The sequence below is a fragment of the Pseudoalteromonas sp. Angola-7 genome, assembly GCF_028599255.1.
GTDB classification, from domain to species: domain Bacteria; phylum Pseudomonadota; class Gammaproteobacteria; order Enterobacterales; family Alteromonadaceae; genus Pseudoalteromonas; species Pseudoalteromonas atlantica.
Genome location: NZ_JAQREL010000006.1, coordinates 1 through 115,343 on the forward strand (window position 1 = coordinate 1; position 115,343 = coordinate 115,343).

Sequence of the window (115,343 nt, forward strand, 5' to 3'; positions counted from 1 at the left end):
TGCTATGTTTATTCATGTTAGCCTCTGCTGTTTAGTTAATTGACAAACTAATTATGGCTCTGGCTTTGAATTAAGCTAACCCACGAAAAGCGGAGGCTAACACCGTGTGGGAGTCATTATGTCTATGCAGCAAGGAGAGTCTGGTGATAAGGATATGTTTAGGTGTTTTGATACTACTATTTTTGTTTGGTTGTGCATCGACAGATAAAACTAATATCAAAAGTGAACCATCAATTTTCGAAACAGCGATAGAAAATAGAGTACATATCAAACCCTTAATTTATATTGAGCCTTTGTACCCAGTTGAAGAAGCAAAAAATAATATTGAGGGTGATTGTAAATTGTCATTTGATCTCGAAAATCAAGGTAAAGGAGCTGTTCCTGCTAACCTGACTCTAATCGAGTGTACTAATAATAACTTCTACAAACAATGTAAGAACTCAGTTAAAAAATGGTTATTTCTACCTATCGAACGTTTTCAAGGTAAAGAGCTTCATACTGGCTTAGTTACAACATGCAAGTTTAGGTTAAATGCTGCATAATCGGGTAGCCGGAGGTCTCTAACCTCCAGCCCCCACACCACCCATCATACGGGTCCGCAATGGGCGGTTCATCTCCCGTAATGAATATTGATCCAAATATCCCTCAATGACACTAAACCTTGTGAAGCTAAGTAGTTATTGCTTAGCGTAAATAATAAACAAGATAAATAATAAACAAGACACCCATCTTAATTTTGCTGAGGATTTAGGTGGTTGTCAAAGCGAGCCGAAGCCATTGGAGATTGTAATTACTGAAGGCAAAAATAAAGGGGAATCATCTTCTAGCCCTAATGCCGCAGGTGGTGATATTGGAAGAAAAGGCAATAGTGATAATCCAAATGCACCAATTGCTAACTCTTCCAAAAGTCCTATGCCGTCAAATTGTAATGAGAATACTCAGAAGAGCCAAGGTAAAATAGGAAGTGCTATTAGTGATATTGGTTCTCCCAGTACAATCACAAATAATAGAAGTACAGCCCCTTCGTCAGTAAACAATAGTAGTAAAGGACTATTTCCCAATATACCTACGCTACCTGCGCCACCAAATGCTAAAAATCATATGTCTGGGATGAGATCTGCTCTGGGTTATGTGCAAAAATATGGTATGAATGTGCTTCAAACTATAGGGGGCTCTGGGCAGGCATTGTTAGGTGCTAGTTTAATGAGTAACCCAATAACTTTTATACCAGGTGCTTTAATTTTAGCGCATGGCCTTTTTAATACTGCTCAAGGTGTTGGTTTAACTGAAAGTAATTATGCTCAAGAAGGGTGGAGGTATGCATTGGGTGAACAATATGGTGATTACGCATATTTTGGTGTTGACATAGCTAGCGCCGGTTGGGCAGCTTTAGGGAGAAAAATAGGACAATTTGGACTACGAGCTTCAGGCACAAACACCATACATCATTCAAGAAATTTAACTAATTCTTTGGGACGGGATCGTATCCACTTTAGAGGAGATTATGTGAGAAATTATCGAACAGTATCTGGAAGTGCACTATTTGCTAATGACGCGATAGTAATTGGAAATGGAGTTATGCAGAATGCTAACTGAGAACCCGTTAGTTACATTAGTTCCTTTAATTTTTATTATTGACTTAGTTTTAACTGTGGCAGTTATAAGGAAAAAGGTAAAAGATAGAAATGTTGTTCCTGTGCTGAGGTTTTTGTTAATGGGATTAGGGGTCGCAAGTTCTTGGATTTTGTTCTTCAACTACCCATCATTAGGTCACTTATTTGATTATATTTATGGAAGTATTTTAGTTTACTTTTTAGTAATTAGAGTATTTGTACTAAGATCCTAATAGACACAATGGAATAAAAATATGGCTTCGACTTACTCACTATTTGACTTTAAAGTGAGCAAACAACCCCAGTAGAACTGCGCACTTGCTAGCAGCAGGCTGTGCGATTTGTGTCAGTGCCACCAGCTTAGTGGCGCTGGCTCAAATAGCTAGCTCTGCTGTTATAACGTGACACTGCTTACTGAGTTTGCATGAACACAGTACTGGTTTAAGCTGCTCATAATGAATTGTATTTATGTGGTGGTTGTTCGCAATAAATTAAATTGATAATAAACAAGACACCCACCTTAAATTTTGCACTTAACGCAATAAATAATAAACAAGACACCCATCTTAAATTTTGTACTTAACGCAATTAGAGGTTAGCTTTTATTTAGTGTAAAAAACAAGCAGAGTGTCATATGGCAATTGCAAGAAAGCGACAAGTAAGTTTGGTTGATACAAAATACTATCACTGTATTTCACGGTGTGTTCGTCGTGCATTTTTATGTGGCGAAGACCGTTTCACTGGTCAATCTTACGAGCATCGACGAGGATGGGTTGAAGATAAGCTGGGTGAATTAGCTAAGGTATTTTGTATTGATGTGTGCGCTTATGCCGTAATGAGCAATCATACCCATTTAGTACTGTATGTAGATGATAAAAAAGCAAATAGGCTGAATGATAAAGCGATTGTTATTCGCTGGCATAAACTCTGTAAAGGCACATTGTTAACGCAAAAATTCATACAAGGCGAGAAGCTAAGTAAAGTTGAACTCATTTTTTTCAATCAAACGGTAAAACAATACCGAGAACGTTTAGCAAGTATCAGCTGGTTTATGCGCCTGTTAAATGAAAATATAGCGCGTAGAGCAAATAAAGAAGATAATTGCACAGGGAGGTTCTGGGAAGGTAGATTCAAATCGCAAGCACTCCTTGATGAAGCAGCACTTGCAGCGTGTATGGCCTATGTAGAATTAAACCCCATTAGAGCCAAGATGGCTAACACGCCAGAAGAGTCAGACCATACCAGCGCTCAAGTACGCTTAATATGTGCAAAAGAAGGCAAGCAGCCAAAACAACTACTTCGCTTTGCAGGCATGTCACGTCAAGTAATGCCAAAAGGGCTGCCGTTTGAGCTTAAATCGTACCTTGAACTCGTTGAGCTAACAGGGCGAGTAATGCGAGAAGATAAGCACGGGCATATAGATAATATGACCCTTCCTTTGCTAGAAAGGCTTAATATATCATCAGAAAACTGGTTAAAACTCACCACACAATTTACGCGCGTATTTCATGGTGCAGTGGGCAGGCCTGCCTCACAAGAAGGGTATTGCGAAAACTTAAACCGAAAGCGGCGAGCGAATATCAGTAACTGCGCAAAGTTATTCGCTTAGAGCCAAATCACTTTTTGAGCACTCCAACTACATAATGGAGGGATTTTTGTGGCTGCCATTTGAGCTTTAATTAGTAATACCTCTATTTTAAAACTCAAATTATTTTTGGACAGTTAAAAAACATAAATTCACTAGTTAACTTTAACTTTATGTAATTTACTATGTAGAAATTAAGGTGGGTGTCTAGTTAAGAAAGGGGCTTATGGATGCTATCGTTTTATTAAAAATACCTTCTAATGTTAAACTATAAAAAACTTAATGACTTAATATAGCTATGGCATTTTATCTTCCTCTTTTACAGCCTCATTTTAAACACATTGAAATGGGCGATACGCTAACCTCGCTTTGGAGCGGGTGTGGCAGTATTGTCGAGTGCATACTTGATGCTGAGCCATGTGTTATTAAAGCGATTAAAATACCACGCCACATAAACCATCCAAAAATTAAGCAAAGCGAATTTGCATTAAAGAGAAAGCAGCAGTCTTATAAAGTTGAATATAATTTTTATAGGTTATACAGCGCGTACTTACCGACAAGCGCTAAAAGTATTACCTGTATTAATGCAATTAATGATGGTGACGATTATGCGTTAGTATTTAAAAACTTTACTCAATATGGTTTTGCTCAAGCAAGCTCCCAGCATATAAAGGCAATACTAAACTGGTTAGCATCTTTTCATGCCTTTAATTTAAATAAGCCAGCAAAGGGCTTATGGCAACAAGGGAACTATTGGCATTTGAGCACACGGCCAGATGAGTTTAATAAGTTAAAACAAAGCGCTGACAAAAAGTCCGATATTAAAAATGCGGCTCATAAAATTGATAAAAAACTGCAAGCATCACACTACAAAACCTTGATACATGGCGATGCTAAACTTGCCAATTTTGCTGCAAATGAGCAAAGTGAAATACTCGCTTATGACTTTCAGTATGTTGGGGCTGGGGTAGGGATTTGCGATGTAATGTATTTTATGACCAGCTGCTTAAGCGACGAGCAATTACATACCTGCGCCGATGAGTATTTACGTTACTATTTTAGCCAATTAAAAAATGCGCTTTTAGTGTATCAACCGCAAATAAATGCCGATGACGTGATTGCAAAGTGGCATGCATTATGGCCATTAGCTTGGGCCGACTTTTATCGATTTTTAGCGGGTTGGAGCCCAACTCATTTTAAAATAAATAGTTACATGATGGCGCAAGTAAATTTAACGTTATCAGATAACAACTTATAAACATAAAGTAGTGTGTCGCTTGCATAAATATCAAGCAAATCAATGCATTTTGGCACGATCTATGAAAACTTATTTAAAATTGCAGGTCAAATGACCTTTTTTAATATAAAATACCGCCAATTCTTGTATCAGTAGGTTTTTATCATGTCAATTCACGTAATTTCACACCCTCTAGTTCAACACAAATTAGGCTTAATGCGCGCTCACGGTATAAGTACTAAAAGCTTTCGTGAATTATGCTCTGAGGTAGGTACCTTATTAACCTACGAAGCAACTAAAAACCTACAGTTAGAAGATAACGAAATTACTGGCTGGGACGGCAACAAATTAAAAGTAGAGCACATTAAAGGCAAAAAAATTACTGTTGTGCCTATTTTACGCGCAGGCCTTGGCATGATGGATGGCGTAATGTCATTACTCCCAGCGGCTAAGGTAAGTGTAGTGGGCCTTGAGCGTAACGAAGAAACGCTTGAGCCAGTACCTTACTTTGAAAAGTTAGTAGGCAATATTGATGAGCGTTTAAGCTTAGTTATAGACCCAATGCTTGCAACTGGCGGCTCAATGATTGCTACTATCGATATGCTTAAAAAAGCAGGCTGTAAAGACATTAAAGTAATTGTACTGGTTGCTGCACCTGAGGGCGTTGAAAAAACATTAGCCGCTCACCCTGATATTGAGATTTTTACTGCCTCAGTTGATAGCCATTTAAATGAAAAGGGTTACATTATCCCAGGGCTTGGCGATGCAGGTGACAAAATTTTCGGTACGGTTTACTAAGGTTTAACAGTGCAAAATAATTCTACATTTTCTATAAAAACCATTTTAACCGGCGCCCAAATGTTGTTTGTAGCATTTGGTGCGTTAGTGTTAGTGCCTTTATTAACGGGGCTTGACCCAAGTGTCGCTTTGTTTACAGCGGGTATAGGTACTTTATTATTTCAGGTAGTGACGAAAGGCAAGGTGCCTATATTTTTAGCGTCATCATTTGCGTTTATTGCGCCTATTATTGCCTCAGTACAAATGTGGGGCGTACCAGCCACCATGGGGGGGTTAATGGCAGCGGGCTGTGCTTATATGCTGTTAGCGCTATTGGTTAAATTTAAAGGGGTGGCAACACTTCATAAAATTTTGCCGCCTGTGGTCGTCGGCCCCGTTATTATGGTGATTGGTTTAGCCCTTGCACCGGTTGCGGTAAATATGGCAATGGGTAAAAGTGGCGACGGTAGTATTGAACTTATTGCTTACGATAAAGCCATTATTATTTCGCTGTTTTCTCTTGTTGTAACACTTATTTTTGCTGTGTGGGGCAAAGGTGTATATAAGCTGATCCCTATATTAGCCGGTGTTATATCGGGTTATGTTTTATCACTGGTAATGGGTGTGGTTGAATTTGGTAGCGTAAATGAAGCGAGCTGGTTGGCTGTACCAAACTTCACATGGCCCGAATTTAAGTGGCAAGCAATTCTCTTTATGGTGCCTGTTGCCATTGCACCTGCTATTGAGCATATTGGCGATATGATGGCTATTAGCCAAGTAACCAATAAAGACTTTTTAAAAAAGCCAGGCTTACATCGCACCTTATTTGGTGATGGCTTAGCCACTGCCGCTGCCTCTTTATTTGGTGGTCCGCCAAACACTACTTACTCTGAAGTAACTGGCGCAGTGATGCTGACCAAAAACTTTAACCCTAAAGTAATGATGTGGACTGCCATAATTGCTGTGGTACTGGCCTTTGTGGCAAAAATGGGCGCTGGTTTACAAACAATTCCTGTACCTGTGATGGGCGGCATAATGATTTTGTTGTTTGGCTCAATTGCGGTAGTGGGCTTAAATACGTTGGTTAAATCTGGTGATGACTTAACTGCACCCCGTAATTTAAGTATTGTGGCACTTATATTAGTATGCGGTATTGGCGGTATGCACATTGGGGGTAGCCAATTTAGCTTAGAAGGCGTTAGCTTGTGCGCCATTTTAGGTATTGTGCTTAACTTAGTATTGCCAAAAGCTGAACCAGAAACTGATTAATTTTGCACTGTATGTAAAATTTACGCACCAAAATAGCGCATACTAATTGCGCTATTTTTGTAAGCTACTAATAATTAAATAAAAATAATAGTGGTCTAGTACCTGCATTTGTTACTTCATAATATAAGGAGTTACTATGTCAGAGGCCAGTATTGTGGATATAACCCCATTTTTAGCAAAGCACCAATTGCCTTTAAAGTATCAGTACCTTAGTGAGCAATTTTTTATCCCGCTTGCACACGATATTCTAGAATCAAAAAAAAATAACACCCCTATTTTTGTCGCCATAAATGGATGCCAAGGCTCAGGAAAAACCACCCTCGCAGATTTTTTAGTTACTTGGTTTAGTAACAACACGCCGTTTACCAGTGTCGCGCTTTCTATTGACGATTTTTACTTATCTAAAGCGCACCGCCAAGGACTTGCCAAAGACGTACACCCATTATTTGCCACCCGTGGTGTGCCTGGCACCCACGATGTAGGGCTAATGAATACCACCATAAGCCGATTACTTTCAAAAGAGGTTGGCGTGCCTTTGCCTAAATTTGACAAGCATCACGACGATTGCAGCCCCGAGCAAACATGGCAATGTAACAATAAACCCATTGATATTATTATTTTAGAAGGTTGGTGTGTAGGTAGTGAGCCACAACCGTTATTTTCTTTAAGTGAGCCTATAAACGAGTTAGAAACACAGCACGATAAAGAAGGCGTGTGGCGTCGTTGTGTAAACAGTTGCCTAGCAAATGAATACAAAAGTGTGTTTAGTAAAATAGATTACACGGTGATGCTTAAAGCGCCGAGCTTTGAAGATGTATTTAAGTGGCGACAAGAGCAAGAACAAAAGCTTATTGCCGCTAAGGGCGAGGGCGATGGCACCATGAGTGATGAGCAACTGGTGCACTTTATTTCTCATTTTGAGCGTATTACTCGCGAAAACTTAAACACCCTAAGCGCTAAAGCTAACGCCCTTATAGAGCTTGATAGTAATCGCGATATTAGTGCTATGCACTTAACCAGCGACGATACGCTGCAACCTATTATATTTACCGACTTAGATGGCACGTTACTCGATCACGCCGATTACAACACTAAAAATATCAGTAGCTTGCTGCAAGACTTACAAGCAGCCCACATTCCTGTGGTGTTTAATACTAGCAAAACATTTTGCGAAGTGGTTGAACTTAAAAACGAGCTTAATATTCAACAGCCTTTTATTGTTGAAAATGGCGCGGCGGCTTATTTACCCGTAGATTATTTTGAGCTTAAACCCATTGGCTGCACGCAAGTAGGGGCGTATTGGTGTTATGCATTTGCATCACCCTTATCTAACTTACTTAGTGATTTAGGCTCCTTAAGCAGCGAATATAAATCGCATTATAAGTTATTTAGTGATTTGTCGAGCGAGCAAATATCATCCCTCACCGGGCTTGATGAAGCGCATGCAAGGCGCGCTCAAACACGCGATTTTTCAGACCCACTTTATTGGCATGGCAGCGATGAATTACTTAATGCGTTTGTAAACGATGTTAAAGCACTCGGCTATGAAATAAAAATAGGCGGGCGGTTTATACATATTGCTAAAAACACCGATAAAAGCGCTGCACAGCAGTGGTTAGTTAAACAAATTTCACAACATTTTAGAAAGCCTCTCACGGTAATTGCACTAGGTGATAGTGACAACGATAAGCAGATGCTAGAGCAAGCTGATATCGCCATTATCATACATAACCCAAGCAGTAAAAAGCCGGTTAAGTTAACACATAACAAGGCGCGTTATTCGCAATCGCCCGCTCCACTGGGTTGGATTGAAGAAATAACCACATTGCCTTGTATTAGCAGCATTTTAAATACTATTGAGGAGCGAAAATCACATGGCTGATTTTTATCAAAATGGCATCATCACAACCTTACATAACATCGCCGATAGACCGGTAGAAGCGCTTGAAGAAGAGCTAATTAGTTTTAGTAAGCAACGTCCAATGGGGTTAATACTCCCTTCGTTGTTTAGTGAGCTTGAAGGCCCAGCGCTGCAAAACATTATAAAAGAACTCAGAGAGGTTCCTTATTTATCGCAAATTACCATAGGTTTAGACAGGGCAGACGAGTCACAATACCGCCATGCCTTAGGCTTTTTTAAAGAGCTTAACCAAAACCACAAAGTGCTTTGGAACGATGGTCCTCGTTTGCAAGCGCTTGATAAAGAATTACAAGAGCTAGGCGTTGCACCGCGTGAACTTGGTAAAGGCAGAAACGTGTGGTATTGCATGGGTTATAAATTAGCCACTTCAGAGGTAGAGTCGATAGCCCTGCACGACTGCGATATATTAACTTACGACAGAGGTTTGTTAGCGCGCTTAATTTACCCTGTAGCGCACCCTCGTTTTAATTATGAATTCTGTAAAGGCTTTTACCCACGTACTGCAAACGGCAAAATTAATGGCCGAGTATCGCGCTTATTAGTAACGCCGTTATTACGCTCGTTCAAAACTATTTTAGGCAATACCGACTACCTTGAGTACATGGATACCTTTAGATACCCGTTAGCAGGGGAGTTTTCGTTTAGACGTGATGTGCTAAACGATATTCGTATTCCGAGTGATTGGGGTCTTGAAATTGGCGTACTCAGTGAAATGTACCGTAATTATTCGCATAATCGCTTATGCCAAGTAGATATTGCTGATAATTACGATCATAAGCATCAGGAACTTTCTCTTGATGACCAAAACGCCGGTTTATCTAAAATGTCGATAGATATAACCAAGGCACTATTTAGAAAATTAGCCACACAAGGGGTTACTTTTACCAGTGAAACCATCCGTTCTTTAAAAGCAACTTACTACCGTATTGGTTTAGACTTTATAGAAACGTACCATAACGATGCACTGATGAATGGTTTAACCTTAGATGTGCACCAAGAGGAAAAGGCCGTAGAAATGTTCGCCAAAAATGTTATGGAAGCAGGTCAGCACTTTTTAGATAACCCAATGGAAGCGCCATTTGTGCCAAGTTGGAACCGTGTTGTATCGGCCATGCCAGATGTTTTTGAGCGTTTAAGAGAAGCGGTTGATCTTGATAATAAAGAATTTAGTGAATAAATAAAACAATAATAAGGGGCGCGTGTGAATACAGTAAGTGAATTATTTTTACAGCGGGTAGAGCAACATCTACATATTATTTATAAAGATGTTGAACTGCCCTTAAGTATTACAGAGCTGGCTGAGCAGCTTATAACTATAATTTTAGGCGACAGCCCGCTGCGCGACCCCACACCCCATACTAACCGCTGGGACGAGCAAGATATTATATTAATAGCCTATGGCGACTCTATTATTAAGCACGATGAGGGAGATCAAGCTGTTGCAAAACCGGTAGAAGCACCGCTTAAAACCTTGCACCGGTTTATAAAAGAGCAGTGCGATATGCAGCTTAATGCTTTGCATATATTGCCATTTTACCCGTATAGCTCTGATGAAGGCTTTGCGGTAATGAACTACGTGCAAGTAAATGAATCGCTAGGAGATTGGCAAGATATAAAAAATATCGCCAAAGATGTAAAGCTAATGGCAGATTTAGTGATTAATCACTGCTCTAGCCGAAGTGTATGGTTTGAAAACTTTTTAAACGATTTGGACCCCGGCAAAGATTACTTTAAAACGGCAAGTTTAACCGATGATTTATCTAATGTAGTACGCCCACGTACCTCACCGCTATTAAATACGGTAACCACACCAAGCGGCGAAAAACATGTATGGTGTACGTTTAGCCACGACCAAGTTGATTTTGATTTTGGTAACCCGGAAGTTTTAAAAGAGTTTATAAGTATTATTCGCCATTATTTAGATAACGGCGTACGCTTGTTCAGGCTAGATGCGGTTGCATTTTTATGGAAACAACTCAATACAAATTGCATTAATTTACCGCAAACGCATGAAGCTGTTAGGCTTATTCGCACCCTTATAGAGCATACTGAGCCAAGCGTTGTCATAATTACCGAAACAAACATACCAAACCAAGAAAACCTCTCTTACTTTGGTAACGCTAACGAAGCCCACAGTATTTATAACTTTGCTTTACCGCCTTTATTACTGCATACATTACTCAGTGGAGATAGCACAGCCATTAAGCATTGGATGATGAGTATGCCGCCTGCGCAAAACGGCACCACATACTTTAACTTTATTGCCTCGCACGATGGCATTGGACTTAGGCCAATAGAAGGCTTGTTACAACCAAGCGAAGTGGCGTCATTGGTGAGTACGTCTATGCAATTTGGTGGGCGTGTATCAATGCGCACCAGTAACGATGGTACGCACACACCGTATGAACTAAATATTGCACTTTTTGATGCATTACAAGGCACGCACAATGGACAAGATAAGTTTGGCCTTGAGCGATTTATGTGTGCACACGCCATTATGTTTGCGCTTGAAGGGATCCCTGGGCTTTATATTCATAGCTTGCTTGGCACAACGAACGATTACGAACGCTTTGAAAACTCACAGCATAACCGTGCAATTAACCGTCATCGTTGGCAAGAGTCAAAACTATTATCGGCTTTAGGTGATAAATATAGCCATCATCACAAAGTGTTTAATGGTATTAAGCATTTATTAGGTATTCGAAAAAAACAAAGTGCATTTCATCCTAATGCCACGCAATTTACGCTGCACTTAGCGGGGGGATTATTTGGTTTTTGGCGGCAAAGTATAGACAGGCGCCAAAGTATATTTTGCGTTTATAACATAAGTGATAAACCACAAGTACTTACCCTTGCAGATTTAAACTTAATTAACACCCAGCAGTGGTTTGATTTAGTGGCTAATGAAACAATTACCGAGGATCAACTCACTATAGAGCTAGAGCCTTATCAAAGTGTATGGTTAAGTAATATTAAATAAAGTGCAGTAATACCAATTTGCAAAATAGATCACTTAATTAAGCGCATTGGTATAAAAAGGCTCGCAGTGCGAGCCTTTAACTTAATTAATAAACGTTGTTACTAATTATAAGCTGTAGCTTAAGTTAATGTAGCCAAAGCGGCCAATGTTATCGTAACTTGCGCTGTTTTCGCCTGTCCCGCGTGTACCATACGGAAGTTTACGATTAAATAGGTTATCAACACCTACTTTAACGCCTAAGCCGCTATCGAAGTTGTAACCCACTGTCATATCGGTAATAAAGTATTTACCGTAAGACATTTGGTTACTTGGGTTCGAGTTACTCGCAAGCTCTACATTTGTGTATAAATCAACTTCGCTGATAAAGCGTGTTTCAACCGTTGAATAAAAGTTATCCATTGCATAGCTAACCGATAGGTTAGTTTGCCATTTCGCTTCGCCGGTTGTACCTGCGTACTCAATATATGAACTAGGATCATCCTGGAACGGGTAATCTTTACGTTCAATAAGGTAAGTACCAATTAAACGTGTTTTAAAGCTACCTTCAAGCGCATCAAAGTCATAGCCTAGTTCAAAATCAACACCAGACGCCTTTTGACCAGCTACGTTAAGCACTGAGTTTTGAATCAGCGAAATTTCACCACTGGCATTACGTGTAATTAAATTACAGTACTGATTGTCTATACCTGTCGTGCTATCAACACAGCGGTCAAGAATTTCTTGCGCGTCGATTGTGTCAATTGCATTTTCTAGATCAATTTCCCAGTAATCTATAGTAAGCACAGCGTTTTCTAAAAACTCTGGTTGATAAACAATACCTACCGTTGTACTTGTAGACTCTTCACCTTTAACATCACGGTTACCGCTTGTTAAGCCATCTAAAGAGGCTGAGTCGTAACCTGAGTTAAAGTCACTTGCAACACCTAATGCAGCACAGTTTGCAGTGCGTGTTGCTGCATTTGATAAATTAGCTATGTTTTCAGCGCGGCACGGGTCTTCTACATTGTAGAAAGTTTGGCTTGCTGCACCAAATACTTCACTTATGTTAGGCGCACGAAGTGCTGCAGATTGCGTGACACGCACACGTAGTTCATCGTTAACAGTCCAATCAAGGCCTAGTTTCCAGCTAGTTGCTTCGCCAATTGTGCTGTAATCAGCATGACGTACTGCGGTATCAAATACTAAATCTTGAATAAACGGTAAGTCAGTTAAAATAGGCATAGTTGCTTCAAAAAATACTTCACGCACATTAAACGAGCCTTTATCTTCGCCTAAAGCGTTAAAAAATGTACCTTCTGCGTTATCTGGCTCTTTTGTTTCGCTTTCTTCTTTACGGTATTCAGCACCAAACGCAACACCTACGTAACCTGCTGGTAATTCAAAAATAGCGCCATTGGCAAGTGAACCAGAAACCACGGTTTGCTTAATAGTTGACGTACCTACAGATACCGTATTTATGTAATCAATCGCTTGTTGAGATGGTGCGCCAAAACCCATAATGTTAACCGGTACACAGCCATCAGCTTGTGCTGCAGCGCTGCGACATACGATGTTGCCATCTGCATCTTCAACGGCATCAAGGGCATTAAAGTAGTTGGCTAAAATCATATTAGCGCCATTTTCGCGCTCTAAGTCAGTTTGACCATACACAACTGATGTATCTAATTCCCAATCTTCAAACACAGTCCCTTTTAAGCCTGTAACAAAACGGGTTGTTTCACGGGTATTATTTTCAACGCGGCGGCCAAGGTCACTCATCATGCGGTTTATCATGATTGAATCAACGCCTTCCTCTTGCATACGCGCTTTGATATCTGGGTCTAGGTAAGGGTTATTAATTTTAATGCTGTTGTCGCTGTCAAAAAAGAAAAACGCAGGTTGACCTATGCTTTCGCCTTGGCTGTTTACGTATTTTGCATCAAAGTAGACGTTTAAATCGTCGGTAACATCGTAGTTAACTTTAAAGTTTACGTTGTAACGCTCAAACTCAGGTTGTATTTCCTCAAATTGGCCTAGGTTAAAAAAGTCACATTCTGCACATGAATATGGATCTGCGTTATTGCCTATGTATAAGTCACGAGCACTGCTATCCGGGTTAAAGCTATTAATAAATTTACTTGGATCTTCAAGTGCATAAACACCTGCATCATTGATGGCGAAATAACCCGCATTAGGTGTTAAAATTTTATCTGGAAAGTCAGCACTATTTTTGTTCTCATCCGTTTGGGCTTGGTTAGGTAAGCTGCTAAAAGATGTGCTAGTCCAAGGGTGGTCAAGTGCATTTAATGAATCTTGACCTGAGTACTCAATAGCAAAAGCGGCATTACCACGGTCGTTATCAAAATTAGAGCCGTACGAGAACGTAGCTTTTTCGTTGTTGTAGCTGTTTAAATCGGCAAAACCACGGGTAACGCTAAAATCCATACCTTCAATGTTGTCTTTTAAAATAAAGTTGACAACACCTGTAACCGCATCAGCACCGTATACAGCTGATGCACCACCAGTAATGATTTCTACTCGCTCAACCCAGACGCTCGGAATAGTATTTGTATCAACAGCTTGAGAGCCCGCTGAGCTAGATACGTGGCGTTTACCGTTTACAAGTACTAAGGTACGGTCGGTACCCATGTTACGTAAATCAAGAATGTTTAAACCAGCTGTACCAATAAAGCGGCCTGAGTTAGCCATTGAATATGTATTGCCAAGAGCTGGTAAGTTGTTTAGCGCTTCACCAATGTTTACAGCGCCAGTATTAATTAGCTGCTCGCCGCTTATAACTGTTACTGGTGCCGGTGCAATAGCGCCTTCACGTAAAATACGCGAACCCGTTACTTCAACGCGTTCAATTTTGGTCGCTTGCTCATCTTGTGCAAGCACAGAATTACTCGCTGTTGCAGCAGCAGTAATCAATGCACATTTAATGCTAGTAGAAAGTAAATTATGACGTTTCATGTGTTTCCCAAAGGAGATTTTATAATAATTAAATACATTATCTTTTAGCTAAATACACAGTGCATTTAGCCTAAGCCCTATAACTTTTGTTATAGGGCCGGCGATTATTGCATGCGTATTATTTTATTAAAAGCAACTAGAATAAGCCTAAATCACTAACATGAAATAAGTTACAGGTGAGTTGTTGTTAAATTAACAATAAAGCGAGGTGGTGTTAGGAGTTTAAGTTTTATGGGTGTTTACGCTTTGCTTATTAATTGCTGTCAATTAATTTACACTGGAATTGTATTGGTAATATTAAAGAGTTTATTTTGAGCGTCTTGATTTGATAATGGCTTAAATATAACCATTGAGTGTATTTTAACCTTTAAATGGGGTGCTCTAATTATAGGCGGATTTGTAAGGTTTATGTGTTTAATTTAACTTGTTAAATGAGTTAACTTTTGAGAAATAGTAAGAATAAAAATTAAATTTGAAAATTTTTCACTATAAAACTTGCCGTATCATAATTTTGTAAAGCCCCTTTACAGTTATCTAGCTTCCTATGCACCTTGAGTTACTTTATTACGTAAACTTGATACACTTATACTGTTTTTTATAAATAGGTTTTACCATGAAGTTTTTAGTTTTAATTTTTACTTTTGTATTTAGTACTGCAGCCTTTTCAGAGCAAGAAGTTGATCTCGAAGTTAATATGAAAAATACAGGCCTTGCTTATAAAAATGCGGTGCAAGCAGTAGGTATAGGTGGCTTTAATACCGCCATAGATAAGTTTATTACTTTGGTTGAAACCAGTAAAAAAGCGACCTTTCATAAAGAAGCACAAATGTCGCTACAAGGGCTAGATAAAGTTATTGCGCAAGCAAAGTTGGCAAAAAAATTAGCGAATGAGCGCGGGCTTGATGCAGCAAAGCCAGCCCTTAAAAATATAGATGATTTACGCAAGAAGTATCATGAATTGCACGAGCCTCCAGGTTTTTTTGACTTATTATTTGGTAATTAACCTCAGCTTTTTTGTAAATTAATGTCGAGCAGTTATTTCAGCGCTACCTATGCTAACTTTTTCGCAGTAGCGCATTATTGATGCGCAGGTTTGTGATGTTTTAATAAAATGTATAGCTGCAGATTAAGTAGTTTGAATGCTCATTTTTCAATATTTTAGTAAAGCTCTTATCTAGGGTGCAGATTAATTAAGGAATAGTAATGGAAATTTCAGTGTCATTGTTAGAGGGGCAAAAACAAAGTGCAAAATTTGGCGACCTTGAAGTAATAAGCGATCAAAGTATTAATGCTGGTGGCGGTGCCGAACACCCAGAACCGTTTGACTACTTTTTAGTAAGCATGGTGCTATGTGCTGGGTTTTATGCACGTAAATTTTGTGAGCAACGCGATATCTCTACACAAGGGATGACGCTTACGCAAAATAATGAAAACGTAGATGAAGAAGGTAAAAAATTATTCTCTATCGAAATTAATTTACCTGATGGCTTTCCTCAAAAATATAAAAAAGCACTTATTGCTGCGGTTAATACGTGTACTGTTAAAAAAGTGATTCAGGCCCAACCTGAATTTTCTGTAGTTGTTAAATAAAAAATACGGGTAAACATGGTTCGTTTACCCGTATACTTCACGGAATTAGTGTTACTTTTTCTTCATTCCTTGTACTGCTTTAAAACGTGGATTGTCTTTACATATTACAAAAACACGTCCTTTTCGCTTCACTATTTGACATCCTGGTCGTTGCTTAGCGCTTTTAAGCGAGCTTAATACTTTCATTACTCACCTTTTTTGGCAGTAGATAAGTTTTTAAAGCGACGGTTAAATTGTGCGACACGGCCGTCACTAGCCACTGTTTTTTGCTTACCAGTATAAAACGGGTGCGAGTCGCTAGACACATCAATAGGCACATACGGATACGTTTTCCCTTCAAGCTCAATAGTGCGGTCTGTTTTAATGGTTGAGCCAATAATGAAGTAGCTATCGGCAGCTGTATCGTGAAAAGCAACCACGTTGTAATCTGGATGGATATTAGGTTTCATAATACGCCTCAAGTTGTTATGTGATAATATAACTATAGATTATCGCGTTTACGGCATTTATGCAAATGATTTTTACTCTCATTTACTGGTATTTTTGCTGGCTAATTACGCAAACAATTCAAAAAATAACCACTTAAACCAAAAATACTGGCTATTAGTTTTTAGGCTGTTATAACTATATAAAAAGTGTTAACAAGAAAATTTTTACGGTTTAGAGGTAAGCTATGAGCGACGCAGCACAACAAGAACAAATAGACCAAGGGGTGATGGAAACCCTTAGAGAGCGCGATCACACAGTCTTATCTGAGCAAATTAATCCAATAGACTGTACACACAACGATATTATTGAGCTATTAGCACAATATATGGCGTTAAGTGAGCAAGATAACGACGAACTATTTGACGATTGGTTTGATAATCTAAATAAAGAACAGCACACTGTTTTAAAAGTGTTTGAGGTATACCGCGGCCAATACGAGCACCAAAATTAATACTTAGGCGCAGGTGAAACGCTCACTTAGCTGCGCCTTATTAATTAACCACCAACCTGAGCTTTGGATAATAAAATTATCTCAAGCTGCTAATTTGTTTTGTTTTCACTTAAAATTTTTAGCTAGCGAAAGCAAACTTAAATATTTTAACGCCAGCTCAGATTAATGAATGCAATTATAATCAGAGTGTTAAGGCGTTTTCATACAGTTTTTGTCTGCATAGGGCGGGGCTAAACTGACATCAGGGTTCCAAATTCTATCCCACACTTTACTTAGGCTACTTAAATTTGAGCGCTGATTTAGTTTTTCAAAGTTGCTTACCTGCACTCCTTTGTTGGTTTTTTCACCAACTGCAAAATTAAATACGTAATAACACTCCATGCCCATACGTAAGTCAGATAAAACAATTTTATTTTGCTGCTCTTTCACGCTATAAAAACCTTTAGTAAACCACTGCAAACGTTGTACGCCCCATTCATTTTTAATATCGTTTAGTAAAGCGGGGCTTGTGTTATAGCGGTTTATTGTAACCTCTTCAGGGGAGTCAAATACCGAGGCATAACTTATGTAATATTGCCCATCAGACATTGCAACAACTCGCCATAGCAAGGTCGTAAGCGGGGCGGGGGTGCTTACATAGTTATTAATGTGTATGTGTTTATGTGCAAACGCGGCGTCTATTTTATTGTTAATTATTACTTTTAAAATAAGAGAGCTACTTAAATAAAGGCTACTGAGCACAAGCATAGCGGCGTTAATTTTATACATGCGCGGTGTGTGTATTTTAGGTATTAAAGTGCACAGAAAGGCCAACAATAACGGCAGGGTGTACAAGGGATCGATTATAAATATATTTGAAATAGCAAAAGGGTGCTCGCTAAGCGGCCAGATTAATTGCGTACCATATACTGTCAAGCTATCAAGTAATGCATGGGTCGATAAACATAAAAATACCAGCCAAAACCAGCGCGCTTTATGTATTTGCATGCCGGAGTGTATTTTTAAAATAAGCCAAACAATAAGGGGGCTAATTAATAAGTGCACAATAAACGAATGGCTAAAACCGCGATGATAAGTAAATGCCTCCACTGGCCCGCCATAAGGAATAAAAACATCTAAGTCGGGTAAAGTACCTAAAGCAGCACCCCATAAAGCGGCTTTTCGGCCAATTTTATTACCTAATACGGCGTAACCTACTGCGCTACCTAAAACTACCTGCGTTAACGAGTCCATTTTATTCCTTTTTATTTAGGGTGTTAGTTATGCTGCCCTTGGGCTTAAAACCAATCCACAATAATACTTAATCATATTGCGGGGCTAAACGTGTCGTTACCTGCGTTAAAAAATTTTCATTTACGACTGCATGGATGCAGGAGCAATTGCCGAGAACAACGCAATTGCAAATTTTTTGCTTAGCTATCAACACGTTTTTCCAGCCTCAATATAGATTACTTAATTAAGCGTTTGGTATAAAAACGTCACTTACAATTTCAGCAGTGGTTTTATAAAGTCTAAAAAGGCCATTATACGCGACGATACAGCACTGTTTTTGTAATACACCGCTTGCACAATTTCGCGGTTGTTTGGCGTGCTAATACTCCCTGGCTGTATTTCTATTAGCTTGCCTGATTTTAAATCATCACCAATCATAAAGTGCGAAAGCAGCGCCACCCCTTGGTTTGCCAAGCATAGTTGGCGTACAGTTTCGCCGCTACTGGCAGTTAAGCCAAAATTTAAAGCTGTGGGCGATTTTAGCGGCCAGTTATTAAGTTTGGGCGAGTCAGTAAAACCAATGAGTTTATGCTGGGTTAAGTCGCTGGTGTGCGAAATAGTCGGTGTATGTTTAAGGTAACTAGGGCTTGCAACTAAATGCAATTTACTTACGCCGAGCTTTTTTGCATGTAGGTTAGAGTCTTTTAACTCACCTATACGAATTGCTAAGTCGGTTTTATGTTCGAGCAAATCTATAATGCTGTCGTGGGAGGTTATATCAAGCGTAATGTGGGGGTATTGCGTATTAAATTCAGCAATTAAAGGTACCAATTGGTGCAGTACAAAGGGGCTTGCTGCATCAATACGTAATTTTCCACTGGGGGCTTGTTTTAAAAGCTTTATGGCTTCTTCGCCGGTTTGTAAGGTGTTTAAGCCATCGCGAGCATATTTAATAAAGGTATGGCCCTCTTCGGTTAGTTCTAATCGGCGAGTGGTCCTATTTAGTAATGTACATTGTAACGTGTTTTCAAGGCGAGACACGGCCCGCGATACTTTTGCTACTTGCTGATCAAGCAAATTAGCTGCTGCTGAAAAACTTCCGCTATCTACTACCGTTAAAAACATTTCTAAGTCTTCGGTTTTTGCATGCTGAGCCATACGTTAGCACCTTACTTTTGCATTAATTACAAAAGTATTTTGTCACTAATGCTATTTTTTGCAAACACATTTTTAGTCAAACTGTAAGCCTTAACTAATAACGAGGATTTAATTATGCCATTGGCTTTGTGGGCGCTCACCTTAAGCGCATTTGCAATAGGAACAACCGAGTTCGTAATAGTGGGATTAGTGCCTACTATTGCAAACGATTTAGGCGTAAGCCTACCTTCAGCGGGTTTGCTAGTTAGTTTATATGCAGTAGGGGTTGCCATTGGTGCACCAGTACTGACCGCACTAACTGGGCGTTGGAACCGTAAAATTGTACTAATAAGCTTAATGGGCTTATTTGTTTTAGGTAACTTACTTGCATGGCAAGCGCCTAGTTACGAAACATTAATACTAGCGCGTATTTTAACAGGCTTGGCTCATGGGGTGTTTTTCTCAATTGGCTCAATGATTGCCACAAGCTTAGTAAGTAAAGATAAAGAAGCCAGTGCTATTGCTATTATGTTTACCGGACTTACTGTAGCGCTAGTGACGGGTGTGCCACTAGGCACTTGGATTGGCCAACACTTTGGCTGGCGAGCAACGTTTTTAGTGGTGTCGGTACTGGGTTTAATCGCTTTAATTGGCAGCGCTATTTTAGTACCAAAAAACTTAAAACAGTCTATTCCGGCAACGTTTAAAGAGCAGCTTCAGGTTATTGTTAAGCCGCGCTTATTACTCGTATATTTAATGACAATTTTAGGTTACGGCGGCACGTTCACTGCGTTTACTTACTTAGCACCTATTTTAGAGCAAGAAACAGGTTTTGCTCCTTCAGCGATTGGTTTAATCATGCTGGTTTACGGTGTATCGGTAGCCATTGGTAATATTTGGGGCGGAAAACTGGCTGATAAACGTGGCCCAATTAGCGCACTGAGTATTATATTTAGCGCGCTGACAATTATTTTATTGGCTTTTACTTTTACGATGGAATCAAAAGTAGCGGCCGTACTGACTATTCTAGTTTGGGGTGCATGTGCGTTTGGTAACGTACCAGGCTTACAGCTTTATGTCGTAAAACAGGCGCAAAAGCATACTCCTAATGCGGTAGATGTCGCATCGGGCTTAAACATAGCAGCGTTTAATATTGGTATCGCACTGGGCTCAATTATTGGTGGCAGTGTAGTAGAGGGCATGTCACTTCAAGATACCGCTTGGATTGGCGCAGCAATTTGTGCTCTAGCATTAGTAGTAACTCGTTACAGTGGCATGCTTGATAAGCGAGAAGTGAAACAAGCATAAAGTATTCTGTTAAGGTTGAAACTTAAATTTATGACCTCATTACCTGTATTGAGGTCATAAATTTTTAGGTGACAACACAAAAGAAGTAAAAGGTGTATTTCGTAAAACTTTAAACAGTTTGTATTTTTAACCGATTATTTTATAAGGATAGAGCCATGACACAACGTGTAATAGAAATGCCAGATTTAGGCATGGGAACATTCCGTTTAGAAGGCGATACCGCCTACAATTCAGTAAAAATGGCGTTAGAAGTGGGGTTTCGTCATATTGATACTGCGCAAATTTATGGTAACGAAGAGCAAGTAGGCCAAGCCATAAAAGATAGTAACATTCCGCGCAGCGAAATATTTTTAACCACCAAAGTGTGGAACAACAAGCTTAACAAAACTGACTTTATTGCCAGCGTTGAAAAGTCACTCGAGAAATTACAAGTAGACTCTGTCGATCTACTGCTTATTCATTGGCCTGCGCCTTCAAATGATGAGCCAATGAGTGAGTACTTAACGGAGCTTTTAAAAGCTAAGCAGCTTGGTTTAACAAAACATATTGGCGTATCTAATTTTACTATTGCCAACTTAAACGAAGCAATGCAAACACTTGATTCGCGTGAAATATTTACTAACCAAGTTGAGGTGCATCCGTATTTAACCAATACTAAGCTACGCGCTTTTTGTGCCCAGCACGATATTCACGTTACAGCGTATATGCCATTTGTAGTTGGTAAAGTACTAAAAGATCAAACTATTATTGATATTGCTAATAAGCATGAGGCATCACCAGCGCAAGTAGTTATTGCATGGATTAATGCCAACGGCATGACCACTATTCCATCGTCAACTAAGCGTAAAAACTTAGAAGATAACTTTAATGACCATGTTAAATTAGACGCTGAAGACATTGCTCGTATTGACGGACTTGATTGTGGCGACCGCCAAGCAACGCCTGATTTTGCGCCGCAGTGGGATCAGTAATAAAATACGCAAAACAACATTAGGTGTAGCAAAGCTGCACCTTTATTTTTTTAAAAGGACTCCGTATGTTAACGGTAATTGCCACTATAGCGAGCAAAAATATTGACGCAGAGGTTGTTTTAACTGCGCTCGAAAATCTGCAAAAGTATTCACGTCAAGAAGTGGGTTGTTTGCGTTACGAGTTGTCGGTTAAACAAGACTCAGACAATACCGAGTACCTTGTAAGTGAGCAGTGGGCGTCGCAAGAACACTTTGAAGCTCATAAACAAGAGCCTCACTACAAAGCATTTGGTACCCAAGTTACCGGGCTTGTAACAAGCAGTAATATTGATGTGTACAACACCATCGGCTAGTAAAAGCACTCTTATTAGTTAATGAGTAAAATACAGTGGCGGCGTAAGCATACATCGCCATTTGCGTTACTTAGTCTTTTAAATACCCACCTCGTATTAAAACCTCAGCCTTTTATTTAATCGATAAATCGTACTTTAAAATAAGTGCATCTATGTAACGGGCACGTAATGTGTGTTGTTTTTCGTGATCGGCGCCGTGGCCTAATGCTTTATTGAGTAATTTCATCGCGGGGTGAAGCTGCGTACGCTCTTGTTGATTTAAACTTCCTTTAGTGCGCAATTCAGTAATATCGTCTACCAGCAAGCGGCCTATATCCACACATACTATTTCGTCAATTAAACCGTTTTGTGTCAGTACGCCGTATTTGCTGCATAAAAACTGTTGCCACACTTGCTGTAAATGCTCGTCTATTTCGCAGCCAAATAATTCTTCATTAAAAATAAAACCTTGCTGGGCAAGTTTACTCAGGCTTGCCGTGTACTGCTGCGCAAAGTAATTAAAGGCATTGCTTGAGGATTCAATTTTTTGTTTTATTAGCCCTTGCCCCCAATTTACACAGCCGCGCGGGTAATAGTCATCGTACTCTTCACATTCATACAAACCAGAGTACGAGCTGCAACTTAATTGGCTTTTTATACAATAACTTGGTTTAGGAAAAATACTTTGCTGCTGCCATGTATCTAGTTGCTCGGCATCAATATTTAAAGCATGGCAAAGCTCATCGGTGTTATAAAAATGAGTGGCTAAGTAGTCAGATAAACGCATAATGGCTCGCTTAAAGTTAAAAACACAAACACTGTTTAAATGTACAGTATTTGTATTTTGTATTATCAAACTAAATAACACAAGCCATTTTACGTTTATTATTCGCTTAGGCCTGCAAAAATGCGTGCAAGTATGTTACAAATAGCGCAAGTTTTATAAATAATGAATTTTTATGCGCACCCTAGAACAAATTAAACAAGCAAGCTTAATTACCGCCATTAAAACCCCATACTTAGCGAATGGTGAAATAGATTTAGCAAAGTACGATGAACTCGTTGAAATACAAATTGCAGCGGGTGTAGATGGCATTGTGGTTGGTGGTACAACCGGCGAAGGCCAGCTAATGAACTGGGAAGAGCATTTAATGCTTATCGCGCACAGTGCAAATAAATATGGCGATAAGCTCGTGATTGTAGGGAATACGGGTAGCAATAATACCCGCGAAGCTATTAAAGCCACTAAGTATGGCTTTGCAAGTGGTATGCATGCCGCGCTGCAAATTAACCCATATTATGGCCGCACTTCTATTGCTGGTGTTAACGAGCACTTTAAACGTGTACTGGATATTGGCCCTGCGTTTATTTACAACGTAGCAGGGCGCACAGGGCAAGATTTAACCCCTGATATTATTGAGCCATTAGCAAAACACCCTAATTTAATTGGTGTAAAAGAATGTGGTGGTAACGAGCGTATTGCTCATTACGAACAGCAAGGCATTGCGTGTTGGTCAGGTAACGATGACGAAGCACACGATGCACGTCACACGCACAATGCACACGGTGTTATATCGGTCACATCTAATCTTATACCAGGGTTGTTCCGCCAGTTAATGGATACTAAAAATGATGCGTTAAATACCTCATTACAACCTTTAATGAACTGGCTATTCTGCGAGCCAAACCCGATTGCAATAAACACCGCAATGATGATGACAGGCGCGGTAAATCCCGTATTTAGATTACCGTATGTGCCACTGAGCGATGAGCAACAAGCACAAGGCGAGGCCTTAATAAACGAGCTTAACGTTGATGATATTGTGGGCAATAAAGCTAAGTGTATAAAACAAAGTGATATTGCTTTGCTTTCTTAGGTTATATGAGCCAGCGCTGAACAGTTAGTAAGTGCTGGCGTTTATTTAATGAATATTTTACTTTTATTGCTAATATCGGTAAAATTCTCGCCCCCTTACTTACTAAATAACGTTTATTTGTGAAATTTGTTGTTGAACAACTCGCTACATGGATTAAGCCTGAACAGCGACAAAGCCCCTCTGAAAATTGGTACGACTCATCACCAATTACATTAAGTTGGGTACCTGCAATGCAGCGCAGAAGAATGACACCATTTGTAAAAATGGTTTTACATACTGCGCACCAGGTTACAAATGATAAAGGGTATGAAAACATGCCTGTTATTTTTTCATCACGCCATGGCGATTTCCATAAAACAGCTAATTTATTAGGAGAGCTTGGTGAGAAACAACCTCTATCTCCGACAGGCTTTGGTTTAAGTGTGCACAACGCTGCGATTGGTATGTATAGCATTATTAGCGGTAACACCCAACCTATGAACGCTATCGCAGCGGGTAAGGATAGTTTTGCTTGCGCTTTGATTGAAGCATATATAAAGTTGGTTGAGTATAAACAACCACATATATTACTTGTGCATACAGATGAGTCACTCCCAGAGCCGTACACAACATTTGTTGATGAGGCACAAATAACACATTCTATTGCGTTAGTTATACGTTTAGCTACAGAAAAAGAAGCTCATTTTAGTTTAACTAAACAAGCCGCTAACAATAGCGAACAAACAACTACTCCTTTAAGTTTAGAGCTTGCTAAAGCAATGTTTAACAAACAAAGCGCCAGTGCTAATGGTTGGTTGTTAACACACTATGCTTAATACAATAATAAGAGTAATAGGCCTTGTTTGGCGCATTATAGCCACTGGCCTTTGTTTTAGTGTATTTGGTTTGGGTGGGCTATTTTTAGCCTTACTACTATTCCCCGTTCAACGTTTATTTCAACGCTGTCCTGTAAAGCAAAAAGAAAATGCGCGTACGGTAGTGCATTATAGCTTTAAATTTTTTGTCGCTTTAATGCATTATACTGGCGCTATCCGTTTTCATATTAAAGATAAAGCCCATTTAGCTAATTTGAAAGGCGAGCTTGTTTTGGCTAATCACCCATCACTTATTGATGTTGTGGTACTTATATCGGTTATTAAAAATGTTGATTGCGTTGTAAAAGCACACCTTTTTAAAAACCCTTTTATGCGTGGTGTGATAAAAAGTACAGGTTATATAAGCAATGAAGACCCGCAAGAATTATTAAAAGAATGCGAGCAAACACTAAAAAGAGGGAATAACTTAATTGTTTTTCCTGAGGGAACACGTTCAGTACCTCATAATTCGCTTAAATTTAAAAGAGGGGCTGCAAATATAGCCCTTAGATGTCATGCCCCTATAACCACCGTATTGATTAAAATGAAACCTAATACGTTAACTAAAGGGACGCCTTGGTACAAAGTAGCCCCATACCAAGCGCATTTTTCTATGCAACTAGCACCACATACTTTCAAAAGCGATATTATTTATACAAGCGACGTACCTGCAATACAGTCCCGCCAGCTTACGAAAGGCTTACAACAATACTTTACAAAAGAGCTTAGCTATATATGAGTGAATTAAAACAACAAATTAAACAATTGATTATTTCGAGCCTAGATCTTGAAGATATGACCACTGCCGATATAAAAGACGACGAGCCTTTATTTGTAGATGGTTTAGGGCTAGATAGCATTGATGCGCTAGAGCTCGGGCTTGCTATCAAAAAAGAATTTGACGTAAAAATTGATGCAAATTCAGAACAAACTAAAGCGCATTTTGCGAGTGTTAACTCTTTAGCGCAATTTATAGAACAATCACGTACTTAATTAACACACACTAGGAATAATAATGAAAACCGCTGCTGAAATTTATGATGTATTACACGGCATTTTAGAAAATGAATTTGAAATAGATGCTGAAGATATCTCTTTAGAAGCTAACCTGTACGAAGATTTAGACTTAGACAGTATTGACGCTGTAGATTTAGTTGTTAAGTTACGTGAAATTACAGGTAAGAAAATTGAGCCTGACGCATTTAAACAAGTTCGCACTGTGCAAGATGTTGTATCTGAAATAGAAAAGCTCGTTAAATAAGCATGTTTAAGGCATTTTTATCAGCGTTAATAATGATTTTTTTAACCTGTTACCCTTTCATTGTTTATATAGGGCTGACACGTTTCAACAGTTATTTACTCACTGTGATTTTATTAACACTGTTAATAATAAGGCTTTGGTTAAGCAAGCCTTTATTAGCTAAAATGCCATGGATAAAGCCAGCCTCATTACTTGGAATTTTAGCTATTGGCTTATCAAAAACGATGGGCAGTGATTTTGGTATTCGGCTTTATCCGGTTATTGTAAATACTGTTATGTTTTTTGTTTTTGCTTACTCGCTTTATAAAGGTCCAAGTATCATAGAAACGTTTGCGCGTATCACTGAGCCAAAGCTTGATAAAAGAGCCATTTCGTACACTAAAAATGTAACTAAAATATGGTGCGTTTTTTTTGTTTTTAACGCCAGTATAGCGTTATACACTAGTGTGTTTACAAGTCTTGATGTGTGGGCATTTTATAACGGTTTTATTGCATACATTATTATGGGTGTTTTATTTGCAGTAGAGTGGTTAGTAAGGAAAAAAGTAAAAAGGAATGCAGGTGTTTAATACTTTAGATAACGCAAGCATAAATATTCGATTTAATCATAACGGCTCAGCGTTATCTGAGCGTCAATTTGTTAATGATATTAATCAAGTATTGGCTAAAATTCCGCAATCGCCTACTAAAGCATCGGCAGTGCTTTTCAACAGTAGTAGCTATGATTTTGCTGTAAACCTTTTTGCATTGGCGCATAAAGGCTGGACTATAATTTTACCGCCTAATGGTCAAAGCGAAACACTCAATGCGCTTTTAGAGCAAACCCCTTACTATTTGGGCGATAGTGATTTAGTCGAACATGCGACTACGCCATTTGAAAATATTGGTAATTTAACAACGACACCTAACTACACACCGTTCAATAAAATTGCTTGGCCGAGTGAAGGTAACCTTGTTTTTTATACTTCAGGCTCTTCAGGTCAAGCTAAGCCTATTTTTAAATCGTGGCGAGTGCTTAATAAAGAGATAAAAACGCTCAACAGTACGTTTGCTTTAAAACGTAATCCTGTATTTATTGCCAGTGTTTCGCATCAGCATATTTACGGTTTGTTATTTAGAGTGTTATGGCCGCTTAGCAATAACCACATAATTGATACAGACTTGCTTAACTACCCCGAACATATTGCTACTAAACTTAAAACAATTACACAGGCCGTGTTTATATCCAGTCCGGCACAGCTAAAGCGGCTGCATCAAGATAACGTTTTAATAGAAGAAAAGTCACATTTACAGTGGGTTTTCTCATCCGGTGGGCCGCTTCAAAATGAAGACGCTGTCACTTTAAATAAACAGCTAAATAAACCCATTACTCAAGTATTTGGCAGCACCGAAACTGGCGGAATTGCATATCGTCAGGTTGTGTCTTTAGAGAACGTTAGTCATTGGCAACCATTTTTAGGGATCACATTACACAGTACCTCTGAACAACGATTAGTGTTGAATTCGCCTTTAGTTGAGCAAACAAACTATTTATTAGATGACCGAGGTACATTATTTCAAAATGGCCAATTTGAATTACTAGGTCGTTTTGACCGTATTATAAAGCTTGAAGAAAAACGCTTAAGCCTTGACGAACTAGAGCTACATTTATGCAAAAGTGAGTGGGTACAGGAAGCTAAAGTAATAATGCTAAATGGGAAACGTTTAGTATTAGGCGCTGTTATAGTGCTTACACAGAAAGGACAAGCATATTTAAATACAAATGGAAAGTTAGCGACTAATACGCTTTTAAAAACACATACATTGAATCGTTTTGAAGGGATCTGCACGCCTAAAAAATGGCGTTTTCTAAATCAATTACCCTACAACACGCAAGCTAAAATAAATTTAAAAGTATTGGAGTCTCTTTTTGTCAAAGCTGATTAACACAAAGCCTGAACTTGTTAACTGTGTATCGTCAACACAGAGTCATTGCCTAACGCTTTTTATACCGCCAAGTTTAGATTATTTTAAAGGTCACTTTAGTCAAGGCCCTATTTTAGCAGGTGTAGTGCAGCTCGATTGGGCCGTAAATGCCGTGCGAAAATACTTTAATGTTAAACGTGAAGTAAAAGATATTGAAGTGCTTAAGTTTCAGGTTGTTATTACCCCTGGTCTAACAATTAAATTAACTGTAGAAGAAAAGCCTGGCGGTAAGTATGGCTTTTCGTATCAATCAGATAAAGGCCAACACGCCTCAGGGCGTATAGTGTTTAAAAGTGATACAGATGAATAATTTTTGTATTGTTATACCTAATTTTAATCATGTAAGTGTTATTGATGAAGTACTTGCAACGTTAACTGAGTATACGCTGCCAATAATAATGGTTGATGATGCCAGTAGTGTGCAGGCTAAATCTCTTTTTGCTACTCTTGAGAAAAAATATGCCCACCTCACTCTTATATCGCATGAGCAAAATGAAGGCAAAGGCGGTGCGGTACAAACAGGATTGCGCTGGGCGTATGAGCAAGGTTATAGCCATGCAATACAAGTAGATGCTGATGGGCAACATAATTTATCAGATATCAAAAAGTTGATTGAGCTTTCAAACACACACCCACAGGCATTAATTAGTTGTTGCCCAGTGTATGATGAATCGGTTCCCAAGCACCGTTACTTAGCACGTTATTTAACCCATGTGTGGGTATGGATAGAAACGCTCAGCTTTAAAATTGTGGACTCAATGTGTGGTTTTAGAGTCTACCCTTTAAATGTGACTAATAAGCTTATAAGTGAGGTTAATCTCGGTAAGCGTATGGACTTTGATCCAGAAATACTGGTTAGGTTATATTGGCGCAACGTTCCATTTGTTTTTTTACCAAGCCAGGTTATTTACCCAGAAAATGGCTTGTCACACTTCCAGCCACTCCAAGATAATGTGCGTATTTCGTGGTTACATACGCGTTTATTTTTTGGCATGCTGCTTCGTTCACCTGTTTTACTATGGCATAAATATAAGAGACGTTATGGCCGTTAAACATTGGTCTAAAATGCAAGAGCGAGGTAACTTTTTAGGTATACAAATATTACTATTTGCCCATAAAGTACTTGGTCGTAAAGGGCTGTGGGTTATTTTGTTCCCGGTTGTTTGCTATTTGTTTATTACCGGTAAAGTTGCACGCGCGGCTTCTAAGCAGTTTTTAGTCCAAGTTAATAATTACAATAATGTTGAGCGTAAAGTAACTTTTAAACAACAGCTTATGCATTTTTGTAGTTTTGCCGATAGCGCCCTTGATAAAATTGATGGTTGGCTCGGTCGAATTTCAAAAAAGGATATCCAATATACTAATGAACAGCTGTTTATTGATTTAAATGAGCAACAGCAAGGGGCCATTTTTATTGGTTCTCACTTGGGTAACCTTGAGGTATGTAGAGCACTGAGCCAGCATCGCAGCAGTAAAAAAATTAATGTGCTTGTATTTACTCATCACGCTGTTGAATTTAATAAAATGCTTAAAAAAATTAACCCCGCGGTGTCGGTTAACTTAATTCAAGTGAGCGATATGGGGCCTGATCTAGCTATTTTATTAAAAGATAAAGTAGAGCAGGGTGAAATAGTCGTTATTGTTGGTGATAGAACAAGCGCTACAACGGGTGAGCGATCAACACGTGTTGAGTTTTTAGGTAAGCCAGCATCTTTTTCTCAAGGGCCTTTTATATTAGCTGCATTATTAGATTGCCCCGTTTACTTTTTATTTTGCTTAAAAGATAAAAAAACAAAAAAGTATCATGTGATTTTTGAACATTATAGCCAAACATTAAAAATACCCCGCTCACAAAGGCAAGGTCTATTAACCACTGTGATTACAGATTTTTCTGCACGTTTAGGCTTTTATGCCGCGCGGTATCCTTATCAGTGGTTTAATTTTTATGATTTTTGGCAAAACGATCAGCAAGTAGAACGCAGCAATGCAAAGGAGAAGTAGAGTGTCAGCTCAGGAAGTACAGCTTTTTGGAAACCAACAACTTTCTATTGAAGATATTGTTAATATTGCACATCAAAATACTCAGGTGCAATTAAGTGGCTGCGAGCAATTTAGCGCAAAAATTGATAGCGCGCTTGGCTTTTTAGACTCTCTACTCAAAGAAGATGGTGTGATTTATGGGGTAACTACAGGCTATGGTGACTCAGTCACGGTTCCTGTGCCACTTAACTTAGTTGATGAGCTGCCATTACATTTAACGCGCTTTCATGGTTGTGGACTAGGCGATGTGTTTAATAAAGTGCAAGGGCGTGCAATTTTAGCTACGCGCTTAGCATCACTTTCACAAGGCTATTCTGGCGTAAGCTGGGAAATGCTTAATCTTCTCAAAGACTATTTAAACCTTGATATAGTACCTGTTATTCCTCAAGAAGGCTCGGTAGGCGCTAGCGGTGATTTAACCCCACTGTCGTATGTAGCAGGTGCTATGGTTGGTGAACGTGATGTTTTTTACAAAGATAAAATACTTAACAGCGCACAGGTAATGCAAGCGGCTGGTTTAAAGCCTTTAACGCTTCGCCCAAAAGAGGGGCTTGCAGTTATGAATGGTACAGCTGTGATGACCGCACTGGCTTGTTTAGCGTTTGATAGAGCCAATTACTTAGCAAAACTTGCAAGTAGGATTACTGCATTGTCTAGCCTTGCTCTTAAAGGTAATAGTCATCATTTTGATGAAATTTTATTCTCTGTTAAGCCTCATCCTGGGCAGCAACAAGTTGCTAAATGGATACGAGATGATTTAAACCATCATGACCATCCTCGTAACGCTGATAGACTGCAAGATAGGTACTCTATTCGCTGTGCACCGCATGTTATTGGTGTGTTGCAAGATAGTTTGCCATTTTTCAGGCAGATGATAGAAAACGAGCTTAATTCTGCAAACGATAACCCTATTATTGATGGCGAGGGTGAGCATGTACTTCATGGTGGCCATTTTTATGGCGGCCACATTGCAATGGCAATGGATAGTATGAAAACGGCGATTGCAAATCTGGCAGATTTAGCTGACAGGCAAATCGCTTCATTGGTCGATACTAAATTTAATAATGGATTACCATCAAATTTATCAGACAGTGAGGCTGAACGTCGTTACATAAATCATGGCTTTAAAGCCGTGCAAATAGGCGCCAGTGCCTATACTGCTGAAGCGCTTAAGTTAACGATGCCTGCAAGTGTATTTTCTCGCTCTACTGAGTGCCATAATCAAGATAAAGTAAGTATGGGGACTATTGCCTCACGTGATTGTTTGCGTATTTTACAGCTTACAGAGCAGGTTATTGCAAGTACGTTACTAGCAAGTATTCAAGGGGTGAGGCTGCGTATTAAACAAGGCGAACTCGAATTTTCAAGTTTAACTGCAGATATGCAAGCGATGTATACTGACATAACTCATTATTTCGAAAACCTAACTGAAGATAGGCCAATGGAAGCGGTACTTAGACAAACCATTAGTTATATTCAAGAAAAACGTTGGGCTTTATATGAATAGTAAAGGCGCTTTGCTAACTCATGAAGTGGAAATTGAAATTCCATTTCATGACTGCGATCCGATGAATGTTGTATGGCATGGTAATTACCCTCGCTACTTAGAGGTGGCTCGCTGTGAGTTACTGCGATTATTTGATTACGACTATCCTCAAATGATGGAGTCGGGTTATGCGTGGCCAATAGTGGATATGCAAATTAAGTACGTGGCATCCGCCATATTTACCCAAAAAATTAAAGTGACCGCGCATTTAAAAGAGTTCGAAAACCGATTAAAAATTGATTATGTAATTACAGATGCCATAACGAATAAGCGTATTACTAAAGCGACTACCACTCAAGTTGCTGTTGAGATATCGACTAAAGAAATGCAGTTTGCCTCACCAGCGGTGATAGTTGATAAGCTTGCAAAAATACTTAGCTAATATTGGATGATGCTATGAATTATTTAAAAAATTGTGTGTTTGTTAGTGCTCTTTATTTTGTTTTTTTTAGTGCCAGTTTATTAGCTGCTACGACAGTTTCGGGTGAATTTAAGCAATTAAAGCATTTTGCCGGCTTCTCTAAACCATTCATCTCCAAAGGGGAGTTTACACTTGAAGGGGAAAAGCTGCTTTGGTATGTAAAAACACCAGTACAAAGTACATTACTAATCGAGAATGGCCAAGTATTTGTGAAAAATAAAGAGGGTGAGCTTACTCCTCAGCCTGGCAGCGAGCAGTTTGTAGGCTTATTAACTGACTTACTCGCATTAGATATGAAAGCATTATATGCGCGTTTTGATGTAACAAATCAAACAGGCTGTTTATTATTAAAGCCAAAAGATACGCTATTAAAACAGCTGTTTAGCCATTTTATTCTTTGTGAAAATAACCAGCGTGTACAAAGTATAACCTTAAATGAGCACTCGGGTAGCAACACAGTAATAGAGTTTTCTTATGCAAATACACCTAATAATTAATAAGTGTAAGTAACCTTCGGAAAAGTGATGTGATTAAACGTATTAGTGTACTTATTACATGGTTTGGTTTTTTAGCTGTTTTACTTTGTGCTGCTTTGTATATCACTAAGCCTGTATTAAATGCTGATATGTTTAGTTTATTACCAAAATCACATTCTCAATTGGCGTACGGCGAAGAGGTCTTTTTTAAAAAAAATGCAAACCGTATTATGTTTTCATTTACTGGTGATGGTAAAAACTTAGCACATGACGAGCTTAAATCATGGCTGTTGAAACGTGATATAAAAAATAGCTTTGAACTGCCAAGCATTGTGCAGTTATCTTCAGTGTTCTCTGCGTATCAACATGCGCTGCTTAGCGACAATTATAAAAATAGTATGGTTGATAAAGCACAGTTTGAGTCATTTTACCTTACTCAATTAAATCAATTAGGAAACCCTTTTGTAAGTGCCACCCTAAAAGCCGATATTAGTTTAAGTCTTGCTGCATTTATAGGCGATAATTTAAAACAAAGTCAGTTATTCTCTTTAAAAAATGAGCGGTTAACGCGCCGTCTAAATCATACTGATTATGCTGTTATATTGGCTACCATACCTAACAATAGCCTCCCAATTGATGAGTCTATTAAGCTTGCGAGCAGCATTAAAAATAAGCTTGAAAGTTTAAATGATACGTACCCACAGACCACTATTCGCTATTCAGGTGCTCTTTTTCATACAGCTGAAAACGCTCAGCAAGCTAAGTTTGAAATGAGCTTATTTGGTGGCCTTAGTGTAATCGCATTACTTTTAATGGTGTTTTGGGTATTTAGGCAAGTCAGTAGCATTTTGCTTGCAAGCTTAACCGTACTTAGTGCACTGGCTGGTGGTGCTACGGCCATGGTATTTGTGTTTAATTCGATTCATTTATTAACACTGATTTTTGCTGTAACCCTAATTGGTATAGCTATTGATTATGCATTTCATGCGATGACTGATTTAGCGTATGGCAACAGTTTTTACCAAAGTAGTGGGTTAAGCAAAGGCACAAAAACAGCTTTGCTTTTATCTTTTATTACAACAGGCCTAGGCTATAGCTGTTTATTAGGTGCGCCAATTTCACTTTTATCGCAAGTAGCAGTGTTTGTAATTGCTGGGCTTGCGAGCGCTTGGTTATTCACATTAATTATATTACCTATCTGGCAATCTAAGCTTGTGCTCTCTGAGCGAAGTTTGATTAAAAGTCAGCAGTTATTAGGTTTAATGGTGCGCTTTAACCGTTATAAGCAATCGGTTTTACTCGTATTGGGGCTGGTGTTAATGTTTTTGTTTTATCTTAAACCCATTTCATTTAACAACGATGTACGTTTACTAAATGCAAGCCCACAGCAACTAATACTTAATGAGCAAAAGCATTTAACTTTAATGGGACAGTTAGATGCCCACATTGTATTTTTATTTGCATCAAATGCTGAACAACTACTGCAAAAGCAAGAGCGACTAATAGATGATTTAAAGCGTATTAACCCACATCTTAAACACAATGCTATTAAGCGTTGGTTACCTAGTAAGCGCACGCAAGAAAATAATTTAGCGCTCTTTAATGAGGCTGTTAAGAACGATGTGTTAATTATCACTGAAAAATATGCAGGGATAAAAGTTGAGTCAGCTAACAGAGAACTTTTGAGTTACGATGCTTTAGCAAATAGTCATTTTTCAGCACTTTTAAATGCACAAATGTTTGTTGAGCCTGATAAGGCTGTTACTTGGTTTTCTGTATCGGGAATATCCACGCACGCGTTAACTTCTAACGTTAATGCTTTTGAAGATGCGTTTATATATAACAAGCCTGAGCAAATCAGTAGCCTACTTGAAAACTACAGCCAGTATTTATTGCTTACATTGGGCGTGGCTATTGTTATTTGCTTTGTTTTATTTAGCTATAAATTTGGCCTTCGGATTGGCACTGTGCAGGTGATAACATTAAGTGCCAGTCTGTTGACTATGCTTTGGGTATGTAATGCAGCGCAAGGAAGTATCTCAATTTTTAATCTGCTAGGTGGCTTACTCATTATTGGTCTAGCCATAGATTATTTAGTGTTTTACCAAATTAACAACTTAACGGCGGTAAATGTATTGGCCATTAGCTTGTCGGCCGCCTCTTCGATGTGTGTATTTGGTATGCTCGCCTTTTCAAATACTCCCGCCATTTTTAGTTTTGGCCTTACTGTTATGGTAGGGATTTTAGCCGTATATATTTTATCTCCATTAAGTGTATTAAAGTCTCAAAAGGAATAATAATTTGAACAACCTTGAGCAGTATGATGTTGTGGTTATAGGAGCAGGGCCTTCAGGTGCACTTGTAAGTAGCTTATTAGTACAAAAAGGCTGGAAAGTGCTGGTGCTAGAGCAACAAGTATTTCCTCGTTTTTCAATTGGCGAAAGCTTATTACCTCAATGTATGGAATATTTAGCGGATGCTGGGCTAGTTAACACAATACATGAATATGCGGATGAGCTTGGCTTTCAATTTAAAGATGGTGCTGCGTTTCATCGTAATGGCCAAAATACAGCTATAAATTTTACTGAAAAATTTAGCCCAGGCCCGGGTACTACTTTTCAAGTTAAACGGGCTGATTTTGATAAGCTGATTGCTGATAGGGCGCAGCATCAAGGCGTTGAAATTCGCTATCAGCATAGTGTTATTGGTTTTACTGATGAAGCTGCTAGTGCGACGCTGCAAGTGCAAAATAATAAAAAACAAACGTATGACGTAAGGGCTAAGTTTGTACTTGATGCGAGCGGTTTCGGCCGAGTTTTACCAAAACTTTTAAATTTAGAAAAACCTTCTACTTTTCCTGTGCGTAGTGCTTATTTCAGTCACTTTAATGATGGCATTACTGACGAGCTGTTTGATAGAAATAAAATTTTAATAACCGTTCACCCTAAATTTAATGATGTTTGGTATTGGCTCATCCCCTTTAGTGATGGCACGTCCAGCATTGGGGTTGTGGCAAAGCAAACACGCTTTAATGAGAGTAGTGAAGCTGACACCTTAAAACAGTTTATAGAGCAAGACCCTTACTTAAAAAAACTTTTAGCTAATCGCGTACCTATAACACAGGCGCGTAGCATTAGTGGTTACTCAGCTAATGTATGTACGCTACATGGAAAACATTTTGCTTTACTAGGCAATGCGGGTGAATTTTTAGATCCGGTGTTTTCATCTGGGGTGACTATTGCTTTAAAGTCTGCACACTTAATTGCCCCCTTTATTGATGATTATTTAAATGGAGAAGTGATTGATTTTGAGGAATGTTACGCCGAGCCATTGCAGGCAGGAGTTGATTGTTTTAAAACCTTTGTTAAAGGTTGGTACGATACCCGATTTCAAGACGTTATTTTTTATTCAGAACAAAACTCGCAGGTTCGTGAAATGATCAGTGCTATTTTAGCGGGTTACGCATGGGATAAAAATAATCCATTTGTTGCTCAAAGTGAGCGTCGTTTAAATGTATTAGCGCAGCTATGTCAAAATTAATCCCAGTTATTGAGGCTCATACCAGACACTTTTTAAAATGTACTTTTATAGCTTTAGTGTGTGTTTGCATAACAGCATGTAGTAGCACATATAAAAGCAGTGAGCGTGTTGATATTTCTGCAGCCACTACACTTGATATTTCGCATGTGCCTGTACAAATGTTTGATCAAAATTGGCAGCATGTTTTATATATTCAAAACAATGAGAAAGAGCATACATTATTAGCACAATTAGAAATAAACAAGCAGGGTACTATCAACTTATTGTTAATGACTACACAAGGCTTACCTATTTTAAAGCTTGAGAAACTAAATAACCAACCACCTAATGTTACTAAAATGATAGTCGGTGTTGATTTAGACCCAGCTTATATATTGGCAGATATTGCCTTAGTGCATTGGCCTGTATTATTTCTTAATGAGAAAATATCTGGGGCGATTATAAAGCAGATAGCCACACAAAGGCGTGTAGTAAAAAATAACCGCTCGATTATTACAATAAATTATAGCGATAATAAAACAGTACTAAATAATAGTGAGCGACATTATCAAATTACATTTGAGAAGGTAAACTAGTGACTTTTTGGTTAAATGATTTAGGCATTGTAAGTGCAATGGGCAAAGGCGTTGAAGATACAATTATTAGCCTAAATAACTTACAAAATAATGAAGCCCCACAGCTTTTAAAGACAAAAGATTTAAGCACAGAGGGTTTGCCATTTTATGTTGGGCACGTGGACTGCGTTCCTCTAAATCAAAAGCACCGTATTGATACGCTAATTGATATAGCCCTTGAGCAAATATCCCCAACACTTAAGCGTTTTTCACATATTGATAAATCACGAATTGCTGTTGTGGTAGGTACAAGTACATCTGGGGTGCATGATGGCGAACAAGCTCGAGCTGAACACGACAGTTCAGGTGTGTGGCCAAGTGACTTTTTATATGCTGATCAAGAACTTGCTACTCCTTCGCATTACTTAGCCGAAAAAGTAGGGGCGTTAGGTCCTTGTTATAGTATTTCAACGGCATGTACCTCAAGTGCTAAAGCTCTCATTAGCGCAAAAGCTTTAATAACTGCTGATTTAGCAGACGTTGTAATTTGTGGTGGCGTAGACAGCCTTTGCAAACTTACCATTAATGGATTTAATGCCTTGGCATCAATGAGCACTGGAATGTGTAAGCCTTTTTGCGATGACAGAGATGGTATTAATATTGGTGAGGGTGCTGCGTTATTTGTCATGAGTAAAGAAGCACCGTTAGAAAATGGCGTCATGTTTTTAGGTGGTGGGGAAAGCTCTGATGCTCATCACATTTCGGCGCCAGACCCTAGCGGTAATGGTGCAAAATCGGCAATGAAAGCTGCTCTGGCCGTTGCTGACTTATTACCTAGTGATATTGACTATATAAATGCACACGGCACAGCAACAATTAAAAATGACGAAATGGAAGCCCTTGCAATTAATAGTGTGTTTGGCAACAATACACCGCTGAGCTCCAGTAAGTACTTAACTGGGCACACTTTAGGTGCAGCTGGTGCAATTGAAGCAGGTATTTGTTGGCTGTTGCTCAGAGGGAGAGGAAATATTACTTTGCCTTTTAATAAATGCACACACAGAAATAAGCTCGCAGATATCAACGTTATTGAGCAAGCTAGCACGGTTAAATTAAATTACTGCCTATCAAACTCATTTGCGTTTGGTGGTAATAATGCCAGTTTGATTTTAGGTACTCATAATGAATAATTATTCTATAGAGCAGGTTGTACCCCACGATGCTCCTATGATCTTAATAGATCAGTTAGTTGAATACAGCGATGAAAGTGCAACCTGCTCTGTGACTATTACACCCCAAAGCCCTTTTTATAATGAGCAAATTGAGGGAGTGCCAAGTTATATAGGTGTTGAATATATGGCCCAGTCTATAGCTGCCTATGCTGGAGCATTAGCTAACGATATTAATGAAGCGGTTAAAATTGGCTTTTTGATCGGCACGCGAAAATATAAAACACATCAGGCTATGTTTTATAAAAACAGCACCTTAACTATTTATGTTCACAAGCTTTACCAAGAAGAATCTGGTTTAAGTGTGTTTGAATGCCAAATAAGTGAAAATAAAAAAATACTGTGTGATGCAAAAATAAATGTATTTCAGCCAGAAGAGCCGCTGGAATTTATAAGAGAAAACCAATGAATAAAAGAATTTTAGTGACCGGCTCTAGCCGGGGTATAGGTAAGGCTATTGCACTTAAACTTGCAGCTCAAGGCTATGACATTACTGTTCATTGCAGAACTGGTTTAGAGCAAGCTCAGCAAACATGTGCAGAAATACACGCACTTGGACAAAGCACTACACTACTACAATTTGACGTATGCGATAGAGCAGCGGCAAAGCAACAAATTGAGCAAGATATTACAAACAATGGTGCTTACTATGGTGTGGTGTGTAATGCGGGCATTACCAACGATATGGCTTTTCCGGCAATGCAGGGCGATGATTGGGATAGCGTAATTAGAACTGGGTTAGATGGCTTTTATAATGTTGTGCACCCAACAGTTATGCCCATGGTACAAACTCGTAAAGGTGGGCGCATTATTACTATGGCTTCAGTGTCGGGTATTGCGGGCAACAGAGGGCAAGTAAATTACAGCGCAGCGAAAGCAGGTATTATTGGCGCTACCAAAGCCCTATCGCTGGAACTAGCTAAGCGAAAAATTACTGTAAATTGTGTAGCGCCTGGTTTAATTGAAACAGCAATGACGGATGAGCTTCCGGTTACTGAAATGATGAAAATGATTCCACTTAAACGTATGGGAACAGTGAACGAAGTGGCTGGTACAGTTGCATTTTTAATGTCTGATGATGCTGCTTACATCACTCGCCAAGTTATTTCGGTTAACGGCGGGATGGTTTAATGAAACGTGTTGTTGTTACAGGGATGTCGGTTATAACCGCATTGGGCGATGATTGGGATGAATTTAAAAGCGCCTTGATTAAAGGTGAAAATGCAGTTGTAACAATGCGTGAATGGGATAAGGCTGATGGGCTTAATACGCGCTTAGCTGCCCCTGTCACCCATTTTGAAAAACCTAACCATTATAAACGTAAGCAAATACGCTCAATGGGGCGAGTGGCACTTATGTCCACACGTGCAACTGAGCGTGCGCTTGAGCAAGCTGATTTACTTGAACATAAAAGTCTTACAGATGGCTCTACCGGTGTAGCATATGGCTCATCCACCGGCTCAACACCGCCGCTTCTCGCATTTGCAAATATGTTGGAAAGTGGCTCAATGTCTGGAGTCACAGCTACAAGCTATATTCAAATGATGGCACATACAGCGCCAGTAAATGTAGGCGTATTTTTTGGCTTAAAAGGACGAGTGATCACCACAAGTTCGGCATGTACGTCTGGCTCGCAGGGTATTGGCTACGCCTATGAGGCAATTAAATTTGGTCGTCAAAAAATAATGGTAGCAGGGGGGGCAGAAGAACTTTGTATTACCGAAGCAGCTGTATTTGATACGCTGTATGCTACAAGTATTAAAAATGACACCCCTAAAAATACGCCTCGCCCATTTGATAAAAACCGTGATGGCTTGGTTATAGGAGAAGGTGCCGGTACTTTAATACTTGAAGAGTATGAGCATGCTAAAGCTAGAGGGGCAAAAATATTGGCTGAGGTTGTCGGTTTTGGCTGTAACTCTGATGGACAACATGTTACTCAGCCATCTTCAGATACCATGCAAATAGCTATTGAAATGGCATTGCAAGATGCCAATTTATCACCTGATAAAGTAGGTTATGTCAATGCGCATGGTACCTCAACCGATAGAGGTGATATTGCTGAGTCTCATGCTACTTTTAATGCGCTGGGAGTTAAACCTATTAGTTCTTTAAAAAGCTATTTAGGGCATACTTTAGGGGCGTGTGGTGCAATAGAAGCATGGGCTACTATTAATATGATGAGCGATAATTGGTTTGCACCTACAATAAATTTAACCGATATAGATAATGATTGCGCTGAGCTTGATTATATTAAGACACAAGGGCGAGAAATTAACACCGATTATGTCATGAGTAATAACTTTGCATTTGGTGGGATTAATACATCTCTTATTTTTAAACGGTATAAGCAAGATTAATCAAGTTTATAAACACTAATCACTAACTGTTGACTCATTTTTGCTGTATAATTTGCGACCCTTGATAAATGTGGCCGCAGGTTATACAGCATGAATTTTAAATCTTTTAGTTTTTCCCCTGAACTTATTCAGGCGTTAGACGAACTTAATTACCACACCCTTACGCCCATTCAGCGTTCAGCTATTCCGGCTGTTCGTAAAGGTAAAGACGTTTTAGCAAGTGCCCAAACAGGCACGGGTAAAACGGCTGCGTTTGCTTTACCTATCATCCAAAAATTAACTGAATCTGAGCTAAGCACAAGCAATGCTCCGCACGCGTTAGTGCTTGCGCCTACTCGTGAGCTGGCAGAGCAAATAGCAAATAACTTTAAAGCCTATGCAAAACATACCGCTTTAAAAGTAGTGAGCTTATTTGGCGGTGTTAATACCGCAGGCCAAGCAAATGCACTTAAAGACGGCGTAGATGTTGTAGTTGCAACCCCAGGGCGTTTACTTGATCATATTCGTTTAGGTAATTTAAGCCTAGCAAACGTAAAACACTTAGTACTTGATGAAGCTGATCGTATGCTTGATATGGGTTTTATTGAAGATATGCAAAGTGTTATTAAAAGTTGTGACGAGCAGCGCCAAATTTTACTTTTCTCAGCCACTTTTCCAGCGGCTATTAAGCAGTTTGCAGCAAAAGTATTAAAACAGCCTGAAATTGTTCGCGTAGATCAAACTAATAGTACTGCAAGTACGGTACAGCATGTTGTGTACCCAGTTGAAGAGCGTCGTAAGCAAGAGCTGCTTTCTGAGCTGATTGGTAAAAAGAACTGGCAACAGGTACTTGTGTTTGTAAACATGAAAGAAACGGCGGACGAGCTGGTTAAAGAGCTTAACCTTGATGGTATTCCTGCCACTGTATGTCATGGTGATAAATCGCAAGGTAACCGCCGACGCGCACTTCGTGAATTTAAAGAAGGCAAAGTACGTGTTTTAGTGGCTACCGAAGTTGCAGCGCGCGGTATTGATATTGAAGGCCTACCACGAGTAATTAATATTGATTTACCATGGCTTGCAGAAGATTACGTACACCGCATTGGCCGTACAGGTCGTGCTGGTAATCTAGGCCAAGCTATTTCGTTTGTAAGCCGCGAAGAAGAAAACACCTTGTTTGAAATAGAGTCGTTAATTGGCCAAAAAATCAAACGTGTTTACTTAGAGGGTTATGAAGTAAGTAGCCGTGAAGTACTTATTGATAAAATAGGTAAAAAACCAGCGCATTTACGTCGTAGCCGTACGAATAAGCCAACAGGCCAAGCAACAGGCGAAGCACGTGCGGTAAATCGCTCACGTATTTCAAATGTGCGTAAAAGCTTAAAAGGCGCCAAGCTTACCCTTAAAAAGTAAGCTTACAAAGTGTAGCGCTTTTAAAAACCTGAGGTTTACTCGGGTTTTTTTGTGCCTCAATTTAGCTCAAGGTTTAAACAAAAAAACCTCACTAAGTGAGGTTTTTGATTAATAACTTAAAAGGGTTAAGCGTTTTCTAACATTGAGAGTGCAACGGCTTCAGCCGCTTTAATACCATCAATACCTGCAGATAAAATACCACCTGCGTAACCGGCGCCTTCACCCGCTGGGTATAAACCTTTAGTATTTATGCTTTGGAAGCTTTTATCGCGCTTGATACTAATAGGTGATGATGTACGGGTTTCTACCCCTGTTAATAAACCGTCGTTTGTAGAAAAGCCACGAATCTGCTTATTAAAGGCTGGAATGGCTTCGCGTATTGCATCGATAGCAAACTGCGGGAGTACATTTGCTAAATCGGTGAGTTTTATTCCTGGTGTAAACGACGGTTGTACATCACCTAAATCGCCCGATGCTTTTCCTTTTAAAAAGTCGCCAATTAACTGTGCTGGTGCATCGTAGTTGCTACCGCCTAATGCATAGGCTTGCTCTTCTAGTTTACGTTGCAAATCAATGCCGGCAAGCGGGTGACCAGGGAAGTCTTTTTCAGGTGTAATACCTACTACAATGGCACTATTTGCATTGCGCTCACTCCGAGAGTATTGGCTCATACCGTTTGTTACTACGCGGCCTTCTTCAGAGGTGGCGGCTACAACAGTCCCTCCTGGGCACATACAAAAGCTGTAAACTGTGCGGCCATTATCACAATGGTGAACGAGTTTATAATCAGCAGAGCCTAAAATGGGGTTACCCGCGTTAGGCCCAAAACGACACTCATCAATCATCGATTGCTTATGCTCGATTCTAAAGCCCACAGAAAACGGTTTAGCTTCTACATAAATGCCTTTATCGTGAATCATTTTAAAGGTATCACGGGCGCTATGTCCCACAGCAAGTACTACATGGCGAGTATTGAGCTTTTCACCGTTTGAAAGCGTTAAGCCTGTTACTTGTCCATCATCTATATGAATGTCGTCTACGCGCGTACTAAAGCGGATTTCGCCGCCAAGTTCAATAATACGTGCGCGCATTTTTTCAATCATGGTAACAAGTTTAAACGTACCAATGTGCGGCTTACTTACGTATAAAATTTCATCTGGTGCGCCGGCTTCTACAAATTCGGTGATAACTTTACGCCCGTAATGTTTTGGATCTTTTACTTGGCTGTATAGTTTACCGTCTGAAAATGTACCTGCGCCACCCTCGCCAAATTGCACGTTAGACTCTGTATTAAGGGTGCGTTTACGCCAAAAGCCAAAGGTGTCTTTGGTGCGTTCGCGTACTTCTTTACCGCGCTCTAAAATAATAGGGTTAAAACCCATTTGAGCCAGCACTAAGCCCGCAAATAATCCACACGGGCCAAAGCCAATTACTACAGGTCTCTCAGTAAGGTTAGCGGGGGCGTGGGCAACAAATTTGTATGAGGTATCAGGGGCAGGCTTTACGTGCTGATCTTTAGCAAATGCGTTTAACAGCGCTTCTTCGTTATCTACTTCAATATCGAGGGTATAAATAAGTAAAATAGCCGTTTTTTTACGTGCATCGTACCCACGTTTAAACACATTGTAGCTGTGTAGCTGCGCTGGCTGTATTTTTAGTTTATCAACTATGGCTTGGCCTATAGCGTCTTCATTATGATCAAGCGGCAGCTTTATTTCGGTTAAACGTATCATTGTTATCTCTTTTAGGTGTCTTAGCGGTAATATTATCCGCTCACAATAAGAAGTGTAGGGCACGTAATGGCTATACATTAAGGGCGCATATATTACGTTAAATTGACCGCAGATGGCACATATTTATTGTGTTTTTAATGGGGTTGGGTATGATCCTCGCTTTAGATAATTAATTACTAGGTTTAAACTATTATGGCGTTTGTGGTCACCGAAAACTGTATTAAATGTAAATACACAGATTGTGTGGCAGTGTGCCCTGCAGATGCCTTTTACGAAGGCCCTAACTTTTTAGCAATAAGCCCTATTGATTGCATAGATTGTGGATTATGCGTACCAGAGTGCCCAGCTGAAGCAATTTACCAAGAAGACGAGCTGCCAGAAGACCAAAAAGAGTTTACCGAGCTTAATGCTGAGCTTGCATTGGTGTGGCCACGCATTGTTGAGGTAAAACCAGCGCCTGCTGATGCCGATAGTTGGAATGGTGTGGCTAATAAGTTTAAATTAATTGAAACCTAGCTTTTAAATTAAGCCTTTAATATTAATTAGTTAAAAAAGCTATTGTTTTTAGTATCAAACTATTAACAAATGTACTGACTTAAATTACACTGCATAAATAAGTTTACCTTTTAAGGGTAAACACGTCTAAATGGATGTTTATGCAGTACTTAATAATTATAAAAAAACAATGCAGTGCTTTATTCCCCTTCTTATTAGCACTTTTATTTTCTAACCACCTTTATGCCAGTGAAAAACAGCAGCATTCTCTTGTACATATAAATGCAGATATTACTGTAGATGGCGTACTTGATGAGCCCCACTGGCAAAATGCCACTTTAGTTCCTATAGCATTTCAAGATGAGCCTAACGAAAAGGGCACCCCACCGGTTAAAACCGATGCTTACATGTATGAAAATGGCAGCAACTTATATGTTGCATTTGTAGCCGAAGATCCACAGCCGAGCGAAATTACAGCGTCACTACGTGACAGAGATACGCTTTGGCAAGATGATACGGTTATTTTAATTATTGACACTTTTAACGACGAACGTTCAGCTTACGAATATTATGTAAACCCATTGGGTGCGCAAGGTGATACGCGGATGAGTGACACCGATGGCTGGCAATCAGACCCGTCTTGGGATGCAATATGGGATAGCGCAGGGCAAATTACCGACCAAGGGTTTGTGGTTGAAATGCGTATACCTTTTAAAGCGCTAAGATTTCCTGAAAATAAAACAGATTTAACATGGGGCTTTGCCCTTATGCGAAATTACCAACGTGATGTACTGTATCAGCTTTCAAATATGGGGTTTGACCGAGATATAAAATGCAGTTTATGTCAGTTTGATAAATTAAATGGTTTTAAAAATATAAAAGCCAGCAAAAATCTGCAACTAACGCCTACACTTACGGCGCTCAGAAATGATTCAAAACCTACCTTGCCAGGGCAGTGGGATAATGGCGATATAGACACCGAAGCTGGCCTTGATTTACGCTGGGGGGTTACACAAGATGCGGTAATTAATGCCACTATAAACCCAGATTTTTCGCAAATAGAAAGTGATGCGTTAGCCCTTGATGTAAATACCACGTACTCAATTTATTATGCAGAAAAGCGACCATTTTTTTTAGATGGCGCATCTTACTTTAAAAGCAGTTTATTTGAACTATTGTATACCCGCACTATTGCAGAGCCTGAAGTAGGGGCGAAATTAACAGGTAAAACAGGGCAACATAGCTATGCATTTATGTATGCCGATGACAATAATAGCAATATTTTATTGCCTACAAATCAAGGCTCTGGTTTTGCAATTTTAGAGGATAAAACCCATGCAGCAGCAGCGCGTTATCAATACGATATTGGCCAACAAGGCACTATAGGGCTAAGTACGACTCACCGCGAAAGCGATGATTACTACAATACAGTACTTTCTGTCGATGGCAGCTATTGGTTTAATCAATCAGATCTACTGACCTACCAGGTAGCTACAACAGATTCTAAAAACTCTGATTTTTTAACAAGTAACTATAACTTATCTAAAACTCAATCTGATGAAGCGTACGCTATAGAGTTTACCCGTGATAAACGTGACTACAATTTGTTTGCTAGCTATGAAAACATAGGTAAAGACTATCGTACTGACTTAGGTTATCAAGAAAAAGTAGATTATGAGAACGTAGGCTTTGGGGGCGGGCAAACCTGGTATGCAGATGAATCTGGCTTATTAACGTCATGGTCTTATGAGGCTGATTGGGATAAAACATGGGCGCAAAATGGCGACCTACTTGAAGAAGAATACCAAGGGTTTATAACATTAAAAGGGCAAAAGCAGTCTATTTTTGAAATTGGCTTACTGCATCGTTATGAAAACTATAATGATGCTTTTTATAATCAAAATATTGGCTTTGTTTATACGGGCTTTAAACCTAAAAATAATATATGGCTTTCGTTTTACGGTGAGTATGGCAGCCGCATTGATTACGCCAATGAGCAAATTGGCGATTCGTATGCAACGCAAACACAAGTTACGTGGGATATAAACGATCATTGGCAAGTAGACGCTACACATAACTACAGCGTTTTAGATAACCCTCAAGGGGAGCGAGTTTATACTGCGAACTTATTAGATTTTAGGCTTTATTATAAATTTAGCATGCGCGCTATGCTCAAGCTTATATTGCAATTTGAAGACATTGATAGGAATAAAGACGCCTACTACTACCAAGTTAGCCACATTAATAAAGACTACGGCAGCCAATTAGTTTACTCGTACAAAATTAATGCTCAAACATTATTTTATTTAGGCTACTCAGATAAAAGCTATCAAGACGATTCCCTAAAACACGTTGAAAGAGATCAACGCACATTTTTTACAAAAGTGAGCTATGCATGGCAACTTTAAATAACCATAAAAAGGATGAATATGAAAACAATAAAAATAACTATCGCAGCTGCAATGGTAGCAACCCTAGCGGGTTGTGCTGCTAAGCAAGATATAACTCGCTTTGACACTGTGAAACCAGAAGTAGTATGTATAGCTGAACATAAGGCAGTTAAAGAAGGCGTTGTCACAGCAATGGAAGAAGGGTTTGCAAAACATAACGTCAAAACACGTGTAATTGCTGCTAACTATGTATTGAAACATCAGGAGTATCAAACTGAATTACCTAATGCTGACATCGCAGGGTGTAATGCCGTTGCTTATTACGTGGCTAACTGGCATTGGGATTTAGCGTTGTACATGTCATACGCGAATATTTGGGTTACAGACGCTCAAACCAATAAAAAAATTGCGCAAGCATCTTATCGCACCGGCGGTGGTTTGGATAAGTTTATAGACGCGAAAGAAAAAATTATCGAACTAATCGATGGTATGTATTAAATACTTGTAATATTAGTTTTTTCAAACATTTTAAGCTTAAGGTTTATTTTTATTCATCACACTCTATAATTAGTTAATTATTAAGCATTAATTTATTCTTTTTGAGTATAGTTCTAAAAATTTTAATGAATAAGGACTGTGCTATAGCTTGCTTAGTACTAAAAACAGGCGATATAATCGTCTTTTAGTAACGGGTTTATAGGATAAGTAATTTAGATGGATTTTGTTGATGAATAAATTTAAACCCTTAGGCGGCATTTTTTTTGTATTTATCTTGTTTTGCTTTTGTTTAAACATCGAACTAACAAACCAGATTAACCGCATTAATTTATTCAACCCTGATATAGATTTACGCCACTTTGATATTGTAGATACAACGCTCGAAATGGCGCCTTGGTATAACCCTATGCTCAATGGGCACTATTTAATACACCAGCCTTCTGCCGATTTTTTGTTAGTTAAAACTACCGACACGGAATTTATCGCTGCAAACGCAACAAAGCTTATTTTAATGACGCTAACGTCGCCAATAAACTTTATATTAGTGTGTATGGCATTGTTTGTTGGCTTTACAATTATTCGTAAAGAGCGTAAAAAAATCTCTTATCAGCATCAAATTGCACAACTGAATAACAACGCTAATCAATTGCTTGTAGCCTTTAACCTACAACCCCAACACGACAACCCATCAGGGCTGGGTAATTTAAGCCAGTCAATAAACAATTTAAATACCCATGTTGCTAATTATTTAAAGCAAACACAAACAAGTATCTGCCAAGATAAGCTAACCTTGCTCATTGACCGCCATGCTTATATTGAGCATATAGATAGGCAAATAAATTTTACTGACGAAGAGCAGCTTAAATGCGCCTTGTTGTTTATTGACCTAGATGGCTTTAAACAGGTAAATGACTCGTTTGGCCACAGCTTTGGTGATGAAATTTTGGTGCAGGTTGCTACACGCCTAGCCAACGTTTTGCGCCATCATAAATTAAGTAATATTAACGAGGCGAATCAGTTAGAGCAAAATTTATCACGTTTAGGCGGTGACGAATTTTCAATTTTTATTGAGTCAGTAGATACCGATAATAAAGTGGTCGATATTGCTAAGCACGTACTCAGTGAACTAGAAAAAGACTTTGTACTGGGTAATAAAATAATAAAAATTAGCGCCAGTATTGGTATAGCGGCGTACCCAGAGAGCGCATCAACACCACAAGCATTATTGCAATTGGCCGATGTGGCAATGTACCGTGCAAAAAGCGATGGTAAAGGGATTTTTAAAGTGTACTCCCCAGAGATGGGTAATAAAATGCGCCGCTATCACTATTTATTAGAAGAGTTGCGTTTAGCAGTTGCGTGTAAAGACTTTTACTTATCTTTTCAACCTATCGTGCATGTAGAAGATTGCATGATAGATTATTTTGAAGCGCTTACACGCTGGGAACATCCTATAGAAGGGATGATTTCACCGGCGGAGTTTATACCTATTGCCGAAGAGTCTAACCTTATTTTAGAGCTCGGCGATTGGATTATGCATGAGTCGTGTAGGCAAATGGCGGCATGGCATAATGCCGGTATGCGCAAAGTAAAAATTTCGGTTAATGTATCGGGTGTGCAACTAAAACACCGCTCAGTGTACGATTGGATAATGAAAAACCTAAAAAACACAGGGCTGCCATCGCATTCTTTAATGCTAGAAATAACAGAGTCTACGTTTATTAAAGCCAGTAAAAGTATGATTGAAGAGCTTGAGCGGCTTCGTGCTGAAGGTGTGACAATTGCTATTGACGATTTTGGTACCGGCTTTAGTTCATTAAGTACATTGGCTGATTTGCCCATTGATGTAATAAAAATAGATCGCTCGTTTATCTCTCAAGCCGATAAAAGTCCAAAGTACAATGACATCCTTAATACGATTAGCGAGTTAGGTCAAAAGTTAGGACTTAAAATAGTGGCTGAGGGCGTAGAAGAAATCGAGCAGTTTGAACTTGTAAAACGCATGGGAGTAAGCTCTGTGCAAGGTTATTTGGTTAGTCGCCCAGAATCCTCTATCAATGTGGGTAACAAAGTTTTGCGTAAAAATACGGCTAACTTATCTGCAGCGGGCACCAGCGCGTGGGAAATAGAAAGTTAGAGCCTGTTTATTATAGGTAATTTAATAGCTTATGTAGGGTTTTAGGCTCAGGCTATTTTATGAAATTGCCCCTACCGATAGCGATTAACTTAAGCATTCACTGGCCCAGCTATTTAGCCCACAAAACGTTAAACCCTGTATTGTGCTTAATTGCCCCTAAATAAAACTAAGTTCTTTAGGGCTACAGCCTTAAAATTTAGTAAAAAAAATGCCACTTTTAAAAGTGGCATTTTTGTTTGTAGAATCTAACAACTACAAATTTATAAATCGAATGTGCGTGATATAGCAAGTACTATACGCTCATCAGCGTAATCGTAATCTAGGCTTGTGTCTTCAGCAGCAATCTCAATACCAAAGCCTTCGTAGCTAGTTTGGTACGCTAGACGGTAATGTTTGTATGATTTCTTTTGGTTTACATCCCATGCCCATTTTTCGCCATCAAGCGAATTAGAAATATCAAAGCTTGCACGAATGGCATGATTTGGGGCAATTTCAAAGGTGTGGGCAATCATAGAAATAACATGGCCAGCGCCTGTACCAAAGTAATCCCAGCTATACCAAAAGTTTAGCTCTGTTTGACCATACTCACTTGCATAGCCAAATTTTGTGTAGGCTTCGGCGTAGTTACCATCGCTGTTATTACCTTGGTATGTGTAATAAGCAATACCGTAATCAGCGCTAACCGTGTCAGTTAATTGCACGTATTTACCTAGGTAGGCATCAAGTTCAAAATCAGTGTCATCACCAAAATCTACATTAGATGCCCATGCACCCGCATAAACACCGCTGTCGAACGCGTAATCAAGGCTTGCTTGAATTGCAGGGTCGCTATCAGTTTGAGTTACACCGTTAAAAGTATAGTCAGATGCTGCTGTAATGGTTGTTGACCAGTTAGCTGACACTGTAGTTGATAAAAGTGCGAAAGGTAGCGCTACTGCTAGTTGTTTTAGTTTGTTATTCATTGTTGATCCCTAATGTACAGTTTCTATTTTTGTGTAATCTATTTTGTTTGCTTTTGGCGAACTGTCTATATTGTTAACCGTTTTAAATTTGCTGTAGCCAATAAACGCAGCACAACCAAAAAACAGTGCAATTACTAACGCGCCAACCCATTGAATTTGTAAAAACTCAAGCTTAAACAATAGGGTTAGTAACGAAAGGGCAACAATATTGAGTATCATATAGTTCATTTTACCTAAACGTTTAACCGTTAAGTTAAGGTTATCTGTGTATAAGCGTATTAATGAATCAAGCGAATTAATAACAAACACTATCCCAACAAATACCATGGCAAAGTTTTTAATACCCGCTGTTGAAATACCCATTTCGTGGTAGTGATAAAGTACGCTAAACCAAATCGCAATCGGAATAGATGGAAATATCAACATTGCACCTAATACTTGGTATGTTTTAAGGCCGCCTACAAAACGAGACGTAAATTGGCCAATCATAATGCTCCACGCAAACCACCAAAATAGATAAAATTCATGGTAGTCATTAAGCGGTAAAACAAACTCATTTATATTGGCAAAGTAAGTACCAATTTCAGCAAGGTTATTGGTAAATGCCGACATTTCGCTATCACCAACGACAAAGGCACCTGCCCACATAAAGGCAATTAATGCGATAAATAACCACGTTGTAGAAATACTTAAAAAGCGCACGTATTTAATATCTGTACTTGAGTACACAGCAAAGCAAATAGCTGCAAATACAATAAAGTAGAAGGTAGGTATAACGCTCGAACCATCGCCTAGCTCTGGTAAGTACCAGGGTAAGTTAGAAAGCAGTAGGTAAGCCGTAAAGGCACATGTGCCAATAATAACCACGTTATTAATGAACTTAACCCATGAAATTTCGAAAAATTTAACTTTGGGCTCTATTACACAGAAATAAAAGCACGTAAGAAAGTAAAATCCCCAGATCAAGAATCCCCAGTAGCCAAACTCAATAGCCAGTGGGTTTGCAAACGCGTATTCTGGGCTTGCTTTTATGTCTGCATAACCTGCAAATTCGGTTAATGGAAACATGATTAGGCCAACGTCTAGGCCTGAGGTAAATAAGATTGCGATAAAGGTAAAAGTTCTCACTGGTGTTACGCCTACTACGCGTACGTTACCCCATTTAAATAAAATAGTAATAACAGCAAGTAGCGTAAATATAATGCCAGCACTAAGCCATATAGTCATTATCGCCCTCCCAAAATGAATAAAAGTAACTCATAAGTTCTCCGTTTTTGTTTTATTACTTGCACAAACACCGCGTAACCAATTTACGCCGTGAGCCACTGCAAGTTGAACGTGCCCTACATAGTGTTAGGCACGTTATGGCTTAATTAAATCTCGCTATTACGTTGCGATGTTTGCCAATTACTGCTCATGGCAACGTTTACCGATGCCTGTGTAAGTGGGGTTTTACCTAAAATTAGATCAGCTGCTTTTTCTGCAACCATAATTGTAGGGGCATTTAAGTTGCCATTTGGCACCGTAGGGAAGATTGACGAGTCAACAACACGCAGCCCTTTAATACCGTGAACTTGGGTATTAGAATTAACCACGGCCATGTCATCTTCGCCCATTTTGCAAGAACAAGACGGGTGATAGGCACTTTCTACTGCTTGGCGTACAAAGGCATCTATTTCTTCGTCGGTTTGAATGTGCTTACCTGGTTGAATTTCTTCATCGCGGTAGTCATCAAATGCGCTTTGCTCAATAATGTCACGAGTTAGGCGCACACACGCTCTAAAGCCTTCAATATCGTCTTTATGCTGCAAGTAGTTAAATAAAATTTTCGGCGGTTGCTCAGGATTAGCTGATTGAATAGTGACACTACCACGGCTTTTAGGTTTGTTATGACCTACATGCACCTGAAAACCATGACCCGCAAATGCACTGCGCCCATCGTAGCGCATCGCCGCTGGTAAAAAGTGGTACTGAATATCTGGCCATTCAACGTCAGGTTTTGAGCGAATAAACGCACACGACTCAAAGTGGTTTGTTGCACCTAAGCCTTTTCGGGTCAGTAGCCATTTAGCGCCAATTAAGCCTTTTGAAATAAGACCTAATTTACCGTTTAAGGTAATAGGTTGTTTACACTTGTACTGAAAGTAAAACTCAAGATGATCTTGTAAGTTTTGACCTACGCCTGGTAAATGATGCTTTACCTCAACACCGGCTTCTTCAAGTATGGCTTTATCGCCAATCCCCGAAAGCTGTAAAATATGAGGTGAGCCAATTGGACCTGCACTTAATACAACGTCTTTAGTCGCATGCGCCGTTTTAAGAGTGCCATTTACTGTGTACTCAATGCCTGTGGCTTTTTTGCCTTCTAAAATCACTTTTTGTGCTAAAGCACCTGTAATAACTGTTAGGTTACTGCGTGATTTTACTGGGTCTAAATACTCGCGCGAGGCCGAACTGCGCACACCGTCTTTAACAGTCATGTGCATCGGGCCAAAGCCTTCTTGCTGAGCTGCGTTGTAGTCGCCTGTGTGTGCATACCCTGCTTCTACACCTGCTTTTATAAAGGTGGTGTAAAGCGGGTTTTGCATTTCGTTACCGTTATTAACGCCAAGCGGGCCTGCGCCACCACGGTGCGCATTTTCACCTAAATAAAAGCTTTCTGCTTTTTTAAAGTAAGGTAAGCACGACTGATAATCCCAGCCGTTAGCACCGTGTTGCTGCCACTCGTCAAAATCTTTCGCGTGGCCACGTACATATACCATGCCATTAATTGATGACGAACCGCCTAACACTTTACCGCGTGGGCAGTGCATTTCTCGGTTATCTAAATACGGCTCTGGTTGAGTGTGAAATTGCCATGCGTATTTATCTGTATTCATAGGAATAGAGAGCGCAGTTGGCATTTTTATAAATATACTTTTATCGCTACCACCGGTTTCTAGCAATAGCACTTTATTGTTTGTATCTTCAGATAAGCGATTTGCAAGTACACAACCTGCAGAACCGGCACCAACAATAATATAGTCGTAAGAGTTACTCATAGTTGCCACCTTAAAACGGGCTTTCTATGTCGGCCATGCCCACATAAATAGACTTAGTTTGCGTGTAATGATCAAGCGTTTCTATGCCATTTTCACGGCCAATACCTGATTGCTTGTAACCACCAACAGGCATTTCAGCAGGTGAATTACCATAAGCATTAATCCAACAAATACCGGCTTCTAATTGGTGAATAACACGGTGCGCACGTTTAATATCGCTAGTAAATACGCCTGCGGCTAAGCCAAGGTGTGTACCATTTGCACGGGCGATAACATCGTCTTCGTCTTCAAAAACAAGCACGCTCATAACTGGGCCAAAAATTTCTTCTTTAACAATAGTCATGTCATCGTTGCAATCGGTAAATACCGTAGGTGCTACAAAGTAGCCATTAGGCGCTGATTCAGGAGAAAGAGTTGTACCGCCAGTAAGTAGTGTTGCACCTTCGGCCAAGCCACTTTCTATGTAGCTCATTACCAATTCTTGATGCTTTTTAGAAATTAATGCCCCAAAGTTAGTATTTAAATCTTGTGGGTCGCCGGCAATAATATTTTGCTCAGTACGTGTTTTAAGCTCATCAATAAATTGTTGATAGACATTTTTATGAACATAAATACGGGTACAGTTAGTACAAATTTCGCCTTGCGTATAAAAGTTACCTAGCATGGCAGCACTGACTGCTTGCTCAATATTGGCATCTTCAAACACTAATAAAGGTGATTTACCACCTAATTCCATTGTTACGTCTTTTAATGTACCGGCAGCGCTTGCCACAACTTTTTTACCTGTGCCTACTTCACCAGTGAACGACACTTTGTCTATTTCACTGTGAGAGGTTAACCACTGACCTACATCACCGGCACCTTGCACAACGTTAAATACGCCGGCAGGTACGCCTGCTTCAACAAAAATTTCAGCTAGTTTAATAGCACCTAAAGGGGTTTCTTCAGAAGGTTTAAAAATAAACGCATTACCTGCGGCTAGGGCAGGGCCCGATTTCCAACATGCAATTTGCAGCGGGTAATTCCATGCACCAATACCAGCACAGATGCCTAGTGGCTCTTTGCGGGTATAGTAAAAGTCTTCGCCAACCATTTGCTGCTGGCCAACTTGCGCTGGTGCTAGGCCTGCAAAGTATTCAATTACATCTGCGCCTGTTTCTATATCAACGCAGTTAGCTTCTTGCATTGGTTTACCTGTATCAAGCACTTCAACTAAGGCAAGCTCGTCATTACGCTCACGCAATAAAGCAACCGCTTTTAATAAAATACGGCTACGTTCTATTGGGCTCACTTTTGACCATTGAGCAAAGCCTTGTTTTGCACTTTCGATAGCCGCGTTTTGAATAAATTCGTCGGCAACTTCTACCGAGTAAATAACTTCATCTGTGGCTGGGTTTTTTACATCAAAAGTTTCACCACTTTGGTTTGCAAGGAAGTGGCCGTTAATAAAGTTTTGATAGACAGGTGTAGTCACGCTAGGCTCCATATTGCTTGATGAGTGAATGTACATAGCTTTTTGCTAATGTTTCACTGTGTTTAAATTGGTTTTCGTCAGATTGACTTAATACTGCTCTTAACCATAGGCCATCAATCATGGCGGCGCTAAGTTCTGCAGCTTGTTTTGCTTGCTTTACGGGCATTAGTTGCTTAAAAGAAAATGCTAAATTACTTTGCAAGCGATTACTGTTTACATTTTGCAGCCTGTGCAGCTCTTGATCATGCATTGACTGCGCCCAAAAACTTAACCACGTACGCGTGGTGTCATTGCGCTGTTGAACAAGTGCAAAGTTGGCCTCAACAATAAACATCAAACGCTCAATTGCGTTGGTGGTTGGCTCAACTTTTTCAATTAATTCATTTTTTAAATTCGATAACAAATACCTAACGGTTGCCTCTATTAACCCCTGCTTACCACCAAAGTAATGGCTAATAATGCCGGATGATAAACCCGCATTTTTACTGATGGTGTTAATTGTTGTTCCTTGCAAACCGCGCTGTGCAACTGACTCAATGGTCGCGTCAATTAGCTGCTGACGCCTGACAGGTTCCATTCCGACTTTAGGCATAATTTTTATTAATTGAACGTTCAATAAAGATAAGCTTAATGTAATAGCTCTAACAATTCAAGGCACAAGTAAACAACCAGATACCAAGATGTAGATGGATTATTAATAAAAACGGGTTAATTTGTAGTAGTGCCATGTGCAGGTCTTGATTAATAAAATTGCTTATATTCAATGAGTTATGTTTCTATTTTTAAATGGTAAAAATAGTAAGGATTTGTTTACGGGGTATGAGTAATAAAAAAGATAAATATTCGTTAGAATGGTAATAGTTAGAGTACGAAGGGTATTTTAAATAAGCAAACGTAACCATTTTACATGTTTAATTAGTGTACTAATTAAAAAAGTAGCAGTGTGTATTGGTTATAAGAGGAGGAGTTAAGGTTAAAAAAGGCGTGTAAATTAGGCGCTATTAATAACGCCTTTGAATAATAGTGGGTAGCGTCTAAGGCGATTACCTATGTAATCATCGGCTAAGATTTGTTGGCATATAAAATTAACATCGTTACTGGCCTCAAACACCCAGTCAAAGCGTTCAATAGCCAGCAAAAAACCGCGTTTAAGGTGAGTCTGTTCGCGGTATTCATTTAGGTTTCGACGGATTATCTCCAGCTTTTCTGGGTGCGCTTGCAGCTCAGTAATTACCTGGTTTATAAACGAGGTGGTTTGCTTGTTTGTGGTGCGTTTACGAATGCGTCTTGGCTGCATTATTCCTCATTAGCAATGTTGGATAGTTTTTTTAAAAAGTCGTCTTTATGTTTGTCATGCTCATAATCTAGGTGATAAGCATTATGAAACCCAAAGCGCAACAATACGCCGCTACCTTCTAAGTAAATAGTGTAGCCGTCAATGTCAGAGTAAGCCGTAACACCTTGATAATGTTGACCAATATCATTTTGTTTACCGCGCTGCTGAATACGTTCGTACACAGAGAGGATCTGCTTGTTATCGAGTTCGTTTTTCATCATTAACCCTTTATTGTTTAAAGCTATTACGTTTTATATATGAGGGTCGATCACCGTAAAAACAATGCCTAATAAGCGCTAAAATAATCTTGCTATTAACTGGTTTTACCTTATGCTCAAGCCTCATTCTTTGTTGAGCTTACACCATGATAGACAAGGCTTTACTCCTTAAAACTCGCGAACTGTCAGAGCAATTAATTGCTTTACAAACACCCATTAGAATACTCGATGCCATTAACTGGGATAAACAAATCAAAGAGACGTTTTTTAGTCAAAAGTGCCAAAAAAACCCGCTAATCGATAGCGCCTATTACCAGCAACGAGATTTAGGATTTGTCCCCAGCGAATTACGCCAAGCGTTTTCTAACTTGCACCGCAATATTATTAACCAGTTAGGTCAGCTAAATCCTATTTCTCAATACATGGGTAAAATGTGTAGCGAGTATAAAACGGTGCTCAGTATGCTTGAGTATAGAGGAACGCCTGAGTTTCATGATTTGTCGGTAGAGCTTTTTGGTCACCCAAAAGATTTATTTCATGCAGGTGAACCTTCACTGTTCGAACTTGCCAATATGTTAGAAAAACCACTGCAAAACTTATTAATAGCCGATATTTTGCCTGATGATCCTAAAAATATTAATGCAAGTGATGCCGTGCGTATTCTGTCTGAGCAAGTGAATAGCAGTATGGCGGGTATTAATGTAGAGGTTATGCTCAGCGATGGGATTGTCAGTGATGCTGCTGCAGGTGCAAATAACATTAAGCTAAATCAAGATGTTAAATTCTCCCAGCGTGAGCTCGATATTTTAGAAGTGCACGAAGGGTGGATACACGTAGGTACAACGCAAAACGGGCTAGCTCAGCCTTATTTAACCTGTTTAAGTAAAGGGACGCCAAGCTCAACAGTGACTCAAGAAGGCTTAGCTGTTTTAACAGAAATAATTACCCTTAAATCAACGCCTAGGCGTTTATCAAAGTTAGTAAATCGTATTCAAGCAGTTACTAAAGTGATTGATGGCGCAGAGTTTGTTGATATATACCGTGACTACTTAGCGCAAGGGCTTTCAAAAGATGAAAGCTATACGCTAGCACAACGTGTTTTTAGGGGAAGCACGGCAACAGGCTTACCTTTTACTAAGGATATTGCTTACATTAAAGGATTTGTGCTGGTATATAACTTAATTCGTGTTGCTATACAGCTTGGGCGCATTGATCAGCTGCCATTATTGTTGGTCGGAAAAATATCGATTGATGATTTTAGGCTTATATCGCAATTACATAGTTTAGGTGTAATAGAAAGCCCAAAATTTGTACCACCACATTTTAAAGATTTACGAGGTTTAGCAACATGGCTAAGCTTTGGCAGATTTATAGGTGACTTATCGTTTGAACAGTTAGAAAACGACTATAAACCATTATTTTTGTAATAAGTAGCGCAGGTTGCTTTTATTAGAGCCTGCTTTGCTGATCAAAAAGGTAAACAAGCCCCAGTTATTTAACGCAATAAAAAAACGCAGTTGGAATGAGCAACTGCGTTGAAATGTATAGGTACAAGCCAGCGTACCTATAGCGAGGAACTTATTTTCTTAACCTGTTAATACTTGGCTGTGCATTTGCTCGTTTAATACAACGACCTCAGCACGTTTAAAAAAGTTAAAGTCGGTTGCTGTAGCAAGTGTGTAGGCACCCATCATACGGCTAATAATTAAATCGCCATTGTTTAGTTTTGGCAGCATAATTGAATCACTTATTACATCTATACTGTCGCATGTTGGGCCCGCAAGTACCGACTCAAAACGCTCGCCATCTTGTTTTGCACTATCGATAGGGTAGGCTGCTTCATCAAACATTAAACCGCTAAAAGAGCCATAAACGCCATCATCTAAGTAGTACCATGTTTTACCTTCGCGCGTTGCTTGTCCCATTACAGAGGCAACACTGGTTACACTACTTGCTACAATAAAACGGCCAGGTTCAGCAATAATTTGCATTGTTTCTGGTAATTGTGCCAACGCGATATTAATAGGCGCACAAAATACATCAATTGGTAGCACATCTGCGCTGTACGGCACAGGAAACCCACCACCAATATCGAGCGTACTAAGTGCTGGTAAGCCTAACTCAGCCACCTGTTTAACCACTTTTGCAGATGCATTTATCGCTTCAACGTATTTAGTTGGGTTAGGTGATTGCGAGCCAACATGAAACGATAACCCTTTAATACGAATACCAAGTTGCTGGGCAAGGCTAATAATGTCGATTGCCGCCTCTGGGCTGCAGCCAAACTTTTTAGATAAATCAGCAAATGCATCTTTATTACGAAAGCTTAAACGCACTAAAATTTCGGCTTGATCTTTATAGGCAATAAATTTTTCAAGCTCGTTAATGTTATCCACCACAAACACTGTACAGCCGTAGGCAAGTGCGTCGCGAATGTCACTGTCGCGCTTTATTGGGTGCGTGTGAATTGTACGCTCGCTTGGTACCCCTTGGCTTGCTACTAAGTCAACTTCGCCACTGGTTGCTAAATCAAAGCTTGCGCCTTCATCTAACAAAGTGCGCACAACAGCAGCATGCGGTAAAGGCTTTAAAGCAAAATGTAACACAACACCAGGCAGTGCATGTTTAAGTGCACGGTATTGACGACGTATAGCGTCGCAGTCAAGCACCATTAGAGGTGCGCCATATTGTGAAGCAAGTTGTTCAATGTGGGCAATACTCGGTTGCGCGTAATCAATTGCTTGATTTGCAGCAACCGCTGCTGCAGGTACTTTAGTTACGGTGTCTTGTTGTTGTGTTGATAAAGCCATTTTATTTTCCGAGTCAATTAAGCAACTGCTCGGGTATGGTGTATCCACGAGTCAGTTGAGTGAGATCAATAGTGCAAACGCACAGTCAAATTCACTCTTGGATAGTTGCTCTATCGCCTTGCTACAAACGGGGTTTGTAATGTACTCGGATTGGCTATCATCAAGAAGCGGCGAGATAATAATGTAGGTTTTTATTTAGCGCAATAAAAATTTTAAATAAATTTAAAATAATTTATTTGCTATTAAAATCAGTGTCTTATGTTGATTTGTGGAGTTTGTCTTGACGATTGATTTTACTCATCAGAGGTTAAGTATACGTGCTCTTGAGAGTAAGCAAGCATCATAGCGCTAGATGTATCAGCACTATAGGCTTGTTGTAAACTTTTTTGTAAGCGGTCGTAAATTTCGGGGGTGTTCATTAAAATATTGATGGTTTTTATTACTCTTTCGCCAAGCTCTGACTTACTACATGCAAAGTAGCCATTAACAAATTCTGGAAATTCAGCTATTTCACGGCTATCTATTTGTGTTAGTTGCTCACTGGTGAGTGCACCAAGTACGTTAACCTCGTAATCGACAATCATGTCTATTCTATTATGGATGAGAAGTTGAGGCAGTTGAGAGCTGGTGTCTTCTGAGCTTATCGCTGCAATTTGCTCATTATACTTTGTTAAAACAGGCTCAAGTTTTTGATAACTCGTTCCTGAGTCTACGGCAAGGGTAAAGTCTTTTTCTAGTAGTTGAGCAACAGAGACTCGTTCAGGAAAGTTTTGTAAGGTGCGTTTAAATGCGTATATTTTTCGTTGCTCGTAAATAGTAGTTGGTATATTTGAGAACAAAATATGTTTTTCACGCTCGGGCGTTTTTATTATATCGTAGCTGCATACTGCTTCATTACCCATAAGCCGCTTGATTAAACGAGCTTGGTTGGTCCACTGCAATTTAGTATTAATTGTATGATTGAGCAGGCTTTCGAACGTTTTATCTGAGTTTAAAAAGTCATCAGTAGACGCATTCGCTCTAGAGAGTAATGTAAGTGGTTCATTTGCATGGCTCAATGATGATATAAGCAGTACATGCAAGATAATCAAAAATTTAGTAAATACAGGCATAAAACTTAGTGTAAATGTTCTAAATATTTTTGTCATAAAAAAAAGCCCAAACGGGCTTTTTTTAAGTTAAAACATTAAGGCATGTTTTATTTTTAACGCGCGTTAGTGCTTTCAAAAATTTTATCAGCAGAGGCTGCAACAAACCCCGTGTAAAGCTCGCCATCGGCTTTAGGGTATCTAATGGCAAACTCATAAAAGCAGCTAGGGATGCGCAGTTCGCCGTCGCTGAAGGTGACAGCGTAATCATCTGCAAGGGTTGATGATTGCTCTAATAACACCTCTGGTGAGCCTTTTACTTCGCCGCCTGATGTATTTAGGGCAAAGCCTGCGTCTTTAAGTGCTTGGTTAACATCCTGAATATTATCAAACTTAGCAAGCATATTAATATTTACAGTAAAGTGGTTTGCACGATAGCCCCATGCCGACATCCACGCTGCGTACTCACTTTCAGCGAGTAACTGCTTGTAAGTATCGCTACTTACTTGCCAATGGGTACCTGAGTATAAAAAGTTATCGGCAGTTACTGCGTTTTCATCTATTTGCTCTACCATATCTGTCACAATGGCTTGTAACTCTGGTGAACACTTTTCAACTAATAGCTCAGAAATAAATACTTTAGGTTGCTTAGGGTCGCTATGCTCGTAGTGTTTAGCATAGAGCTTTTTAGCTTCAAAGTGGTATTCGCCACACTCAGTATAACCAAGTGCTAAAAAGTGCGCGGCTAGTTTTTCAAGGCCTACTTTTTCAATATTAAAGGTACGCAGCGCAATATGGTCGTTAATAATGTCATCTTTTTGCGTTGAGCCTAATAAATCATGAATTTTATCTGCCGAGGGGGTAACGGCTAAATAGTTATCCCATAGGTTTTCAAATAATGTATTTACGTTTTTGTGCATGTTAAATCCTTAAATTGGGTTATTCACTTATTCAATTACTAAGCCTGGCGCTAAAGTTTGTGGCAGGTTTACCTTATCGGCCTCAACTGATGCTACAGGGTAGGCACAATAATCAGCGGCATAATACGCACTGGCTCTGTGGTTACCACTTGCGCCAATGCCACCAAACGGTGCTGCACTAGAGGCACCTGTAATAGGGCGGTTCCAATTGACAATGCCGGCACGAATGCGTTTTAAAAAGTGGCTGTAATCATCTTCGTTATCGCCAAGTAAGCCTGCTGATAAACCAAAACTGGTGTTATTAGCCTCTGCTATTGCGCTGTCAAAGTCGTTGAAGCGATACACTTTAATGAGCGGGCCAAAGTGTTCTTCATCGGCCATGTTGGTAATGTTAGTTACATCAATAATACCTGGGCTTACAAACCCAGTGCCTGCTTTTAGCTGCTTAAGCTCAACAAGTATTTCGCCACCACTTGCAACTAATTCATTTTGCGCTGCAACCATGCCTAAGGCGGCTTTTTCGCTGATCATGGCGCCCATAAATGGTTGATCGCTTGCAAAGCTGTCATCAACAACAATGTTTTTAGTTGCGCTAATAAGTTTTTCTAAAATAGCATCGCCATTGAGCGATTTCTCAATAAACACGCGGCGTGCACAGGTACAGCGCTGGCCAGAAGTAATAAAGCCCGATTGAATAATATCGTGCACTGCAGCGCTTACATCGGCTACGTCTTTAACTATTAAAGGGTTATTACCGCCCATTTCAAGCGCTAATATTTTACCTGGGTGGCCTGCAAACTGTTTATGTAATAAATGGCCGGTGTTTGAGCTGCCGGTAAAAAATAAGCCGTCTATGTTTTGATGCGAAGCAAGTGCTTTACCTGTTTCTACTTCACCTTGCACTAGGTTAATAACACCTGCTGGTAAGCCTGCTTTTAACCAAAGTGATAAAGTAAATTCAGCAACGTGAGGGGTTAGTTCAGACGGTTTAAATACCACGGTGTTACCCGCTAAAATAGCCGGTACAATATGGCCATTAGGTAAATGCCCAGGAAAGTTATACGGGCCAAATATAGCCACAACGCCGTGTGGTTTATGGCGTATAAAGGCTTTTGCACCCGGCATTGGGTTTTCAGTGGTGCCGGTACGCTCGTTGTACGCTTTAATCGAAATGGCCACTTTACCTGTCATAGCGCCTACTTCTGTGCGTGTTTCCCAAAGAGGCTTGCCGGTTTCGCGCGCTATAATGGCTGCAAATTCTTCGCTGTGCTCTTTTAATTGTGCTACAAAGTTTTCAAGTATGGTTATACGCGACTCAATTGGCGTATCTGCCCATTGTACTTGTGCGGCTCTAGCTGCATTGATTGCAGCATCTACTTGCTCAGCTGTTGCGCCATTACCTTGCCATACAACTTCGCCGTTACTTGGATTAACAGAGCTAAAAGCGGGGCCTTGGCCTGTATGCCATTGGTTATTTATAAGGTGTGTGTTCATATTTGTTTTACAGGCGGAAAAAACGCGCTGCATCTCCTTGGGATAAATTAAGGGTATCAGCCACTTCTTGGCTTATTACTAATGTGTGTTTAGCGTGGTTATAATGGGCGTGTTGGGTAAAGGTTGCTCTAAACCCACCTACACCTTGATTACAAACGGCTAAAGTATCTGAGCTGTGCTGGCTAATATGTTCCAGCTCGCCAATAGTAATAGGGCATACTTGAGATTCACGAATACTTCGAATATTACCAAGCTTGGCTTCTACCGTTGGGCCTGCATCAAACAAATCAACGTAGCCACGGTGCTCAAAACCTTCTTTTTCGAGCAGTTTAAGTGCGGGTTTAGTTTTTTCATGCACGTTGCCAATCACTGCTTGGGCTTTTTTACTGAGTAAGTTTACGTAAATAGGGTATTTAGGCATTAACTCACTAATAAACACTTTATCGCCAAGCCCCACTAAATGATCGGCCTTGGGAAACTCAATACTAAAAAAGTGCTCTTGCAGCCACTGCCAAAACGGTGAATGACCATCTTCGTCACTTACGCCGCGCATTTCAGCAATCACGGTATCGGCAAAGCGTTCGCTGTGCTGCGCCATAAATAAAAAGCGTGAGCGTGATAAAAAGCGCCCGGTTAAGCCTTTACGGCTGTTTTCGCGCAAAAACAAAGTACATATTTCAGAGCATCCGGTGTAATCGTTACACATGCTTAAAATATCAACGGTGTTATAAACATTAAGTGTAGGCGAGTGGTGTACTGTTTTACCTAAATGGTAATGATAAAGCGGCACCGATAAGCCAACAGCGGCTTCTATGGCGGTTGTGCCAATAACCTCACCTGTTTCACTGTCTTCTAAAACAAATAGGTAGCTTTCATCTAACGGCTGATTGATATTTTTAGCAAAGCTTTTTTCGGCGCGGTCTATTTTGTCTTTTAATAGCTGGTCGTCCACCGGAAGTGAGGTAAACCCATGGCCCGATTCAATCGCAATTTGCTTAAGTGCAGCAAAGTCTTCAGTGGTAATAGGACGTAATACTTGCATTTATTACTTGCTCCAACAGCGCGCCCTAAGGCGCGCTTAATTAAATTAGCCGTTTACTACGTCGCTTACTGCTTTTTCAAAGCGTGCTAGGCCTTCTTTAATATCTTCAAATGGAATAACTAAAGAAGGGGTAAAACGAATAACATTCATGCCTGCAACAAGGTTCATTAAACCATTGTTAGCACTGGCAACTAAAAAGTCACGTGCACGGCCTTCAAATTTATCGTTTAATACCGCACCAATAAGTAAACCTTTACCACGTACTTCGCTAAATACGTTGTATTTTTCGTTTATTGCATTTAAACCATCGCGAAATAGTTGTTCACGCTCTTTAACGCCGTTGAGTACATCCGGTGTGTTTACGGTGTCAAATGCAGCTTCTGCTACTGCACAAGCTAGTGGGTTACCACCGTACGTAGAGCCGTGCGTACCAACTTTTAAGTGCTCTGCGATATGAGTACGAGTGATCATAGCGCCAATAGGAAAACCACCGCCTAACGCTTTAGCTGTCGTTAAAATATCGGGCACTACACCTAAACCTTCGTAAGCGTATAAATCGCCAGTGCGGCCAACGCCTGTTTGTACTTCATCAAAAATTAGCAGTGCATTGTGTTTAGTACATAACTCGCGTACTTTTTTAGCAAATTCATCTGTTGGTGAAATAATGCCGCCTTCACCTTGTAGTGGCTCCATCATTACGGCACATGTTTTATCGCTAATAAGTGCTTCAAATGCTGCAATGTCGTTGTAATCACAATGCATAATGTCGCCAGGTTTAGGGCCAAAGCCATCAGAGTAAGCAGCTTGCCCACCCACCGTTACTGTAAAAAATGTGCGGCCGTGAAAACCTTTATTAAAGGCAATTATTTGTGATTTTTCTTCGCCGTGTTCGTCAAGTGCAAAACGACGAGCAAGCTTAAGAGCAGCTTCGTTGGCTTCTGCGCCTGAGTTTGCAAAATACACTTTATCAGCAAATGTCGCTTCAACCATTTTTTGCGCTAAACGCAGGGCTGGCTCATTAGTCATCACATTTGATAAGTGCCAAATTTTCTCGCCTTGCTCTTTTAAAGCAGATACAAGCGCTGGGTGACAGTGGCCTAAACAATTAACGGCAATACCGCCTGCAAAATCAATAAACTCATTGTTATTTTGATCCCACACACGTGAGCCTTCGCCGCGCACTGGAATAACTGCCGACGGATTGTAGTTTGGCACCATTACATCGTTAAATAAGTCTCTTGTTACTTGCATTATGTACACCTAAAAATTGTGAATATTGAATAAAGATTAGCAAAATAAAAACGTTAGCGTTTTCTCAGCTAGGTAATTTTTGTTATTAAGCACTATTATCGAAGGTTGTAGGTTAAATTTGCAGTGCTATTTTGTGAAAAATGATTACAATAAAAGTCAAAATAACGAAATTAATAAGCAATATGATAACTCCACAAGACGAAAAGCTACTTTCAATTTTAAAAACCAATGCAAGAGCCAGTATTTCTGACTTGGCACGCATGCTTAATTTATCGCGCTCTACCGTGCAAAGCCGTATGTTAAAACTTGAAGAAACAGGAGTTATAAAAGGCTATAGCGTAGACTACGGTGAAGACTATTTGACCAGTATGGTCTCGGCTCATGTATCTATAAAGGTGATGCAAAAACTCACCACTAAAACCAATTTAGAACTTAAACAGATTGATGCTATTTCCCAGCTTTATGCCATAAGTGGGGAGTTCGATTTAATTGCTGTAGTGCAAGCGCAAAACTTAGAAAAGCTAAGCCATTTACTTGATGATATAGGTAATTTAGATGGGGTAGAGCGCACAACATCGTCAGTGATTTTAGAAACAAAATTTAAGCGTTAAAGTATAGTGTTACTGAAGCGAAAGGTTACCTATTGATTTAACTTAATATTTAATTTTATCGAAGTTAGGTATTTTGGCAAAGCCTTACTATACTTATTGTAATTAACACAATTATTTAGCAATGGATTATGCCCACAACGTTATTTTTTGCACTTTTAACTTTAACTGAACCCTTAAAATTAGGTACCAATGTATCGCTTACAACACCAGATAATGCGGTTAACCAAGTGCAATGTATTTTACACAATATGGACATGCCATTTGAGTTGCAATCGTTACCTTGGCTGAGGGCTCGTCGCGAGGTAAAACAAGATAGGTTGGATGGGTATTTTACAACGCATTTAACCTCTGAGATGAGCCAGTATGGTAAGTTGTCGTCACCTATTTACCTAGAAAATTGGTACTGGTTTACTCATCCCGATAGCGTTAATAAAGACCCAAAAAAATTACGTTATGGCGTGGTCCATGGCAGTTATCAGGCTAATTGGTTTAAAACGCAAAATATTACCTCGCTGCTTGAAGTAAACTCGCTAGAAGAAATAGTAAACGTACTTCACCATCATAGAGTAGACAAAGTATTACTTGATTTAGATGACTTTAATAATGCTGCCGATCACTTAGGTATTGACGCATCTGCCTACCCGCGCTCATTTTATCGTTATGTGCCTTTAGGTGTTTTTGCTGCTAATAAGCTTATTAATTCGCACCCTTCTTTTTTAGAAAAATTCAACGAAACGATTCCTCAATGTGCCCCTGCACCGTTTTATTTATCACAGGGTGAACAAGTACAAATACTAAATACGTTGTTAGAGCAAATAAAGGCGTTAATTTCACAGCCAATAATTACCGATGCCGCGGCGCAAAGTAACCATATAAAGCTGAAAAACAAAGCGCTTAAACTCGCTGACGAGCTTTGGATAAAAGAAGTTAAAGCACATCAACATGATTTAGCTAAAAATATGCTATTTACTGATGCTTCATTATATTTAAAACAATGGCAAAGGCAGTTCAAAGGCATAATTACCGAAATTATAGTGACAGATAAGCAAGGTAAAAATGTGGCTATAAGCAAAATCACCAGCGATTATTGGCAAGGGGATGAGAATAAATTTAGCCTCGTATACCAGCAGTCTTTAGCGTATCGCTTTGACAGTGTTGAATATGATGCTTCAACACATCATTTTCAGGTGCAATTAAGTCTACCGATAAAAAATGCCAAGGGCGATCATATTGGCGTTATTATTTTGGGAGTTGATGTAGAAAAAGCGCTGCACTCATTTAATAACAACGCATTAAATTAATAGCGTGTGCAGCGTCTTATTAAAGCCCGCGTGTATAGCAAAATTTTGTGTAGCTATTTATTTACGGCAGTCTTTGGCGCTTGTCTGATAACGGTTTTTTGTGCTTCATTTAATTTAATAACGTAAGCATTTCCTCCTACCAGCCCTTTAAATTCTTCATCGGTAAAAATAAGTGTATTATCATCATAAAAGGTGATCGCTTCTTTTTGCGTGACAATACCTAAATCGATTCGAGACACATCACCAGAAAAAAACTTGTCGCCTTTAAAGTTTTCGAACAGCCAAATGCTTGTAGAATCAAGTAACACAAGTTTAGTCCTGTCAGGGCTAAGAGCAGCGGATGTGATCCAACAGAGTTTTTCTAGAGTTGTGCAAGTTTTAAATGAATCAATCAACTGTGCATCAAAATTGGCTGCATGATCGCCCACTTTATAAACATTGGTTATGCCATCGAAAGGTTCTGTTCTATTTTTGGTAAATAAATATAAATGGCGTTTGTATTCTACAAAGGCTTCTAAATCAAAGTTGCGTTTATTAGGCGTAATGGGAGTGCCATCCATTTCAGGATAGGTAAACTTAATAATTTCGGCTTCGGTGGTCTCTGTTTTTATATCTATTGGGTTTTCTATTTTATAGATAGTTAACCACTTTCTGTCGTTTTTATTATTGCCAAAATCACCTAAGAAAAAATGACCAAATTTATTTTGCGTCATGTCTTCCCAGTCTATATTTTTAGCATTTGTAACAAGGATTTCTTTTTCAATAGCGCCATCTTCGCCCAGGCGATAAAGTTTTGGGTCGTCACCGCCATCATTAATCGCCCACAAACGCTTTTTTTTATCAAACTCAATGCCTGAAATTTCTTTTAATTTAGGGTCTACTGATAATTGCTTTTTACTATAAAGGGTATATACAGAAAGGCTTACAAAGGAGGCAAGTGCAATAAATACAATTACCGTAGTAAATAAAATGCTTTTTTTCAACATGAAATTTTTGGTATTTCAGAGACGTAAGATGCTGTGTATTATTACTTAAGCACACTGATAACGAAAGAATTTTATAGGCTAGTGTGAACCTTTATACGATTTTTTGCTCAATATATTAATAATGAAAAATGATTAAGTTGGTTTAATACTTGCTGTACATTAGTTTGTCATTAATAAGCGAAAATTTTTATCGTAATCGCACCTTATATGTGCAGCTAAAAACTTTTTTGCACTGTAATAATGCGTAAATAAAAATTTGTTTAAATTACCCGCGTTTAATGATGTTTAAATGCACCCACATCGCCCTTTAAAGTGTTGTATCGGCCCTGTGGCAAAGATTAAGTACCCATTTTGGTTTAGTTGGAGCCTACTATGTTGAATAAACGTTTTTTCAAAACAAAAAATGAAGCTGAAGTTACCTTTGAGTTTACCCACCCTGATGCAGAGCAAGTAAGTTTACTTGGCGAATTTACCGATTGGCAGCCGGTGCCTATGAAGCTTAATAAAAAAGAAGGGGTATTTAAATGTAAGCAACGCTTGCCAGTTGATCAGCAGTTTCATTTTCGTTATTTAATTAATGGTGATATTTGGGATAACGACCACCAAGCAGATGACTACCTACCTAATACATTTGGCACAGAAAATAGCATAGTGAACACTCAACGCATAAATTAAGGCGAGTAAATGGACGCACTTTCGCAGTTGTTTTATCTGCACGGTATCGGTTATGAGTTTACTAAATACACGGGCGAGCAGGTTATATTTAGCGAAGACACGCGCAAACGTGCCTTACAATGTTGTGGTGTAAATACCGAAGATGAACACCAAATAGCACAGCTTAATTATCAATTAGATGTTGCGCCTTGGTTAGAGTTAGCACCCGATACCAGCTTAGTGAATTTAACTGATAACCTTTTTTATATTCGCATAGATGAGCGTCAACGTGATTTACCTGTTGCGATAACGTTGCCACAGTTAAACGTTACCTATGAGCGTGCTAACTTACATAATTTGGCCATCACTGGCGATTACTATGTACATGGCGTGCGTTATATTGAAGTAGCAGTGCCTTTAGGGGCTATTCCGGTAGGTTATCATCAGGCGCTGGTTAGTGTAGGGGAGCAAAGCAAAGAAATTCAATTGTGGGCCACCCCAGAAAAAGTTTTTCAAGTAGATGATACTAAGCGCACTGGACTTTCGCTGCAGTTGTACACAGTTAAAAACAAAGCAGGCCTAGGTATAGGGGATTTTAATGATTTACTAGAGCTATGTGATTTATGTGCGCAGCAGCACATGGACTACATATTACTCAACCCATTACATTTGCTGTTTGCACAGCAAAGTGAGCGAGCCAGCCCCTATAGCCCTAATAGCCGTGCGTTATTAAATCCTTTGTACATTTGTGTTGAACTATCAGCTGATGCTAAAAACAATCCACAATTAGATGCTTTGTTACACGGTGATGAGGTAAAAGCGCTTTTTAACAGCAATGAACAGTTTATAAATTATGAAAAAGTAAGCGCAGTTAAATATACATTATTTAAAGCGCTATTTAGTCATTTTGAAGCACATGCCAGCGCTTCACGACGCGATGAGTTTGCCCAGTTTTGCAAACAAAACGCCCAGACCCTAACTACGCTAAATTCAGCCAATCCTACCTTTGATTACTACTTACAATGGCAGGCTAAATTACAATTAAGCCATTGTCAGCAGCACTGTTTAAATAAAGGCATGGCAATAGGTTTAATTAATGACCTTGCTGTTGGTTGTGCAGGAGATGGCGTTGAGTATCAATCTCAGCAATCACTTTTTAGTGATAATGCCAATGTTGGCGCACCGCCAGACCCTTGGGCACAAGCGGGGCAAAATTGGGGGCTGCCTGCACTTAACCCACAACAATTAAAAAATGATCACTTTGCCTTTTATCGCTCACTTATTAGCGCAAACATGCAAGGCGTTGGCGGTTTGCGCATTGATCATGTTATGGCGCTTAGGCGCTTATGGTGGTGCTTTGAAAATAATCACACACAAGATGGCTGTTATGTTTATTACCCTTTCGAGCACTTATTGGCTATTTTAAAAATAGAGTCTCACCTTAATCAGTGCATAGTAATTGGTGAAGACTTAGGCATAGTCCCGCCCGAGGTAAAACACGCACTTGCTGTAAGTGGTATTTATTCAAATAGCTTATTTTATTTTGAAAAACAACATGGTGGTGAGTTTTTACCATTACAAGAATTACCTAAGCATTGTTTAATTATGATAGCGAATCATGACGTACCGCCATTTTGCGGCTGGTGGCAAACAGATGATTTAGATATTAAACGTCAGTATCAGCTTATTGATGATCAGCAGTACCAACAGCAATTGCACGAAAGACAACAAGAAAAACAACGATTACTGCGTTTTATACAGTTACATAGCGCAGAGCAACTTAGCGAAACTAGCGATGCTATGTGTGTTTACGGTGAACTTGCCAAAGCACTTGCACACAGTGAGACCCGTTTATTTGCACTTCAGCTTGATGATTTAGATAAACAAACGTATCCGGTGAATATACCCGGTACTAATACCGAATACCCAAATTGGCGCCGTGTTTTAACTCATTCAAGCAACGCTATTTTTAAAAATAATGCCAGTACCTTGGCTGCAGTTAATTCAATAAGGAAAGGATATGAGTAGTACCGCACCAAAGGATTCATTACAGACCCATTACGACGCACAGGTAACTGCACTACAAGGCGGCAGATTTAAAGACCCTTTTAGTTTTTTAGGGGCACATGCTTATAAAAATAGCTACGAAATACGCGTGTATTTACCCGCAGCTAAAAATGTAAATATTATTATTAATGATAAAAAAGTTATTGCTAAGCGTTATAACAGTAGCGATTTATTCATTGCAACAAGCAACGAAATGCCAACGCAGCCTTATAAGTGCAACGTTGAATATGCAAACTCAGCATTATGTTTTTACGATGAATATAGCTTTGCAAGCAGCCTAGATACAGATGCAATGTATTTATTTAACGAAGGCAGTTTAGAGCATGCATATAAACATTTAGGCGCACACTTTATTAACCAACAAGGGGTTGATGGAGTGCGTTTTTGTGTGTGGGCGCCTAATGCAGCCAGTGTATCTGTTATTGGCGAATTTAACCTTTGGCAAGCTAATCGTCATTATATGCGCTTTCATCCTGCATGTGGTGTGTGGGAGCTTTTTATCGCAGGGCTTCAGCCCGATACCTGTTATAAATTTTCTATTGTGACACAGCAAGGCGATGTGCTTGAAAAAGCAGATCCGTTTGCCTTTAAAATGCAGCAAGCTCCGGGTACGGCCAGTGTATTACAACAGCAAGCAGCGGCTATTTCGCTCAGTGATAGCGAGCTTAAAAATCGTCAAAAGCGTAACCATATAGACGCGCCGGTAAGTATTTATGAAGTTCACTTGGGTTCATGGCAAAGGGCTGAGGAAAACCGCTATTTAAGCTATAGCGAACTTGCCGACAAACTGGTTAATTACACGCTTGAAATGGGCTTTACGCATATTCAATTAATGCCAATAAGTGAATATCCGTTTGATGGCTCTTGGGGTTACCAGCCGGTGGGTTTATTTGCACCAACTAGTCGCTTTGGTGATTACAGCAGTTTTAAATACTTTGTTCAGCAGTGCCACAAAGCAAACTTAGGCGTGCTACTTGATTGGGTGCCGGGGCATTTTCCTAGTGATCCACATGGTTTACACCACTTTGACGGCACGCATTTATTTGAACATGCCGATATTCGACAGGGCTTTCATCCTGATTGGAATACCTATATTTATAATTACGACCGCCCGGAGGTTAAAAGCTTTTTAATCTCTAATGCGATGTATTGGCTAGAGCAATTTGGCCTTGATGGACTGCGCGTAGATGCGGTGGCTTCAATGCTTTATTTAGATTACAGCCGCAAAGAAGGTGAATGGGTTGCCAATTGTTATGGTGGGCGAGAAAACCTAGGCGCTATTGAGTGCTTAAAGCAGGTAAATTTGCGTAGTTATAAAAACAATCCGGGCATTATGATGGTGGCTGAAGAGTCGACCGCGTGGCCGGGAGTCACTCAAAGTGTTGATCACAATGGCTTAGGTTTTGGCTACAAATGGAATATGGGGTGGATGAACGACAGCCTTCATTACATGCTACATGACCCGCTTTATAGGCAGCATCATCATCACGAAATGACCTTTTCTATGGTGTACGCATTTAGCGAAAATTACATTTTACCGCTAAGTCATGACGAAGTTGTACATGGTAAAGGCTCATTAATTGAAAAAATGCCTGGTGATGATTGGCAAAAATTTGCCAATCTACGTGCGTATTACGCATTTATGTGGGCGCACCCAGGCAAAAAGCTGCTGTTTATGGGCGGCGAAATAGCACAGCGAAAAGAGTGGGATCACAATCATTCTATTGATTGGCATTTGCTAGAGCATAAAAGCCACCGCGGTATACAAAACACTGTACAAGCGCTTAATACTGTTTATAAAAAGTCGCCTGCACTGTATGAACTCGACTCAAGCCCTGCGGGTTTTGAATGGATAGATAACAACAATAATGAGCAAAGTATATTTAGTTTTGTACGTTATGCTAAAAATGCCCACGACTTTATTGTAGTAGTAGCAAACTTTACGCCTGTTTCTTATCAAGAGTATGAAATTGGGGTACCCGCAGCGGGTAAATATAAGGTTATTTTAAACACCGATGATGACGCTTTTTTTGGCTCAGGTATTAAAGTAACAGCAAACAAAAACGCCACGGTTAGTAGCGTTAAGGCAAGCGCTCATGGCTTTTCGCATAGCATTAAAATTGCAATGGGCGGGTTAACGACTATTTATTTACAAAAGGTTGAAGATGAGTAATCGATTTGAGGTTTCACATGGGCAACCACATCCACTTGGCGCAACTATTAGCAGTGGCGGCGTTAACTTTAGCTTGTACGCACCTAAAGCAACACAAGCTTATGTGTGCTTATTTGATAAAAGTGGGCACTCTGAAATATTAAAAGTAACCATGCATATCAACGAAGGCGGTATATGGACAGCCCATGTAGCGCCCTTAGCCGAAGGCGCATTATATGGTTATCGCGTAGAAGGGGAGTACAGTCCTGAAAAAGGTCTGCTGTTTAACGAGCACAAGTTGCTGATTGACCCTTATGCAAAAGACTTATTTGGCGAATTTACATGGAGTGAGCGCCACTATGGGCAAATGCCTATTGGCACGAAAAGCACCGTTAATAATGCCATTGATATACCTAAATCACGGGTTATTAATAGCCAGCCTTATAAACATAAAAAGCCAAACCATAGCTGGTCTAATACCGTTATTTATGAGTGCCATGTAAAAGGCACCACGTGCCGACACCCTAATATTCCTAAAAATTTGCAAGGCAAGTTTTTAGGCTTAAGCCACCCTAGCTTTATTGAGCATTTGCATAATTTAGGGGTTACCGCGCTAGAGCTGCTCCCTGTACATGCTTTTATAAGTGAGCAGTTTTTAACAGCAAAAGGGCTGCAAAATTATTGGGGCTACAACACACTCAACTTTTTTACTCCGCATAAAGATTATTTAGTTGATGATGACATTAACGAATTTAAGCGCATGGTTAGCGAGCTTCATAAAGCGGATATAGAGGTTATTTTAGATGTGGTTTATAACCACACCGCAGAAGCGGGCGCCGATGGGCCGATTTTATCGCTCAGAGGGCTAGATAACCTAGCTTATTACCGAACGGTGGCTGATAAGCCACAGGTGTATATAAACGATACCGGCTGTGGTAACACCATTAATATTGATCATCCTAAAACCTTAAAGCTAGTACTTGATAGCTTACGTTATTGGGTGCAAGTAATGGGAGTAGACGGATTTAGGTTTGATTTAGCCACCATTTTAGGCCGAAATGCCCATGGTTTTAATAGCGCCCATGCGTTTTTTCAAGCCATTGAACAAGACCCTGTATTAAGCCGTGTAAAGCTTATTAGTGAGCCCTGGGATATAGGGCCAGGAGGCTATCAGCTCGGGGCTTTTGCTGCACCTTGGCGAGAGTGGAATGACCAATACAGAGATGTAATACGCCGATTTTGGCAAAGCGAAGAAGGCGTTATTGCAAATGTAGCAAAACGTATTCATGGCTCATTTGATATTTTTGAGCACAGCCAGCGCGGGCCGCTAAACAGCATTAATTTTATTACCAGCCATGATGGTTTTACGCTTGCCGATTTGGTGAGTTATGAGCATAAACATAATGAAGCGAATGGCGAGCAAAATCGCGATGGCCACAGCGCTAATCATTCCACCAATTGTGGTGTTGAAGGATTTACTAATGATGCCAAAATTATTGCCCTAAGGCTGCAGCAGCAAAAGAACTTTTTACTTACGCTAATACTCTCAAAAGGGGTGCCTATGATTGCCTCAGGCAGTGAAATGGGTCACTCCCAAGGGGGCAATAATAATGCGTATTGTCAAAATAACCGCACCAGTTGGTTGGCATGGAAAGACTCGCAGCTAAATCATTCACTAACCCGATTTATTGACGATGCACTAAAAATAAGGCGTGGTCACAGTGCGTTTAAACACAGTGTGTTTTCAGAAGATATTGACGAGCGCTTTACGGTTAAATGGTTTACCGAGCAAGGCGTAAAAATGACCAACGAGCATTGGCACGAGCCACAGCGCCAGTTTTTAATGTATAGCTTGTTAGATAAGCAAAATAAATACGCCTTATTAATCATTTTAAATGCGAGTAAAAAAACAGTTTTTTGTAAGTTACCCCCATCGCCAATCGCGGCGCAATGGGACATGGTTTTATCAAGTGTACATAACGCATCGCTAAGCAGTAAAGAGGATGCAATAGTCGAAATTTCAGCACAAAGCAGCTGGGTTTTTAGTGCAAATTTAGAGGACGATGGTCATGTCTAAGCAAGACGAAAATGTGTGTGTGGTAAAAGGGTGGCAAGAAGGCCCTGTAATTGATGAAAGCACTTTAAAAGATGATTTAACTCGGCACTTTTATTACAGTTTAGGGCGTGACAAAGTGGGTGAGTCGCAACTGTATTTATATCATGCGCTTGCGCTGACAATCAGAGATCGGCTTGTTGCACGTTGCAGAGAAACCAAACAACAAATCAAGCAAGAAAAACGCCGTAAAACAGCTTACCTATCGCTGGAATTTTTAATGGGTAGAGCACTTGGTAATGCAATTTTAAATCTCGACTTAGACGAACAAGTCTCCAGTGCACTGCAAGAGTATTGCACCACAATTGAAACCGTAGCCCAGGCCGAGCACGATGCAGGGCTAGGTAATGGTGGCCTTGGGCGTTTAGCTGCCTGCTTTTTAGATAGTTGTGCAAGCCTTGCGCTTCCCGTGGTTGGTTACGGTATTCGCTACGAATACGGTATGTTTAACCAATCATTAAAAAATGGCCACCAAGTTGAGCAGCCCGATAACTGGCTTCGTGAGGGGCACCCGTGGGAGCTTGCCGCGCCTGAGCAATCACAACGAGTCAAGTTTTTTGGGCACGTACAAAGTTATACCGACAAACATGGGCGCGAACACCGCCAATGGGTTGGTTGTCACGACGTATTAGCTGTGCCATATGATGTGCCTATTCCTGGTTATAAAAACGACATTGTTAATACGCTAAGGCTATGGAAATCAGAAGCGACCGACGAATTTAACTTAACCGAGTTTAATGCGGGGAGTTATTCAGAAGCGGTAGCGCAAAAAAACCTAGCAGAACAAATCACAATGGTGCTTTACCCAAATGACAGCAGTGAAAATGGTAAAGAGCTTAGATTGCGCCAACAGTACTTTTTATCATCAGCGAGTATTCAAGATATCGTATCGCAATGGGTTGAACAATACGGCGAAGACTTTAGTGACTTTGCTGCACATCATGTATTTCAATTAAACGATACGCACCCAAGTATTGCCGTGGCAGAGTTAATGCGCATTTTAGTTGATGACTACGAGCTTGATTGGGATAACGCGTGGGAAATTACAACCAGCACAATGGCTTACACTAACCACACGCTATTGCCAGAGGCATTAGAAAAATGGTCAGTGCCGCTTTTTGCAAAACTATTGCCGCGAATTTTAGAAATTATTTATGAAATAAACGCCCGCTTTTTAGCGCAAGTGGCTCAGCATTGGCCAGGCGATGCAAGTAAACAGCGTGCGCTTTCGTTAATTGAAGAAGGCGACGTGCCGCAAATACGTATGGCTTATTTAGCGATTGTGGGTAGCTATTCGGTAAATGGTGTGGCCGCACTACATACCGAACTTTTAAAAGAAGGGCTATTTAAAACCTTTTACGAGCTTTGGCCTAACAAGTTTAATAATAAAACCAACGGGGTTACGCCAAGGCGTTGGTTAGCACACTGCAACCCGGCCTTGAGTCATTTAATTACAGAAAAAATTGGCTCAAAATGGGTTAGCGATTTTGCAGATATAAGCCAATTACGCCGCTACTTCGACGACACCGCATTTCATCAGCAATGGCAAAATGTTAAACGCGAAAACAAACAACGTCTCGTCGATTTGGTGAAAGAGCGCTGTGGTGTTGATTTTGATGTAGAGATGATGTTTGACGTACAAGTTAAACGTATTCACGAATACAAACGCCAGTTATTAAATGTACTTCATGTTATTCATTTATATGACCGTATACGCCGAGGCGATACTACAAACTTAGTACCACGTTGTGTGCTTTTAGGGGGTAAAGCTGCCCCTGGTTATTACATGGCTAAAAAAATAATTAAGCTAATTAATAATGTAGCTGAGGTTATTAATAAAGACCCACTTGCAGCGCCTTATTTACGAGTTGCGTTTTTGCCAAATTATAATGTAACCGCAATGGAAACTATTTGCCCTGCAACCGATTTATCAGAGCAAGTATCGACCGCAGGTAAAGAAGCATCAGGCACTGGTAACATGAAGTTTATGATGAATGGTGCGCTTACTATTGGCACGTTAGATGGGGCGAATATTGAAATTAGAGACGCTGTTGGCGCTGATAACTTCTTTTTGTTTGGTGCGCAGGCTCATCAAATTGATGATATTAAATCGCGATATAACCCTTCACATTTAATAGAGCAAAACAGCGACCTAAGCCATGTAATGCAATTACTCGAAAGCGGGCAATTTAACCTGTTTGAGCCTAATTTATTTGACGACATTATTAATGCTATTAAAAGCCCTCACGATCCGTGGTTGGTTGCACATGACTTTGAAAGCTATGTGGCAGCGCAAAAGCAGGTAGAGGCTGCGTATCAAGACCAAACGCATTGGACGCAAATGAGTATTTTAAATACGGCCGCAAGCGGCATATTTTCAAGCGATAGAACCATAAGCCAATACAGTGAAGATATTTGGCACCTAACCCCCCTAACTATTAGTGAAACAGACTTACACGCAACTACGAGCCATGCCACTAAGAGCACAGACTAAACGGAGAGAGTATTATGCCTAGTTATGCAAATCGTTACATAAGTAGCTTAACCCGAGATACGTACGCGTTAATACTGGCTGGTGGACGCGGCTCACGCTTACACGAATTGACAGATTGGCGCGCAAAGCCCGCTGTTTATTTTGGCGGTAAGCACCGTATTATCGATTTTCCATTATCAAATTGTATCAATTCGGGTGTGAGGCGTGTAGGCATAGCCACACAATATAAATCGCACTCTTTGATTCGCCATGTTAATCGCGCCTGGGGCCATTTTAAAAAAGAGCTGGGGGAGTCGGTTGAAATTTTACCCGCATCTCAGCGTAATGGTGATGAGTGGTATTGTGGAACTGCCGATGCGGTTTTTCAAAACATGGATATTATTCGCCACGAACTGCCAAAATATGTGATGATTTTGTCAGGCGATCACGTTTATCGAATGGATTACGGCGCTCTATTAGCCGAGCATGTGCAAAAAGGCGCCGACATGACAGTATGTTGCCTTGAAGTACCTGTTGAAGAGGCTGCAGATACCTTTGGGGTAATGACCGTTGATGAAAAAAATCGGGTATGTCGCTTTGATGAGAAACCTTCGATCCCCAGCTCTGTCCCTGGTAAGCCAGGTACCTGCTTAGCCTCTATGGGCAACTATGTGTTTAATACTGAGTTTTTATTTGAGCAGCTAAAAAAAGATGCTGAAAATGAAGGTTCTGGCCGCGACTTTGGGCACGATATTATTCCGGCAATTATAGAAGAGCACAGTGTGTATGCGTTTCCGTTTAGAGATCCCATGCAAGAAGGGCAACCTTATTGGCGCGATGTAGGAACGTTAGACTCGTTTTGGGAAGCCAATATGGAATTGGTAATGCCCGAGCCACAGCTAGATTTATACGATCCAACCTGGCCTATTTGGACCTACCAAGAGCAGTTGCCACCGGCTAAGTTTATTTTTGATGATGAAGATAGACGCGGTATGGCGGTAGACTCAACGGTATCAGGAGGGTGTATTGTATCGGGCTCAGTAGTTAGAAAATCACTGCTGTTTTCAAACGTGCACGTGCGTTCATTTTGCGAAATAGAGCAATCGGTAATTTTACCCGGGGCTCTCATTAATCGTCATTGTAAAATTAAGCGAGCCATAATTGATCGAAGCTGTGAAATACCCGCAGGGCTTGAAATTGGCTACGATAGAAAAGCCGATGAAGAAAATGGCTTTAGGGTATCTAAAAAAGGCATCGTATTAGTCACCCGTGATATGCTCACGGAACTTGCTAAAAAGCTTGAACGTCAAGCACACGAAAATAAAAAGTTCGCTTAAAATCGGATGCGAATAACAAAGGTTAAGGAAGTAGTAAATAAATGCATGTATTAATGGTTGCCGCAGAAAACGATGCTCTACCAAACGCTAAAGTGGGCGGGGTAGCAGATGTAGTCAGAGATGCCCCAAAAGCACTAGCAGCACAAGGCGTGAGCGTAGATGTTGTTATTCCTGATTATGGGTTTGAGCAACTGCAACGTGAATATATAGGTGATGTCACTGTTATATTTAGAGCGCAGCCACAGGTATTATCTTTATTTAAAATAAGTGATGACAACACACACATTAATCAATTTGTTATTTCGCACCCACTGTTTAGTCAATCGGGTTCGGTGTATTGTAATGACGAACCCGGGCGACCTTTTGCCACTGATGCAACAAAATATGCATTATTTAGTGCAGCTCTATGTGAAGCGCTGCTACAGGGTTTAATAACGCGCCCTCAAGCACTGCATTTACACGATTGGCATAGCGCGTGTGTCGCCGTATTATTAAAATTTGATAAACGCTACGATACCCTCGCTAATTTACATATTGCCTATACAGTTCATAATTTAGCACTGCAAGGGATCAGGCCTTTTAAACACGACGACTCGAGTTTAGAGGCTTGGTTTCCGTCGTTAGGTTATAACGGGCAACATTTGTGCGATCCTCGATATCCACACTGTTTTAATCCTATGCGCAGTGCTATAAATTTGGCAGATAAAGTTCATTTAGTCTCACCTACTTACAGTACCGAGGTACTAAAGCCGAGTAATTATCAGCAAGGTTTTTTTGGTGGAGAAGGCTTAGAGCTTGATTTACAAAATCAATCGGCTCAAGGCAAGGTGGTGGGAATATTAAATGGCTGTGAATACCCTGAGAAAAACCCTGAGCAGGTTACTTTATCGCTCTTGTATGAGCGTATTGAACATACTTTATTTAACTGGATGGCAAAACATGAGCAGCTTGAAACGAGCTACTATGTGGCGCATCAGCGCATGCTGCAGTTTAAAAACACGCCAATAGATGGGCCCCTCGTAACAAGTGTTGGCAGGCTGACTGAGCAAAAGGTGTTATTACTTTGCCAACAATACGGTAATGTATTAGCGCTTGATAAAGTGTGTGAAATAATTAACCGTTTTAAAGGTCGTCTTATTATTTTAGGCTCTGGTGACAAAGCCCTTGAAAGCATTTTTACCAAGGCCATGGCACGCAATGCAAACTTATTGTTTTTAAAAGGTTATGGGCAAGGTATTGGCGATAGCCTATATGAGCTTGGGGATTTATTTTTAATGCCAAGCTCGTTCGAGCCATGCGGAATTAGTCAAATGCTTGCTATGCGCGCAGGGCAACCTTGTTTAGTACACAGTGTTGGCGGTTTAAAAGACACCGTAAGCCATAACAACAATGGCTTTTCATTTTCTGGCGGCTCGTTGAATGAACAAGTTGATGGGTTAATGACATGCTTGACTGAAACCCTTACGCTAAAACAGCAAAATCCTAAGCAATGGAGTAACATTACAGCTAATGCTAAAGGAGCACGTTTTTCGTGGGAAACGGTCGCTGCTGATTATATTTCAAGCATGTATTGCTAAATCATTAAAATTAAACGCAGTAGAAGTGACATTTATACCTATTTACGCTATTAATTACTTAGTTTGAGTATATAAATAAGAAGTAGGTAATGTGTCTGTATTTGTTGCAAGGCAAGCAATATTCAATCGTAAGCAAAATGTAGTTGCTTACGAGCTTTTATTTCGTAATAGTGCTGAAAACTTTTTTCCCGATATAGAAGAAGGTCAAGCAACTGCTCGCCTAATAATGGAAAACCAGCTTAATTTAGGCACACGCCACATCACCTCAGGTAAAACGGCACTGATAAATATAGGCCCAGACTCTTTAAAGCACAATTTATGTGACTTTTTACCCTGCAAAGATGTGGTCATTGAGCTATTAGAAACCATTGAACCCACCGACGATAACTATCAGCTTTGCAGAGAGCTTTTTCATAAAAACTATAAACTCGCATTAGATGACTTTGTTTATAACGAGCAATGGGAGCGATTTTTAAAGTTTATTAAGCTAGTAAAGTTTGATATTGCGCAAACGCCTTTATCAGATATTGCTGAGATTGTAGAAAAACTAAAACAGCATAAAAAAATAAAAATATTAGCAGAAAAAATAGAAACCCAAGCCGATTATCACCAAGCACATAAAATGGGGTTTGATTACTTTCAAGGCTACTTTTTTGCCAAGCCCACAATGCACGAACAGCAAGACATTGATTATAACTATGCGTTAGTTGTGGCTATTTACGCGCAAGTAATGAAACCAAGCCCAGATATAAAGCAAATTAGTGCGTTATTTGAAGCCGATGCGGCCTTGGCTTATAAGCTTATGCGGCTAATTAACAGCGGTGTTTTTCCTATTCAGAGTAAAATATCATCTATTAAGCAGGCGTTAGTGTATTTAGGGCATGAGCGTTTAAAAAAGTTTGTTAGTTTAATTGTTACCGCGCACACCGCGGGTAAAAAGCCTGCAGAACTAATGCAAGTGTGTGTAGTTAGAGCACGCTTTTGTGAGCTAATAGCAAAGCAGGTGTCTAAATCGTTGGCGGGTGAGGCGTTTTTAACCGGCTTGTTTTCGTTACTAGATGCCATACTCGATCAACCTATGAGTTTATTAGTCGAAAAATTACCTTTTCCTGATGATATTAAAGCGGCATTATTAAACGAAAAAAACACCCTATATTATATTTTAAATGTAGTACAAGCGTACGAAACAGGTAGCTGGTGGACATTAGAAAAAGCCGTTATATTACTTAATGTTAAAAGTGATGTGCTGCCAGGGTTATATAATCAAGCCGTAGATTGGGCAGATAATTATAAAAATAATAGTTAAAGGACAGTAACCGCTCATTATGCGAAATTATAATATGGACTTTATTCGCGGCATTGCCGTGCTTTGCTTAGTGTATATGAATGGCTATGCGTTTGGCTTAATGGATTATAGCTATATTCCTTTATCTACCCCGCCTGTTAGCGACACCCTTATCCATGCTGTGAGTACTTTTTTTGTTGATGGCCGATTTAGAACGCTGTTTAGCTTATTGTTTGGGGCAGGGCTTTATATTCAATGGCAAAAAGTTAAATCAACAGCGCCTTTAAAAGCGCGATTGCATTGGCTTATCATTTTTGGTTTGGTACATGGTTTTTTACTTTGGGCTGGCGACATTTTATTTTTGTACGGTGTATCTGGCTGGTTTGTTCTAAAATATTTGCAAAGTAATAACCAACTGCTTATAAAAAGGGCAGGGGAGTTTCTTTTAATTGGTTGTGTAACCACGGGGTTGGTGCTCTTTAGTGCGCCAGATGAGGTCGTTTATCGTGATTCAGCACAGTATATCGATTTATATAGCCCGCATTACGTCGATTACTTTTTGAGTAATCTAGGTATGAATGTATTAATGCTGGTAGCTGTTCCTATCATGATCATGTGGCTGTGCGTAGGGCTAATGCTGATTGGCATATATTTATATAAAAATGAGGTTTTTAGTAAAGGTTTAACTAAGCCGCACCTTATTGTTTGTATAGCTGGTGCCTTTATTTTTTCAGGCATGAGGCTTTATGCGTCAAAGTTCACAGGGGGAGCGGGGTTCGCTATACAAGAGTTTATAAATACCTTTGCCGCATTGTTCATGGCTGTATTTTATATTCATCTCATCGTTAAATTTTGTAATAACCGTGCTCATGTGGGCCAGCTTATTCAGCAAGCTGGGCGCTTAGCTTTTACCTTATATATATGCCAAACACTTATGCAGCTGTTGCTTTATAAAGTGTTGTATCCGCAGTGGGTATTAAGTTTTAACCGAATAGACTATTGGATAATCGCGACTGGCCTAGTTAGCGTGCAGCTATTGTTTACTGCTTTATATTGTCGCTATTATGAGCAAGGGCCACTGGAATATGTTTGGCGCAGGTTAACTCAAGCAAAAATTGCAAAAATTAATGCGTAAAGGTTTAAATTAGGGGCGAAAAATAATGGCGTGTGGTTTACACTAGTCGCCTTTAAAATTAGGACCATTAAGTGCCATGACCGAATTAAAACGTTTAAATAAATTTATTAGTGAAACAGGTTTTTGTTCACGCCGTGAAGCCGATAAATATATTGAGCAAGGTCGTGTAACGGTTAATGGTAATACGCCTGAAATGGGCGTAAAAGTGGCTGATACCGATACTGTTTTAGTAGATGGAAAACCGCTGCGCGAAAAACCAAAACGCGTGTACATTGCGTATAATAAGCCAGTGGGTATTACTTGTACCACCGAGAGTAAAATTCAAAGTAATATTGTCAAAGCCGTTAATTATCCCACCCGTATATTTCCTATCGGCCGTTTAGATAGACCTTCAGAAGGATTGATTTTTTTAACTAACGAAGGCGATATCGTTAATAAAATTTTGCGAGCGGGTAATAATCACGAAAAAGAATACGTGGTGACAGTTGATAAACCACTCAATCGCCAATTTGTGAGCAAAATGGCCAACGGTATTCCTATTTTAGATACCGTTACAAAAAAATGTAAAGTGACACAAACAGCTCCGCAAGAATTCAAAATAGTGCTTACGCAGGGTTTAAACCGCCAAATTCGCCGTATGTGTGAATACCTAGGCTATGAAGTTGTGACCCTTAAACGTACCCGCATTATGAATGTAACGTTAAAGGGCTTAAAAGTAGGCCAGTGGCGACATTTAACCGACGTAGAAATGGCACAAATTAATGACTCCATTGCTGATTCGGGTAAAACGCAAGAGCACTCGGTTGATACCAATAAGCAAAATGCCAATAACAAAGGCGAGCCTAAAAAGCGTGATTTTCAGGGTGAAAACCCACGCGCCTTTAATAATGAGCGAGGCACTCGCACTCAAAGAAGTAATACCCCTTTTCAAAAGCGCTCAACCACCTATGTAGGTAAAGGGGGCGCTAGCAAAAATACGCAAGGCGATAGCAAAAGCGCAAACAACAAAAAGCCAGCAAACGGTAAAGCGCGTTCATCTGGCACATTAAGTTTAAAAAAATAGCGTGCGCACTTACCATTGTATTTGATGTACAACGTTACCGAGTGGGCTTTTAACGCCCACGATGTTTATTTTCTCATTTTTTAGCCGCTTTAATGCTGGTTTATCTAAATACCACCTAAAAGAGCGCTTTCTGTAAGTTTGTAAATCAAGCACAACCAGTTTTGCGCAGCTGTATTCGTAATCACTCGGACACGCCTCTACAGCCAGTAGCTGGTACTCTTGCTGCCAGCTATTGTCGCTATAATAATACGTCCATAACTTTACTGAAATACAAAAACTAGCCCACAGCCATAAATAAACTAAAACAGGTATAAACAAAATACCCAGCCAGCCCCTAAGCTTCCCATCATCCTCTAAGTAGTCTTTAAAATTTGATTTAAACGTTATGCATGCGTTGTACTTTTTGTATCCGTACATCCCCCCTGCAATGCTAATTATTACTGACAAAACAGGAAGCAGCTTATGTGTTAAAAAATCATAAGCGGTATTGGCAATAAAGGGGGGATCGAGATTTTCATCCCAAGCAATAAAAAATAGGGGTGGGAATAGTAAACTAGCGGTAATTATTATTCTAAAAAGTTGTTTTGCTGTCATTTGAGGGGTTATTTATAAAACACAACGCCAATATAAAGTAAAAAAAGCCCTAAATAAACGGCTAATGTAGATACACTGTTTTAGAGCGTAGTCGTTTAATTAAATCGTAAGTACCGTCAAACATGCCTGTTATTACCAGTGCAATACCGCCCGTGAAACGGTAGTTGTTTAAATCTACATTGCCATTTTCGTCGGTTATAAAGCGAAATTAGCCAAAGAGAAAACAAATACAACCTAGTTTATTAAGTCCATCTTTAACCTCGGTTTAAATAATAAAAAACGCAGCTACTGTGAGGTAAGCTGCGTTTTAAACGTGCTTTAAGGCTTTTAAATTACTTTCTAGGCTCGTAGTCTATTCTAAATACAACAGTATAAAGCACAGGTACTACGATAAGCGTGAGTATGGTTGCAAAACCTAAACCAAACATAATAGTTACCGCCATTGATTGGAAGAACACGTCAAACAACAACGGGATCATACCTAAAATGGTGGTAATAGCCGCCATGGCTACAGGGCGTACACGGCTAACGCCAGATTCAAACACAGCTTGATAAGGCGATTTACCATCGCGAAGCTCAAGATTTATTTGATCGACCAACACTATGCCGTTTTTAATCAGCATCCCGCTTAAACTTAGTAATCCAAGTAGTGCCATAAAGCTAAATGGCGCATTCATTATTAACATGCCCGCACTCACACCAATAATGGCAAGTGGCACTGTAGCCCAAATAACTAAAGGCTGTTTAAGTGAATTGAACAGCAGTACGGTTACCGCAAACATCGCTAAATAACCCAGCGGTAATGAACCAAATATAGCGGCTTGTGCATCCGATGACGACTCATACTCGCCGCCCCATTCTAATTTATAGCCACGCGGTAGCTCTATTGCTTCTACGGGTCCGCGCACGCGTGCAAATAACTTAGCGGCAGTTTCATCGCCTAATACGTTGTGATCGGCCATTACCGTTATTGTGCGCTTTCGGTCGCGGCGCATAATTAGGCTGTCTTCCCATTCAACCACAAATTCGTCAACCACTTGTGTTACTGGCACAAATACACCCAGTACTGGGCTGTATATTTGTAAATCGTGAACGCTTTCTACATTTAGGCGCTCATTTGCCGGTGAGCGAGCAATAATTGGCAGTAGTTGCGTACCATCGCGGTATACACCCACTTGCTTGCCCGAAAGGCTAGTAAGCAGTACATCATCAAGGTCTGACTTACTAATACCTAAGCGGCGCGCTTTTTGTTCGTTAAATTGTGGACGAATCATTTTAGTACGCGCACGCCAGTCATCACGAATATTATAAGCGCCGTCGTCTTGTGCGATAACTTCTTCAGCCTGGGCGGCTAATCGTCTAAGTATTACCGGATCGGGGCCTGTAAAGCGTGCTTCAATTTTAGCATCGGTTGAGGGGCCAATTTCCATGGGCTTAATTTTAAGTTCAGCTGAAAGCGGTGTATTTTGCGAGTATTCACGCACTTTTTGCATTACTACAGCCACCGCCTCGCGGTTTTTTACTCTAATAATGAGCTGCCCGTATGACGAGTACGACTTTTGCGGTGCATAAGTAAGCATAAAGCGTGGAGCACCTTGGCCTGTAGTACTGGTTATTTCTTCAACTAGCTCTTCTTTTTGAAGGTAGTTTTCAAGCTTTTTAATTCCCTCTAGCGTTGCTCTTATGTCGGAGCCTTGTTGCTGCCAGTAATCTACATAAAACATAGGCGTGTTAGAGGCGGGGAAAAACGATTGTTTAACCGCACCAAAACCAACCACAGCCGAGCAAAGGAGCACGACCATAAGCACAAGCGTGGTTTTACGATAATGCATAGACACATCTAAAAGTGCTTTATAGCCGGTAAAAATAAAGCCTTGATATGGGTCGTCATCTTCCTCTTCGCCCTCAGCATTTTTAGCTTTTTTAAACTCATCTTGTTTAAACATTAAATTTGCAAAAAATGGCGTAAGCGTAATGGCGGTGATCCAGCTTAGTAAAAGCGATATAAACAATACCCAAAATAAGCTACCCGCAAATTCACCGGTCGCATCAGAGCTTAAGCCAATAGGGGCAAACGCAGTAATACCAATAACTGTAGCGCCTAGTAGCGGCCATTTAGTTTGCTCTACAATATTAACTGCAGCTTTTAACTTGGTTTGGCCACGCTTTAAATTTATTAATATGCCTTCGGTTACTACTATGGCGTTATCTACCAGCATACCAAGGGCAATAATAAGCGCACCCAGAGAAATACGTTGCAAGTCTATGGCGAACAACTTCATAAATATAAAGGTGCCTAAAACGGTGAGTAATAAAATACCGCCAATTAAAATACCACTTTTTAACCCCATAAATATAAGCAGTACCACGATTACAATGGCAATCGCCTCTACTAGGCTGACAATAAAGCCATCTACCGATTTTTCTACTTCTTTAGGTTGGTTATACACCGATTCTACATGTATGCCATGTGGGCGCTGGTATTCAAGCTCTGCTAAGTGCTCGTCAATACGTTTACCTACATCTACTACGTTCACGCTATTCATAAACGAGACGCCAATTAAAAGCGCTTGTTCTGAGTTGTAGCGAATAACATTGCTGGGTACTTCTGCGTATTCTCTAAATACTTTGGCTACATCACCTAAGTAAATAAGCTCGCTAGCACCGGGTTTAGATATAAGCAGGGTTTCGAGCTCTTTAACATCTTTAAATTCGCCGGTTGGGTGAAAGCGTATAGACTCATCGCCCACTCTAATTTTACCTGCGTTAGAGACTGTATTTTGCGATTGCAGTAAACCAAAAATATGGCTTGGGGCAATACCCAGTTGTGCTAATTTACGGGTAGACACTTCAACCATTACTTGAGGCTGTTGCTCACCAGCAATGGTAACTTTACTCACACCTTTAACCAGTACGAGTTCGCGCTTTAAGTAATCGGTGTAATCTTTAAGTTCATCATAAGAGTAGCCATCGCCGGTAACCGCATACATAACGCCGTATACATCACCAAAGTCATCTAAAATGGTGCTTGGGTAAACGCCACTCGGGAGTGAAGGTGCTAAATCGTTAATTTTACGGCGCATTTCATCCCAAATTTGGCGCAGCTGCTCTTTTCGGTAGGTGCTTTTCATTTCTACCGATATTTGCGACTTACCATTTGATGAAATAGAGGTCACATAATCTACGTAGGGGAGTTGCTGAATTGCATTTTCGATAGGAAAGGTGACTTCTTCCTCTACTTGTTGTGGCGATGCACCCGGATACATAGTAATAACCATGGCGGTTTTAAGCGTAAACTCTGGGTCTTCTAGTTGGCCTAAATCAAAGTACGACACACTTCCGCCAATTAACAGCAGTAGTGCAAACATCCAGCTAATTACTTTTTTCTCTATGGAGAGTTGCGCAAAGCTCATAATTATAAGCCTCGCTCTTTATTCCATGGACGTACTTTCATGCCCTCATCTAATGAGTGTACGCCAGCGGAGACGACAATTTGGCCCTCTTTAATACCGCTTAACACTTCTATGCCGTCGCGGTGTACTTGGCCTACTTTAACGGCTTGTTTATTAACAACACCGGTTTCTGGGTTATATATCCACACATAGGCGTTATCTGACACGCTTTCTTTAGCTTCAGAAAAAACCGACTCTACCGGTAAAATAGTGTAAGCAACTTGCGAGCTGGTTACTTTTGATAAATCGATAAATACACGGCCCGTCATCCCTGCAAGTAGGTTAAAGTCTTTAGGTACTGGCAGCGAAAAAACAACTTTGTAGGTGAGCGTAGTAGGATCGGCCTGCGTATCCCACTCTTTTAAATCAAGGGTGTACTCTTTATTATCATAACCGTCAAACACAACGGTAGGGTGGTAGTCGCTGCCTTTTTTAATGCGCGCTATTATTTTTTCAGGAACTTGGATTTCTACATCCATTAAATCGCGGGTTTCTAGGCGTAAAATGTTTTGCTTGGCTTGAATGTTTTCAAAGTTTTTAACAAATACTTTGGCTACAGTCCCTGCAAATGGGGCGCGCAGTTCGCTGTATTCTAGGTTGGTTTCGGCAATTTTAAAGGCAGACTCTGCCACTTGCATATTGGCCAATGCTTCATCGTACTCTGATTGACTCGCGATTCTTTTTTCAAGTAATTGTTCAATGCGGCTAAGTTGTGATTTAGCAAGCTCATAACGGGCTTTTCTATCATCGTACTGTAACTGAAAGTCTTCTGGGTCAAGCTTTGCTAAAAGTTGTCCTTTTTCAACTTCTTCACCTGCTAATACCGGAAACTCTACCAGTTCACCATTGACTCTAAATGCTAAGTACGAGCCTTGGTTAGCAACCACCTCAGCAGGAAAGCTGCGCACATTTGTTTGCGAATCATGTCCTATATTGAATAACTTTACAGGCCTAATGGGCTCTTCTTTTACTTGCTTTTCTGGCTCTGAGCAGGCCATTAAGGTAAGTAAAGTCGTAGTAAGTATACATAGACGAAAGAGTTTCATGTCTTCTCCGTGGCAATGATGGGCAAAATAATTAAGTGCAGGATACGCCGCAACCATATAAAATAAAATTCATTAAATTTTAGAAACATAATAAGTTTTATTTATGATCATGTTGAGCGCAGTATGAAGCTGAATCAATTACAAATTTTAGATGCCATTGTACAAAGTGCAAGTTTAAGTGGCGCGGCGCTTAAATTACATAAAACTCAACCTGCACTTACCTTAGCAATTAAAAACTTAGAGGCAAAAATTGGCTTTGAACTACTCGATAGAAGCAAGTACCGATTACAGTTAACTGAAAAAGGGCGTGTTTTTCATCGCGAAGCACAACAATTATTGCATGCAAATGATGAGCTAGCACAGCTTGCTAAAGAGCTTGCACTGGGTAACGAGCCACAATATCGAATTTGCTACGAGCAAATTTGTCAAAAAGACAATTATAACGAGATCATAAGTAATACTTTTAGACTATTTAAGCGTACAGAGTTTAATTTAACCAGTGGCAAACGTTTTGTCTCTTTAGAGCAAGTAAATAGTGGGCAAGTGGAGTTAGGCATAGGCCCCTGGTTTGACTTATTTCATGCAACAGGGCACTTAGAAAGCCTACCAATTGGTAAATTAAACATTGGAATTATTGCATCTACTAATGCGTTTCCTAAGTACATGACCTTTAACGAGCTACAAAATTACCCGTGTTTGGCCATGTTTGAAAGTGACTTAAGCATAGACAGCGACAAGCTTTCTTACTCAAAAGGCTCTGCCTTAATGAAGATTGACGATGTAACCAATTTAAAGTCGTTTTTGCTTGCTGGTGCCGGCTGGGCAATGATGAACATAGACTATTGCGCCCCTGAAATAGAAGCTGGGCTGTTGCAGCAAATACAGATAAACGACAGAGAAGATGAGTTTGGTATAGAAGTACGTGCATTTAGGCGTGATGCAATACACCATGGCCCTGTTGCGCGCTCTATTTGGGAGCAATTTAAAGTACTCAGTGAGGCGTACGTTAATGACCGATAATATTGATAAAGAAACCCTCATTTACACCATTATTGCAAATATACCTGTAGGTTTTGTAGCAAGTTACGGGCAAGTAGCAACGCTTGCCGGTTATCCGCAAAATTCACGCTTAGTAGGGCGCCTTTTAAAGCAAATGCCAGATGATTCTGTTATACCGTGGCACAGAGTAGTAAACAGCCAAGGTAAAATATCATTCCCTGCAGGCAGTGATAAATACCAAGAGCAGCGCCAAAAGCTATTATTAGAAGGGGTTAGCTTTAAAAACGACAAAGTAAATATGCGCGAGTGTAGATGGCAGTAGTGAACGTATTGTCGTAAAAGAGCTTTTAAAGGCTAATTTATTACAAGTGTGCGGCTTACTTTTTTGTTTTTAGCTATCGTAAATCTACAAAAAATAGGGTTTTTCAGTTTGTAGTTTTACTTTTAACACAATCTCCTTATCTAGCTTTGTGAATGAAAAACTTACAATGAAAAGCGATATATTTTCTATTTTTTACACAATAAAAATATATACGGCAAAGTAAAAACACCTCCACACCTACCTATAGCTAAAATGGCATTAAATCAATTTAGCGTCGAGATTTGGCATAACACTTGAACTACTTATTTGTTGTAAATAGATATTGAGCATACCAAATGTTGGCTCAAGGGCGCGTTTAAAATGGTATCTCATTTGCAAAAAGGTAAAAGTGTAAAAACGTAAGTAATCCTCAAGCCATCTTAAAAGTGAATGATAAATTATTTGAAAGTAAGTTTTTTTCACATCGCTAGTGATGAATGAAGAAGCTGATGAAGTGTAAATGTTTAGTTTTAAGCATGAGGGTTATTAAAACCAAATATTAAGGACTAACAAACTATGACTGACCCAACTTTATTGATTTTAATGTATTTTGTGATCCCTGTTTGGCTTGCTGCTGGCATTGCTGATTGGTTTTGTCATCGACGTAGTAATATTTCTACAACCAGCGGTGCTAAAGAGTCATTTATTCATTTATTAATGTTTGCCGAAGTGGGCATTCCGTTAATCCTCGTTTTAATTTTTGAAGTTAATAGTTTGATTATTGCCCTTTGTATTGTGTTGTTTTTTCTGCATGAGCTTACAGCAATGTGGGATGTAACTTATGCGGTAAGTAAGCGAAGGGTAGGGCCGGTAGAGCAGCATATACATAGTTTTTTAGAAATGATACCCCTGTTAGCTTTGGTATTAATTATTGCGCGCCATTGGGAGCAATTTACCGCTTTATTTACTCCAGGCGGCTTTCCTCCTGACTTTACGCTTCAATTAAAAGACTCTCCTTTACCAATAACTTACTTGGCAACGGTGCTATTTATAGCACTTGCGCTAGAATTTACGCCTTATTTAGAAGAGTTCATTCGCGGTATACGTGCTAAAAAAGATAACACTTAATCTGCTTGGGTTATTTATGCAGTTAATTTATGCGTGTCTAACTCGGCGCACTCTTGCTCACACTGAGCTAAATAGTGCTGTATGAACACAGGTTTTTAGTACCAAGCTAAGATGCTGTCTAAGGTATTGTTAACCAGAGCCTCACCAATACTTAGTGGGGCTTATTTAGGTATAATTGAAAAAAGGCAAGGTAAAAATAGCGGCGTATATACGCCGCTATTATTTTATAAAATCAATAAGCTAAGATTAACTAATATAAGTGAACCAGCATGATTAAGGTAGATGCTGCCCACCTGTCACGCCCATTATTTCAGCGGTAATGTAACTTGACTCTTGCGATGCTAAGTAGACATAGGTGGGTGCTAGTTCAGCAGGCTGACCTGGTCTACCTAATGGTACGTTATCACCAAATTCAGGCAATTTTTTAGCCGGTTGGCCACCACTTTGTTGAAGCGGGGTCCAAATTGGCCCAGGAGCAACCCCATTAACCCGAATGCCTTTATCAATCACCATTTTTGCTAAACTTTTAGTAAAGCTTGTTATTGCGCCTTTAGTCGATGCGTAATCAAGAAGCCCAGCAGAGGGTTGATAACATTGGATAGAGGTTGTATTAATAATACTAGCGCCCGGTGGCATATGTTTTACCGCCGCTTTTGTTATCCAAAACATAGCAAATACATTTGTTGCATATGTTTGGCAAAATTGCTCGGTAGATAAATCGTCTAACTCGGCAACAAACTGTTGCTTACCCGCATTATTCACTAATATGTCGATTGAGCCTAAGTTTTCAACGCTTTGCGCCACAAGGTCGTTACAAAAACTCTCATCAGAGATATCGCCTGCAATTCCCCATGCTTTGTTACCGCTGGCTTTTAATATATCGAGTGTTTCTTTCGCATCAGCTTCTTCGCTGGCTAAGTAATTAATAACTACATCGGCACCTTCTCTGGCAAATGCAATGGCAACCGCTCTGCCAATGCCCGAGTCGCCCCCGGTGATCAACGCCTTGCGACCCTTTAATCTGTCGCTACCTACATAGGTATCTTCGCCGTGATCTGCTTTAGGTTTTAAAATTTCATCTAGGCCAGGGTCTGGTTGATCACTGTCTTTTTCGGTCCGACCCATTTGATATTGGCTTCTAGGGTCTTGCATAGTAAATTGGTTAGTTGGCATATCAACGTCTCCTTTAACGTAAAGTTTAAGTTGGATTAACTGCATGTAATCACAAAGAGCCTAATGGCATATAACGCAGCAATGCGAGTTACCTACCTCTTTGCTTGGCGGGAATAGACGTAAAAGTGAGTGTGGTTGTAAAATATTGAGTATAAGTAGCAACTTACTAATGTAGCACTTGCCTCAATTGTAGAGTCAGCTTGAAATGCGCCCACTTTGTATCTCCTTTAACGTATTTGCTTGGCCAAGGTTTTACTGACCATTTATATTGAAGGAGCAATAGATATGCCATAGCGCTACATTCAAAATATGAAGCTATGTCACTTATTTTAATGCATTTATTTTCAAACTAGGAAAGGATTAAGTGAAGACAATGGGTAAAAAATGGATAAGAGTACCGAAAATGTTACACGCTGTTTATCGAGCTAGTTAACTAGGCGAGTAAGGTAAAGTGATAGGCTTATAGTCAAAGCCGTAAATAACAGCGTTTTTAATTAAGGCTTAGGTGATAACGCCTAAGCTACAACGCGCTTTTACGTAAAAGGGTAGCCAAATTATTGAGGTTTATGTGCGTGGCAGTAAATTACTAATTACATGTATTAATACACGTAATTAGTAATTGAAATGTAGTGGCACACACACCCAGCTATTACAAAGAGGTGCCAAATTGCGTGGCTAAATTGAGTGCTTTTAGCGCTATAAAATAATGTTCCTAAACTATAAAAAATGCCACCGGCCAGTAACCAGTACAGTGCTTTTACATCAATATTTAAATAAAGTGGGTATACAATCGCAAGGGCAAACCAGCCCATAAGTAAGTAGGTAGCCAGCGAGACTTTTTTATTACCATTTTTAACCAGCACTTTATAAGCAACGCCACCAAGCGCGACTGCCCAAATAAAACTCAGTGTCCCCCAAGACCACAATCCATTAAGAGATAGCAACAAAAATGGGGTGTACGTACCCGCTATTAATACGTAAATAGCGCAGTGATCGCACTTTTTATAAAAAGCGCGTAATTTTGGCTGTACACTGGCGTGATAAAGTGTGGATGATAAAAACAATACAAATAAACTAGCCCCATATACAGCGGTGCTAATATAAGCTTTTACGCTGGTGGCTTGTTTAAATAAATCCCACATTACAAACACAGCAAAAAATATTCCCAGTGCATGGCTTAATACATTGAGTTTTTCTTCTTTGCGAGAATAGGGTGCCTCTATAGTCATACTAGTCCTACCACTTATTAATTAAACTTGAGTGTACAGGTGTACGCTCAATGTTTCAATGTCAGCATTGTTACTGTAAATTAGTCACCGTACTTTTATTGATTTTAAAGGGAATTAATCGGGTATAGTGTGGTCGTATAGTCTCAATTAATTAAGGCACGTTTATCATGAAAAAAGAGCTCAAAGCCGTTTTACTTACTGCCATTGTGTATCCTGGGGCAGGGCACTTTTCGCTTAAAAAGCATTTAATAGGCTGTATTTTTGCAGGTGTATTCACGCTACTTTTGTTTATGACATTAGGTGATATTTTGGCTATAGCGCAATGTAGCGCAAATGAAATTTTAGCAGGTAAAATTCCGATGACGGCTTCAGGCATTTTACAAGCCGCCCGTAATCCATCAGGTGAATGTGCACAGCTAGGGGAATATAAATATCTTCCTTTAATGGTGGTCATTTGGTTACTAAGTATGGTTGATGCTTATCGGTTAGGTAAAAAAGTTAAATCCGATACACAAAATAAAAAGTAATGGTAGTCGTTGTTTTAAACTGCAAATAGTGAACTAAAAATATTTACTAATAGTTAGTCAAAAAATTAAAAAGGTTAGTTAAATTAACCAAGCCTGAATGCTGCGTTGCTGTATGGTTTTTAATATAGTCTTTATATATCAATGATTTAATTTTTATTTTTCTGTTGGCACAACCCTTGATTATGTTATTGCGTCTAAACAATATACACAACAAGGAATACCATTATGAAACATTCAATTAAAATCGCTATGGCAAGTTTATTAGTATTAGGTTCTTCGCAAGTACATGCGAGTGAAGTGGACCTAGATGTAACTGATATTATAACGCAAAACGTAACAAGCTATATTAATCAAGCAACGGCAGAGCTTGAGCAATCAATTTCGCAGAGCCTTAGTTTTGATGCCCAGGCAGTACTTGAGCAATTTGTAAATCAAGCGCAAGAACAAGCTGACGTTACCACGCAGTCTTCAATGCCGGTAACTACGCAAGTTAAAGCTAAATAAGTGTAAAAGGATAAGACGATGAGTAACGAATTAGGATTATTTGCACTTATGTTGGCGCCTGTTGTAAGCATGATTAGTGTTTACTATATGGTTCAAGTAATAAAAAGTATGGGAAGTTGGATCAACTTTTAATTAATAGCTAAATAATTCGATTTGAGTAAGCTGATCGACTTAGTAAAAGCGCACGTAAATAAAGGCAGTGTAATTTAAAGAAGTAGACTTTATGAAACGTGCGATTTTCCCATTACCAATATTTGTGTTACCAGAAGGCTATACGCGTTTGCGTATATTTGAGCCTAGGTATTTAAACATGGTAAAAACCGCACTACAAAATAATGTCGGTTTTGTACTATGCACCTACCAGCACGACACGCCATTTAATATTAGCGCTCAGGGCTGTTTGGTCGATATTATCGACTTTGATCAAGACCCTAGCAATATGCTACTTATTGATGTGTACGCTGCTAAAAGCGTGCAAATAAATGACGTTTACCAAGATGAAAGTGAATTACGCCATGGCTTATTAAGCGATTGCAATACGCCGTATTGGTACAATGACTCCCACAGTGAAATTTCGGCTGATAATCAACGTTTGTCTGATTCTTTGCAGGACATATTTTTAAACAATAAAGAGCTTTCTAGTTTATATAGGCAAACCAAGTTTGATAATTTAGCCTGGGTAGCTGCGCGCTGGCTTGAACTATTACCTATATCTATCGATAAAAAACAGCAACTTGCGTTCGAAAGTAACTTTGCTAACTTACTAAACTTCCTCCATACTGTGATTAACAATGAATTTGCCTAAAATAATGTGATCTGCGTTTAATTGCTTGGCGTATAAATATGTACAAAAGCATACACGGGATTAATTATTATGGTAAGTCAACAACCCTCACCACGTTGTGAACCTAATACAGGTAAATATACTGCCATGCCAGAAACGCCAAGTGCAGAGCTTATGCAAGCTCTGCTTGATGTAGCTACTTCGCGAGACAAAAGAGCGTTTGCTTACTTATTTGAATACTTTTCGCCAAAAATTAAACGCTTTGGAATTAAGCAATTTGGCTCTGAGGCACAAGCAATGGAGCTTGTACAAGAAACACTAACCTCAGTGTGGCGTAAAGCGCATTTGTATCACAGCGATAAAGGGGCTGCGACGACTTGGGTATATACCGTAATGCGTAATGCCTCATTTGATATGCTTCGTAAAATGAAAAGTAATAAAGAAGAAAATATAAGCGAAGATATTTGGCCACTTATTAACGAATCTCAAGATACAACACTTGAATTTAGCGACCACTTGGAAGATCAACAAATTAAACGTTACCTAGACAAACTACCAACCGCACAGCGAGAGGTAGTCAGAGGTGTTTATTTCCAAGATATGTCGCAAGAGCAACTTGCTCAACAATTAAATATTCCTGTAGGCACGGTAAAATCACGATTGCGTTTAGCCTTGCAAAAATTACGTAATGAAATGGGAGATCAGCATGATTAAACATCACCCTAGTGAATCTTTACTAGCACAATATTGTTCAGCGCAGTTACCTGCATCGTTAAGCGTTGCGGTATCTATACACGTTGATATGTGCCCAGTTTGCCAAGCAAAAGTGGCAAAACTTGAAGCCGCTAATGCAAAGGATGTATTTAGCGAGACGCCTCACGCCCCTGATGCATTAAATTTAAGTAACGACTTACAAGCACCAGATTTTGACGCCGACCTGCTAGATTTGATAACCGCCGATGCTAGCATTGATGAAGTTTACGAAGTTGAGCCGGTAACCGTACAAGTTAACGAGCATAACTACGAATTACCACGCGCCTTAACACGTATTTCGCATGGGCGTTTTACGCAAGTGGGTAAGCTTGCTCGCTCTCGCGTTGCTATTGATGATGGCCCATTGCGCTCAAGCCTTTTACATATTGGCGCAGGGGGCGAAATCCCCGAGCATACTCATACTGGTTTTGAAGTAACATTGCTACTTGATGGTGAATTTAGTGATGAAGAGGGCAGTTACGTGCCAGGAGACTTTATTTGGCAAGATGGCTCTCATCAGCACACCCCACTTACAAAAGATGGCTGTTTATGCTTTACAGTAGTCAGTAGTGCGCTACATTTTAATAAAGGGCTCAGTAAGTTACTTAATCCTATAGGTAACTTGATTTATTAAGAGAATTTATGCAAACAGACACAATAAAAATAGGTATTAGCGCCTGCTTAGCAGGCGAAAAAGTACGTTTTGATACAGGCCATAAAAAGTCTAACTTTTGTATGGATGAACTTGGAAAACATGTAGAGTACACGCGTTTTTGCCCAGAGATAGCCGTAGGGTTACCTATTCCTAGGCCAACCATACGCCAAGTACGCGTAGGCGATACAATAAAAGTATGTCGCCCAGATGGCACTGGCGATGTTGGGCCTAAGCTAACTGAGTACGGTAAAAAAGTAGCCACAGAGCAAGCTAAAAACTTAAGTGGTTTTGTTTTTTGTGCGAAAAGCCCAAGCTGCGGTATGGAAAGAATTAAAATTTATAACGAAGCGGGCACCGGCAATACCTCCGAAGGCGTTGGTTTTTTTGCTAAGCAAATAATGAAGCACAATCCATTACTGCCATGTGAAGAAAACGGCCGCTTAAACGACATGCATTTACGTGAAAACTTTGTAATGCGCGTGTACGCGTACAAACAGTGGCAGTTATTAGCATCTGAGCCGCTCACAGTGCATAAGCTTACCCAGTTTCATTCACAATATAAGTACTTATTGATGGCTCATAATTATCAAGCTTACCGCGACTTAGGTAATTTACTTGGTACTTATAAAGGTGATGATATTAACGCTTTAGCAGATGAGTACATTCTTGGGTTAATGAACGGCCTTAAAAAGCCTGCATCACGCAGGAATAACTGCAACACGTTAATGCATTTGCAGGGCTACTTTAAAAAAGACTTATCTAAGGTTGAAAAGCAAGAGCTACGCGATGCCATCGATGAATACCGTCAAGGTTTAGTGCCTTTGTACGTACCGCTTACTTTGTTAAAACATCATTTGAAAGTACACCCTAATGAATACCTAGAAAAGCAGGTGTTTTTTAATCCTTACCCTAATGAACTAAAATTACGTTACGGCATATAATGAATACACTTTTTTGGTTTAGGCGCGATTTGCGCCTTTTTTCTAACGAAGCGCTTATTGAAGCGCTAAATAATGGCGCTAAACAGGCCATTTTTTTTATCTGCGAAAAGCAATGGCAACAACACAACGCCGCTCCCATTCAAATAGATTTACTAAAAAGACGCCTCAATTATATACGCGAGCAGCTAGCACAGTACGCAATAGAGCTGCATATTATTGATGCTCCTTACTTTGACGATTGTGAAAGTGCGCTTTTATCATTTTGCGATAAACATCAAGTAGAACATGTAATTGCTAATAAAGAGTATGAGTTAAATGAAGTAAATCGTGATGCGCAAATACTTGCAAAGTGTGATGATAAAAATATTACGTTTACCCTCTATGAGGGAGATGTAATAGCGCCTGTAGGCAGTGTTAAAAACCAAAGTAACGAAATGTACAAAGTGTTTACGCCATTTAAAAAACAGTGGCTTAAACAACACCAAGATACTCACTTTAGCTTATTACCGTGGCCTTTAAAAAAACAGCCGATAAATAACAACGCACAGGCAATTAAAAGTGATGGCAGCTCAGAAAAATGGCCGGTTGATGATGAAAGCTTAGCAACCATTGTTGATAATTTTATTTGCGACAAATTAAGCAGCTACGACGATCAGCGTGATATACCCAGCATTAAAGGCACATCGGGTTTAAGCCCTTATTTAGCTCTGGGTATTATAAGCCCTAAGCAGTTACTGGTTAATATTCAAAACCACTACCCAGATATTTTAACAACATCTAAAAGTAAAACGTTTACTTGGATAAACGAGCTTATTTGGCGCGAATTTTATCGTCATTTAATTGCGCAATTTCCTAAGCTTTCTCGTGGTGATAACTTTAACGAAAAGTACAATGGCGTTAAATGGCGTAAAAACGAGGCTGAGTTTAAAGCCTGGTGCGAGGGGAAAACAGGTTACCCACTCGTTGATGCAGCGATGAGACAGTTAGTTCAAACCGGCTGGATGCATAACCGTTTAAGAATGGTAGTTGCCAGCTTTTTGACCAAACATTTATTAATTGATTGGCGTGAAGGCGAGCAGTTTTTTATGCAGCACCTTATTGATGGCGATTTAGCCTCCAATAATGGCGGTTGGCAGTGGGCTGCAAGCACTGGCTGTGACGCGCAGCCTTATTTTCGTGTATTTAATCCTATCACTCAAAGTGAGCGCTTTGATCCTAATGGTAAATTTATACGTAAATATTTACCAGAGCTTGAAAAAGTGCCAGATAAACATATTCATTTTCCTCATGCATATTTAGCGTCAATAGGGGCTGATAAGCAATGTTACTGGCCGGCAATCGTAGATCATAAAGCAGCTCGCGAGCGTGCAATAGCTGCATTTAAGGGGTGATATGGAAACAGCATTACCGGTAGCAAAATTTGTAGAAATATATCAACAACTCGATAAATCAAACCTGCATTTGCTTAATGATATTTACAGCGAGCAAATTAAATTTAAAGACCCAATGCACGAAATACACGGGCTAAGCGAGCTTACCCGATATTTTTCTAATCTATATAGTAATGTTAAGCATTGTCAGTTTGATATTAGTGACACCTACGAGTGTGATGACAAAGCATTTTTGTATTGGACTATGCATTACGCCCACCCAAAACTGGCTTCTGGCAAAACTATATCGGTAGAAGGGCACAGTAAGCTGGTTTTTAAAGAAGGTAAAATTATTAACCACCGCGACTATTTTAATGTCGGTGAGATGCTATACAAGCATATTCCCATTTTGGGTGGCGTCATAAATTACATAGATAAACGAGCAGGGTAGCGATGAATATTTTAATTACAGGTGCAACCTCAGGTATTGGCGAGCAGCTTGCAATAAAGTACGCTCAGCAAGGCAACACGGTAATCGCTTGCGGTAGAAACCTTGAAAAGTTAGCTGAGCTTGAAAAACACACCAATATTAAAGCGTGTCAGTTTGATGCCACAGACCTTAAAGACATAAAGCAAGCAACCCTTGGGTTTAGTGCTTTTGATAAGGTTATTCTTAACGCTGGTAACTGTGAGTATGTAGATGATGCCCGTAACTTTGACAGCGCTTTGTTTGAGAGAGTTATTTCAGTAAACCTGCTGGCCATGGGCTACTGCCTAGAGGCACTATTACCAAAAATTAGTGCGGGCGGACAACTTGTACTTGTTAGCTCAAGCGTTACGTATTTACCTCTGCCACGCTCTGAGGCTTATGGCGCATCTAAAGCTGGGGTAAGCTATTTAGCGAAAAGCTTAGCAATCGACTTAAACGATGTTGATGTTACGTTAGTGCACCCTGGTTTTGTTAAAACCCCCCTTACTGATAAAAACGATTTCCCAATGCCTATGGCTGTTACTGCAACAGAGGCCGCCGATTATATGATTAAGGGGATCAATAAACGCCGTAAAGAAGTTCATTTTCCTTATCGGTTTACGCTTATTTTAAAAGCATTACGTATTTTACCGTTACCACTTTGGTTACGTTTAGCAAAAGGATTAGCCCGTTGAAAAAAATAGCAATAATAGGTTCTGGCGTATCGGGTTTAACCTGTGCTCATTTACTGCATAAGCATTACGATATTACTGTATTTGAAAAAAACGATTACATTGGTGGTCATACCGCGACAGTAGAGATATCTGATGCTGGGGTTAAACGCGCAATAGACACGGGCTTTATAGTATTTAATGACCGCACTTACCCGTACTTTGAAAAACTACTCGCGCGCATTGGCGTAGACAGACAAGAAACACAAATGAGCTTTAGTGTTCATAATCAAGCAAGTGGTTTTGAGTACAACGGACACACCTTTGCCAGCTTATTCGCTCAAAAAAGAAATATATTTAGGCCTAAGTTTTGGCGCTTGTTAAGCGATATAGTTAAGTTTAATAAATTATGTAAAGCAATGCACAGCGAGCAAAACTACCCTAAAGATCAAACACTGGGTCAGTTATTAGATACGCACGGCTTTAATGACTTTTTTAAATACCATTACATTTTACCTATGGGGGCGGCAATTTGGTCAACCAGCATCAAAGAGATGCAAAATGTAGGGGTTGAGTTTTTTGTAAACTTTTTTTACAACCATGGCTTACTTGATGTTACAAACAGGCCGCAGTGGTATGTAATCCCTGGTGGGTCTAAGCAATACATTAAGCCGCTTATTAAAGGTTTTGCAGAGCGGATAAAACTAAATACCGACATTGAGACGGTTACACGTATAGATAATAAAGTAATTATTACCCTTGAAAATGGCGAACAAGCTGAATTTGATAAAGTGGTATTTGCGTGTCACTCAGATCAAGCCCTTGCATTACTTGGTGATGCTACTGAGCAAGAACACGCTGTATTAGGTGCAATTCCTTATACCGAAAACTCGGTAATATTGCATACAGATACCAGTTTACTGCCAGATAGAAAAGCCGCCTGGGCTAGCTGGAATTACTTACTAAACGAAAATACCGACAAAGCAGCGGTTGTTACATACCAAATGAATATACTGCAAGGTATTGACTCAGATACACAATTTTGTGTAACCCTTAATCACTTAGAAGGGATTAACAAAGCAAATATATTACGTGAGTTTACTTATCATCACCCTGTTTTTAACGAATCATCCATTGCCGCACAAAAACTCAAGCACACTGTTGATGGCCAAAATAATAGCTATTTTTGTGGTGCTTATTGGTATAACGGTTTTCATGAAGATGGTGTTCGCAGTGGGGTAGATGTGGCTAAGCAATTAGGTGTTGAATTTGAATAGCGCTGTATACTTAGGCGATGTAAGGCACAGGCGCTTTGCGGTAAAAAACCATCAGTTTAAATACCCGCTTTATATGATGTGGGTAGATTTAAAAAATCCGTTATTGCTTAATAACATTCACCCTATGTTAGGTACTTTTGGGTTTAAAGCACTGCGTTTTAATCAAGCCGATTATTTAAACACACTGCCAAACTCAGAGCCATTAAGTATTATTGAACGTGCACAGTGCCAAATAGAAAAACTAGGTGTTAAAGAGACGTTTTCGCATATTTATATGCTTGGCCAACTTAGGTGTATGGGCATTTATTTCAGCCCTGTAAATTTTTACTTTTACGGTAATAGCACCGATAACTTTAAATATATGGTGGCTGAGGTAAGCAATACGCCGTGGAATGAGCGCCATTATTATTTGGTGCCCTTACAAAAAAAAGTGAACTTTAAGAAGGCTTTCTCCGTATCACCCTTTATGAATTTAGATATGGACTACCATTGGCAAGTACAACATACAGCCGATAACACATTAATTCATATAGAAAATAAACGTGGGGATGAGTTGTTATTCGACGCGTCTTTACGATTAAAGCGAAGTCAGTTAACGAAGCAAGAAGTTAATAAATTATTAAAAAAATTTCCTGCGATGACTTTGTCTATTTTCAAAGGTATTTATGTGCAAGCACTTAAGTTGTTTATTAAAAGGGTTCCTTTTTTAGGTCATTCAGGAAAACCTTAGTATAGTTAAACAAGCTTAGTTGCGGGTAGCGATACAATTATAAAGGGTTTAAGATGGAAAAAGTCTCGAGTATAAACTGCCAAGAGCAAACAGGTTGGTTTACAAACTTATATAAAAAGCTAGTCACCAAAGCCTTTGCAAGTATTGAAACAGGTCAAATAGTGTTAGTTGAGAACAGTCGCTCCACAGTATTCGGTCAACAACATTCAAACTTAAAAACCACTATTACCGTTAACGACACTGCCATGTATAAAGCATTTGCGCTATCTGGCAGTGTGGGTGCAGGTGAGTCTTACGTTCTTGGGCAATGGTCGTGTGATAACTTGACCAAACTCATCGAAATTTTTGCCATTAACCAAAAACAACTAGATGCTTTTGAAAAAAAATTCTCGTTTTTTAGTGGCTTAGCCCACCGTTTTAACCATCTTAAAAACAGCAACTCAGAATCTGGGTCGAAAAAGAATATCGTTGCACATTACGATTTAGGTAACGATTTATACGAGTCATTTTTAAGCGAGGAAATGCTCTACTCCTGCGCTGTTTATCCATCAAAAGACGCCTCTCTTGAGGATGCTCAACAAAACAAGCTTAAACAAATTTGTGAGCAGGTAGAGATAAACGAAGGCGATTCAGTTATTGAAATTGGCACAGGCTGGGGGGCGTTTGCGATTTACGCAGCCACACATTACAACTGCCATGTGACCACAACAACGATTTCTGATGAGCAATATGCCTATGTTGAAAACAAGGTTAAACAGTTAGGACTTGAAAATAATATAACTTTGCTCAAGCTTGATTACCGTTTATTAGAAGGGCAATACGACAAGCTTGTATCAATAGAGATGATAGAAGCAGTAGGGCATGAATACCTACCAAGCTTTTTTAAGCAATGTAATAGCTTGCTTAAAGAAGACGGTGCAATGCTTATCCAAGCGATCACTATTGGCGATCAACGTTATCAACATTATTTAAAAAACTCTGACTTTATTCAGCAGTATATTTTCCCCGGTGGTTGTTTGCCTTCAATTAATGAGATGAGCGAGCAAATTAAGAACAATACCGATATGGTTATTCATACTGTAAGCGACATAGGCGCGCATTATGCTAGAACACTAGCCGATTGGCGCACACGCTTTATTGATAACTGGCACACCCTAGACAGTGACAAGTTTGATGAGCGTTTTTACAGATTATGGTTATTTTACTTTGCTTACTGTGAAGGCGCTTTTAGAACGCGAGCAACCAGTACCGTTCATTTAACGGCGCGTAAACCACGTTTTACTAGTCAAAATGACGAAATTGCCCTTAATTATTAATTTTGTGCTTTTTCAAACAGTGTGGTTTTTATCACTGTTTTTAGAAGCTCAATCTGTTTTATACACCTCTGGTATTGTTGTGCTTATGTTTGTTTTATCAAAGCAGCATAAGCTCGACGCGTTGCTTTTAGTCAAAGCTTTACCAATTGCGCTGTTATGTGAATACCTTGCTGTGCAGCTAAACCTTTTGGAATTTAAAGTATCCCCTTTTCCGCTTTGGTTAGCCTTGCTATGGGCAGCATTATTGCTTTGCTTAAACACATCAATGGCGTTTATTACTAACCTAAAACTTTGGCAAGCCTATTTAGTGTGCTTAGCCTTTGCGCCAATTAGTTATTATTCAGGCGCTCAATTTGGCGTGCTTAGTATTTATTCACCTGTGTGGATGTTTTGGCTTCTGTACGGCGCACTTTGGGCTGCTGCCTTTACATTAATTCTTATTATTAACCAAAAAATTAAAGCGATTATAAATTTTAGCAAGCAATAACAGGAGCTTGTATGAATATCACCGCAAAAATATGTGCAATAACGGCCACAATGATTATGGCTACTTTTTTTACCCCATTGAGCTTTAGCGAAGAGCAAACTGACTTTAAAAAAGTGGGCGAGGCGCGCATGGAATATTTATTTTGGGATGTTTACGATGCAACGTTATATACCCGCTCAGGGAGTTACAAACAGGGGGCGCACCCCGTTAAATTTACGCTCACCTATTTGCGAGACTTTGCAGCAAAAGACATTGTTAAAGCCACTAAAGAGCAATGGCAGCATTTAGGTAAAAGTGACTTATCTGCTAAGTATGCTGATAAATTGCTCACTCTTTGGCCAGACATTAAAAAAGGCGAGTCGTTAAGCTTACAAACATCACCAAGCGGTGAGGCTACTTTTTATCATAATGACAAAAAGTTAGGTGAAATTAGTAACTCGCAATTTGCCAATCAGTTTTTAGCTATTTGGCTAAGCCCAAACACCTCAGAGCCAGCACTTAGAAAACAATTATTAGGGATTTAACATGCGCAATATAAATAAATTTAAACAGTTATGTATTTTAATGGCCGCATTATTTTTAGTGAGCTGCTCCGCGCCAAAAGTAGAGCACTACAATAGCAGCAACCCAGAATTTGATTTTAAAGCGTTTTTTAGTGGCGATTTGAAAGCATACGGCGTTGTGCAAGATTATAAAGGCGAACTCACACGTAAACTTGTTGTCACTATGAATGCACGCTGGGAAGGGAACGAGGGCGTTATAGAGGAAGACTTTGTGTATGACGATGGTGAAACACAAAAGCGTATTTGGTATGTCACCCTTAATGACGATAATAGCTTAGTGGGACGTGCTGATGATGTGCTTGGCATTGCAACCGGTAAAAGCGCAGGCAGTGTGTTTCATTGGAACTACAATGTGGCCTTACCCTATGACGGCAGTACGCTTGAGGTAAATTTTGATGATTGGATGTACCTGGTTACACAATCGCGCTTGATAAACCGAACGTCTATTGTTAAGTTTGGTGTCGAGGTTGGGGAAGTGACCTTAGTTATCGAAAAAATATAGAGCAGTGTGTTATTTAAAGTGTGCCTTTTGTGTACTTAAATTAAGTTTTAGTTAACCCAACACGCTGTATTTTACCGAGAATTATTAAAATTTTACGCATTTTCGAAGTATTTAAGCAAAAAATGCAATTTGCTGTTGCTAACTCCTTAAAAATGCATAAAGATAGGTTTTGCGAAGGCAAAATAATAACGAATAGGAATCTAACAATGAATAAAGCTCAATTAGTTGAAAAAATCGCTACTGATGCAGAAATCTCTAAAGCTGCTGCTACACGTGCACTTGACGCGTTTACTGGCGCTGTAACTTCTTCTTTAAAAGAAGGTAATTCAGTTGCATTAGTAGGTTTTGGTACTTTCTCAGTTAAAGAACGTGCAGCACGTACTGGCCGTAACCCACAAACGGGTGCTGAGATCCAAATCGCAGCGGCAACTATCCCAAGCTTTAAAGCAGGTAAAGGTCTTAAAGACCAAGTAAACCCTTAATTGGCGTTTTACAGAATTTTTTAAAAAAGAGCTATTTAGCTCTTTTTTTTTGCCTGTATTAAAGCAGTGAGCTTACCTAAGTTAAGCTTATTTCCGCATGCCTAATTAGGTATCAATGCAGAGCGTTGTAAGGCAAGGCTTAGCATAAAAAATCCCTGCTAATTGCTTAGCAGGGATTTAATAAAAACGCTTAAGCTTTAATTAATTACGCTTTTAATGCTTTGTCACCACGGCCGATCCCTACAGCACCAGAGCGCACCACTTCAATAATGTCGGTTTCATGGCGTAGGGTGTCTAAAAACGATTCTATTTTGTCTGTGCTGCTTACCAGTTGTAAGCTGTAGCTTTGGCGTCCCATATCTAAAATAGCACCTTGAAACACATCTACAACACGTGTAACCGCTGCTCGTGTGGTTTCGTCTTGGGCAAATACTTTAACAAGTAATAATTCACGTTCGATGTGACTCATTTCAGTCAAATCAATAATTTTAAGTACATCAACTAATTTATTAACTTGTTTAGTAATTTGCTCAACGATTCTATCATCACCCATAGTGGTAATGGTGATACGTGACAGTGACTCATCATCAGTAGTACCCACTGTTAAGCTATCTATGTTGTAGGCGCGCTGTGAAAAAAGCCCAACAATGCGAGATAAGGCTCCTGGTTCGTTTTCTAATAAAATAGATAATATACGACGCATTATGCTTTTACTCCTTTACGTAACCACATCTCATCAATGCCACCTAGTTTAATTTGCATTGGATATACATGTTCTTTTTCATCAACGTTAATATCTAAAAATACTAAACGGTCGTTAATGCTCATGGCTTTATCTATAGCAGGTTGTAGCTCATCTAAAGTATCTACCTTTATGCCTACATGGCCATAGCTTTCAACAAGTTTTACAAAGTCAGGTAATGAGTCCATATATGAAGATGAATGGCGACCGCCGTAAATCATATCTTGCCATTGGCGAACCATGCCTAGTGAGCGGTTATTTAGCGAAACCACTTTTACAGCCAAGTTGTACTGTAAACATGTTGATAGCTCTTGAATATTCATTTGAATAGAGCCATCGCCGGTTACACACACTGACTCTTTATCAGGAAAGGCAAGCTTAACACCCATCGCTGCTGGTAAGCCAAAGCCCATGGTGCCTAAGCCCCCTGAATTGATCCATTGGCGAGGGTTTTTAAATGGATAATATTGCGCTGCAAACATTTGGTGCTGACCCACATCAGAGCTTACATATGCGTCACCATTAGTGGCTTTATACACTGCTTCTATAACGGCTTGAGGCTTTATTTTGTCGCCATCGGTGTTGTAGCTTAGGCACTTTTGCTCGCGCCAGCTAATAATTTGTCGCCACCAATCCTCTTGTGCACTGCGATCAATTTGAATACTGCTTTTATCTATGCCGGCTTGCAGTTGCTCCATCACAGTGGCTAAACAGCCCACCACCGGAATGTGTGCTTTAATCGTTTTAGAAATAGAGGTCGGGTCTACATCAACGTGAACGATGGTTGCATTAGGGCAAAACTTTTTAACATTATTGGTTACACGATCATCAAAACGTGCTCCCAGTGCTAAAATTACATCGGCATTTGCCATGGCTTTATTGGCTTCAAGCGTACCGTGCATACCCAGCATACCCACGTAATTTGGGTGAATACCCGAAATACCGCCTAAGCCCATTAATGTATTAGTGATAGGTGCATTTAGCGATTCAACTAAGCGGGTTAATTGCTCAGAGGTGTTAGATAAAATAATACCGCCGCCTGAGTATATAACCAGTTTTTTTGCTTCTAAAATTGCGGTAACTGCTTTGCGAATTTGTTTTGAGTGGCCCTTTGTATTTGGGCTGTACGTTCTAAGCTCTGTTGTTTTAGGGAAGTTGTACTCAAACTTAATAGCAGGGTTAAGCATATCTTTTGGTAGCTCAACAACAACGGGTCCTGGGCGGCCAGTACTTGCAATGTAAAACGCTTTTGCCAAAATAGCCGGAATTTCTTCAGCGCTTCTGCAGTTAAAACTATGTTTTACAACCGGGCGAGAACAGCCAACAATGTCAGTTTCTTGGAATGCATCGTCACCAATCAAGCTAGTAGGTACTTGCCCCGATAATACCACCATCGGGATTGAGTCCATATAAGCGGTGGCAATACCTGTAATACAGTTAGTTGCGCCAGGGCCTGAGGTAGCAAGTACAACACCAACTTCGCCAGTAGCACGGGCATAACCGTCAGCCATATGGGTTGCGGCTTGTTCGTGACGCACTAAAATATGTTCAATGTCTTCTTGTTGAAAAAGTGCATCGTATAAATCTAAAACCGATCCACCTGGGTAGCCAAATATATACTTAACCTTCAACTCTTTTAATGCCTGAACAACTAGTTCAGAACCATTATATTCTTGTTTGCTCATCCTCATTCCTCTGTGCGCTGTTTATGCATAAAAAAACCCCCGCGTAGTGCGAGGGTTTTTAAAAAGCAATTTCACTTTTTAATACATCCCCGCTGGGCTTATCACTAAGACCACTACGAGTACGATTAAAAGGTGAAGTTGTTTTTTCATAATTGTCACTTTATAAAAAGCAAAATGCTGCTTTAGATTAAAAATTCTATATGGGGTTATTTTTAAGGGTTTTACGTGCTTATGTCAACCTTGAAAGGGCTGTTTTGGATTAAAATTTCAAATTAATTTGTTTTTATACTAAAAAGTTGCACGCTATTTGTATTTATATAAAAAATATGAAGAAATTATGCTGATTTTACCGAGTAGCCATAATGGGTAAATAGGTGATTTGAGCGCTGTGCTTAATGCATATATTAGGTATGATAGAGCAATAGTTTATCTGGGGAAGATACAGTGAAAAAAATAATATGGCTTGGCTTATTTCTTTGCAGCCTAAATCTTAACGCAGCAAATACCAGCGCGCATGACCCAGGTATTATCAACAAACAAAGAATAGAGTATTGGTTAAATAAACGCGCTGATACCCAACAAACCACTAACAAGCCAACGGTTGAAAGCTACTTAGCGAATACTGCAATGCTTAACCCTTCGCAGTTAAAACCTGTTTCTACCATGAAAGCCCGCTTAACCGCTAAGCAAGCCAATAAGCAGCTGCAATATGCAAGTGCGGCTAGCCCCAGTAGCGCGCTAAATGAGGTTAAAGTACTGGCTATTTTAATTGATTTTCCTGATTTAAAGTACGATGACAATCAGCTAGTTGATGATGATACCGATATGTATTACGAAAATTATACAAAGGAGCATTACCAACAATTGCTTTTTAATGAGGGTGGGTTTATTGGACCTAATAATGAAACGCTTAGCAGCGTATACGATTATTATTACGATGCATCAGGTGCTAGCTTAACTTTTAGCGGGCAAGTATATGGGTGGGTTAGGGCAGATAGTAATGCAAAAACCTATGGTGAGCGCGTAGGCAACACGCGCGATATAAATGTCCCCGCACTGATACAAGAAGCAGTCGAAAAAGCCACTGCACAATTTGATATTGATTTAACGCAATATGATTTAACAGATTTAGATGATATTGACGGCGATGGCATTATCAACGAGCCAAACGGCATTATCGACCATGTTATGGTTTTTCATTCCAGTATTGGTGAAGAATCCGGTGGAGGCTATTTAGGCGTTGATGCAATTTGGTCTCACCGCTACTACGTATTTGATGAAAACAGTGAACCTGTCAGTATTGCGGGTAGTAGCGTTAAGTTATCGGGTTATACGATAAATCCAATAGATGCCAGCATAGGTGTCGTTGCGCATGAATTTGGTCATGACTTAGGTTTAGCAGATGAGTACGATTTACAGTCAAATACCGTGGGTGAGCCTGTATCGTCTTGGTCAATAATGTCTACTGGTAGCTGGGCTGGTGGGCCTAGAGGTTCACAGCCCGTTATGTTTAGTGCACAGGCGCTTGAGTATTTACAAAACAGATACCAAGGCAATTGGGTGAACCAGCTTAATTTAACCATGGAGGAAGTGAGCAGTCAGCCTCAGCAGTCGCTAGTTTATACTAGCTCACTTTCTCAGCAGCAAAGCCAAATTAAAGTGACACTTGCGCAGCAGCTAGAAAAATTTAAAACCCCGGTTGAAGGTGATTTTCAATTTTACTCTGGTACAGGTAACAACCTAACACACACGCTCTCACAAACCGTGACCTTACCTGAGGCGGCTACACCACTGACTCTTAGCTTTTTAGCTTACTACAGTATTGAGCGCGATTATGACCTTGTACAAGTAAAGGTAAACCAAACTCCTTTAGCTGGTAATTATACAATCGAGACAAATCCTTATTATGGCGATATAGGCCCGTATATAACTGGTGATTCGTTTTTACATGCAGATGCGCAGCAACCTAATGGTTTTTTAATGCATGAGTTTGATTTAACACAATATGCAGGACAAACCATTACATTAAGTATTGAGTATATTACCGATACAAACACACAGTATTATGGTTTTGTAGCCGATGATTTAAAAATAACAAACAACAATACTGTGATTTGGCAAAATAACGCAGAGCAGCCAAGTATTAACTTAGCGTTAAATGGTTTTAGCCGCGTGAGTAGTTATATTTATGCTAAACCAGCCCACTACTATATACAGCTACGTGCGCACAGAGGTGTGGATGCCGGCTTACAAGCAGAGCAATATTCACCGGGAGTTTTATTATGGTATAGCAATAGTGCATTTGATAACAACAACACAACTGATCACCCAGGGGGTGGTTTTAATTTAGTGGTTGATGCGGATCAAAAGCCAATTTATCGCGGTACAAGTAGCACCACACTTGCAGATACACCTATACAAGTACGCGATGCTGCATTTAGTTTATATCAGCAAAGTGCAGGTTTAGGCGATCAAGACTTAGCTGCCATTAGTGAGTTCAATGATCATTTTGATTACAGCTTTACGCAGCAGGCTGAATCAGGTGTGGTGCTTACTCCCCAAGGGTTTAACTTTGAAATAGTCAGCCAACACCCTGAAAGTGAAACAGCAGAGCTTTTGCTTAGCTATGATGCGCTACAACAAATAACCACAACAGTAAACGAGGCAACCGTTAGCTTTAATGTAGCCGGTTTAAAGTTAACCCCCACAGATACATTTTTATGGGACTTTGGTGATGGGCAATCGAGTACTGAGCTAAGTCCTACACATACCTATGCCGATTATGGCACCTATAGCGTTACCTTTACGGCAACGAGTGAGACGACTACGCAAACACAAACTAAACAAATTACCATCACAAAGCCGCTAGAAATTGAAAATTTAACGTATCAGTTAAATGGTGCGACTTTATCTGCTCAAGCAATCGTAACTGGCGGTGAAGCACCTTACAACATGAGTTGGTTTATAGATGGTGAACCCGTATCGCAAACTGAAAACCTAGATTACCAATTTAGCTACTCTGGAGATTACACCCTCGCGTTAATAGTAACTGATACGCAAGGGATAAGTGTTAGCCAACAGCATGCTTTGAGTGTTAACGCACCGCTGCAATTAAGTACACGCCATACGGCAAATAACTTAACGGTACAATTTAATAGCTCACCATTAGGTGGATCTGGTAATTATACATATAGCTGGGATTATGGCGATAGCAGCCCACTAGGTACAACGCAAAACCCAAGTCATAATTACCAAGGTGCAGGTAGTTATATGGTAAAACTTGTGCTCACAGACAGTCAAACCAATGAAGTTATAAGTAGTGAGCTAACAGTCTCGGTACAAGAAGCGCAAAGTGAATCGTCATCAAGTGGTGGGGCAATAGGTTATTTAATTGCGCTATTAGTGATAAGTGGATTTTACCGGCGTACCAGCAATAAAGTTTAATGATTTTGTGAAGTAATACCAATCGACTTAAATGTCTAATAACTTAACACCAGTGGTATAAAAGGTGATGCTCGCTGCATTAAAAATTCTATTTAAAATAAATAGCGTAGTTATGCCAAGTGATGTTATCAACAAAGGTTAAAATACAAAAAAGCCAGCAATATGCTGGCTTTTTAGGCTTAAAACAAGATTAACCTTGTTAAATTATAAACGGTCGATTACTGATTGAGTGAAATCAGTTGTACCGTGGCTGCCGCCTAAGTCACGTGTTGTGCGATCGCCAGATTTAATTACATCAGCTACTGCGCTGCGAATACGCTCAGCCGTGTCGCCCATATCTAAGTGCTCAAGCATTTGGATAGACGCTAAAATTACTGAAGTAGGGTTTGCTAGGTTTTTGCCAGCAATATCTGGTGCACTACCGTGAACGGCTTCAAAAATAGCAGCATCTTCACCAATGTTTGCACCTGGTGCCATACCTAAACCGCCAACTAAGCCAGCACAAAGGTCAGATAAAATGTCGCCAAATAAGTTAGTTGTTACTACAACGTCAAACTCTTCTGGTGTCATTACTAGCTTCATACATGTTGCGTCAACAATCATTTCAGTTGATTCAATTTGCGGGTAACGCTCAGCAACTTCACGTGCAACTTTTAAAAATAAGCCAGAGGTAGATTTTAAGATATTTGCTTTGTGTACTGCGGTTACTTTTTTACGGCCTTCACGTACTGCTAACTCGTAGGCAAAAGTGATGATTTTCTCAGCGCCTTCGCGAGTAATTACAGATTTAGCTTCTGCTTCGTTACCGTCTTCGCTTACTACTTGGCCTAAACCTGAGTACATACCTTGGGTATTTTCACGAATAGTAATGATATCGATATCATCGTAACGTGCTTTAGTACCAACAAAAGATTTAACAGGGCGTACGTTTGCGTATAAACCAAACTGCTTACGTAATGTTACGTTAATAGACGTAAAACCTTCACCTACCGGCGTCGTTAGTGGACCTTTAAGAGTGATTTTGTTTTTAGCGATTGTATCAATTGTTTCTTGAGGAAGTAGCTCGCCAGTTTTTTCTAGTGCAGCTAGGCCTGCATCAACAAATTCATAATCAAAATCGCAACCTGCGGCTTTTAATATTTCAAGTGCTGAGTCGATAATGCTCGGACCGATGCCGTCGCCTTTGATCACTGTGATGGTTTGTTTGGCCATTGACTTTTCCTTTAAAAGAATAAAAAAAGCACATAAATTATTACTAATAATAGTAACTGCTTGTTAGGTCATTTATGTGACGTATGTGGATATATTTTGAGGGCGCATTTATACCAACTTATCGCCCATTTTGCCAGTTTATACTATAAATACAGGGTATAACCTGTGTTTATAGTCAGCATAAGTGACTTAAATGCTGTTATATAGCGATAAGCCTTGCAGTTGCGCAAAAAAATCATCCTCAGATTTAAAGCCTTGTGCTTTTAGCTGCGCATTTAAAGTTTGTTTTTGCCAAGGCGTTAAAGGCAGAGCGGGTTTAAAAATAGTTTGCGCCACGACCTTTAAACTAATCCATAATTTGTGCTGCTCGTTTAGCTCTTTTTTAGGTTGTTGTTCAGCATCGAGTAGGGGCTTGGTCCATGGATTATCACTCAGTAGTTGTGTTAATTCTGTATTTAAATGTTCATAATTAATCGCTTCCACCCCAAAAAAGGCTGCTAATGGGGCACTATAAGTTTGGTTAGGCACGCTACTTATGGTTACTTTTGCACAGAGCTGTGCACTGCAATGGGTTAATAAATAATGTACGTAACCATAGATGGGCAAGGCTATATGTTCAAATTGCTGTTTTGGGTTATTACTTACCATTAAAGCTAAAATACTAATAAAGCTATTAAGTTTATTCAGTACGATGTGTTTGTGCGGATGATGTGATGTATCCACTAATTGCTCAAATATAACCCGCTGAATAATCGCCGGTGCATTATCGTAGCCGACCATCGACAAGCTATGGCGTAAGTCTTTGGCGGCTTGGTGCTGATTGTTATAGGGCCTGACTGCTTGGCAGAGCTTCTGTGTTATTTCACTAAAAGGGGCTAGTAACTTATCTAAGCCTTTAAAACTATATTCATGCGCTACTTTTATATGACTCACTAACGCTATTAATTCGGCCTTTGAACTTATCTGCGCCGGGGCTTTACGTACCAGGTGCTCATTGTTCCAGGCTAAAAATAATACCCGTTTATCAGTACATAGCCATTGCAGTGGTTGATCTTTAAGTGAGGTTTTAACCTTGTACCACGCCAATTTTTTCTCATTATTGGCATTAATTAGTATATGCTTATTAGCCTCATCACTTGCTAGATAAACCATTGCTTGGTCGCTGTAAACAATTTTACTGCCTGGCAGGTGTGGGCCTATATGCGCTATTAAATCCTTAATTAACCTTTGCGCAAATGGGTTAGCTGTTTTGACATACAATTCACCCAAAGCTTTGTAAAAATTTAATGGGTTTTTTTTCGATGTATAGGTTATGTTCATCGCTATAATATTACTTAATGCGCACAAGGTTATGGCATTGTCATATAGCATTATGTCGCTAGTGCTTAGTAACGCTTGCTTATACTTATTTAGTTTAGCCAACATACGCACGCTATTTTGGGTAGGGTGCTGTGCACTGAGCAATACTTTTGCTGCTAGCTGATGGCGAAAACGCCATATTTTTTTATCGCTGAGTGTAAGCATTTGCTGCTGCGCAATTTTATTATGCTGCGCTACAACGCAGCAATGTTCTACCAATGCAACACCAATATAAAGCTCGGTTAGTTCGTCATCAAATTGCTGGCTAGCGCACAGTGCGGTGCTAATAACACATTGGTTAATAACGAGGTTTGTAGCAAAGTCGTAGTGGCTGGTGTACAAGCTTAAACGCGCTTGTAAAGCGTGCGGGTGTTGCTGATACAAAACGCGATAGTGCTGGGCTGTTTGTACAACAAGCGGATAAAGATGTTGCCACTGCGTTTTGTCACTATAAATTGTTAGTATTTGATGTGTGTTATGCAGTAACCGCACTAACTGTTTTGAAATGGGCTCATCCATTGGCCATCACCTGATCTTTTCCTGATAAGTTGTATAGGCGCTGGGGCCCCATAAAAATAACTCACCATTTTTAAATAATAAGCCGGTGCATTCATCCATCGTGGTTATGCCATCTGAAGTTTGGTGCTGAGTACGGTAAAAAACAATCTGCCATACTTGGTCTTTGTTACGTTTGGCATAGGTTAAATCGGGGCTTCCTAAATAATCGAGTACACTGTTTAAAGTAACCGCCTCATCAATTGACAGCTTTCTTATGTATCGCTCGTTAAAAGCCTCACGGTCTTGCCAAATCATTGCTTGCGGGTCATCTTTATAAAAGGTGATCACTAAAGTCGCAATGAGTGCATACAAGCCTAACCCTAATATTAAGTATCTTATAAACTTTTTAATCATTTTTAACTCACACTCGCAACAATAAAGTGAGTATATGTTGTGCGCTTAAACAGTGCTATCAACATGCGACTAATGCAACCTTAACTGCTTTAAACTAAAACCTAGCTGTATATCTGTTCGTAAAGTTACTAATTGTTTAGAAATAACATACATGTCTTTTTGCTCAACTAGCTTTCTTTGAATACTGCTTGATAGGGCATCATCTTCTATGGCGCTATCTATGCTTTCGTAGGTATTTACAATAAGCTGAGCCGATTTAGTCCCTATGCCTTTAACGCCGGGTACATCGTTAGTTTTATCACCCGCTAAGGCCCAAAAATCAATAAGTTTACTTTGCTCAATACCAAAGCGCTGCTCAATGCTGACGCAATCTAGGTAGCTCTTTTTAAAATAATCGTACACACAAATATAGTCGTTCAAAAAAGGTAAAAAACCCTTATCTGTAGAAACAATGGTACTGTTTATCTTATTTTTTGCAGCTTTGTCGGCTAAGGTGGCTATGATATCGTCGGCTTCATCGTTAAGCGGTTCAAATACAACGATACCCGTTTGCTCTATAGCTTCTTTAAAGTTGTGCAGCGCATTTTTAAGCGTGTCGGGCATGGGGGCCCTAGAGTGTTTATATTGCTTATAAAAGTGGTAGCGCCAGCTTTTGTCGCCATCAAAGACAGCTATAGCGTGAGTGGCATTTGTTGACTGTAAAAGCTTTTTGCAAGCATGTGCTACGCGCGCGCAACTGGCCTTTAGCATCTGTTCTTCACTATGGTGTGTTTGGTTAGCGTCAACTGCGTAAATGCGCCTAATTAAATTAAGCGCATCAATTAAAAGTAAATGGGGTTTCAAATAGTCAAACTCATGCTTTTATTTCATAACAAGGGATATACTTACTACCGGGTAACTTCATACGACCTTGGTCTACAAATGCTTGTAATAGTTTATCCATATCTTTCATTAAATCAGGCTCACCACTTAACACATAAGGTCCATGTGCTTTTATAGCGCGTAGGCCTTCATCTTTAACATTGCCAGCAACAATCCCCGAAAACGCTCTACG

At 39.7% G+C, this 115,343-nt stretch carries 106 protein-coding genes (1 of these 106 running past the window's edge); 73 read left to right on the plus strand and 33 right to left on the minus strand.

The genetic code is table 11. From position 1 onward, the window contains the following. Nucleotides 1-143: 143 nt before the first annotated feature. The 9 genes from PSH50_RS09920 (at nt 144) to PSH50_RS09960 (ending at nt 11,382) form a co-directional block, all read left to right on the plus strand. Nucleotides 144-542 carry an energy transducer TonB gene (locus PSH50_RS09920; protein WP_273586305.1) on the plus strand — a complete coding sequence of 133 codons (399 nt, stop codon included), beginning with the start codon at nt 144-146 and terminating at the stop codon, nt 540-542. A 235-nt stretch (nt 543-777) separates the two neighbouring features. After that, a complete protein-coding gene (locus PSH50_RS09925; protein WP_273586306.1) occupies nt 778-1,596 on the plus strand; it encodes a hypothetical protein in 819 nt (272 codons plus the stop codon). Between the two features lie 651 nt (nt 1,597-2,247). Next, nucleotides 2,248-3,222: a transposase gene (locus PSH50_RS09930; protein ID WP_273586307.1), complete on the plus strand. Its 975-nt coding sequence runs from the start codon at nt 2,248-2,250 to the stop codon at nt 3,220-3,222. 274 nt (nt 3,223-3,496) lie between these two features. After that, on the plus strand, nt 3,497-4,456 hold the full coding sequence (locus PSH50_RS09935; protein WP_273586308.1) for a phosphotransferase: 960 nt from the start codon (nt 3,497-3,499) through the stop codon (nt 4,454-4,456). A gap of 144 nt (nt 4,457-4,600) precedes the next feature. Further along, nucleotides 4,601-5,233, plus strand: coding sequence for a uracil phosphoribosyltransferase (upp, locus tag PSH50_RS09940; RefSeq protein WP_004586497.1), 633 nt, complete (start codon nt 4,601-4,603; stop codon nt 5,231-5,233). Between the two features lie 9 nt (nt 5,234-5,242). Continuing rightward, nucleotides 5,243-6,481, plus strand: a complete 1,239-nt coding sequence (locus PSH50_RS09945) for a uracil-xanthine permease family protein (protein ID WP_054981874.1) — start codon at nt 5,243-5,245, stop codon at nt 6,479-6,481. A gap of 136 nt (nt 6,482-6,617) precedes the next feature. Next, nucleotides 6,618-8,363: an HAD-IIB family hydrolase gene (locus PSH50_RS09950; protein WP_273586309.1), complete on the plus strand. Its 1,746-nt coding sequence runs from the start codon at nt 6,618-6,620 to the stop codon at nt 8,361-8,363. Further along, nucleotides 8,356-9,579 carry a glycosyl transferase gene (locus PSH50_RS09955; protein ID WP_273586310.1) on the plus strand — a complete coding sequence of 408 codons (1,224 nt, stop codon included), beginning with the start codon at nt 8,356-8,358 and terminating at the stop codon, nt 9,577-9,579. Before PSH50_RS09950 ends, PSH50_RS09955 begins: the two co-directional genes overlap by 8 nt. A 24-nt stretch (nt 9,580-9,603) precedes the next feature. Then, nucleotides 9,604-11,382 (plus strand): sugar phosphorylase, encoded by a 1,779-nt coding sequence (locus PSH50_RS09960; protein WP_004586493.1) that lies wholly within the window; start codon nt 9,604-9,606, stop codon nt 11,380-11,382. A gap of 105 nt (nt 11,383-11,487) precedes the next feature. Here the strand turns inward: PSH50_RS09960 and PSH50_RS09965 are convergent, their stop codons facing one another. Next, entirely contained in the window at nt 11,488-14,334 is a 2,847-nt protein-coding gene (locus PSH50_RS09965) for a TonB-dependent receptor (protein ID WP_248461967.1), read from the minus strand. Between the two features lie 613 nt (nt 14,335-14,947). On the opposite strand from PSH50_RS09965, the gene PSH50_RS09970 reads away from it, so the two are divergent. Both PSH50_RS09970 and PSH50_RS09975 read left to right on the plus strand, forming a co-directional pair. Continuing rightward, entirely contained in the window at nt 14,948-15,337 is a 390-nt protein-coding gene (locus PSH50_RS09970; RefSeq protein WP_029771982.1) for a cytochrome b562, read from the plus strand. A 200-nt stretch (nt 15,338-15,537) separates the two neighbouring features. Then, nucleotides 15,538-15,924 (plus strand): OsmC family protein, encoded by a 387-nt coding sequence (locus PSH50_RS09975; protein ID WP_004586490.1) that lies wholly within the window; start codon nt 15,538-15,540, stop codon nt 15,922-15,924. 51 nt (nt 15,925-15,975) lie between these two features. On the opposite strand, the gene ykgO is transcribed toward PSH50_RS09975, so the two are convergent. Then, nucleotides 15,976-16,110 (minus strand): type B 50S ribosomal protein L36, encoded by a 135-nt coding sequence (gene ykgO, locus PSH50_RS09980; RefSeq protein WP_004586489.1) that lies wholly within the window; start codon nt 16,108-16,110, stop codon nt 15,976-15,978. Continuing rightward, a complete protein-coding gene (locus PSH50_RS09985; protein ID WP_004586488.1) occupies nt 16,110-16,373 on the minus strand; it encodes a type B 50S ribosomal protein L31 in 264 nt (87 codons plus the stop codon). The genes ykgO and PSH50_RS09985 overlap by 1 nt, the downstream gene beginning before the upstream one ends. A gap of 224 nt (nt 16,374-16,597) precedes the next feature. Between PSH50_RS09985 and PSH50_RS09990 the strand changes: the two genes are divergently transcribed. Continuing rightward, nucleotides 16,598-16,864 carry a hypothetical protein gene (locus PSH50_RS09990; protein WP_024031803.1) on the plus strand — a complete coding sequence of 89 codons (267 nt, stop codon included), beginning with the start codon at nt 16,598-16,600 and terminating at the stop codon, nt 16,862-16,864. A gap of 189 nt (nt 16,865-17,053) precedes the next feature. Here PSH50_RS09990 and PSH50_RS09995 read toward each other — a convergent pair whose 3' ends face one another. Then, nucleotides 17,054-18,097 carry a metal-dependent hydrolase gene (locus PSH50_RS09995; RefSeq protein WP_273586311.1) on the minus strand — a complete coding sequence of 348 codons (1,044 nt, stop codon included), beginning with the start codon at nt 18,095-18,097 and terminating at the stop codon, nt 17,054-17,056. A 249-nt stretch (nt 18,098-18,346) separates the two neighbouring features. After that, nucleotides 18,347-19,234 (minus strand): LysR family transcriptional regulator, encoded by an 888-nt coding sequence (locus tag PSH50_RS10000; protein WP_273586312.1) that lies wholly within the window; start codon nt 19,232-19,234, stop codon nt 18,347-18,349. A gap of 114 nt (nt 19,235-19,348) precedes the next feature. On the opposite strand from PSH50_RS10000, the gene PSH50_RS10005 reads away from it, so the two are divergent. From PSH50_RS10005 to PSH50_RS10015, 3 genes are all read left to right on the plus strand, one after another. After that, on the plus strand, nt 19,349-20,521 hold the full coding sequence (locus tag PSH50_RS10005) for an MFS transporter (RefSeq protein WP_273586313.1): 1,173 nt from the start codon (nt 19,349-19,351) through the stop codon (nt 20,519-20,521). A 155-nt stretch (nt 20,522-20,676) separates the two neighbouring features. Further along, nucleotides 20,677-21,492, plus strand: a complete 816-nt coding sequence (gene dkgB, locus PSH50_RS10010) for a 2,5-didehydrogluconate reductase DkgB (protein ID WP_004586484.1) — start codon at nt 20,677-20,679, stop codon at nt 21,490-21,492. 65 nt (nt 21,493-21,557) lie between these two features. Further along, nucleotides 21,558-21,845 (plus strand): putative quinol monooxygenase, encoded by a 288-nt coding sequence (locus tag PSH50_RS10015; RefSeq protein WP_138684636.1) that lies wholly within the window; start codon nt 21,558-21,560, stop codon nt 21,843-21,845. Nucleotides 21,846-21,957: 112 nt separating this feature from the next. On the opposite strand, the gene PSH50_RS10020 is transcribed toward PSH50_RS10015, so the two are convergent. Then, a complete protein-coding gene (locus PSH50_RS10020; RefSeq protein ID WP_024031799.1) occupies nt 21,958-22,611 on the minus strand; it encodes a DUF6058 family natural product biosynthesis protein in 654 nt (217 codons plus the stop codon). 172 nt (nt 22,612-22,783) lie between these two features. Here PSH50_RS10020 and dapA point away from each other — a divergent pair, with 172 nt between their 5' ends. The 21 genes from dapA to PSH50_RS10125 all read left to right on the plus strand — a co-directional run bounded on the left by dapA (nt 22,784) and on the right by PSH50_RS10125 (nt 41,339). Beyond that, nucleotides 22,784-23,701, plus strand: coding sequence for a 4-hydroxy-tetrahydrodipicolinate synthase (gene dapA / locus PSH50_RS10025; protein WP_004586481.1), 918 nt, complete (start codon nt 22,784-22,786; stop codon nt 23,699-23,701). Nucleotides 23,702-23,820: 119 nt separating this feature from the next. Continuing rightward, the gene (locus PSH50_RS10030) at nt 23,821-24,516 is read left to right on the plus strand and encodes a beta-ketoacyl synthase chain length factor (RefSeq protein ID WP_273586314.1); all 696 of its coding nucleotides are present in this window, start codon (nt 23,821-23,823) and stop codon (nt 24,514-24,516) included. Next, entirely contained in the window at nt 24,509-25,294 is a 786-nt protein-coding gene (locus PSH50_RS10035) for a 1-acyl-sn-glycerol-3-phosphate acyltransferase (RefSeq protein WP_273586315.1), read from the plus strand. The genes PSH50_RS10030 and PSH50_RS10035 overlap by 8 nt, the downstream gene beginning before the upstream one ends. Beyond that, nucleotides 25,291-25,548 carry a phosphopantetheine-binding protein gene (locus tag PSH50_RS10040; protein ID WP_004586478.1) on the plus strand — a complete coding sequence of 86 codons (258 nt, stop codon included), beginning with the start codon at nt 25,291-25,293 and terminating at the stop codon, nt 25,546-25,548. The genes PSH50_RS10035 and PSH50_RS10040 overlap by 4 nt, the downstream gene beginning before the upstream one ends. Before the next feature lie 22 nt (nt 25,549-25,570). Beyond that, complete coding sequence (locus PSH50_RS10045; protein WP_004586477.1) at nt 25,571-25,816, plus strand: acyl carrier protein; 246 nt, start codon at nt 25,571-25,573, stop codon at nt 25,814-25,816. A gap of 164 nt (nt 25,817-25,980) precedes the next feature. Beyond that, entirely contained in the window at nt 25,981-26,385 is a 405-nt protein-coding gene (locus PSH50_RS10050) for a hypothetical protein (RefSeq protein WP_236695087.1), read from the plus strand. Next, nucleotides 26,372-27,742 carry an AMP-binding protein gene (locus PSH50_RS10055; RefSeq protein WP_273586316.1) on the plus strand — a complete coding sequence of 457 codons (1,371 nt, stop codon included), beginning with the start codon at nt 26,372-26,374 and terminating at the stop codon, nt 27,740-27,742. Before PSH50_RS10050 ends, PSH50_RS10055 begins: the two co-directional genes overlap by 14 nt. After that, nucleotides 27,726-28,091 carry a thioester dehydrase gene (locus PSH50_RS10060; RefSeq protein WP_273586317.1) on the plus strand — a complete coding sequence of 122 codons (366 nt, stop codon included), beginning with the start codon at nt 27,726-27,728 and terminating at the stop codon, nt 28,089-28,091. The genes PSH50_RS10055 and PSH50_RS10060 overlap by 17 nt, the downstream gene beginning before the upstream one ends. After that, complete coding sequence (locus tag PSH50_RS10065; protein ID WP_273586318.1) at nt 28,084-28,833, plus strand: glycosyltransferase family 2 protein; 750 nt, start codon at nt 28,084-28,086, stop codon at nt 28,831-28,833. Before PSH50_RS10060 ends, PSH50_RS10065 begins: the two co-directional genes overlap by 8 nt. Then, nucleotides 28,823-29,782, plus strand: coding sequence for an acyltransferase (locus tag PSH50_RS10070; RefSeq protein ID WP_029771996.1), 960 nt, complete (start codon nt 28,823-28,825; stop codon nt 29,780-29,782). The genes PSH50_RS10065 and PSH50_RS10070 overlap by 11 nt, the downstream gene beginning before the upstream one ends. A gap of 1 nt (nt 29,783) precedes the next feature. After that, nucleotides 29,784-31,328 carry a histidine ammonia-lyase gene (gene hutH / locus PSH50_RS10075; protein ID WP_273586319.1) on the plus strand — a complete coding sequence of 515 codons (1,545 nt, stop codon included), beginning with the start codon at nt 29,784-29,786 and terminating at the stop codon, nt 31,326-31,328. Continuing rightward, nucleotides 31,321-31,749, plus strand: a complete 429-nt coding sequence (locus PSH50_RS10080; RefSeq protein ID WP_096042938.1) for a thioesterase family protein — start codon at nt 31,321-31,323, stop codon at nt 31,747-31,749. Before hutH ends, PSH50_RS10080 begins: the two co-directional genes overlap by 8 nt. A gap of 14 nt (nt 31,750-31,763) precedes the next feature. Next, a complete protein-coding gene (locus PSH50_RS10085; RefSeq protein ID WP_004586469.1) occupies nt 31,764-32,285 on the plus strand; it encodes an outer membrane lipoprotein carrier protein LolA in 522 nt (173 codons plus the stop codon). Nucleotides 32,286-32,314: 29 nt separating this feature from the next. After that, nucleotides 32,315-34,561, plus strand: a complete 2,247-nt coding sequence (locus tag PSH50_RS10090) for a transporter (RefSeq protein ID WP_273586320.1) — start codon at nt 32,315-32,317, stop codon at nt 34,559-34,561. Nucleotides 34,562-34,565: 4 nt separating this feature from the next. After that, on the plus strand, nt 34,566-35,804 hold the full coding sequence (locus tag PSH50_RS10095; protein WP_273586321.1) for an NAD(P)/FAD-dependent oxidoreductase: 1,239 nt from the start codon (nt 34,566-34,568) through the stop codon (nt 35,802-35,804). Continuing rightward, nucleotides 35,792-36,379: a DUF3261 domain-containing protein gene (locus PSH50_RS10100; protein WP_004586466.1), complete on the plus strand. Its 588-nt coding sequence runs from the start codon at nt 35,792-35,794 to the stop codon at nt 36,377-36,379. The genes PSH50_RS10095 and PSH50_RS10100 overlap by 13 nt, the downstream gene beginning before the upstream one ends. Beyond that, nucleotides 36,379-37,548 carry a beta-ketoacyl-ACP synthase gene (locus tag PSH50_RS10105; protein WP_273609606.1) on the plus strand — a complete coding sequence of 390 codons (1,170 nt, stop codon included), beginning with the start codon at nt 36,379-36,381 and terminating at the stop codon, nt 37,546-37,548. The genes PSH50_RS10100 and PSH50_RS10105 overlap by 1 nt, the downstream gene beginning before the upstream one ends. After that, nucleotides 37,541-37,996 carry a hotdog family protein gene (locus PSH50_RS10110; protein ID WP_138577288.1) on the plus strand — a complete coding sequence of 152 codons (456 nt, stop codon included), beginning with the start codon at nt 37,541-37,543 and terminating at the stop codon, nt 37,994-37,996. Before PSH50_RS10105 ends, PSH50_RS10110 begins: the two co-directional genes overlap by 8 nt. Beyond that, complete coding sequence (gene fabG / locus PSH50_RS10115) at nt 37,993-38,718, plus strand: 3-oxoacyl-ACP reductase FabG (protein ID WP_273586322.1); 726 nt, start codon at nt 37,993-37,995, stop codon at nt 38,716-38,718. The genes PSH50_RS10110 and fabG overlap by 4 nt, the downstream gene beginning before the upstream one ends. Further along, nucleotides 38,718-39,947: a beta-ketoacyl-ACP synthase gene (locus tag PSH50_RS10120; protein ID WP_273586323.1), complete on the plus strand. Its 1,230-nt coding sequence runs from the start codon at nt 38,718-38,720 to the stop codon at nt 39,945-39,947. The genes fabG and PSH50_RS10120 overlap by 1 nt, the downstream gene beginning before the upstream one ends. A gap of 90 nt (nt 39,948-40,037) precedes the next feature. Then, nucleotides 40,038-41,339 carry a DEAD/DEAH box helicase gene (locus PSH50_RS10125; protein WP_273586324.1) on the plus strand — a complete coding sequence of 434 codons (1,302 nt, stop codon included), beginning with the start codon at nt 40,038-40,040 and terminating at the stop codon, nt 41,337-41,339. Nucleotides 41,340-41,464: 125 nt separating this feature from the next. Here PSH50_RS10125 and PSH50_RS10130 read toward each other — a convergent pair whose 3' ends face one another. Next, entirely contained in the window at nt 41,465-43,072 is a 1,608-nt protein-coding gene (locus PSH50_RS10130) for an NAD(P)/FAD-dependent oxidoreductase (protein ID WP_024031796.1), read from the minus strand. Between the two features lie 192 nt (nt 43,073-43,264). Between PSH50_RS10130 and fdxA the strand changes: the two genes are divergently transcribed. The 4 genes from fdxA (at nt 43,265) to PSH50_RS10150 (ending at nt 48,592) form a co-directional block, all read left to right on the plus strand. Next, nucleotides 43,265-43,588 (plus strand): ferredoxin FdxA, encoded by a 324-nt coding sequence (gene fdxA / locus PSH50_RS10135; protein ID WP_273586325.1) that lies wholly within the window; start codon nt 43,265-43,267, stop codon nt 43,586-43,588. A gap of 140 nt (nt 43,589-43,728) precedes the next feature. Then, a complete protein-coding gene (locus PSH50_RS10140) occupies nt 43,729-45,975 on the plus strand; it encodes a carbohydrate binding family 9 domain-containing protein (RefSeq protein ID WP_273609607.1) in 2,247 nt (748 codons plus the stop codon). A gap of 21 nt (nt 45,976-45,996) precedes the next feature. Continuing rightward, nucleotides 45,997-46,455, plus strand: coding sequence for an Sbal_3080 family lipoprotein (locus PSH50_RS10145; RefSeq protein WP_004586456.1), 459 nt, complete (start codon nt 45,997-45,999; stop codon nt 46,453-46,455). Between the two features lie 229 nt (nt 46,456-46,684). After that, a complete protein-coding gene (locus PSH50_RS10150; protein ID WP_273586327.1) occupies nt 46,685-48,592 on the plus strand; it encodes a bifunctional diguanylate cyclase/phosphodiesterase in 1,908 nt (635 codons plus the stop codon). A 260-nt stretch (nt 48,593-48,852) separates the two neighbouring features. Here PSH50_RS10150 and PSH50_RS10155 read toward each other — a convergent pair whose 3' ends face one another. The 7 genes from PSH50_RS10155 to PSH50_RS10185 form a co-directional block, all read right to left on the minus strand. Beyond that, entirely contained in the window at nt 48,853-49,554 is a 702-nt protein-coding gene (locus tag PSH50_RS10155) for a TorF family putative porin (RefSeq protein ID WP_054981895.1), read from the minus strand. Nucleotides 49,555-49,563: 9 nt separating this feature from the next. After that, complete coding sequence (locus PSH50_RS10160) at nt 49,564-50,781, minus strand: BCCT family transporter (RefSeq protein ID WP_064387210.1); 1,218 nt, start codon at nt 50,779-50,781, stop codon at nt 49,564-49,566. A gap of 146 nt (nt 50,782-50,927) precedes the next feature. Beyond that, nucleotides 50,928-52,595: a choline dehydrogenase gene (betA, locus tag PSH50_RS10165; RefSeq protein WP_273609608.1), complete on the minus strand. Its 1,668-nt coding sequence runs from the start codon at nt 52,593-52,595 to the stop codon at nt 50,928-50,930. Between the two features lie 10 nt (nt 52,596-52,605). After that, the gene (gene betB / locus PSH50_RS10170; RefSeq protein ID WP_273609609.1) at nt 52,606-54,069 is read right to left on the minus strand and encodes a betaine-aldehyde dehydrogenase; all 1,464 of its coding nucleotides are present in this window, start codon (nt 54,067-54,069) and stop codon (nt 52,606-52,608) included. A gap of 1 nt (nt 54,070) precedes the next feature. Then, nucleotides 54,071-54,646: a transcriptional regulator BetI gene (gene betI / locus PSH50_RS10175; RefSeq protein ID WP_264389981.1), complete on the minus strand. Its 576-nt coding sequence runs from the start codon at nt 54,644-54,646 to the stop codon at nt 54,071-54,073. 414 nt (nt 54,647-55,060) lie between these two features. Further along, nucleotides 55,061-55,366, minus strand: coding sequence for a hypothetical protein (locus tag PSH50_RS10180; RefSeq protein ID WP_024031789.1), 306 nt, complete (start codon nt 55,364-55,366; stop codon nt 55,061-55,063). Further along, entirely contained in the window at nt 55,366-55,623 is a 258-nt protein-coding gene (locus PSH50_RS10185; protein ID WP_273609624.1) for a DUF3081 domain-containing protein, read from the minus strand. The genes PSH50_RS10180 and PSH50_RS10185 overlap by 1 nt, the downstream gene beginning before the upstream one ends. Before the next feature lie 146 nt (nt 55,624-55,769). On the opposite strand from PSH50_RS10185, the gene PSH50_RS10190 reads away from it, so the two are divergent. Then, nucleotides 55,770-57,050, plus strand: a complete 1,281-nt coding sequence (locus PSH50_RS10190; RefSeq protein ID WP_273586329.1) for a flavohemoglobin expression-modulating QEGLA motif protein — start codon at nt 55,770-55,772, stop codon at nt 57,048-57,050. Between the two features lie 159 nt (nt 57,051-57,209). Here the strand turns inward: PSH50_RS10190 and PSH50_RS10195 are convergent, their stop codons facing one another. The 6 genes from PSH50_RS10195 to PSH50_RS10220 form a co-directional block, all read right to left on the minus strand. After that, nucleotides 57,210-58,433: a type III PLP-dependent enzyme gene (locus PSH50_RS10195; protein WP_273586330.1), complete on the minus strand. Its 1,224-nt coding sequence runs from the start codon at nt 58,431-58,433 to the stop codon at nt 57,210-57,212. Nucleotides 58,434-58,726: 293 nt separating this feature from the next. Further along, nucleotides 58,727-59,581: a transporter substrate-binding domain-containing protein gene (locus PSH50_RS10200; RefSeq protein WP_273586331.1), complete on the minus strand. Its 855-nt coding sequence runs from the start codon at nt 59,579-59,581 to the stop codon at nt 58,727-58,729. A gap of 56 nt (nt 59,582-59,637) precedes the next feature. Then, nucleotides 59,638-60,441 (minus strand): DUF1338 domain-containing protein, encoded by an 804-nt coding sequence (locus tag PSH50_RS10205; RefSeq protein WP_273586332.1) that lies wholly within the window; start codon nt 60,439-60,441, stop codon nt 59,638-59,640. Between the two features lie 27 nt (nt 60,442-60,468). Continuing rightward, nucleotides 60,469-61,935 (minus strand): succinylglutamate-semialdehyde dehydrogenase, encoded by a 1,467-nt coding sequence (gene astD, locus PSH50_RS10210; protein ID WP_273586333.1) that lies wholly within the window; start codon nt 61,933-61,935, stop codon nt 60,469-60,471. A gap of 7 nt (nt 61,936-61,942) precedes the next feature. Next, nucleotides 61,943-62,977, minus strand: coding sequence for an arginine N-succinyltransferase (gene astA, locus PSH50_RS10215; protein WP_273586334.1), 1,035 nt, complete (start codon nt 62,975-62,977; stop codon nt 61,943-61,945). Between the two features lie 45 nt (nt 62,978-63,022). Continuing rightward, nucleotides 63,023-64,228 carry an aspartate aminotransferase family protein gene (locus PSH50_RS10220; protein WP_029774471.1) on the minus strand — a complete coding sequence of 402 codons (1,206 nt, stop codon included), beginning with the start codon at nt 64,226-64,228 and terminating at the stop codon, nt 63,023-63,025. 182 nt (nt 64,229-64,410) lie between these two features. Between PSH50_RS10220 and PSH50_RS10225 the strand changes: the two genes are divergently transcribed. Then, nucleotides 64,411-64,839, plus strand: a complete 429-nt coding sequence (locus PSH50_RS10225) for an Lrp/AsnC family transcriptional regulator (protein WP_004586440.1) — start codon at nt 64,411-64,413, stop codon at nt 64,837-64,839. 128 nt (nt 64,840-64,967) lie between these two features. Further along, the gene (locus tag PSH50_RS10230) at nt 64,968-66,140 is read left to right on the plus strand and encodes a cellulose-binding family II protein (RefSeq protein WP_273609610.1); all 1,173 of its coding nucleotides are present in this window, start codon (nt 64,968-64,970) and stop codon (nt 66,138-66,140) included. A 53-nt stretch (nt 66,141-66,193) separates the two neighbouring features. Here PSH50_RS10230 and PSH50_RS10235 read toward each other — a convergent pair whose 3' ends face one another. Further along, nucleotides 66,194-67,126, minus strand: coding sequence for a hypothetical protein (locus tag PSH50_RS10235; protein ID WP_029774473.1), 933 nt, complete (start codon nt 67,124-67,126; stop codon nt 66,194-66,196). A gap of 372 nt (nt 67,127-67,498) precedes the next feature. Between PSH50_RS10235 and PSH50_RS10240 the strand changes: the two genes are divergently transcribed. From PSH50_RS10240 to rluF, 10 genes are all read left to right on the plus strand, one after another. Next, nucleotides 67,499-67,801, plus strand: coding sequence for an isoamylase early set domain-containing protein (locus tag PSH50_RS10240; protein ID WP_004586437.1), 303 nt, complete (start codon nt 67,499-67,501; stop codon nt 67,799-67,801). Between the two features lie 9 nt (nt 67,802-67,810). Then, nucleotides 67,811-69,808, plus strand: a complete 1,998-nt coding sequence (gene malQ, locus PSH50_RS10245) for a 4-alpha-glucanotransferase (RefSeq protein ID WP_273586336.1) — start codon at nt 67,811-67,813, stop codon at nt 69,806-69,808. Further along, nucleotides 69,801-72,020: a 1,4-alpha-glucan branching protein GlgB gene (gene glgB / locus PSH50_RS10250; protein ID WP_273586337.1), complete on the plus strand. Its 2,220-nt coding sequence runs from the start codon at nt 69,801-69,803 to the stop codon at nt 72,018-72,020. The genes malQ and glgB overlap by 8 nt, the downstream gene beginning before the upstream one ends. Next, entirely contained in the window at nt 72,013-74,076 is a 2,064-nt protein-coding gene (gene glgX, locus PSH50_RS10255) for a glycogen debranching protein GlgX (RefSeq protein ID WP_273586338.1), read from the plus strand. The genes glgB and glgX overlap by 8 nt, the downstream gene beginning before the upstream one ends. Beyond that, nucleotides 74,069-76,606 (plus strand): glycogen/starch/alpha-glucan phosphorylase, encoded by a 2,538-nt coding sequence (locus PSH50_RS10260; protein ID WP_273586339.1) that lies wholly within the window; start codon nt 74,069-74,071, stop codon nt 76,604-76,606. The genes glgX and PSH50_RS10260 overlap by 8 nt, the downstream gene beginning before the upstream one ends. Nucleotides 76,607-76,620: 14 nt before the next feature. Beyond that, nucleotides 76,621-77,922, plus strand: a complete 1,302-nt coding sequence (glgC, locus tag PSH50_RS10265; protein ID WP_004586432.1) for a glucose-1-phosphate adenylyltransferase — start codon at nt 76,621-76,623, stop codon at nt 77,920-77,922. A 41-nt stretch (nt 77,923-77,963) separates the two neighbouring features. Beyond that, on the plus strand, nt 77,964-79,499 hold the full coding sequence (locus PSH50_RS10270) for a glycogen synthase (RefSeq protein WP_273586340.1): 1,536 nt from the start codon (nt 77,964-77,966) through the stop codon (nt 79,497-79,499). A gap of 91 nt (nt 79,500-79,590) precedes the next feature. Next, nucleotides 79,591-80,805: an EAL and HDOD domain-containing protein gene (locus tag PSH50_RS10275; RefSeq protein ID WP_029774480.1), complete on the plus strand. Its 1,215-nt coding sequence runs from the start codon at nt 79,591-79,593 to the stop codon at nt 80,803-80,805. A gap of 34 nt (nt 80,806-80,839) precedes the next feature. Beyond that, nucleotides 80,840-81,919: a DUF418 domain-containing protein gene (locus tag PSH50_RS10280; RefSeq protein ID WP_273586433.1), complete on the plus strand. Its 1,080-nt coding sequence runs from the start codon at nt 80,840-80,842 to the stop codon at nt 81,917-81,919. Between the two features lie 76 nt (nt 81,920-81,995). Beyond that, nucleotides 81,996-82,982, plus strand: coding sequence for a 23S rRNA pseudouridine(2604) synthase RluF (rluF, locus tag PSH50_RS10285; RefSeq protein ID WP_029774482.1), 987 nt, complete (start codon nt 81,996-81,998; stop codon nt 82,980-82,982). 9 nt (nt 82,983-82,991) lie between these two features. Here rluF and PSH50_RS10290 read toward each other — a convergent pair whose 3' ends face one another. The 3 genes from PSH50_RS10290 to PSH50_RS10300 all read right to left on the minus strand — a co-directional run bounded on the left by PSH50_RS10290 (nt 82,992) and on the right by PSH50_RS10300 (nt 88,074). Next, nucleotides 82,992-83,576 (minus strand): hypothetical protein, encoded by a 585-nt coding sequence (locus tag PSH50_RS10290; RefSeq protein WP_029774483.1) that lies wholly within the window; start codon nt 83,574-83,576, stop codon nt 82,992-82,994. Nucleotides 83,577-83,908: 332 nt separating this feature from the next. Next, nucleotides 83,909-86,989 (minus strand): efflux RND transporter permease subunit, encoded by a 3,081-nt coding sequence (locus tag PSH50_RS10295; RefSeq protein WP_055019066.1) that lies wholly within the window; start codon nt 86,987-86,989, stop codon nt 83,909-83,911. A gap of 2 nt (nt 86,990-86,991) precedes the next feature. After that, the gene (locus tag PSH50_RS10300) at nt 86,992-88,074 is read right to left on the minus strand and encodes an efflux RND transporter periplasmic adaptor subunit (protein WP_024031767.1); all 1,083 of its coding nucleotides are present in this window, start codon (nt 88,072-88,074) and stop codon (nt 86,992-86,994) included. A 123-nt stretch (nt 88,075-88,197) separates the two neighbouring features. Between PSH50_RS10300 and PSH50_RS10305 the strand changes: the two genes are divergently transcribed. The 3 genes from PSH50_RS10305 (at nt 88,198) to PSH50_RS10315 (ending at nt 90,502) form a co-directional block, all read left to right on the plus strand. Further along, nucleotides 88,198-89,094 (plus strand): LysR family transcriptional regulator, encoded by an 897-nt coding sequence (locus tag PSH50_RS10305; RefSeq protein ID WP_248443538.1) that lies wholly within the window; start codon nt 88,198-88,200, stop codon nt 89,092-89,094. After that, nucleotides 89,084-89,395 (plus strand): MGMT family protein, encoded by a 312-nt coding sequence (locus tag PSH50_RS10310; RefSeq protein WP_248462015.1) that lies wholly within the window; start codon nt 89,084-89,086, stop codon nt 89,393-89,395. Before PSH50_RS10305 ends, PSH50_RS10310 begins: the two co-directional genes overlap by 11 nt. A 555-nt stretch (nt 89,396-89,950) precedes the next feature. After that, entirely contained in the window at nt 89,951-90,502 is a 552-nt protein-coding gene (locus PSH50_RS10315; protein WP_248450234.1) for a diguanylate cyclase, read from the plus strand. 273 nt (nt 90,503-90,775) lie between these two features. Here the strand turns inward: PSH50_RS10315 and PSH50_RS10320 are convergent, their stop codons facing one another. Then, a complete protein-coding gene (locus PSH50_RS10320) occupies nt 90,776-91,675 on the minus strand; it encodes an SDR family oxidoreductase (RefSeq protein ID WP_138577225.1) in 900 nt (299 codons plus the stop codon). 599 nt (nt 91,676-92,274) lie between these two features. Further along, entirely contained in the window at nt 92,275-92,904 is a 630-nt protein-coding gene (locus PSH50_RS10325) for a hemolysin III family protein (protein ID WP_121638500.1), read from the minus strand. Between the two features lie 167 nt (nt 92,905-93,071). On the opposite strand from PSH50_RS10325, the gene PSH50_RS10330 reads away from it, so the two are divergent. The 16 genes from PSH50_RS10330 to PSH50_RS10405 all read left to right on the plus strand — a co-directional run bounded on the left by PSH50_RS10330 (nt 93,072) and on the right by PSH50_RS10405 (nt 104,935). Continuing rightward, a complete protein-coding gene (locus tag PSH50_RS10330; RefSeq protein WP_273586341.1) occupies nt 93,072-93,431 on the plus strand; it encodes a hypothetical protein in 360 nt (119 codons plus the stop codon). A 225-nt stretch (nt 93,432-93,656) separates the two neighbouring features. Beyond that, on the plus strand, nt 93,657-93,935 hold the full coding sequence (locus PSH50_RS10335; RefSeq protein WP_055254108.1) for a hypothetical protein: 279 nt from the start codon (nt 93,657-93,659) through the stop codon (nt 93,933-93,935). A gap of 223 nt (nt 93,936-94,158) precedes the next feature. Next, on the plus strand, nt 94,159-94,740 hold the full coding sequence (locus PSH50_RS10340; protein WP_004586417.1) for an LON peptidase substrate-binding domain-containing protein: 582 nt from the start codon (nt 94,159-94,161) through the stop codon (nt 94,738-94,740). A 69-nt stretch (nt 94,741-94,809) separates the two neighbouring features. Further along, a complete protein-coding gene (locus PSH50_RS10345; protein WP_004586416.1) occupies nt 94,810-95,433 on the plus strand; it encodes a sigma-70 family RNA polymerase sigma factor in 624 nt (207 codons plus the stop codon). Next, a complete protein-coding gene (locus tag PSH50_RS10350) occupies nt 95,426-96,106 on the plus strand; it encodes a ChrR family anti-sigma-E factor (protein ID WP_054981919.1) in 681 nt (226 codons plus the stop codon). Before PSH50_RS10345 ends, PSH50_RS10350 begins: the two co-directional genes overlap by 8 nt. A gap of 8 nt (nt 96,107-96,114) precedes the next feature. Then, entirely contained in the window at nt 96,115-97,068 is a 954-nt protein-coding gene (locus PSH50_RS10355; protein ID WP_273586342.1) for a DUF523 and DUF1722 domain-containing protein, read from the plus strand. Next, nucleotides 97,068-98,459 carry a deoxyribodipyrimidine photo-lyase gene (gene phrB / locus PSH50_RS10360; RefSeq protein WP_273586343.1) on the plus strand — a complete coding sequence of 464 codons (1,392 nt, stop codon included), beginning with the start codon at nt 97,068-97,070 and terminating at the stop codon, nt 98,457-98,459. Before PSH50_RS10355 ends, phrB begins: the two co-directional genes overlap by 1 nt. Before the next feature lies 1 nt (nt 98,460). Beyond that, nucleotides 98,461-98,889: a nuclear transport factor 2 family protein gene (locus PSH50_RS10365; protein ID WP_096042973.1), complete on the plus strand. Its 429-nt coding sequence runs from the start codon at nt 98,461-98,463 to the stop codon at nt 98,887-98,889. A gap of 2 nt (nt 98,890-98,891) precedes the next feature. Then, nucleotides 98,892-99,602, plus strand: a complete 711-nt coding sequence (locus tag PSH50_RS10370; RefSeq protein WP_004586411.1) for an SDR family NAD(P)-dependent oxidoreductase — start codon at nt 98,892-98,894, stop codon at nt 99,600-99,602. Continuing rightward, complete coding sequence (locus PSH50_RS10375; protein ID WP_273609611.1) at nt 99,599-100,855, plus strand: NAD(P)/FAD-dependent oxidoreductase; 1,257 nt, start codon at nt 99,599-99,601, stop codon at nt 100,853-100,855. The genes PSH50_RS10370 and PSH50_RS10375 overlap by 4 nt, the downstream gene beginning before the upstream one ends. After that, complete coding sequence (locus PSH50_RS10380; RefSeq protein WP_054981923.1) at nt 100,848-101,585, plus strand: DUF1365 domain-containing protein; 738 nt, start codon at nt 100,848-100,850, stop codon at nt 101,583-101,585. The genes PSH50_RS10375 and PSH50_RS10380 overlap by 8 nt, the downstream gene beginning before the upstream one ends. 53 nt (nt 101,586-101,638) lie before the next feature. After that, nucleotides 101,639-102,901: a cyclopropane-fatty-acyl-phospholipid synthase family protein gene (locus tag PSH50_RS10385; protein ID WP_273586345.1), complete on the plus strand. Its 1,263-nt coding sequence runs from the start codon at nt 101,639-101,641 to the stop codon at nt 102,899-102,901. Then, the gene (locus PSH50_RS10390; protein WP_029774497.1) at nt 102,876-103,388 is read left to right on the plus strand and encodes a DUF2878 domain-containing protein; all 513 of its coding nucleotides are present in this window, start codon (nt 102,876-102,878) and stop codon (nt 103,386-103,388) included. Before PSH50_RS10385 ends, PSH50_RS10390 begins: the two co-directional genes overlap by 26 nt. Nucleotides 103,389-103,438: 50 nt before the next feature. Continuing rightward, a complete protein-coding gene (locus tag PSH50_RS10395; RefSeq protein ID WP_273586434.1) occupies nt 103,439-103,912 on the plus strand; it encodes a chalcone isomerase family protein in 474 nt (157 codons plus the stop codon). A gap of 1 nt (nt 103,913) precedes the next feature. Continuing rightward, nucleotides 103,914-104,453, plus strand: coding sequence for a DUF3833 domain-containing protein (locus tag PSH50_RS10400; protein ID WP_024031747.1), 540 nt, complete (start codon nt 103,914-103,916; stop codon nt 104,451-104,453). 206 nt (nt 104,454-104,659) lie between these two features. Then, on the plus strand, nt 104,660-104,935 hold the full coding sequence (locus PSH50_RS10405) for an HU family DNA-binding protein (protein ID WP_004586404.1): 276 nt from the start codon (nt 104,660-104,662) through the stop codon (nt 104,933-104,935). 205 nt (nt 104,936-105,140) lie between these two features. On the opposite strand, the gene ilvN is transcribed toward PSH50_RS10405, so the two are convergent. Together ilvN and PSH50_RS10415 are read right to left on the minus strand one after the other, a co-directional pair. After that, nucleotides 105,141-105,638 (minus strand): acetolactate synthase small subunit, encoded by a 498-nt coding sequence (gene ilvN / locus PSH50_RS10410; protein WP_004586403.1) that lies wholly within the window; start codon nt 105,636-105,638, stop codon nt 105,141-105,143. Continuing rightward, nucleotides 105,638-107,362 carry an acetolactate synthase 3 large subunit gene (locus tag PSH50_RS10415; protein ID WP_054981927.1) on the minus strand — a complete coding sequence of 575 codons (1,725 nt, stop codon included), beginning with the start codon at nt 107,360-107,362 and terminating at the stop codon, nt 105,638-105,640. Before PSH50_RS10415 ends, ilvN begins: the two co-directional genes overlap by 1 nt. A 444-nt stretch (nt 107,363-107,806) precedes the next feature. On the opposite strand from PSH50_RS10415, the gene PSH50_RS10420 reads away from it, so the two are divergent. Further along, entirely contained in the window at nt 107,807-110,806 is a 3,000-nt protein-coding gene (locus PSH50_RS10420) for an immune inhibitor A domain-containing protein (protein ID WP_273586346.1), read from the plus strand. Between the two features lie 204 nt (nt 110,807-111,010). Here PSH50_RS10420 and PSH50_RS10425 read toward each other — a convergent pair whose 3' ends face one another. The 5 genes from PSH50_RS10425 to ppnN form a co-directional block, all read right to left on the minus strand. Next, nucleotides 111,011-112,018: an isocitrate dehydrogenase gene (locus PSH50_RS10425; protein ID WP_004586400.1), complete on the minus strand. Its 1,008-nt coding sequence runs from the start codon at nt 112,016-112,018 to the stop codon at nt 111,011-111,013. A 189-nt stretch (nt 112,019-112,207) separates the two neighbouring features. Beyond that, complete coding sequence (locus tag PSH50_RS10430) at nt 112,208-113,896, minus strand: hypothetical protein (protein WP_273586347.1); 1,689 nt, start codon at nt 113,894-113,896, stop codon at nt 112,208-112,210. A gap of 6 nt (nt 113,897-113,902) precedes the next feature. After that, a complete protein-coding gene (locus PSH50_RS10435; protein WP_004586398.1) occupies nt 113,903-114,289 on the minus strand; it encodes a DUF3192 domain-containing protein in 387 nt (128 codons plus the stop codon). Between the two features lie 69 nt (nt 114,290-114,358). Then, nucleotides 114,359-115,132 carry a flap endonuclease Xni gene (gene xni, locus PSH50_RS10440; protein ID WP_248450211.1) on the minus strand — a complete coding sequence of 258 codons (774 nt, stop codon included), beginning with the start codon at nt 115,130-115,132 and terminating at the stop codon, nt 114,359-114,361. A gap of 10 nt (nt 115,133-115,142) precedes the next feature. After that, a protein-coding gene (ppnN, locus tag PSH50_RS10445) for a nucleotide 5'-monophosphate nucleosidase PpnN (protein ID WP_273609612.1) crosses the window boundary here: on the minus strand, nt 115,143-115,343 show its end. 1,143 nt of this gene lie beyond the right edge of the window; 201 of the gene's 1,344 nt are visible here — the last part of the coding sequence; its start codon lies beyond the right edge, outside the window — the gene reads right to left on this strand; the stop codon is at nt 115,143-115,145.

What these genes read in the sequence shown, in the direction of transcription:
- PSH50_RS09930 (WP_273586307.1), top strand. Translation starts at nt 2,248, where the DNA reads ATGGCAATTGCAAGAAAGCGACAAGTAAGTTTGGTTGATACAAAATAC.
- PSH50_RS09935 (WP_273586308.1), top strand. Translation starts at nt 3,497, where the DNA reads ATGGCATTTTATCTTCCTCTTTTACAGCCTCATTTTAAACACATTGAA.
- upp (WP_004586497.1), top strand. Translation starts at nt 4,601, where the DNA reads ATGTCAATTCACGTAATTTCACACCCTCTAGTTCAACACAAATTAGGC.
- PSH50_RS09950 (WP_273586309.1), top strand. Translation starts at nt 6,618, where the DNA reads ATGTCAGAGGCCAGTATTGTGGATATAACCCCATTTTTAGCAAAGCAC.
- PSH50_RS09955 (WP_273586310.1), top strand. Translation starts at nt 8,356, where the DNA reads ATGGCTGATTTTTATCAAAATGGCATCATCACAACCTTACATAACATC.
- PSH50_RS09965 (WP_248461967.1), bottom strand. Translation starts at nt 14,334, where the DNA reads ATGAAACGTCATAATTTACTTTCTACTAGCATTAAATGTGCATTGATT.
- PSH50_RS09970 (WP_029771982.1), top strand. Translation starts at nt 14,948, where the DNA reads ATGAAGTTTTTAGTTTTAATTTTTACTTTTGTATTTAGTACTGCAGCC.
- PSH50_RS09975 (WP_004586490.1), top strand. Translation starts at nt 15,538, where the DNA reads ATGGAAATTTCAGTGTCATTGTTAGAGGGGCAAAAACAAAGTGCAAAA.
- ykgO (WP_004586489.1), bottom strand. Translation starts at nt 16,110, where the DNA reads ATGAAAGTATTAAGCTCGCTTAAAAGCGCTAAGCAACGACCAGGATGT.
- PSH50_RS09985 (WP_004586488.1), bottom strand. Translation starts at nt 16,373, where the DNA reads ATGAAACCTAATATCCATCCAGATTACAACGTGGTTGCTTTTCACGAT.
- PSH50_RS09990 (WP_024031803.1), top strand. Translation starts at nt 16,598, where the DNA reads ATGAGCGACGCAGCACAACAAGAACAAATAGACCAAGGGGTGATGGAA.
- PSH50_RS09995 (WP_273586311.1), bottom strand. Translation starts at nt 18,097, where the DNA reads ATGGACTCGTTAACGCAGGTAGTTTTAGGTAGCGCAGTAGGTTACGCC.
- PSH50_RS10000 (WP_273586312.1), bottom strand. Translation starts at nt 19,234, where the DNA reads ATGGCTCAGCATGCAAAAACCGAAGACTTAGAAATGTTTTTAACGGTA.
- PSH50_RS10005 (WP_273586313.1), top strand. Translation starts at nt 19,349, where the DNA reads ATGCCATTGGCTTTGTGGGCGCTCACCTTAAGCGCATTTGCAATAGGA.
- dkgB (WP_004586484.1), top strand. Translation starts at nt 20,677, where the DNA reads ATGACACAACGTGTAATAGAAATGCCAGATTTAGGCATGGGAACATTC.
- PSH50_RS10015 (WP_138684636.1), top strand. Translation starts at nt 21,558, where the DNA reads ATGTTAACGGTAATTGCCACTATAGCGAGCAAAAATATTGACGCAGAG.
- PSH50_RS10020 (WP_024031799.1), bottom strand. Translation starts at nt 22,611, where the DNA reads ATGCGTTTATCTGACTACTTAGCCACTCATTTTTATAACACCGATGAG.
- dapA (WP_004586481.1), top strand. Translation starts at nt 22,784, where the DNA reads ATGCGCACCCTAGAACAAATTAAACAAGCAAGCTTAATTACCGCCATT.
- PSH50_RS10035 (WP_273586315.1), top strand. Translation starts at nt 24,509, where the DNA reads ATGCTTAATACAATAATAAGAGTAATAGGCCTTGTTTGGCGCATTATA.
- PSH50_RS10040 (WP_004586478.1), top strand. Translation starts at nt 25,291, where the DNA reads ATGAGTGAATTAAAACAACAAATTAAACAATTGATTATTTCGAGCCTA.
- PSH50_RS10045 (WP_004586477.1), top strand. Translation starts at nt 25,571, where the DNA reads ATGAAAACCGCTGCTGAAATTTATGATGTATTACACGGCATTTTAGAA.
- PSH50_RS10050 (WP_236695087.1), top strand. Translation starts at nt 25,981, where the DNA reads ATGCCATGGATAAAGCCAGCCTCATTACTTGGAATTTTAGCTATTGGC.
- PSH50_RS10055 (WP_273586316.1), top strand. Translation starts at nt 26,372, where the DNA reads ATGCAGGTGTTTAATACTTTAGATAACGCAAGCATAAATATTCGATTT.
- PSH50_RS10065 (WP_273586318.1), top strand. Translation starts at nt 28,084, where the DNA reads ATGAATAATTTTTGTATTGTTATACCTAATTTTAATCATGTAAGTGTT.
- PSH50_RS10070 (WP_029771996.1), top strand. Translation starts at nt 28,823, where the DNA reads ATGGCCGTTAAACATTGGTCTAAAATGCAAGAGCGAGGTAACTTTTTA.
- PSH50_RS10080 (WP_096042938.1), top strand. Translation starts at nt 31,321, where the DNA reads ATGAATAGTAAAGGCGCTTTGCTAACTCATGAAGTGGAAATTGAAATT.
- PSH50_RS10085 (WP_004586469.1), top strand. Translation starts at nt 31,764, where the DNA reads ATGAATTATTTAAAAAATTGTGTGTTTGTTAGTGCTCTTTATTTTGTT.
- PSH50_RS10100 (WP_004586466.1), top strand. Translation starts at nt 35,792, where the DNA reads ATGTCAAAATTAATCCCAGTTATTGAGGCTCATACCAGACACTTTTTA.
- PSH50_RS10110 (WP_138577288.1), top strand. Translation starts at nt 37,541, where the DNA reads ATGAATAATTATTCTATAGAGCAGGTTGTACCCCACGATGCTCCTATG.
- fabG (WP_273586322.1), top strand. Translation starts at nt 37,993, where the DNA reads ATGAATAAAAGAATTTTAGTGACCGGCTCTAGCCGGGGTATAGGTAAG.
- PSH50_RS10120 (WP_273586323.1), top strand. Translation starts at nt 38,718, where the DNA reads ATGAAACGTGTTGTTGTTACAGGGATGTCGGTTATAACCGCATTGGGC.
- PSH50_RS10125 (WP_273586324.1), top strand. Translation starts at nt 40,038, where the DNA reads ATGAATTTTAAATCTTTTAGTTTTTCCCCTGAACTTATTCAGGCGTTA.
- PSH50_RS10130 (WP_024031796.1), bottom strand. Translation starts at nt 43,072, where the DNA reads ATGATACGTTTAACCGAAATAAAGCTGCCGCTTGATCATAATGAAGAC.
- fdxA (WP_273586325.1), top strand. Translation starts at nt 43,265, where the DNA reads ATGGCGTTTGTGGTCACCGAAAACTGTATTAAATGTAAATACACAGAT.
- PSH50_RS10140 (WP_273609607.1), top strand. Translation starts at nt 43,729, where the DNA reads ATGCAGTACTTAATAATTATAAAAAAACAATGCAGTGCTTTATTCCCC.
- PSH50_RS10145 (WP_004586456.1), top strand. Translation starts at nt 45,997, where the DNA reads ATGAAAACAATAAAAATAACTATCGCAGCTGCAATGGTAGCAACCCTA.
- PSH50_RS10150 (WP_273586327.1), top strand. Translation starts at nt 46,685, where the DNA reads ATGAATAAATTTAAACCCTTAGGCGGCATTTTTTTTGTATTTATCTTG.
- PSH50_RS10155 (WP_054981895.1), bottom strand. Translation starts at nt 49,554, where the DNA reads ATGAATAACAAACTAAAACAACTAGCAGTAGCGCTACCTTTCGCACTT.
- PSH50_RS10160 (WP_064387210.1), bottom strand. Translation starts at nt 50,781, where the DNA reads ATGACTATATGGCTTAGTGCTGGCATTATATTTACGCTACTTGCTGTT.
- betA (WP_273609608.1), bottom strand. Translation starts at nt 52,595, where the DNA reads ATGAGTAACTCTTACGACTATATTATTGTTGGTGCCGGTTCTGCAGGT.
- betI (WP_264389981.1), bottom strand. Translation starts at nt 54,646, where the DNA reads ATGGAACCTGTCAGGCGTCAGCAGCTAATTGACGCGACCATTGAGTCA.
- PSH50_RS10180 (WP_024031789.1), bottom strand. Translation starts at nt 55,366, where the DNA reads ATGCAGCCAAGACGCATTCGTAAACGCACCACAAACAAGCAAACCACC.
- PSH50_RS10185 (WP_273609624.1), bottom strand. Translation starts at nt 55,623, where the DNA reads ATGAAAAACGAACTCGATAACAAGCAGATCCTCTCTGTGTACGAACGT.
- PSH50_RS10190 (WP_273586329.1), top strand. Translation starts at nt 55,770, where the DNA reads ATGATAGACAAGGCTTTACTCCTTAAAACTCGCGAACTGTCAGAGCAA.
- PSH50_RS10195 (WP_273586330.1), bottom strand. Translation starts at nt 58,433, where the DNA reads ATGGCTTTATCAACACAACAACAAGACACCGTAACTAAAGTACCTGCA.
- PSH50_RS10200 (WP_273586331.1), bottom strand. Translation starts at nt 59,581, where the DNA reads ATGACAAAAATATTTAGAACATTTACACTAAGTTTTATGCCTGTATTT.
- PSH50_RS10205 (WP_273586332.1), bottom strand. Translation starts at nt 60,441, where the DNA reads ATGCACAAAAACGTAAATACATTATTTGAAAACCTATGGGATAACTAT.
- astD (WP_273586333.1), bottom strand. Translation starts at nt 61,935, where the DNA reads ATGAACACACACCTTATAAATAACCAATGGCATACAGGCCAAGGCCCC.
- astA (WP_273586334.1), bottom strand. Translation starts at nt 62,977, where the DNA reads ATGCAAGTATTACGTCCTATTACCACTGAAGACTTTGCTGCACTTAAG.
- PSH50_RS10220 (WP_029774471.1), bottom strand. Translation starts at nt 64,228, where the DNA reads ATGCAAGTAACAAGAGACTTATTTAACGATGTAATGGTGCCAAACTAC.
- PSH50_RS10225 (WP_004586440.1), top strand. Translation starts at nt 64,411, where the DNA reads ATGATAACTCCACAAGACGAAAAGCTACTTTCAATTTTAAAAACCAAT.
- PSH50_RS10230 (WP_273609610.1), top strand. Translation starts at nt 64,968, where the DNA reads ATGCCCACAACGTTATTTTTTGCACTTTTAACTTTAACTGAACCCTTA.
- PSH50_RS10235 (WP_029774473.1), bottom strand. Translation starts at nt 67,126, where the DNA reads ATGTTGAAAAAAAGCATTTTATTTACTACGGTAATTGTATTTATTGCA.
- PSH50_RS10240 (WP_004586437.1), top strand. Translation starts at nt 67,499, where the DNA reads ATGTTGAATAAACGTTTTTTCAAAACAAAAAATGAAGCTGAAGTTACC.
- malQ (WP_273586336.1), top strand. Translation starts at nt 67,811, where the DNA reads ATGGACGCACTTTCGCAGTTGTTTTATCTGCACGGTATCGGTTATGAG.
- glgB (WP_273586337.1), top strand. Translation starts at nt 69,801, where the DNA reads ATGAGTAGTACCGCACCAAAGGATTCATTACAGACCCATTACGACGCA.
- glgX (WP_273586338.1), top strand. Translation starts at nt 72,013, where the DNA reads ATGAGTAATCGATTTGAGGTTTCACATGGGCAACCACATCCACTTGGC.
- PSH50_RS10260 (WP_273586339.1), top strand. Translation starts at nt 74,069, where the DNA reads ATGTCTAAGCAAGACGAAAATGTGTGTGTGGTAAAAGGGTGGCAAGAA.
- glgC (WP_004586432.1), top strand. Translation starts at nt 76,621, where the DNA reads ATGCCTAGTTATGCAAATCGTTACATAAGTAGCTTAACCCGAGATACG.
- PSH50_RS10270 (WP_273586340.1), top strand. Translation starts at nt 77,964, where the DNA reads ATGCATGTATTAATGGTTGCCGCAGAAAACGATGCTCTACCAAACGCT.
- PSH50_RS10280 (WP_273586433.1), top strand. Translation starts at nt 80,840, where the DNA reads ATGGACTTTATTCGCGGCATTGCCGTGCTTTGCTTAGTGTATATGAAT.
- rluF (WP_029774482.1), top strand. Translation starts at nt 81,996, where the DNA reads ATGACCGAATTAAAACGTTTAAATAAATTTATTAGTGAAACAGGTTTT.
- PSH50_RS10290 (WP_029774483.1), bottom strand. Translation starts at nt 83,576, where the DNA reads ATGACAGCAAAACAACTTTTTAGAATAATAATTACCGCTAGTTTACTA.
- PSH50_RS10295 (WP_055019066.1), bottom strand. Translation starts at nt 86,989, where the DNA reads ATGAGCTTTGCGCAACTCTCCATAGAGAAAAAAGTAATTAGCTGGATG.
- PSH50_RS10300 (WP_024031767.1), bottom strand. Translation starts at nt 88,074, where the DNA reads ATGAAACTCTTTCGTCTATGTATACTTACTACGACTTTACTTACCTTA.
- PSH50_RS10305 (WP_248443538.1), top strand. Translation starts at nt 88,198, where the DNA reads ATGAAGCTGAATCAATTACAAATTTTAGATGCCATTGTACAAAGTGCA.
- PSH50_RS10310 (WP_248462015.1), top strand. Translation starts at nt 89,084, where the DNA reads ATGACCGATAATATTGATAAAGAAACCCTCATTTACACCATTATTGCA.
- PSH50_RS10315 (WP_248450234.1), top strand. Translation starts at nt 89,951, where the DNA reads ATGACTGACCCAACTTTATTGATTTTAATGTATTTTGTGATCCCTGTT.
- PSH50_RS10320 (WP_138577225.1), bottom strand. Translation starts at nt 91,675, where the DNA reads ATGCCAACTAACCAATTTACTATGCAAGACCCTAGAAGCCAATATCAA.
- PSH50_RS10325 (WP_121638500.1), bottom strand. Translation starts at nt 92,904, where the DNA reads ATGACTATAGAGGCACCCTATTCTCGCAAAGAAGAAAAACTCAATGTA.
- PSH50_RS10330 (WP_273586341.1), top strand. Translation starts at nt 93,072, where the DNA reads ATGAAAAAAGAGCTCAAAGCCGTTTTACTTACTGCCATTGTGTATCCT.
- PSH50_RS10335 (WP_055254108.1), top strand. Translation starts at nt 93,657, where the DNA reads ATGAAACATTCAATTAAAATCGCTATGGCAAGTTTATTAGTATTAGGT.
- PSH50_RS10340 (WP_004586417.1), top strand. Translation starts at nt 94,159, where the DNA reads ATGAAACGTGCGATTTTCCCATTACCAATATTTGTGTTACCAGAAGGC.
- PSH50_RS10345 (WP_004586416.1), top strand. Translation starts at nt 94,810, where the DNA reads ATGGTAAGTCAACAACCCTCACCACGTTGTGAACCTAATACAGGTAAA.
- PSH50_RS10350 (WP_054981919.1), top strand. Translation starts at nt 95,426, where the DNA reads ATGATTAAACATCACCCTAGTGAATCTTTACTAGCACAATATTGTTCA.
- PSH50_RS10355 (WP_273586342.1), top strand. Translation starts at nt 96,115, where the DNA reads ATGCAAACAGACACAATAAAAATAGGTATTAGCGCCTGCTTAGCAGGC.
- phrB (WP_273586343.1), top strand. Translation starts at nt 97,068, where the DNA reads ATGAATACACTTTTTTGGTTTAGGCGCGATTTGCGCCTTTTTTCTAAC.
- PSH50_RS10365 (WP_096042973.1), top strand. Translation starts at nt 98,461, where the DNA reads ATGGAAACAGCATTACCGGTAGCAAAATTTGTAGAAATATATCAACAA.
- PSH50_RS10370 (WP_004586411.1), top strand. Translation starts at nt 98,892, where the DNA reads ATGAATATTTTAATTACAGGTGCAACCTCAGGTATTGGCGAGCAGCTT.
- PSH50_RS10385 (WP_273586345.1), top strand. Translation starts at nt 101,639, where the DNA reads ATGGAAAAAGTCTCGAGTATAAACTGCCAAGAGCAAACAGGTTGGTTT.
- PSH50_RS10390 (WP_029774497.1), top strand. Translation starts at nt 102,876, where the DNA reads ATGACGAAATTGCCCTTAATTATTAATTTTGTGCTTTTTCAAACAGTG.
- PSH50_RS10395 (WP_273586434.1), top strand. Translation starts at nt 103,439, where the DNA reads ATGATTATGGCTACTTTTTTTACCCCATTGAGCTTTAGCGAAGAGCAA.
- PSH50_RS10400 (WP_024031747.1), top strand. Translation starts at nt 103,914, where the DNA reads ATGCGCAATATAAATAAATTTAAACAGTTATGTATTTTAATGGCCGCA.
- PSH50_RS10405 (WP_004586404.1), top strand. Translation starts at nt 104,660, where the DNA reads ATGAATAAAGCTCAATTAGTTGAAAAAATCGCTACTGATGCAGAAATC.
- ilvN (WP_004586403.1), bottom strand. Translation starts at nt 105,638, where the DNA reads ATGCGTCGTATATTATCTATTTTATTAGAAAACGAACCAGGAGCCTTA.
- PSH50_RS10415 (WP_054981927.1), bottom strand. Translation starts at nt 107,362, where the DNA reads ATGAGCAAACAAGAATATAATGGTTCTGAACTAGTTGTTCAGGCATTA.
- PSH50_RS10425 (WP_004586400.1), bottom strand. Translation starts at nt 112,018, where the DNA reads ATGGCCAAACAAACCATCACAGTGATCAAAGGCGACGGCATCGGTCCG.
- PSH50_RS10430 (WP_273586347.1), bottom strand. Translation starts at nt 113,896, where the DNA reads ATGGATGAGCCCATTTCAAAACAGTTAGTGCGGTTACTGCATAACACA.
- PSH50_RS10435 (WP_004586398.1), bottom strand. Translation starts at nt 114,289, where the DNA reads ATGATTAAAAAGTTTATAAGATACTTAATATTAGGGTTAGGCTTGTAT.